Here is an 85,319-nt window from a genome sequence, read left to right as displayed (position 1 = left end):
TGGTGTAGGGGTTAACATGCCTGCCTGTCACGCAGGAGATCGCGGGTTCAAATCCCGTCGGTTCCGCCATTTTAATTTTACAACTGGTTTTTATAGAGTATGGCTCGGTAGCTCAGTCGGTAGAGCAAAGGACTGAAAATCCTTGTGTCGGCGGTTCGATTCCGTCCCGAGCCATCTTTGTATTGTGGAGGCTTAGCGAAGTGGCCAAACGCAGCAGACTGTAAATCTGTTCTCTCCGAGTTCGGTGGTTCGAATCCATCAGCCTCCACCAGTTTTTTTGTAAGAGCCATTAGCTCAGTTGGTAGAGCACCTGACTTTTAATCAGGGTGTCGAAGGTTCGAGTCCTTCATGGCTCATCAAGAAGCCGTGTTCCGTTTTTGACGGGATGCGGCTTTTTTGCGTATTCGGGCTTATGTTAAGATAAAAGAAAACGGGTGTTGGAGGGCAGGCTATGAATGTGCAGGAAATCCGGCGGAGGCTGGAATCGATCGTCGGAAAGCCGGTAGAGCTGATCGAGATTACGGAAGCGGAACGGCAGAACCTGCTGGAGCTATCCGGCGCGAAAAGCGAATCGGGAATCGGCGATGGAGCCGCACCGGCAAAGTACGAAGTTCTGCGGCAGGGCGCGATATATGCCGGAGCCACCTGGTTTTTTTTGAACAACGAAGAAAGCCAAAAGTGGGGTTCCGACAAGCCGGTCGCTTTTCGAATCGGGAGTGTAGACCTAGACCTCTCTGTACGCGAGCTGATTGCGCTGCTTGTCCAGACGTCGGTATCGGATACGGAAGAAGCGAAACTCCCGGAGAAAGAAACCGAAGTGCAGCAGCTGGGCCGCTGGCTGGCCGATCGGCTGGAGCTCGGAGAATCGCCGCATGAACTGCCCGATAGACTTCAGCTGAAAAGCCGTCTTTTTACGGAGCTCATTCCTTTTCTGCTGATCTGTGAAGGGGCCCAGAACTCTCTTGGAGGTTACGAAGAACTTCAGCAGCTGCTGTCTACCTTTTTGGAAAGGGAAGTCCTGGTGGTGCCGCTGCGCGGACGGGAATGGCTGCTGCTGGTCGACCGTCTCGACGTATTGGAAGTCTCCGAAGAGCGGAATGAAGAAGAAGAATCGGACCGCGAGCTGCTGGAGGCCTTCGGGCTTGGTCTGTACGAACTGATCGCGAGCGAATGGACGGGAATCTTCAACCTGTCGGTCTCCGAACCGCTGCAGCCGGCACACGGACTTGTTCCGGCGCTTCGGGTGCTCCGGGAGAGCGTCTTCTTGGGGAAAACGTTTCATGTGACGCGTCATGTGCATCTGCCGTGGGAATTGGGGTTGGAGCGTCTTGTCTACAGTATTCCGGCGGAGCGCAGGGAACAGTTCATGGAACAAATCGAAGGGCGCGCTTTTGTATTGGGGGACAGCGAGACGTTGACGACGCTGGAGACTTTTTTTCGGATGAACTGCAATGTGAGCGAAACGGCCAAGCATCTGTATATCCATCGCAATACGCTGATCTATCGATTGGACAAGGTGAAACAGGAGACCGGACTCGATGTTCGGAACTTCAATGATGCCGTTTCCATGAAGCTGGCTCTGCTATTGGATAAAGTGACAAAAGACTGAGCGGATTTTTGTGCAGTTTGTGAATAGCCAGGAAAGCGTATTCAAGGTAAGATGGGAACAGTTAAAAGAAAGCAGCTCAGCTTCATACACATATCCTCAATACAGGGAGGCAACACTCAATGGCTGGTGTACGCTTAGAACATATTTATAAGAAATACGCAGGTTCCGACAAAGCAACGGTAATCGACGTTAACCTTGATATCAAAGACAAAGAATTCCTCGTTCTCGTCGGTCCTTCCGGCTGCGGTAAATCGACAACGCTGCGCATGATCGCAGGCCTCGAAGAAATTTCCGAAGGCAAACTGTACATCGGCGACCGCGTCGTTAACGACGTCGCTCCAAAAGACCGCGATATCGCGATGGTATTCCAATCCTACGCCCTCTACCCGCACATGGACGTATACTCGAACATGGCGTTTGGTCTGAAGCTGCGTAAAGTCAAAAAAGAAGAAATCGAGAGACGCGTACGCGAAGCGGCGAAGATTCTCGACATCGAGCATCTGCTCGAGCGTAAACCTAAAGCACTCTCCGGCGGTCAACGTCAGCGGGTTGCCCTGGGACGCGCAATCGTCCGCGATCCGCAGGTCTTCCTGATGGATGAACCTCTTTCCAACTTGGATGCCAAACTGCGCGGTCAAATGCGTGCGGAAATCACCAAACTGGTTAAGCGTCTTGAAACAACCTGCATTTACGTAACGCACGATCAGATCGAAGCCATGACCATGGGCGATCGTATCGTCGTTATGAAAGACGGCATCATCCAACAGGCAGCTCCGCCGGAAGAACTGTACAACAATCCGACGAATATTTTCGTTGCCGGATTTATCGGTTCCCCAACGATGAACTTCATCAACGGCAATCTGGTCGATCAAGGTGGAGTTCTGCGCTTCCAGGCGAACAACATGGACGTAGAAGTTCCACGCGGCCAAGCTCAAGTCCTGCGCGAAAAATCGATGGTTGGCAAAGAAGTTATCCTGGGCCTTCGTCCGGAAGATATTCATGAAGAGCCGGTATTCCTCGAAGCTTCGCCAAACACGATCTTCACATCCAACGTTGAAGTTACCGAGAACCTCGGTCACGAAATGCTGCTGTACCTGAGCGGCCTCGGCGCTGACACGACAATCGCCCGTGTAGACGGACGTTCGAGCGTGCGTGAAGGTTCGCAAGTCAGACTTGCTATCGACATGAACAAAGTTCATATCTTTGACAGAGAAACGGAAGTCAACGTCTTCTACGACGCCAAACAATTCCGTTAAACTGTTCCAGCAAGTCGATCGAGCCGTCCTTCGGGGCGGCTTTTTCGTTTGGAACGGCGGGTAAGGAGCATTGCTTTCAACGTGCATTTCCTTTACGATGAGTAAGATAGCGTTTAAAAGGCGGTAGACCATTCCATATCAGAACGACCATGAGAAGGGAAGAATACGCAATGGCTAAAAAGGTAAAAGTAGCCGAGCTGGTGCAGCAGTTTCAGTTCGAGGTCGTAGCGGGCGAGAAAGGGCTGCGTCGTCCGATCGTTGTCGACGATCTGAATCGGCCAGGGCTTGAAATGGCCGGATATTTTGAATATCATTCGCCGGAGCGGGTTCAGCTGTTGGGTAAAACCGAGCTGACTTTTTATCATATGCTCTCGAAAGAAGACAAGCTGGACCGGATGAGCAGGCTCTGCAGCGAAGAGACGCCGTGCATTATTGTCACCCGGTCTTTTGACGTGCCGGAAGAGCTGATTCAGATCGGTGAAGAACGCGATATTCCCATTCTGCGGAGCGGGATGTCGACGACGAGTCTGGGCAGCCGCGTAACCGGTTTCCTGGAGCGCAAACTGGCTCCGACGACGACCATCCACGGCGTTCTGGTGGATGTGTACGGCGTAGGCATCATTATTACGGGCAGCAGCGGTATCGGCAAAAGCGAGACGGCTCTGGAACTTGTCAAACGCGGTCACCGACTGATTGCCGATGATGCGGTGGAGATTCGTCAGAGCGCCGATAACCAGCTCGACGGTACCGCACCGGAGCTGATTCGCCACCTGCTCGAAATCCGCGGGGTCGGCATCATCAACGTGATGACCTTGTTTGGCGCGGGTGCAATCCGCAATCACAAACGCATCACACTGGTAGTTCGTCTCGAGAACTGGCAGCCGGACAAACAGTACGACCGTCTGGGGCTCGATGAGGAGACGACGCGCATTATCGATACCGATGTACCGCTTGTAACGGTTCCGGTACGTCCGGGTCGAAACCTGGCCGTAATCATCGAAGTGGCGGCGATGAACTTCCGCTTGAAACGTATGGGCTACAATGCGGCGCAGCAGTTTACGCACAAGTTGACCGCGACGATCGATAACGATGCGGACGATCTGGATTAGGGTGTTGAGCGAATCCGATAAATTTAATATTTGATGCGGTCAACGCACGAGGAGGAACAAGAATGGGTGCATTACTGGCGATCAATCCGATCGCTTTTAACCTCGGTCCGCTGGCCGTGCACTGGTACGGGTTGATTCTCGGACTCGGCGCCGTAGTCGGCATGCTTATCGCCATGCGCGAAGGCAAACGTTTCGGACTGCCGCAGGAACTCTTTATGGATATCCTGCTGTTCGGCGTTCCGTCGGCTATTATCTGTGCACGTCTGTATTATGTGGCGTTCCAATGGGACCAGTACAAAGAAAATCCGCTGAAGATTTTTGCGATTTGGGAAGGCGGAATCGCCATTTACGGAGCGCTGATCGGCGCCGTAATCTGCGGGGTCATCTACACGCGTATCAAAGGGTACAGTTTCTGGCGGATCGCCGATCTCTGCGCGCCGGGCCTGCTGGCCGGCCAGCTGATCGGCCGCTGGGGCAACTTCGTCAACCAGGAAGCTTACGGCGGCGAAGTCAGCGAAAGTTTCCTGCGCAGTACGCTGCATCTGCCTGACTTTATCGTGAACCAGATGAACATCGCAGGTGTATTCCATCATCCGACGTTCCTGTACGAATCGTGTTGGAATTTGCTCGGCATCCTGCTGATCTTCGTGATTCGCCGCCGCAAATTCGTGCGTGCCGGCGAGATCTTTATCGGCTACTTTATCTGGTATGCGATCGGCCGCTTCTTCATTGAAGCACTTCGTACCGACAGTCTCGCCTTCCAGGGACCGAACTGGCTGGCTTCGCTGATTCACGGGATGTGGACGCCGATGACCTGGTTCGGTTTCGAAGAAGGGTATCTGGATGCGGCGTACGGCAACGTACGTATTTCGCAGCTGGTGGCGATTTTGTTCTTTGTGATTGCCGTCGTTCTGATTATTGTGCGGCGCAGGAACGGACAAGCCAATATCCGCTATTCCGATCCGATCGTATCGTCGAAGTTCTCGACCGCTCCTGCGGCTACAGACGAACGCCATCGCGTGGAAGGCGCTCACCAAGCCGAGAGCAGGGATACCCAACCGCTCGCCCATATGAACCGCAAGTCGTCGGATCCTACCGACGCAGCGCCTCCGGGCGAAGATCCTTTGCGCAAGGAGTGAAGTCAGCATGAATTCGACGATCCAAACCGTACTGTTCGATCTGGACGGTACGATTATCGATACCAACCAGCTTATCATCGACTCCTTCATGAATGCGGTGACCGGTACTCCGCTGACACGCGAGACGATCATTCCGCATATGGGCACGACCCTGCAGAATCAGCTGCGCATCTTCTCGGGTCTTGAGGATGTGCGCGAACTGGAACAGGCTTACCGCAAATATAATCTGGCTCACCACGATTCGATGGTCAAGCCGTTTCCGCATGTGCAGCAGGTCGTTCGCGACCTGCACGAAGCGGGGATCCGGCTTGGGGTCGTGACGACCAAGATCCGGCCGACCACCATGAAAGTGCTTGAGATGTTCGACTTGTACCGATACATGGACGCGATAGTGACCGTGACGGATGTGACCCATCCCAAGCCGCATGCCGAACCGGTGCTGATGGCGCTGGAGAAGATGGGCGTGGATCCTTCGACGGCTCTGATGGTAGGCGACAGCCCGGCCGATATCCAATCGGCGCAGAACGCCGGTGTCCGCGCGGCTGCCGTTGCCTGGTCGCTCAAAGGAGAAGAAACGCTGTCGACTTACAAACCGGACTTCATGCTGCATGATATGCGGGACCTCTACGAAGTGACCGGCATCGGGCGGAGAGAAGCATGAGGAAGACGGAGCGCCATTTCGTCGAAGACGGTCCGAATGCACTGCGTCAAATCTACAAGACGGTCAGCCCCTGGAAAGGCGTCAAAAACTTTGTTTTTATCCAAATTGCCCGGTACTGTCCGATTCTTGAACTGAAAAACTGGATCTACCGCCGTATCCTCCATATGAACGTGGGCCAGGATACGGCTTTCGGACTTATGGTTATGGTCGATGTCTTTTTTCCGGAAAAGATTACGATTGGACGCAATACGGTAATCGGCTACAATACGACAATCCTGGCGCACGAGTACCTGATTCGCGAATATCGGCTTGGCGAAGTGGTGATCGGGGACGAAGTGATGATCGGAGCCAACTCGACGATTCTGCCGGGGGTGACGATCGGCGACGGCGCGGTCGTGGCGGCCGGATCCGTCGTGCATCGGGACGTCGAAGCGGGGACTTTCGTAGGCGGGAATCCGCTGCGGATCATTGAACGAAAAAACCCTTGATTTTGCCCGATCCGGCAGGCTGCCCGCTTAGTGTTCGCTGAAAATTCCCGAAAAAAGGGATAAAAAGGACGAGTTAGGGGTATAATTCGAAGGGAGCGTACAGCGGGGGGCGCTTGAGCCGTCCCGCTTTTCGTTTCGAAATTGAGGCCTTTGCGGGCCGAAAGATCAACCGGGGGCCGGAGTTTTTTGCAGCCGGGCAGCCGGGGAAGGGAGCAATCGAGTTGAGTTCTGTTTCAATCAAAAGAGAGCGGCTGCCGCAGTTGGACACGTTTCGCGCGCTCGCCATTCTGGGGGTACTGCATGTACACGCCACCTCTCTCGCAACGGTGGAATCGGTCAATCTGAAAGCTTTTTATCTGATCAATGTCATTAACGTATTTTTCCGGTACGGGACGCCTTCGTTCATTATGCTGAGCAGCTTCGTGCTGTTCTACAACTACTTCAACCGTCCGATGGACGGCAAGCTGGTCGGAGGGTTCTACAAAAAGCGTCTGCTCTACATTCTGCTGCCTTATGTGCTTTTCTCGGCCATCTACTTCATCTATAAGATGCATGTGGCGGGAACGCTTGGGACAAGTGTGGAAACCTACGGAGAAATGCTGGCTCGCTACTGGAAAAACCTCAAGGAAGGTACGGCGTATACGCATCTGTACTTCGTGTATATCAGTGTGCAGTTCTATATTCTGTTCCCGCTGATGCTGATGCTGTTCAAATCGTCCAAATGGTTTATCCGCTGGGCGATTCCGATCGGACTTGCGCTGCAATGGGCCTTCGTGATCTGGAACAAATACGAGTGGCAGTATCAGAGCAAAGGAAGTCTCGCGATTACATACTTGTCTTATTACATGATCGGTGCCGTTCTGGCGATTCACTTCGATAAGGTGCGCGGCTGGTTGATGAAAGATCCGAAGAACCTGCCTTTTAAAGCCTGGTTCTTGAACGGTCTGCTCTGGGTATCGTGGGCTGCGGTTACCATTACCCATATCTGGTTCTACCAGCAGGTGCGCTTGAACGGGTTGATCGTCGATACGCTCTGGTACGAGCTGCTGTGGAATCTGCATACGATGCTGACGGCGCTTGTGCTGATGCGGACTTCGTTCGTTCTGTATCGCAAAGCGCCGAAATGGCTGATCAAGACGCTGACCCGGCTCGGAGAGCTGTCTTTTGCCATCTATCTGGTGCATCCGCTTGTACTCGGATATTACCGGGATACGAAAGACTGGTTCTTCAGCCAGGTGCAGATGGGGTCGCTCACGTACTTTGTCTGGGTATACGGAGGGCTGATCTGTGCGCTTGGGGTCTCCTGGATCCTGACGCAGGCGATTCTGCGCTGGATTCCGGGAGCCTGGGTGCTGCTGGGGAATGTACCTTCTTCTCTGCGCAAAAAGAAAACGGGCCCTTCCGCTTCCGCTTCGGCTTCCAAACGCAGCGTGTGAGCAGGGCAGCGGCCCGCAAGGCCGCAAACGGCCGGTTCCTCCGCCAACGGGGAAGAAACGGCAAGGCAGAGTGCCGTCCGCTTCCCGGCTGTACGAAGACGCGAAAGGCTCTTTCCTGTTCGGACAGGGGAGGGCCTTTTTGCGGTGCGGTTTTTCGGGCCGATTTTGTCGTTGGGACGTTGACTCGACCGCCGGGCAAATGCTAATATAGTCGTACGCTTTATTTTACTACCATGTTATCACTGTACCATAGTAAAGCATTCGAATATATGAATTTAGCCGGCTGCAGGTTGGACCGCTTCCGATTGCGGTTGCCCGGCGGCGGGCTTTCCGATATGGTGAATAGGATTAAGGGTAAACCGTACTAAACGAACTCACAGAGGTGAAAACAATGTCCAAACCGAAAGGCTTTGAAAAACCGGTCGGCGTGCGCGATTATCTGCCGCGTGCGACGAGAAGGCTGCGCCGGATCGAACGCAGTGTGCTCGACTGCATGGCCAACTGGGGCTATGACCCGATCAAGACGCCTACCTTGGAATATTACGATACGGTAGGGATTGCAAGCTCGACCCCGGACCGTAAACTCTACAAGCTGCTGAGCAGCCGCGGACAGACGCTTGTTCTGCGTTCGGACATGACGGCGCCGATTGCGCGCGTCGCCTCGTCCCTGCTGCGTGAAGAACCGCTGCCGCTGCGTTTGTCGTACCATGCGAATGTGTTCCGCGCGATCGAAGAAGAAGCCGGCCGCGAAGCGGAGTTTTTCCAGACGGGCGTCGAGCTTGTCGGAGACCGTTCGCCGGAAGCGGACGCGGAAGTCATTGCGCTTGCGATTGCTTCGCTTCAGGCAGCCGGCGTAAAGACGTTCAAGTTCGCGATGGGACATGTCGGCTTCCTGAACGGGCTGTTCGACGAAGCGCTGCCGGGTCGCACGGATGCGCAGCAGGCGCTGAAAGAGCGGCTGCTGCATCGCGATTATGTGGGTTTCCGCGAGACGACGGAGTCGCTGGGTCTCAAACGCGAACAGCAGGAAGAGCTCGAAGGACTGCTGCGTCTGCGCGGCGGAGTCGAGGTCTGCGAGCAGGCCGCCGGTCTGAGCGGCCATACGCTCGCGCTGGAGTCGCTTACGCATCTGCGCAGCGTCTGGGAGGCGCTGGTCGACTACGGCGTGTCACAGCATGTTCTGATCGATCTGACGATGATCGGAGATTTCTCGTATTATACGGGCATGGTATTCGAAGGCTATGCGGCGGAACTCGGATTCCCTGTCTGCAGCGGCGGCCGCTACGACAATCTGCTGCGGCAGTTCGGCCGCGATGTTCCGGCAACGGGCTTCGCTCTCAAGACGACGCGTATCCTTGACGGCGTAGACGATCCGGCCGGCGAAGAAGAACGCCCGGCGCTGATCGTGTACGAAGCGAGCCGCCGTGCGGAAGCACTGGCCGAAGCCGGACGGATCCGCGCGGAAGGCGGGGCGGCGGTCACGCGCCTTGCGGCGGAGAACGCCGACAGCGAGAACGAGAGCGGCCGCTACAGCCGGGTGCTGCATTTTGCGGGGGAGAATTCACCCGTCCAGTAAGCGGGAGGCGGCAGTCCCTGCCGCAAAGCGGCTTCATGTAAATAAAACCGGAAAGATCGTCGCAGACGGCAACCGGATGCTTATAGAAACACAACCTTGGACAAGAGGAGGAGAGAAGCATGGGAGAAGTGCTGAAAGTGGCAATGCCGAAAGGCCGCATCTACAAAAAAGCCGCGCAGCTGTTCCGCGAAGCGGGCATCGTCATTCCGGACGATGTGGATGACTCGCGCCGGCTGGTCATTCCGATTCCGGAAGCGAATATGGAATTCATTATGGCGAAGCCGGTCGACGTACCGACTTATGTCGAATACGGCGTAGCCGACATCGGAATCGTCGGCAAGGACGTGCTGCTCGAAGAAAACCGCGACGTGTACGAACTGCTGGATCTGGGCATCGCCCGCTGCCGCATGTCGGTGATCGCGCTGCCGGATCGGCAGCCGGGTATCCATCTGCGGGTGGCGACCAAGTATCCGAACGTGGCGGCGCGTTATTTCCGCGAGCAGGGCGAGCAGGTCGAAGTGATCAAGCTGAACGGCTCGATCGAGCTGGCGCCGCTGATCGGCCTGGCCGACCGGATCGTCGATATGGTCGAGACGGGACAGACGCTCAAGGATAACGGACTGGTGGAACTGGAGAGCATCTTCGGCATTACGAGCCGCTTGATCGCGAACCGGGTCAGCTACCGGATGAAGAACGACGCGATCCAGCAGCTGTGCGACAAGCTGGAGAAAGTCATGCCGGGTGCCGGAGCGGCCAAGGCATAGAACGGACAATGAAGAAGCGGGAGGAACAACCATGAAGATCGTACAGGCGGAACAGTTCGATCTGCGCCGGGACGTGGAATACGGTTCGGAAGAGCAGGTCGCGATCGTCAAGCGGATCGTCGGCGACATCAAGTCGGAAGGCGACGCGGCGCTGCTGCGTTATACGGAGAGCCTTGACCGGACGAAGCTCGAAGCTTCGCAGCTGCGCGTTACGGACGCGGAGCTGCAGGCGGCCTACAGCCGGGTCGAGCCGTCCTTTATCGAAGCGATCGCGGCGGCGGCCGCGAATATCCGTGCTTTCCACGAACGGCAGAAGCGCAACTCCTGGATGGACCTGCAGCCGGACGGCAGCCTGCTGGGACAGATTATCCGGCCGCTGCGCCGGGTAGGCGTCTACGTGCCGGGCGGCAAAGCCGCCTATCCGTCTTCCGTGCTGATGAACGTCATTCCCGCCCAGGTGGCGGGCGTGCCGGAGATCGTCATGGTCACGCCGCCGGCAACGGGCGGCCGCGAAGGGATCGACCCGTACATTCTCGTCGCAGCCGCGGAAGCGGGCGTGACCGAGATGTACCGTGTCGGCGGCGCGCAGGCGATCGCGGCGCTCGCCTATGGCACGGACAGTATCGAGCGGGTCGACAAGATCTGCGGGCCGGGCAATATCTACGTCGCGCTGGCCAAGCGCGAAGTGTACGGGCTGGTCGATATCGACAGCCTGGCCGGACCAAGCGAGATCGTCGTCCTGGCGGACGAGACGGCGGATCCGGAATATGTGGCGGCCGACCTGCTGTCGCAGGCGGAGCACGACGAACTGGCTTCGGCCATTCTCGTGACGACGTCGCAGCGTCTGGCGGAATACGTCTCGGCCGAAGTGGAACGCCAGCTGTCGCTGCTGCCGCGCGAGAATATCGCGCGGGCTTCGATCGAAAACTACGGCGCGATTATCGTAACCGAGAGCCTCGAAGCAGGCATCGCCGTGGTGAACCGGCTGGCGCCGGAACATCTGGAAGTGATGGTGCAGAATCCGGTCGATTACCTGGGTCTGATCGAGAACGCGGGGGCGATCTTCCTCGGTCCGTACAGTTCGGAGCCGGTCGGCGATTACTTCGCCGGACCGAACCATATCATTCCGACGAACGGCACGGCGCGGTTCGCTTCGCCGGTCGACGTGGACGATTTTATCAAAAAATCGAGTTTGATCCAATACAGCAAGGAGGCGCTTCTCGCCAATGCCGCGACGATCATGGAGCTGGCACGCCGGGAAGGACTGGAAGGCCACGCCCGCGCGATCGAAGTGCGGGTAAACAAAGAAGGCACGCCGAATTCAACAGACGAGAAAGCGGGGATACAGGGATGACGGAAGCCAATCAGGCAGGAGCGCGGAGCGCAAGCATCGCGCGCAAAACGAACGAGACGGACATCAAGCTGTCGTTCGGAATCGACGGAACCGGCATATCGGAAATTTCGACGGGGGTTCCTTTTCTCAACCATATGCTCGACCTGTTCGCGAAGCACGGCCAATTCGACCTGAACGTCGACGCGGACGGGGACATCGATATCGACGATCACCACACGGTCGAAGATATCGGTATCTGCCTGGGCGGAACGCTGCTGGAATCGCTCGGCGACAAACGCGGCATCAAGCGCTACGCCAGCGTGTTCGTTCCGATGGACGAAGCGCTTGCCCAGGTTATCATCGATATAAGCGGACGCCCTCATTTCGAATACCGCGCGGAGTATCCGTCCAATCTGGTCGGTACTTTTTCCACGGAGATGGTGCATGAGTTCCTGTGGAAGTTCGCGCTGGAATCGCGGATCACGCTGCACGTCATCGTGCACTACGGCCGCAACACCCACCATATGATCGAAGCGGTGTTCAAGGCGCTCGGACGTGCGCTCGACGAAGCGACTTCGATCGATCCGCGCGTGACCGGGGTGCCCTCGACGAAGGGAGTGCTGTAACATGACCGTCGCGATCGTCGACTACGGCATGGGCAATCTGCACAGCGTCAGCAAAGCGGTGGAGCGGCTCGGATACGAGTACCTGATTACCGGCGACGAAGTCGAGATCATGCGCGCTTCCAGCGTGCTGCTGCCCGGAGTGGGCGCGTTCGGCGACGCCATGAGCCATCTGCGCGACACCGGCCTTGACCTCGTCATGCGCCGCGCCGCGGGCGAAGGCCGTCCGCTGCTCGGCATCTGCCTCGGCATGCAGCTTCTGTTCGACGGAAGCGCGGAACACGGCGACCACGAAGGCCTCGGGCTGCTGCAGGGACGCGCGGTGCGCTTCCCAAGCGGAGAGTTCAAAGTGCCGCATATGGGCTGGAATCGGCTGGACTTCACGCGAAGCGGGGAACCGCTGCTCGGCGGACTGGAAGAAGGGCATGTCTACTTCGTCCATTCGTACCATGTGGAACTGGGCGAGCCGAGCGATCTGATCGCGTCGGCGGACTACGGGCTGCCGGTTACGGCGATCGTGGGCCGGGATCACGTCTACGGCATGCAGTTCCACCCGGAAAAAAGCGGGGAACTGGGCATGAACCTGCTGCGGAATTTCCTGAAGCTGTCCGAGGGATCGGCAAAGATCTGACCGGACGAGCTTTTTTGACAAGCATATGAAGGAAAAAGGAGAGCTGACGATGACGGCATTTACGATTTATCCGGCAATCGATATTCGCGGCGGCAAATGCGTGCGGCTGCTGCAGGGCGATTACGACCAGGAGACGGTATTCAACGAAAGCCCGCTGGATGCGGCGAAGCAGTGGGAAAGTCTCGGCGGGCAGTACGTCCACCTGGTCGATCTCGACGGAGCCAAAGCGGGTCGTCCGGTCAACCATGAACTGATCGGCAGCATCGCGTCGGCGCTGAACGTGCCTGTTCAGATCGGCGGCGGCCTGCGCACGTTCGAAGATGTGCGTCTGCTGCTGTCGCTCGGCGTGAGCCGGGTCATCCTGGGCACGGCGGCGATCGAAGACAAAGTCTTCACGGAAAAAGTGCTGGCCGAATACGGAGACCGCGCTGCGATCGGAATCGACGCGAGAAACGGCTTCGTGGCGACGAGAGGCTGGCTGGAAACGTCGGAAGTGCGTGCGGAAGATTTGGCGAAGGAACTGGCGGCCAAAGGCGCGGAGACATTCATCTTCACCGATATTTCGCGCGACGGCATGATGCAGGGACCCAACGTGGAAGCGATTCTGAGCCTGGCCAAAGCTTCGGGCAAAACGGTGATCGCCTCGGGCGGAGTAAGCGTGCAGGCCGATCTGGAGCGCCTCGCGGCTCATGCGGCGGACGGTATCGGCGGAGCAATCGTCGGCAAAGCGCTGTATACGGGCAGTATCGACCTGGCGGCGGCGCTGCAGGCGGTCGGACGTTAAGCAGATCGGAATTTTAAAAAAACTGGAGTCGAAAGGAGGAGCCGTATGCTCGCGAAACGAATTATTCCGTGTCTGGACGTCAAGGACGGACGCGTAGTCAAAGGAGTCAATTTCGTCAATCTGCGCGATGCCGGCGATCCGGTCGAACTGGCTTCGGTCTATGACCGGGAAGGCGCGGACGAACTCGTCTTCCTCGATATTTCGGCGTCGGTCGAAGGACGGGCCACGATGGTCGAGGTGGTGCGCCAGACGGCGGGAGAGATCACGATCCCGTTCACGGTCGGAGGCGGCATCTCGCAGGTGGACGACATGAAGCGGATCCTGCGCGCGGGCGCCGACAAAACGGCGGTCAACACGGCGGCGGTCCTGCGTCCCGAGCTGATTGCCGAAGGCGCGCGCCGTTTCGGTTCGCAGTGCATCGTGCTGGCGGTGGACGCCAAGTACAATGCGGAGTGGGAAGAATGGGAAGTGTACACGCACGGCGGGCGCAAACCGACCGGCATTCGCGCGCTGGAATGGGTGCGGCGCGCCGAATCGCTCGGAGCGGGCGAAATCCTGCTGACGAGCATGGATGCGGACGGCACCAAAGACGGCTTCGACCTCAAGCTTACGCGCGCGGTCTGCCGCGAAGTGTCGGTGCCGGTCATCGCTTCGGGCGGAGCGGGCACTTCGGAGCATTTCTACGACGTGTTCACGGAAGGCACGGCGGATGCGGGGCTTGCGGCGACCATTTTCCATTACAAAGAAATCGCGATTCCGGACTTGAAGAATCAATTGAAGCAAAAAGGAGTCGAAATCAGATGAATAGACAAAACGATGTGACCGTCCCGCCCGAGCAGTTTGCGGGACAGGTCAAATGGGACGCGCAGGGACTGGCTCCGGCAATCGTGCAGGACGCGCAGAGCAAGGAAGTGCTGACGCTCGCCTACATGAACGAAGAATCGCTGCGCCGCTCGATCGAATCGGGCGAGACGTGGTTCTGGAGCCGTTCGCGGCAGGAATTCTGGCACAAAGGCGCGACATCCGGCAACGTGCAGCGGATCGTCTCGCTGAGCTACGATTGTGACGGCGACGCGCTGTTGGTTGGCGTTCTGCCGGCCGGGCCGGCCTGCCACACGGGACGGGTGAGCTGCTTCTTCAACAAAGCCGAACTTGCAGGCGCAGCGGCCGAAGCGGTCGGAGTTGACGCGATCGGAGCCGGAGCGGAAAGCGAGCGCGTGCTCGGTTCGGAGCCGGAATTCGCGCAGACATCGGCGGCTCCTGCCGGAGCACAAGGATCGGCCGGGCGTTTCGACGTGCTGGGCGAGCTGGAAGGCATCATCGCCGAGCGCGACCGCGAACGGCCGGAAGGCGCGTATACGACTTATTTGTTCGAAAAAGGGATCGACAAGATTCTCAAAAAAGTCGGCGAAGAAACGGCGGAGTCGATCATCGCGGCCAAGAACGGCGACAACGCCGAACTCCGCCTCGAAGTGAGCGATCTGATCTATCATCTGCTCGTGCTGCTGCAGGAGCGCAAGCTGCCGCTGGACGAGATCATGGACGAGCTGGCACGCCGGCACGAACGCCCGCGCCGGGACTGACCGGATTCAGCTGGCCGGACGCCCAGGATCGGACCGGGTGGACCCGATCGATCCGGCCGACCTGCTGGCCCGGGGCCTGGTCGACGGGGGTTCGTTCGAAGCAGGACGGAGGCCCGCATCTGGGCAGAGCGGCAGATCAAAGCGGCGGACAACCGGCAGGGCAGCCGGGACGGTCCGCCTTTTCTATTGGACAAGCGAGAGGAGAGAATCTTATGCGGATCGATTACCATACGCATCACGAACGCTGCGGTCATGCCGTCGGCAAGCTGGAGCAGTACGTGCAGCGCGGCATCGAGCTTGGCTTGGGACAGCTCGGCTTGTCGGACCATATGCCGCTGATCCATGTCGATCCGGCAAAGTATTATCCGGAAATGGCGATGCCGATGGACGAGCTGCCGCGTTACGTCGAGGAAGTTCTGGCTTTGAAGCAAAAATACCGGGACCAAATCGACATCAAGCTGGGACTCGAAGGCGATTATATCGAAGGATACGAAGACGAGATTAAGCGAATCGTCGATGCTTACCCGTGGGATTACGTTATCGGATCCGTCCATTTTCTCGGCGAATGGGATGTGACCGATTTCCGGCAGACGGCCGGATGGGAAGGACGGGAACCGCTTGACGTCTACCGCACGTATTACGAGGCGGTCGGCCGTGCGGTGGAGACCGGATTCTACGATATCGTCGGTCATTTCGATGTCATCAAGCGGTTCGGGTACGGACCCGCTCCGGAGCAGTCCGCGGAGCAAGAAGCGCTGGAGAACGCCGCGCTGAGCCGCATCGCGGCCAGCGACATCGTGATGGAGCTCAACGCTTCGGGACTGACCAAGCCGTGCGCGGAAATGTTCCCGTCGGAAAATCTGCTTCGGCGCGCACTTGCGCTCGGCATTCCGCTGACGCTCGGATCCGATGCGCACGATCCGGCGAAGCTGTCCGAGAACCTGGATAAAGCCCGTGCGCAGCTGCTTGCGCTCGGTGTACGCCAAGTGGCGACATTCGATCGCCGGGCGCGGACGATGATCGCTTTAACGGAATAAAACGGGGGAGACGCCGGTTTCGGCGTCTCTTTGCTTTTGCCTCTCCTTCGATTGGGGTATAATCAAGGCAGGTTAAGGTGAAAAGAACAAATGGGTTCAATTCGCCGCGCCGCTGTCTGCGTCGCGGTTTAATCAAAAAGATGCGGGAGGGTGCCATGCAGCACAGGATGCGTGTATTTTCAGGATCTTCCAATCCGGGTCTGGTGGACCGGATCTGCGAAGATCTGGGCGTTACGCCCGGCAAAGTCAAACTGACCAAGTTCAAAAGCGGCGAGAGTTATGTTCATTACGAGGAAAGTATCCGCAACCTGGATGTTTTTCTGGTTCAGTCGCTGTCCCACCCGATCAACGAACATTTCGTTGAACTGCTGGTGATGATCGACGCGGCCAAGCGGGCTTCGGCACGTACGGTAAATGTCGTCATTCCTTATTACGGATATGCCCGGCAGGAGCGCAAAGCCGCTCCGCGCGAGCCGATCTCGGCCAAGATGGTAGCGGATGTGCTCACAACGACAGGTGCGACCCGCGTCGTGACGATCGAACTGCATGCCGCCGCCATTCAAGGGTTCTTCAATATTCCGGTCGATCATCTGACTACGTTGGATCTGATTGCCGATTACCTGCGCAGCAAGAATATTACCGATCCGGTAGTCGTTTCCCCGGATGCGGGACGGGCGAAGCTTGCCGAGAAATTGGCAAACCGCCTCGATTCTCCGGTCGCGATCATGCTCAAAAAGCGTCCGGCTCATAACGAAGCGATGATTACCCATGTAATTGGCGACGTCGAAGGGCGGACTCCGATCATTATGGAAGATCTGATCGATACCGGTTCTACGATTCTCAAGGTCGTCGAAGGACTCAAAGAACGCAATGCCAAAGACCCGATCGTCTGCGCTACGCACGCCGTATTTTCCGACGGAGCGCTGCAGCGGCTGGATCATCCGAGTATTCAGGAAGTCATCATCACCGATTCGATCGCGCTGCCCGAAGAACATTCGGAACGATTTACGGTGCTTCCGGTCGCTCCGATGCTGGCCCGGGCTATTCATATCATCCTGGAAGGCGGCTCGCTTGCGACGCTGTTCAGCGACTCCGGCATTTAATCGATGGTTTTTCGGAGTCGGGTATCCGGCGAAGGTCCCGACACGGCGGCCCTTTTGTTGGGAGGGACCGGGTAATTATGGTATACTGATTTCGCTATTCGATTTTAAGCAGTTAACAAAGGGGGCCTTGCTCAGGTGAACGGGAACTATCGGCGTGAAGAGAAGCCGCGGACCAATGTGGTTTCTTTATCGATGGACGAAAGCTTTTTTTTCGAAAGAGCCGTCCGCGCGCTGGATCGCTACCAATATGACAAGGCGTTGAAATATTTTCGCAAATCCGTTGAACTCAAACCGGATAATCCGGTGAATCATTGCAATATGGCGGGTATATTATCAGAGATGGGCGACTATGAAGAATCGAACGCCGTGCTGCTGCATGTGCTCGAACAGGTCGACCCTTCGATGACGGAATGCCGCTTTTATATGGCCAACAACTTCGCCAATATGGAACGGTTCGAAGAAGCCGAAGAAGCGCTGGTGAAGTATCTTGAAGAAGATGCGGCCGGACAGTTTCTCCATGAGGCGGAAGAGATGATCGATCTGCTGCAGGTCGAGTTGAAGCGCAAGATCCGCGATCATACCGTCTTGGCGCGCCGGGGTTCGGATCGGCACGACCGGGCTCGGACGATGCTGGAAGAAGGCATGTTCTCCGAAGCGGCGGATCTGCTGGAAGAACTGCTTGAAGAGTATCCGGAATTCGCGGCGGCTTCGAACAATCTGGCGCTCGCCTATTATTATATGGGGCTGACCGACAAAGCTCTCAAGACGGTGGAAGACGTATTGAAGCGCGATGAAGGCAATCTGCACGGCCTGTGCAACCTGGCGATCTTCCGCCGGCACTCCGGGCCGGTTGGAGCGGAAGAAGCTTCGCAGCTCGCACGGCGTTTGGCGGCGGTCGTTCCGCTGCACCGCGAACATGCTTTCAAGCTGGCGACGACTCTCGGCATTCTGGGCGAGCACGAAGCGGCCTATCGGCATTTCCGCCGGCTGCTGACATCCGAAGAAGCGTCCGGCGACGCTTCGCTTCATCATTACTGCGCCGTAGCCGCTCTGCTCAGTGCAAGACCGGATGCCGCGGAGAAATTGTGGAAAGCGGCGGTGAAGCTCGATCCCGACGCCGAAGCGGCGGCTTATTACCTGAGCCGGCTGCCGGAGTGGCGCAGCACGGGGATCAATGAACCGGTCAGCTACCATTACCGCTTGGAAACCGTACGCCGTTCGGAATTGTGGCGGCGCTGGGAAGAGCGGCTGCCGGAAGATTCGCCGGCGATTCGCGCCGCTCTGATCCGCACCCTTCGCTCCGGCAGCGAAGAAGACAAGCGTCATGCCCTCCAGGCCTGTCGTCCTCTGGCGGACGAGGAGATGACGGCGGTTCTGCGCGAACTGGCGGACAATGAACAGGAATCGGCTTCTCTGCGCGAGCTGGCCCGCACGGCCCTGGGCGAGAGCGGGTCGGAAGAGTTCGAGCCGGCGCAGGAAGAAGAGCGCGCGGCGAACTTCTCCCGCGAACCGGCGGAACTTCCCGTCTGGGAGAAGCGCTGGCAGGATGTGCTGGATGCTTCGATTCGGGCTTCCTGCACGCCGGGAGACTTCAGTATGCGGCGCGATCTCGAAGCGCTGTGGACCGATTTCCTGCGCCGCTTGTACCCGGATGTTCCCGTCCTCTCCTACGTCGAGGGCTGGGCCGCCGCGCTGGATTATTTGACCGACAAGCTTCGTCACGGAACTTCGACTTACGAAGAAGTGGGCCGCCGCTACGGCGTGTCCGCTTCGACCGTAGGCCGTTACGTCAAGCGGATGGATCAGGTCTGCAGCATCAAGGAACGGATGACCGTACACGGAAGAAATCATCGAAAAGGACTCTAGTGTCTTGACCCAGATAGCAGGATATACACGAACCCCAAGGAGGATGCCCACATGCAGAAACACAAAACCGTAGTCATCGGAACAGGCCCGTCCGGCCTGACCGCCGCCATTTACCTGGCCCGAGCCAACCTGAAACCTCTCGTAATCGAAGGTCTTCAACCGGGCGGCCAGCTGACCACGACCACTGATATCGAGAACTTCCCGGGTTTCCCCAACGGAATCATGGGACCGGAATTGATGGACAATATGCGTCAGCAGGCGGAGCGTTTTGGCGCCGAATTCATGAACGGCTGGGTCGACGCCGTCGATTTCTCCCAGCGTCCTTTCAAGATTACCGTTGAAGGCGCCGAGCCGATCGAAGCGGATTCGGTTATTATCTCCACCGGAGCTTCGGCCCGCTACCTCGGTATTCCGGGCGAGCAGGAAAATATCGGACGCGGCGTCAGCACCTGCGCAACCTGCGACGGATTCTTTTTCCGCGGCAAAAAGCTGATCGTCATCGGCGGCGGCGATTCCGCGATGGAAGAAGCCAGCTTCCTGACGCGCTTCGCGACCGAAGTAACGGTCGTCAACCGCCGCGAAGAGCTGCGCGCCTCGAAGATCATGCAGGATCGCGCGCGCGAGAACGAGAAAGTCTCGTGGGCGCTCAACCGCCAGCCGCTTGAAGTCGTAGCCGGCGATACGGGCCTCAAAGGGCTGAAAGTACTCAACAACGAGACCGGCCAGGAAGAGCTGCTCGAAGCGGACGGCGTATTCGTGGCGATCGGCCACACGCCGAACACGACGTTCCTGCAGGGCAAGCTCGATCTGGACGGCCACGGCTATGCGGTCGTCAAGCCGGGCACCACCGAGACCAACATTCCGGGCGTATTCGCCTGCGGCGACGTGCAGGACACCAAATACCGTCAGGCGATCACGGCTGCGGGCAGCGGCTGCATGGCGGCGATGGACTGCGAGAAGTATCTCGAAGGCAGCGTCGTACACGACTGGAGCGAGTCGCTCGACCGCTAAATTTTCGCGGGAAGGAAGCCTTCCCGTCCTAGAATCCCAACCCAACGCGCAGACGAAAATCCGTAACGGACTTTCTCGTCTGCGCGTTCTTTTTTGGCGGGAACCTACAGGTTTGCAATTTCGGAGGAGGATTGGATATGCCGAATGTACGACAAGACGGAATGGACCGGCGCTATCTGCGGAGAGTCGAACTGGAGGAAGGGCAGTCCCCGCTGCCCGGCGGCTATCCGTTCAGTCTGCCCGCGGTCCGCGAGCTGGAAAGTCTTGATTTTCATGAGCGGGTAACCTATATCGTCGGCGAGAACGGAGTCGGCAAGTCGACGCTGCTCGAAGCGATCGCGGCCGCGTGGGGGTTCAATCCGGAAGGCGGGACACTGAATTTCAACTTCGCGACCGCCGAGACCCATTCACCGCTGCACCGGCATATCCGTCTGATCCGGGGAACGGTGCGGCCGAAAGACGGATTCTTTTTCCGGGCGGAGAGTTATTACAATGTGGCGACGACGATCGACGAGCTGGACAAAGAACCCCGCGGAGGACGAATCATCGACAGCTACGGCGGACGTTCGCTGCACGAGCAGTCGCACGGCGAAGCTTTTTTTGCCACGTTTATGCACCGGTTCGGGCCGAACGGTCTGTACATTCTCGATGAGCCGGAAGCGGCGCTGTCTCCCGTACGCCAGCTGGCGATGCTGACCCGTATCCATGAGCTGACCCGAAGCGGCGCACAGTTTATCATTTCGACGCACTCGCCGCTGCTGATGTCTTATCCGGACAGCCGGCTGTACAATCTCACGGCAGCCGGGATCCAAGCGTGCAGGGCGGAAGAAACGGAGCATTATATCGTCACCCGCGAATTTCTGAACCACCGGGAGCGGATGTTGAGCCAACTGCTGGACGGAGAAGACGAAGCGGCGGGCAGTCGGCACGAGGAATCCTGATAAACAAAGCCCGGGAAAACAAGGCAGACGCGCCAAGAAAACGGACAGATCCATTTCCCAAAGAGCATCCGCTGCGCAAGGCGGGGCTCTTTTTTTTATCAATCGAGAGTTTGTGCGTAGAATCACAAGTCCAATCGAAAACGCGTGCTACATTTTGATTGAGAATTGTTTTCATAAAAATTTGAAAGAGCAGGCGGGCCGCGCACAGACGCAGCGTTCGCTGCCGGAGAGGGGCGTAACATGGGCAAGAAGATCGATTTGAACCGGAGTTTGTACGAGCTGGTCAACGAGGAGCCGGGGATCGCGACGATCATGATGGGGCTTGGTTTTCGGCGGATTGCGGAACCGGGGATGCTGGATACGATGGGCCGGTTCATGACCCCTCTCAAAGGAGCGAAGATGAAGCGTGTCGACCCCGCCGTTCTGCGGCAGGCTTTCGAAGCGCACGGCTACGAAGTGGAAGGATAAATTAGGTACGAACATGCGGCACGCGGACCCAACGGGCACGACCATTCAAGGAGGAGCGAGAGCCATGAGCGAATTGATCAACAACCGCGAACACGCGGCGAAAAATATGGACGAACAGCAGCTGCGGCGGCGGGAAGAGTTGAAGGCGATCATCAAGCAGCTGCATGAAGGAGTCGATCCGGCACAGGTCAAAGAACGGTTCCGGGAAGCGGTAGGCAGCGTCGAGGTGGAAGAAATCTCGCTGCTCGAAGATTCGCTGATGCGCGAAGAAGGCATTCCCGTCTCCGAAGTCCAGCGTCTGTGTTCCGTTCACGCTTCGATCTTCGAAGGTTCGATCTCGGATATTCACGGTGCCGCTCCTTCGGCGCCCGAAGCGCAGCCCGGACACCCGGTGCATACGTTCAAGCTGGAAAACCGGGAGCTCGAGCGCTTGACCGGTTTCTCGATTGCCCTGCATCTGGAGAAATTCGTCAAGGACGATTCCGATGCCAACCGCTACAAACTGCTGGAAGATCTCAATCTGCTCCTCGATGTGGACAAACATTACTCGCGTAAAGAAAATCTGCTGTTTCCTTATCTCGAACGCTACGGCATTTACGGTCCTACCCAGGTCATGTGGGGCGTGGATGACGGAATCCGGGCGGAGATCAAAGCGGCAAAAAAGATGCTGGCCGAATACGCAGGCGATCGCGTGCAGGTGCAGGAGCGAATCGAAAACGCGGTGCGCGAAGTCGAAGAAATGATCTTCAAGGAAGAAAATATCCTGCTGCCGATGGCTTTGAAAAAGCTGACCGAAGACGAATGGGTGAAAATCGCGGAAGAAACCGAAGAAATCGGGTACTGCCTGATTCCGGGCACAAGCCGCTGGATTCCCGCCCGTGCTTCGGCGCCCGGAGACAAGGCGAAGGAGGCGGAAGGCGGAGCCGGGCCTACCCGTCCTGAAAGGCCTGCCGTAGAAGCGGGTAGACCGGGCGGAGAAGAGGCGGTGCCGGCGTTCAAGGCGGAAGGCGGAGCCGATACTACCGGCAGACCGGCCGGAATGCCGCAGTGGGTCGCGGACATGCTTCGGCAGGAACGGGAACAGGCCCAGCTTCCGACCGCAGAAACGAAGCCGTCCGTTTCGGCCGCCGATCTGGCCGCTCAGGCCTCGGCCATGGCGATGCAGGCCGCGAAAATGGCCGAGCAGGCGGCCGATCTGGCCCGGCAGGCCGCCGCGATGGATGCTGCGGCAGAAGGCCGTCCGGTACATCCGCAGGCGGGTGCGGCGGACTCCGCGCCGGTGTCCGACGGTTATATCCGCTTCGATACGGGGATTCTCTCCGTCCAGCAGATGGAACTGATCATGAATCATCTGCCTGTCGATCTGACCTTTATCGACGAGAACGATATCGTGCGGTATTTCTCGCACGGCAAAGAACGGATCTTCGCGCGTACCAAAGCGGTCATCGGGCGCTCCGTACAGAACTGCCATCCGCCGCAAAGCGTGCATGTGGTCGAAGAACTGCTGAACGATTTCAAAGCGGGCCGCAAAGACCATGAAGATTTCTGGATTCCGTTCAAGGACAAGTTCGTCTATATCCGCTACTTTGCGATTCGGGATGCAGCGGGAACCTATCTCGGGACTCTCGAATTTACCCAAAATGTAGCGCCGATTCGCGAATTGGACGGACAAAAACGCATCTTGTCGGAAGTGTGATCGAGATCCCGGCCGCTTCTTCTCACCTTTTGTTTTCAACCCTTTGTTCGCCGCCGGCGAACAAAGGGTTTTTGCTCTATACAATCGGGGAAAAGCGCGCAACCGCCCGCCCCGCAAGGGTTTCAACGCCCCCGGGTGTTCCGCTGCCCGCCGCCCCGGCAGGCGAACGGGCAAAAGCGGGCGGGCGGCATTGGGGAGAAGGCTTTCGACCCTTGCGGGGCGAGGCTTTGCGCCGCGGCCCACTCGCTTGACCGAAACCGGGCGTTCGCTTATAGTGGGAGACGAAGGAAACGGATTGTAGCGTTTTCCCGGGCGGGCTGCAGTTCCGAAGCGGCCGGGTCCAAGCAAACGGTCTGATCGGTTCCCATATTCTCTATATTGAAGAAAAAAGGTGGCTTGTATCATGTCTGAAAATGTCTACGTCGGGATGGATCTGGGCGGCACCACGATCAAGGTCGGTCTGTGCAGCGAGAGCGGCGTCCTGCTGCATACTTACGAAGGGCCAACGGGAGTATCCGAAGGTCCGGAAACGGTAATCTCCAATATGGCGGCCTACGTTCGCCGCGTCGTTGAAGAATCACCGTATTCCTGGGAACAACTGGCCGGGGTCGGCGCCGGAGTTGCCGGATTCACCAATGTGCGTGACGGGATCATCGTCATGGCGCCGAACATAGGCTTTAAAGACGTTCCAATCCGCGCCATTCTCGAGGAGCGGCTGGGCAAGCCCGTCAAGATCGACAACGATGCCAACGTCGCGGCTCTCGGCGAAGCCTGGAGCGGTGCCGGAGCGGGTATCGAGAACTGTGTATGCTATACGCTGGGAACCGGCGTAGGCGGCGGAATCATCATCAACGGCCGCATCTATCAAGGCTCCGCCGGCATGGCGGGCGAGATCGGCCATATCGATGTCGTGCCGGATCTGGAAGCGATCCAGTGCGGCTGCGGCAAGACCGGCTGTCTGGAGACCGTATCTTCGGCTACCGGCATTATTCGCATGGCGAAAGAAGCCGTGGAGCGCGGAGAGCGCACCTTTATCTCCGACGCCAGCGAGATTACCGCGAAGACCGTATTCGACGCGGCCAAAGCGGGCGACGAAGTCGCGCTGCGCATCGTCAAACGCGCCGCGCTGTATCTCGGCAAATCGATGGCGGCCGTAGCGGCCGTACTGAACCCGCAAAGCTTTATCATCGGCGGCGGCGTATCGAAAGCGGGCGACATTCTGTTCGACCCGATTCGCGAGACGTTTGCACAGCTGACGCCCGATCCGCTGCAGCGCGGCGTACAAATCGTACCGGCGATGCTTGGCAACGATGCAGGCATGGTCGGCGCAGCGGGCTTGATGCTTCGTTAATGATCGCTATTCCAGGGAGGGAACCCGCATGACCGAGATTTCGAGCAATAAGGTGGCGGCTGCGTCCGCCACGCTGATGATCATTACGGGAATGTCGGGAGCCGGCAAGACGATCGCCGTACAGAGCCTGGAAGATCTGGGCTTCTTCTGTGTCGACAATCTGCCGCCGGTCCTGATCCCCAAGTTTGCGGAACTGATCGAACAGTCGAACGGCAAAATCGCCAAGGTCGCGCTGGTCATCGACCTGCGGGGCCGGGAATTTTTCGCGGCCCTGTCCGAATCGCTCGCCTACATCAAAGACCATTTTACGATTCACAGCGAGATTCTGTTCTTTGATGCCGCCGATGCGGTACTGGTGCAGCGCTACAAGGAAACGCGCCGCCGCCATCCGCTCGCACCGGACGGCATGCCGCTCGACGGCATACGCCTTGAGCGCAAAATGCTGGAAGAGCTGAAGAATTCGGCGACGCAGATTATCGATACGACGAACATGAAGCCGGCGGTGCTCAAAGAGAAGATCATTTCCCGATTTTCCCATATGGAAAGCAACCGCCTCTCGGTCAACGTGACGTCGTTCGGTTTCAAATACGGCGTACCGATCGATGCGGATCTGATCTTCGACGTCCGTTTCCTGCCGAATCCGCATTATGTCGACAATCTGCGTCCGCTGACCGGTCAGAACAGCGACGTTTACGACTATGTCATGAAATGGCCGGAGACCCAGACGTTTCTGACCAAACTGCTGGATATGCTGCATTTCCTTATCCCGCAGTATCGAAAAGAAGGCAAAAGCCAGGTGATTATCGGAATCGGCTGTACGGGCGGCAAACACCGTTCGGTCGCGATTTCCGAATATTTGGGCCGGATGCTGGGAGCTAGCGAAACCGAAAAAGTGCGTGTCAATCACCGGGACGCCGATCGGGACCGCCACTGAATAAGCGAAGCGGGGCGGTAAGCCCGTTCGCGAAGAACGTCATATCGGAAGCGGTCGACGTACGGAGGAGTGAACATTCATGAGTATTAAACAACAGGCACTGCGGCCCGTCCGCCGTCCGCGCATCGTGGTCATGGGCGGGGGAACGGGGCTTTCCGTGATGCTGCGGGGACTGAAGGAGCAGCCGCTCGACATTACGGCCATCGTAACGGTGGCCGACGACGGCGGAAGCTCCGGCATCCTGCGCAGCGAACTGCAGATGCCGCCTCCGGGCGATATCCGCAACGTGCTCACGTCGCTGGCCGACGTGGAGCCGCTGCTGTCCGAAATGCTGAGCTATCGCTTCAAGACGGGGAATGGGCTGGCGGGACACAGTCTCGGCAACCTGATCCTGGCGGCGATGACGGACATCTCGGGGGACTTTGTGACCGCCGTGCGCGAGCTCGGGCGGGTCTTCGCCGTTCGCGGACGCGTCTATCCGGCGGCAAAAGAAGGCGTTATTCTGCATGCGGAGATGGAAGACGGCACGATCGTGACCGGCGAATCGAGTATTCCCGAATACGGCGGGAAGATCAAGCGGATCTTCCTCGAGCCGGCGGAAGTCGAAGCGCTGCCGGAAGCGGTGCTGGCAATCCAGCGCGCCGATGCGATTCTGATCGGACCCGGAAGCCTGTATACAAGCCTGCTGCCGAACCTGCTGGTTCCGCAGTTGGCCGAAGCGGTGGTCGCGTCCAATGCGATCAAGATGTATATCTGCAACGTGATGACCCAACCGGGGGAAACGGACGGTTTCAGCGTGGGCGATCATCTTCAAGCCGTTTACGATCATGTCGGCAGCCATCTGTTCGATTATGTGCTGGTCAACAGCGGGCATATTCCCGAAGACGTGCAGCTGCGTTATGCGGAAGAAGGCGCGACACCGGTCCGGCTGGATCTGGAAGAGATCGCGGGAACCAACTGTACCGTTATTGCCGATACTTTTGTCAAATACGGTACCTATCTGCGGCATGACGCGGACAAATTGAGTGAACATATTAACCGACTCGTGGAAGACTGGATGATACGGAAGGGGTGAACAGCCCATGTCGTTCGCGGCTCAAACCAAAAAAGAACTGACGATGGTGGAGGCGGGAGCCTGCTGCGAAAAAGCGGAGCTGTCTGCGCTGATTCGGATGAACGGCTCGATCCAGCTCTCCAACAAAAAAGTCATTCTGGATATTTCGACCGAAAACGCGGCGATCGCCCGCCGCATTTATTCGTTGATCAAAAAGCATTTCAGTGTGCATACGGAACTGCTCGTCCGCAAGAAAATGCGTCTCAAAAAAAATAATGTGTATATCGTCCGGATTCCGGCCGGTGTACAGGAACTGCTCGGATCGCTGAAGATTACCTCGGAAGGATTTCAATTCCTGCCCGGTATCAGCCCCGACATCGTCAAGAAAAACTGCTGCAAACGCGCTTACCTGCGCGGTGCTTTTATGGCCGGCGGTTCGGTGAACAATCCGGAAGGATCGTCTTACCATCTGGAGATCGCCTCCATGTACGAAGAACACTGCCAGTCGCTCGTCAATCTGGCGAACGAGTTCCATTTGAACGCCCGCTGTATCGAACGGAAGAAAGGCTTCATTTTCTACCTGAAAGAGGGCGAAAAGATCATTGAACTGCTGAATATTATCGGAGCCCACCAGGCTCTGTTCAAATTCGAGGACGTTCGCATCATGCGCGATATGCGCAACTCGGTCAATCGGATCGTAAACTGCGAAACGGCAAACCTCAACAAAACGATCGGCGCCGCGGTGCGGCAGATCGACAATATCCGTTTTCTGCAAAAAGAAATCGGGTTGGAGAATCTGCCGGACAAGCTGCGGGAAGTGGCGGAAGTGCGCCTAGCCCACCCCGAGATCAATCTCAAGGAAGTGGGCGAGCTGCTCAAAGGAACCGTCAGCAAATCCGGCGTCAACCATCGGCTGCGCAAACTCGATATCATGGCGGAGAAAATCCGGGGCAGCTGAACAAGCGTCCCGGTCTTTTGGGTACGTCAGCAAATCGGCGGCCCGGAAGGTTTGCAAACGGCCCGCTGGGTTTTATACTAGTGTGAGCAACCGAAGTTATGTTATACTGAGTATAATAATGCGTTTCGACAGGAACTTCATTTCGTATAGGGGGTAAGATTGCTCATGACCAAACACCCGGTAGTCGTTCGACTGAAGACGGGGCTGCACGCCAGACCTGCGGCTTTGTTCGTTCAGGAAGCCAATAAATATTCTTCCGAAATCTTCGTAGAAAAGGAAGATAAAAAAGTAAACGCCAAAAGTATCATGGGGATCATGAGCCTGGCTATCAGTTCCGGAACCGAAATTCACATCAGTGCGGAAGGCGCGGACGCTGAGCAGGCTGTAACCGCTTTAATGAGTCTCGTCAGCAAAGAAGAATTGGAAAACCAATAAGAATATTGCGCGCAGCGCTCCTGCAGCATTCCTTACAGGTAAAACCCTCTGCACACCGCAGAGGGTTTTTCGCTGTTTTTTCCAATTTACCTAAATATATTTAGACTTCTTGCGATAAAGCCGCCTTTATCCTGTTTAGGTCCTAAGTCGGAAAGGGTAAAAAGGAGTGCCGATACGCTCGCTATGTAGGCTGATTACCCGCATTCGTCCGCCAGTTCCGCCATCAAAGAAAGAGAAGGGAGAAAAAGAATTGAAAAAAACGAATATTTGGAGGGCGGCATCGGTCAAATGGACCAAAGCCGTTATGGCTTCCGCGCTTGCGCTGACCCTGCTCCCACCCGCTCTTTCGTATGCCGCACAGGAACCTGCCGCCGTATCCTCCCCTGCCGCCCGCGACACGGCGCTTACCGCTTCGTCCGTTACGGCATTTTTGGAGGGATTTTTCGCTGAGGAGGCGATTCAGGAGCTGGCTCCCGGAGCCGCCGTTGTCGTCGTCAAAGACGGTCAGGTTCTGGCGCAAAAAGGCTACGGGTATGCCGACGTGGAGAGCAAACGCCCGGTCGATCCGAAAAAAGACGTGTTCCGGATGGCTTCCGTCTCGAAGACGTTCACAGCAGCTGCGGTCATGCAGCTTGTGGAGCAGGGGAAATTGAGTCTGGACGCGGACATTCGTACATATCTCGGCGGGGTAACCTTCGAGAACCCGTTCGCCGAACCGGTTACCGTCGCCGATCTGCTGACACACCGCAGCGGCTTCAAGATTCAGGATGCCCGTCAGGAAGACCTGGATCCGAAGCCGAACACAGACCTGAGCATGAAAGAGTACGTAACCAAATATATGCCGGATGTCGTGCGCGAACCCGGTACCGCTTACATGTACGACAATTTTGCTTTCCTGCTCCTGGGCTATATCGTACAGCAGGCAAGCGGAGTGCCGTATGAGCAGTATATGGAGCAGAATATCTTCGCTCCGCTCGACATGAAGAGCAGCGGCTTCCAGCTCAAGGGAGACCTGCTGAAGCGCTCGGTGACCGGATACGCGGCCGAAGAGACCGTCAAGCCTTACGCGGTCAGCCAAAGCTTTATGCCACAGGGCGGCATGCTATCGACAACGGAAGACATCGCCAAGTTCATGACCGCGTTTCTGAACGAAGGCAAGACGGCTTCCGGCATGCAGCTGCTGAAGGCGGATACGGTAGCGGCCATGTCCGAATACCGTTCGGCCATCCATCCGCTGCTGCCGGACGCCACCTACGGCTTCGAAGCGCCTTCGCAGCTTCCGGGCGCGGGCAGCAGCAGCAAAGTCATTACCAAAGCCGGCGATGTTCCCGGCGCCAGTTCCTTGATGTTCCTGATCCCGGAACAGGATACCGGCGTCTTCGTCGTCTACAACCAGAACGGAGCGCTGCGCGAACAGCTGTATGCCGCCTTTATCGCCCGCTTCTTCCCGCAGTACGGAGCGGAAGCGAAGCTTCCTGCGTTCACGGCGGAAGCGCCGGAGCAGCTTGAGCGCTATGCGGGTCTCTACAAAGACCTGCGCGTCGAAAGCGTGGTCTCCAAAGTGGGACCCGGATCGCGCGGACGTATGGTCATCTCCGACCCGCTGACCGGCGAACGTGCGCTGCGCCAGGTAGGACCGGGGCTGTTTATGGATGCCAACAAGATGCTGGTCGCGTTCAAGACCGAAGCGGACGGAAGCGTCTCCTATCTGAAAGAGCCGTACCTGAATCCGATGGGCTATGAGCAAAAAGGACAGGTGCCGGCCGGCTTCAACGATATCAAATCGACACATCCGTACGCTTCGTATATTCTCGACCTGCAGTCGCTCGGCTATTATCCGAACGATCCGAACCTGTCGTTCGGACCGGACGAAGCCGTCACCCGCGCCGAGTATGTCGATATGCTGATGCGGACCTCCGCGATCCCGCTGTCCGAGAAAGCGCCGCAGCTCAAAGACGTCAAAGGGCATCCGTATGCGGCGGCCGTTCAGACGGCTTACGAATACGGCCTCATCTCGGGCAACGCCAAAGGCCTGTTCGAACCGGACCGTCCGATTACCCGTCAGGAAGCGGCTCTGATTATCTACAACTCGATGGGCGGTCTGTATCCGGATGAACTGCTGGAGCCGATCGAATTGAAAGGGAAAACCGACAAGTGGGCCGAATCCGCAGTCAAACTGCTGGTGGCATTGGGTTATCACGGTCCGGAAGTGAAGATCGACGCTTCCGGCGCGGCCGATTTCCAATCCCGCAAAGTGCTGACACGCGCGGAAAATGCCGCTATCAACGATCTTCTGCTGACCAGTACCGTTACCGGGGCAGCCAAGATCGACGATCAGGCACAGGCGGAGAAAGAACCGGCCGCCTAAAGTTTCGCTTTTTCGGACATACCGAGCCTTTTCGCCGTTTATCCCTTTTACAGGGAAAGCGGCGGAGAGGCTTTTTTGCTGATTCTTTTTATTTTTGCGAAAAAAGTCCCGGTAAGCCGCTTCCGCTGCAACCTTTTCTGACAACAGGTCGTTTAGAGGGTAATCAACGATAATCAGGAGGGGTAAATGATGAAAATGTGGATGAAACCGCTGGGCAGTGTATTGATTGCCGGCACTTTGTTGGTAGGAGGAGCGGCACTTCCCGCTTCGTTCGGCATGGGACAAGCACAGGCGGCGGAGGTGAGCATGATGAATGTCATCAATGTGGTCGGAAAAGGCGAGATCAAAGTGACACCGGACGTTGCTTATCTGTACATCGGCGTAGAATCGAATGCGGCTACAGCCGCGGCTGCGCAGAAGAAAACGGCAGCGACGATGAACAAATTGAGCACGCTGCTGAAGACCGACTGGAAAATTGCTGCCAAAGATATCCAGACCGAGCAGTTCTACGTATCGCCGAACTATACCTACACGGATAAAGAAGGCCAGAAATTCAAAGATTACAGCGCGACCCACTCGATCAAAGTAACGTACCGCGATCTCGACAAGATCGGACAGCTGCTCGATGCCGCTTCCGAAGCGGGCGCCAACCGGATCCAGAATATCAGCTTCGCTTCCGAAAATCCGGACAAGTACGAAGAGCAGGCGATCGCCAAAGCCATGGCAAGCGCCAACACCAAAGCGGCAGCCATCGCCAAAGCCGCTAACCGGAGTCTCGGCGCGGTCATCACGATCAGCCAGGACGACGCACAGGCTCCGATCGCTTACGCGCAGTATGACGGCGCCATGGCCAAGGCCAGCGAATCGTCTGCCGGAACATCGATCGAACCGGGCGAAATCACGGTTACGACCCGTCTCACCGTGCAGTATGAAATGAAATAAACGTTCCGCCGACATCGCTGAATAAAGAAAGCCGCCTGCGCCCTGCGCGAAGGCGGCTTTCTTGCTTAAATACGCGCCGGACGGGGGTTTTTTCGTTATGCAGAGGATGAATATTTTACAAAAAAAGACCGTTAAACTGTTTGGAAATGGATGTGAGGTTTAAAGAAGGAGTAAGAAACGAACGTGGTTACAAATTCTTCGGAACCGAAAAGCGAGGTGATTCCAGTGATCGAAACATTAAACATTCCCGAAACCCAAAAACAATATTATCGAGACCTGCTGCATGAAAATCCCGGCCGCAATCTGATCGAACGTTACTCGCTATTTTGCAGTGAATATGCGGATTTTGCACGGAAAAGACTGTCCTATCTTCCGCAGCTTATGCAAAACGGCTGGGTGCCGATCGTGCTCTCCGACGAAGGAATGAACTATGCGTTTACGGTTGGATTGGAATACAGCTTCGGACATCCCGAAATTCTGATCGCTTCCCCCAGCCGCCCTGCCCGCCTGCTGGACCGTATGCTGGAATGGTTTACGGAAAACGTAGAGAAAGGCGGATGCCTCGAGACGGGATCCGATTATGCGGCGGACTTGAAGCGGCAGCCGGATTTCAGTGATATCGAGAGCGATGCCGTTTTCCGCGCTTACGAGGAGTCCGATGCCGACAATTATCCCTGCGGGTCTCTGTATTCGTTCTATGGATATTTTGCCGATCGCAATCTGGAAAGAGGCAGACTGCCGATGATCATTCTGGAACTGGATTTCCCGGTACGTCCCGCACCTCCGGGAGGCCGACTCTCGAGCATTATGAGTGCGCCCCGCTGGCAGGAAGGAAACGAAGGCGCCGATGCGTAAGTTAAAATCCTGCCGGGAATTTTGACAATTTTGTAAAAAAGCCCGGGCTGGAGTTGCAATACTGTAACGCTTCTTGTCATCCATTCCCGCGTCGGCTCCTTTATAATCACTAAGGGATAGAGACATAGACATCGCGACGATGCGAAGGAGCTGAATGAAATGAACTACACCAAACAAACATTCAATAAAACGACGAAAATGATGACGGCCGCCGTCCTGACCGCAGGTCTTCTGCTGCCGACCGCCGCTTGGACGGGGACTTCCCAGGCGCACGCCGCTTCCGCGGTTTCGAGTACAACAGCAGCGAAAAACGTGAAAGTCACCTGGAATGGCAAAGCCATCGGAGCCGCGGCTTTTCAAGCTTCCGGCACCACTTACATTCCGGTAAAAACGTTGGCGAAAGCCGCAGGCCTGTCGTTCACCTACGATAAGACGACCGGACTGTACCAGCTTGGCACATCGCCGAATAAACTGACCCTTTCGCCTTACCAGGGCAAAGTCTGGGTGGGTGCAAACGGAGTCGGACTTCGTGAAGAAGGCCGGGTCAACAACGGAGTCATGTACCTTCCAAGCTCCCTGCTGCGCGATTATGCGGGCATCGATTCCGTATGGAACGCCGCGTCGGGCACTCTGGCTCTGAAGCCGACTGCCGCTGCGGGCGTAACCGTAACCGAGAAGAAGCTGGAGAGCAAAGTGAAAGACGGAATCGTCGATATCCGTTATCCGCAGCTGTCCGGCAGCGGAGCCGGCATCTCCAAGATCAATGCTGCGCTTAAGCAGCACGCGCAGGCTTTTCAGAAAGACTTTGAAGGACGAGTCAAAGAATTCGGAGAGCTTCCCGGCGAAATGCATTACGAAGCCGATGCCAATTACATGATCTCTTACAACAAAGACGGCCTGTTCAGCGTCGTGCTGCAGGATTACTCGTTCTACGGCGGTGCGCACGGCGGTACCGTTCAAACGGCATACAACTTCAATGTCAAAACCGGCAAGAACGTCACGCTGGCCCAACTGCTGAAATCCAATCCGGACTACCGCAGTGCCATCGACAAGAAGATCGCCGCGCAGTTCAAGAAAGACGGCTCGCTGCTGGAAGCGGACGGCTTCAAAACGATCGGCAGCACTCCTGGATTCTACGTCAGAAATGGCGGAGTTACGATCTTCTTCCAGCAGTATGAATATACGCCTTACGCGGCAGGTATTCCGTCTTTTGACTTCACCTTCGCTTCCCTGCTTCCAAAAGGAACGAATCCGTTCGCGGGACTGTAAGCGGAACGTTGGCGAAATGACCCTATAAGATCGACGGCCGGTTCGCTTACCCGCCGTACAAAAAGCCCGGAGCCGCGCGAAAGTTATCGCGCCGCTCCGGGCTTTGCTCGTGTTCGGCTCAAGGCAGGGGCGCCCGGAATGCCGCACGTTCCGGCTGCCCGATCAGTTCTTCGATAAAACGCTCCGCGCTTCTCGACAGATAGCGATCCTGCAGCCAGACCAGTCCGACTTCGGCCTGCAAAGCGGCGTCTTCCAGTTCGAGCATCCCGAAATCTTCCGAGCGAAACGAAGACAGCACCGAACGGGGAAGCAGGGCGGCACCGAGTCCCTGGGCGACCAGAGCCAAGATGACGGCCACGCTGGAACATTCGCAAAAAATCCGGGGAACGCTGCCTTCCGCGGCGAATGCCTGCATGATCCTTTCGTGCATGCCGGTGGTCCGGTCGGTCTTGAGCGTCAGAAAAGGCCGCCTTGAAAGTTCCTCCAGGCGAAGACTTCGGCGCCCCGCGTATTCGGCCCAGGCCGTCGGTACCGCAGCGGCCAACGGATCAGGCGGAAGAGAAGCGATTCCGTAATCGTCCGCCCCCGGCGGAGCTTCAAACGGCAGGCGGGCGACGATCAGCTCGATCTGCCTTTTGCGCAGCAGCTCGGCCAACTGGAAGTGGTCGCCTTCCTGAATCTTGAAAGTAACCGCCGGATATTCTTTGCCGAAACGTTCAATCGCATCCGGCAGCAGCGACACGCAGGAGACGACCGCTCCGATCGAGAGGGTGCCGCCGACGCCTTCTCCCAGTTCCCGAATCTCCAGCAGCGTTTCTTCGAGATTCACCAGCATTTCTTCGGCCCGTTCATACAGCCGTCTGCCTGCTTCGGTCGGTACCAGTTTCCGGCCGGTGCGGTCGAACAGGGGCGTGCCCAGTTCTTCTTCGAGCATCTTCATCTGACGGCTCAGCGGAGGCTGCTCCATATTCAGTTTTTTGGCGGCGGAAGTGATCTGTCCTTCCTTGATCACGGCTGCAAAATAGCGCAGCTGGCGCAAATCCATCTTTTTTCTCCTCCTTTCATACTTTTGGGGTATGCAGAACCGACGAAAAGGATATTATTAATATAGGTAAGACGATGATAGGATTCAATATAAAAAGAGGAGCGTGCATCATGCAGGGTGAACTGAAGATCGAAAAGGCAGTGCAGCACAAACCGAAACCGGATACCGCCAACCTGTCGTTTGGCGTTTATATGACGGACCATATGTTTACGATGGATTACAAAAAGGGCGAAGGCTGGCACGACGCCAAGATCGTTCCTTACGGACCGATCCCGATGGACCCGGCCGCCAAGGTCTTTCATTACGGCCAGACTATCTTCGAAGGCATGAAAGCATACGTTGGCGAAGACGGCAATATCCGTCTGTTCCGTCCGGAGAAGAACTTCGAGCGCTTCAACCGCTCCTGCCGCCGGATGAGTATTCCCGAGATCGACGAGACGTTCGTTCTGGAATCGCTCAAAGAGCTGATCAAGCTCGATCGCAGCTGGGTGCCTTCCGAACCGGGAACGTCGCTCTACATCCGTCCGTTTGCGATTGCAACGGAGAACCATCTGGGCGCGAATCCGTCGCTCCAGTATAAGATGATGATCATTCTGTCGCCGGTCGGCGCGTACTATGCGGAAGGTCTGAATCCGGTTCGAATTCACGTGGAGACGCGCGATGTGCGGGCGGTTGCAGGCGGTGTCGGCGAAGCCAAGACGGCCGGCAACTACGCGGCGAGCATGCAGGCGCAGGAGAACGCATACGGAGCCGGCTACTCGCAGGTGCTCTGGCTGGACGGCGTACACCGCCAATACGTCGAAGAAGTAGGCAGCATGAACGTCTTCTTCCGGATCGGCGACCAGATCGTAACGCCTTCGCTCAGCGGAAGCATTCTGAACGGCATCACCCGCGACTCGGCGATTCATATGCTTCGTGATTTCGGTTATGACGTCGAAGAGCGTCCGATTACGATCGACGAACTCTGCGGCTGCGCCGAAGACGGTACGCTGCTGGAAGCTTTCGGTACCGGCACAGCGGCCGTTGTTTCGCCAATCGGCGAAATCGGCTGGAACGGCAAGACGTTCAAGATCGGCAGCGGAGAGACAGGCGAATGGACGCGCCGTCTGTACGATGAGCTGACTGCGCTTCAGCGCGGAGATCTGGAAGACCGCTTCGGATGGACACAGATTATCTGCAGCGCGCAAACGACCAAAGGTTGACTTTGTCGGTCAATGTAACTAGAATGGTTTCACGAAAACATCCAGATGAAGCGTCGGAAGGGAGAAATGCGAAGTGAATATCAGCACGAAATTTCCGGTAGCCGTGCATATCCTGATCCTGCTGAGCGTTTCGGCTCCCGGCACGGCGACTTCGGAATTTATGGCGTCAAGCGTCAATACGAATCCGGTGGTGATCCGGCGGATCACCGGCATGCTCGGCCGCGCCGGATTGGTCGAAGCCAGAGCCGGGATCGCGGGCGCGCGTCTCAAGAAGCCGCTGTCTTCCATTACGCTGCTGGAAGTCTACAAAGCGGTGGGAGCGGTTGGGGAAGGCGGATTGTTCGCGCTGCACGACAGCCCGAACCCGAACTGCGAAGTCGGCCGCAATATCCAGGCCGCGATGAATCCGATCTTCTTGTCGGCACAGCAGGCCATGGAGCGTGTCCTCGAAGAGAAGACCGCTGCCGACGTTGCAGGCGATATCTCGCAGCTCGAAGGTCTGGAGCTGCCCGATTTCTCCGCTTTGTTGGGCCGTTGAGCAGACGATAAGCAAAGCCCCGGACTTCCGTGTATACGGAAAGTCCGGGGCTTTTTTGGATACGCCGTGAGGGTTGGATAACAAAGGCCGCAGCGTGTCGGGGTTAGAAAGGACCGGCACGCATCGGCAGTGTCGGCGCGAGCCACACTTCGCCGTGCCCACGGAACGTCTGGAGCATGCCTTCGCCGGACGAAGCCGAGCCGATCAGCGATTTGGTGGAGCGTTCAACCGAGAATTCGATCGTGCTGCTGCGCAGCACCGCGAAGGTTCCGTCGACTTTGAGCGTTTCTCCCTTGAGCTCATAGCGGACAAGCTCATATTCCGGAACGGGCAGTTCCAGTACGACGTAACTGCTGTCCGACGCCGTGATCTTCGTCTGGAACAGCCCTTCGCCGCCGAACAGAGCCGTCGAGGCGTTACCCTGCTTGGCGACGCCGACTTTGACCGTATTTTCCGCGCAGTAGAACAGGCCGTCGTCCACGATGATCTCTTCGCCCGGCGCAAGCTCGATCAGCGTGAAGTCTTTGCGTTTGGGCTCCAGGTAGATCTCGCCCGTGCCGCGGTAGACCGGCTTGCTCGCGGTTTCGCCCGTTACGGCGCTGCCGACGAACTTCTTGGCGAAGCCGCCCACGCCGCCGGAGCGGTTCTCCATTTCAATATTGCCGAACATGAACTGCAGGGCGCCCGCTTCGAGAATGGCGGAAGAATTGTCGAGCAGGATACGCACCTGCTGCCAGCCGAAACGTTCCGAATCGTGATGGTTCACGGACTTGGCCAAGTCGGCGTTATAATTCTCCGGCAGTCCGCCAGCCTGGATGACTTCGATAATCATATTTTCTCTGCGGAGCGAACTGAAGACGCGAAAATCGTTATGGCGAAACTGCATGGGCATTGCCCTCCTCGGATGTAGGTGCGAATGATTATGTATCTGCACCTATTACGCAGACGAAGCGGTGCGGTTGCGTAATGACCGCCTCATGAACGCAAATGAACGCAAATGACCGATACAGGCACGGCGATGACCGTAACTGACCGCAAATCCAGGCTGATGAGCGCCGAGTTGCGCCAATCTACGCAAAACAGCCGTCCGGCGCAAGCCGGACGGCTGTTTTTTTAAGAGATAATCGGTTTACTTCACGCCGGCTTCGGCAATCGGTTTCTCGATCACTTTATCGATAATGCCGTATTCGGCTGCCGCAGCAGCTTCCATGAAGTAATCGCGGTCCGTGTCTTTTTCGATGCGTTCCAGCGGTTGGCCGGTACGCTCGGAGAGGATGCGGTTCAGCTTGTCGCGCAGCGCGAGGATGCGGCGGGCACGGATTTCGATATCCGAAGCCTGACCCTGAGCGCCGCCGAGCGGTTGGTGAATCATAATCTCGCTGTTCGGCAGGGCAAAACGCTTGCCCTTGGCGCCGGCGTTCAGCAGGAATGCGCCCATCGAAGCGGCCATGCCGACGCAGATCGTGGATACGTCCGCCTTAATGAACTGCATCGTATCGAAAATCGCCATGCCGGCCGTGATCGAACCGCCCGGGCTGTTAATGTAAAGGTAGATGTCCTTCTCCGGATCTTCCGCTTCGAGGAACAGGAGCTGTGCGATGATCGCGTTGGCCACGACATCGTTGACTTCGGTACCGAGGAAGATGATCCGGTCTTTCAGCAGACGGGAGTAAATATCGTAAGCTCTCTCGCCGCGGTTGCTTTGTTCAACGACCATAGGAATGTAACCCACAGTGAAAAACCTCCTTGTGAACGGATGAAGTCCGCTCTTAGAATTGGAATGGATGCCCAGGCTGGATGAGCTGTCGAACCTTGTGCAAACGAAGGCCCGATAAACGTCCAGCTGGTATTACCCATATGATAAACAATCCCAAACACAAAGTCAAAGAAAGTCAAACTTTATGCAAAAAAAATAGCCGATATCGGCGTCAGAAAGGAAAAATACAGTTAAATAATAACGGGCTTCCAATTATGGAACCGTTCGGAAAGCGGAGATGCTGTAAAAATAATGGCGCGCCCGCCAAGAATCGAACTTGGATCTCAGGCTTCGGAGGCCTACGTCATATCCATTGGACCACGGGCGCACGCTTATAAACAGCAGCAATGATTATTATACTAGGCGCCAAGCGAAATTGCAAGCCCTGCGAAAATTGTGAAAAAGAGGACAAAAACACCCCTACATCATGCGCTTGTCGGTCGTTTTTTGCCTATATATAGTAGCGCGGGAACGCAATCGAAAGAATCCAAAATATAGGCATGGCAAAGCTTGCATCACGACGTCAAATTGGTTAAACTAGGTGTGGGACATAAAAAGCGTTCCCGGGACAATAGATGTCCACTGATTTAAATTATACGGGCAGACGAAGTTTGCAGAGGTGGAACGCATGCAGAACATTCTCGAAATTCAGCAGCAGCTGCTTCCCGATCTCATGGAAACTCTCAAGAAACGGTATACCATCCTACATCAGATTATGCTGACGGGCACGACGGGACGCCGAACACTGGCTCATTCCCTTCAGATGACCGAACGCGTGCTGAGAGCCGAGACCGATCTGCTGAAAGCGCAGGGCTTGATTGAAACGGACACGGCGGGCATGCGGATCAGCGATGCCGGACAACTCCTTCTTGAGCGTCTGGAACCGGTATTGAAGGAATTAGTGGGATTGTCCAATTTGGAAGAGAAGATTCGCCGTTTCTACGGACTGCAGAAAGTTGTGGTTGTTCCGGGAAACTGCGAGGAATCGCCCCTCTCCAAGCGCGAGCTCGGCAAAGCCGGAGCCAAAGCGCTGCTCGGCGTCATGCGGGGTGGAGACGTGGTGGCCGTAACGGGAGGCACGACTCTGGCCGAGATGGCGGAGCAGCTGACCTATCCGGTGAACGGCCCCCTCAAAGGGAGCTGGTTCGTTCCGGCTCGCGGAGGACTGGGCGAAAGCCTGGAAATCCAAGCCAATACCATCGCTTCCAACATGGCCAAACGTGTAAGCGCCGATTACCGGCTGCTGCATGTGCCCGATCTTTTGAGCCGGGAAGCGTACGAATCGCTCGTACACGACCCGAACATCCAGGAAATCGTCCGCGAGATCCGGACCGCGCGCATCATTGTGCACGGCATCGGCAACGCGGTGGATATGGCGAGAAGACGGAAGCTGGATGAACAGACAACCGGCGGGCTTCAGGAAAAAGGAGCGGTGGCCGAATCGTTCGGCTATTACTTCGACGAGAGCGGCAGCGTCGTACATAACATGCTGACTCTCGGGCTCCGACTCGACGATATCAAGGCGGCGGACGTCGTACTTGGCATTGCGGGCGGCAGATCGAAAGCGAAGGCGATTCATGCGGTACTGCGGTTCGGTCAGGAAGACATTCTGGTGATCGACGAAGCGGCCGCGCTGGAAATCGTAGACGTATTGGAGAGCAATTGACCTGTGTTACTCATGGCGACGCTTTTTCATTCATGATGAAGGAACGCGCCTTGAATAAATGAAAACATTTCTTCAAAAACCATTTTCTTAGGAGGAACTGTTCAATGACTGTAAAAGTAGGAATTAACGGATTTGGTCGTATCGGACGTTTGGCTTTCCGCCGTATTCAAGACGTGCAAGGTATCGAGGTTGTCGCAATCAACGACTTGACCGATGCGAAAATGCTCGCACACCTGCTGAAATATGATACAACGCAAGGCAAGTTCAACGGCGAAGTCGAAGTACACGACGGCTTCTTCAAAGTGAACGGCAAAGAAGTTAAGGTTCTGGCGAACCGCAACCCTGAAGAACTTCCTTGGGGAGAGCTCGGCGTTGACATCGTTCTGGAATGCACAGGCTTCTTTACAACCAAAGAAGGCGCTGAGAAGCACATTACGGCTGGCGCTAAAAAAGTCGTGATCTCCGCTCCGGCAACTGGCGACATGAAGACAATCGTTTACAACGTTAACCACGAGATCCTCGACGGTACGGAAACGGTTATCTCCGGCGCATCTTGCACAACGAACTGCCTGGCTCCTATGGCAAAAACGCTGCAAGACCAGTTCGGCGTCGTTCAAGGTCTCATGACTACGATCCACGCTTACACAGGCGACCAGAACACTCTGGATGCTCCGCACCCTAAAGGCGACTTCCGTCGTGCCCGTGCAGCAGCAGAAAACATCATTCCTAACACGACTGGCGCTGCAAAAGCAATCGGTCTGGTTATCCCTGAGCTGCAAGGCAAACTTGACGGCGCTGCACAACGCGTGCCGGTTGCTACAGGTTCCCTGACTGAGCTGGTAACGGTTCTGGACAAAAAAGTAACGGTTGACGAAGTCAATGCGGCAATGAAAGCTGCTTCCGACGCGGAAACTTACGGTTACACAGAAGACGAAATCGTATCGTCCGACATCAAGGGTATGACTTTCGGTTCCCTGTTCGACGCTACGCAAACCCGCGTAATGACAGTTGGCGACAAGCAGCTCGTTAAAACAGTAGCTTGGTACGACAACGAAATGTCCTACACGGCTCAACTCGTTCGCACGCTTGAATTCTTCGCGAAAAAAGCTCAGTAATTCCGGACATTTTCGCACGAAGAACGGCAAGTAAATAGCAATCTTTGGGTACGTTGACCGCGTTCATGGGAATCCGGTCAATGTGCGACATGCGGAAAAAGCGGAAACAGAAGTTCTTTGTTTCCGCTTTTTCTAAGTTGCCGCGCTGCGAGAGTCGTATTCCTTGGAATCCTGAATTCTAAATTTGAGGGCATGGGGGATTTAATTTATGAATAAGAAAAGTGTACGTGACGTAGAAGTAAGCGGCAAAGTCGTGTTTGTGCGCGTCGATTTTAACGTTCCGCTCGAAGACGGAAAAATTACGGATGATACGCGTATCCGTGCAACGATTCCGACGATCGAATATTTGACCGAAAAAGGCGCGAAAGTGCTGCTGGCGAGCCACATGGGACGTCCAAAAGGCGAAGTTGTCGAGTCGATGAGACTGACTTCCGCCGCGGAACGCCTGTCCGAACTGCTGGGCAAACCGGTTGCCAAAGCGGACGAGTCGATCGGAGAGACGGTCAAGGCTAAAATCGCCGAGCTCAAAGACGGAGACGTGTTGGTACTTGAAAACGTGCGTTTCCACAAAGGTGAAGAGAAGAACGATCCGGAACTTGCCAAAGAGTTCGCTTCGCTCGCCGATCTGTTCGTAAACGACGCCTTCGGCGCCGCTCACCGCGCACATGCTTCGACTGAAGGCATCGCGCACCTTCTGCCGGCCGTTTCCGGTCTGCTGATGGAAAAAGAACTCGACGTTCTCGGCAAAGCCCTGCTGAACCCGGAACGCCCGTTCACGGCAATCGTCGGCGGTTCGAAAGTCAAAGACAAGATCGACGTAATCGACAACCTGCTGAACATCGCCGACAACGTACTGATCGGCGGCGGCCTGGCGTATACCTTCTTCAAAGCCCAAGGCTATGAAATCGGTCAATCGCTGCTGGACGACAGCAAATTCGACGTCGCTCTGGGCTTCATCGAGAAAGCGAAGAAACTCGGCAAGAACTTCATGCTGCCGGTCGACATCGTCATCTCCGATGATTTCAGCGCTTCGGCCAACACGAGAATCATCGACGTCGAAGAAGGCATTCCTTCCGATTGGGAAGGCATCGACATCGGTCCGAAAACGTGTGAACTGTACGCGGACGTGATCGCGAAGTCCAAACTGGTTGTTTGGAACGGACCGATGGGCGTATTCGAAATCGAGCCTTTCTCCCACGGTACCCGTGCCGTAGGCGAAGCCTGCGCAGCAACCGAAGGCTACACCATCATCGGCGGCGGCGACTCCGCTGCGGCAACCGAGAAATTCGGTCTGGCCGAGAAGATGGACCATATCTCCACAGGCGGCGGCGCTTCCCTGGAGTTCATGGAAGGCAAAGCCCTTCCGGGTGTTGTCGCTCTCAACGATAAGTAAGATTCCCGTTTCGTTCCCGTCCATTCTTGAATGCCCGGAAACGACCCGGTCCATAGCACGATATAACTAATCTCCGAAGCAGAGGTCGAGAAGGATCGTACTAGTCGATCCTTCCGCCCTATCCTGCGGAGCGAGTTTTAAAGCGATTTTGAAGAGCGGTTCAAGTCGGCCAGGCGCCGAATATGCAGCGAAGAGTTGTAGAGAGCCGGAGAAACGAAGGGTTCGCCTTTGAAATTCGATTTCCACCTCTGTTATGCTTCAATAAGAGAAATCGAATTTCAACACGCGATCGTAGGCCTCTACAACTCGCAGCGTCATCTGAGCACGTTTTTCGCCGACACCGGTTTTCAAAGAAGTCACTAAAAGGAGTGGATTATTTCGTGAGAACGCCAATCATTGCCGGCAACTGGAAAATGTTCAAAACCGTATCCGAAACGCTGGCCTTTGCCGAAGCGGTAAAAGGCAGTGCTGTCGTAGAAGGCGTGGAAACCGTCATCTGCGCACCGTTCACCAACCTTCCTGCCCTGACCGAAGCGGTTAAAGGCACAGGAATCAAAGTGGGCGCACAGAACCTTCACTTCGAAGACAACGGCGCATTCACGGGCGAAATCAGCGGCGTTATGCTGAAAGAACTCGGTGTGGACTATGTCATCATCGGTCACTCGGAGCGCCGCCAGTACTTCGGCGAAACCGACGAGATCGTGAATAAAAAAGTCGTAGCGGCTTTCCGCAACGACCTGACTCCGATCGTATGCGTAGGCGAAAAGCTTGAAGAGCGCGAAGCCGACCAAACGAAAGAAGTCTGCAAAGTTCAAACGGTAGGCGCGTTCCAAGGCCTGTCCAAAGAACAAGCGGCAGAAGTTGTCGTGGCTTATGAGCCAATCTGGGCGATCGGAACAGGCAAATCGTCGACATCCGCGGATGCCAACGAAGTGACGGCTTACATCCGTACTGTGCTGGCCGATCTGTACGACCAAGCGACAGCCGACGTTATCCGTATCCAATACGGCGGTAGCGTGAAACCTGAGAACGTAACGGAATACCTGGGCCAAAGCGATATCGACGGAGCACTCGTCGGCGGCGCAAGCCTGCAGCCCGACTCCTTCACGGCCCTGGTTGAGGGGGCGAAGTAATGACAGCTCCAAAACCTGTAGCTCTGATCATTATGGACGGTTTCGGACTGCGCGAAGGCGTAGAAGGCAATGCGGTCGCACAGGCCAAAAAGCCGAACTACGAGCGTTTCTGGAACAAGTATCCGCACACGACCCTGACGGCATGCGGCGAAGCCGTAGGTCTGCCGGAAGGTCAGATGGGCAACTCCGAAGTGGGCCATCTGAACATCGGCGCGGGCCGTATCGTGTATCAGGATCTGACCCGGATTTCCAAATCGATCCGCGAAGGCGATTTCTTCGAAAACGCGACGCTGGTCGGTGCCGTTCAATCTGCCAAAGATAACGGCAAAGCGCTGCACGTGCTGGGTCTGCTGTCGGACGGCGGCGTGCACAGCCATATCGAGCACCTGTATGCTACGCTCGAACTGTGCAAAAAACTGGACTTCCACAACGTATACATCCATGCTTTCATGGACGGACGCGACGTGGCTCCGGACAGCGGCAAAAAGTACATGGAACAGCTCGTTAACAAGATCGCCGAAATCGGCGTAGGCGAAATCGCGACCGTGCAAGGCCGCTACTACGCGATGGACCGCGACAAGAGATGGGAACGCGTCGAACTGGCTTACCGCGCTCTGGTCTACGGAACAGGCGAAACAGCCGACAGCGCGTTGGAAGCGGTGGAGAATTCCTACGCCAAAAACGTGATGGACGAATTCGTTCTGCCAACCGTGATTGCCAAAAACGGACAGCCAACCGCGAAGATTCAAACGGGCGACTCGCTCATCTTCATCAACTTCCGTCCCGACCGCGCGATCCAGCTCTCCGAAGCGCTGACGGCTCCGGGCTTCGCCGGTTTCGACCGCGGAGACGCACAGCCTGAAACGCTGAGCTTCGTCTCGTTCACGACGTACAGCGTGAACGTGCAGGGCAGCGTAGCCTATTCGCCGAAGAACCTGAACAACACACTGGGCGAAGTTCTCGTACAGAACGGCAAATCGCAGCTGCGTATTGCCGAGACCGAGAAATACCCACACGTGACGTTCTTCTTCAGCGGCGGACGCGACGTGGAACTGGAAGGCGAAACCCGCATCCTGATCAACTCGCCGAAGGTTGCCACTTACGACCTTCAGCCGGAGATGAGCGCACGCGAAGTCGCCGATGCCTGCATCGCCGAGATTGAAGCGGAGAGACAGGACTGCATTATCCTGAACTTCGCCAATCCAGACATGGTCGGACACTCCGGCATGATGGAACCGACGATCAAAGCGGTCGAAACGACCGACGAGTGCGTAGGCCGCGTCGTGGACGCGATCCTCGCCAAAGGCGGAGTCGCGCTGATCACGGCCGACCACGGCAATGCCGAGACCGAAATCGACGAGTTCGGACGCCCGCAGACGGCGCACACGACCAACCCGGTTCCGTTCATCGTAACCAGCGAAGAAGTGACGCTGCGCGAAGGCGGCATCCTGGCCGATATCGCGCCGACGATCCTCGACTTGATGCAGGTCGCTCAACCGTCCGAAATGACCGGACAATCCGTGATTTCCGCACGCAAAACTTCTCATTAAGTTTGAAGTGTGGCATAGTTAACGGTGAAGCGGCATATTGAAGTGTTAACATGGAGTGTCAGCTGCCGTTCTTGCGGACGGCGGCCGCTCCTAACCCAATACACGAATTCAAAGGAGATTAATTAAAATGACGATTATTTCTGACGTTTATGCACGCGAAGTCCTTGACTCCCGCGGTAACCCTACAGTTGAAGTTGAAGTATACCTGGAATCCGGCGCAATCGGCCGCGCAATCGTTCCTTCCGGCGCTTCGACAGGCGTTCACGAAGCCGTAGAGCTTCGCGACGGCGACAAAAGCCGTTACCTGGGCAAAGGCGTAGAAAACGCGGTTAAAAACGTAAACGAAACAATCGCTCCTGAAGTCATCGGCATGGATGCTCTTGACCAACTGGGCATCGACAAAGCGATGATCGCTTTGGACGGAACGCCAAACAAAGGCAAACTGGGCGCTAACGCGATCCTGGCCGTTTCGATGGCTGTTGCCCGCGCTGCGGCTGACGCTCTCGACCTGCCGCTGTACGTTTACCTGGGCGGATTCAACGCGAAACAGCTTCCGGTTCCTATGATGAACATCGTTAACGGCGGCGAGCATGCCGACAACAACGTTGACGTACAAGAATTCATGGTTCTGCCAGTAGGCGCGCCTACGTTCAAAGAAGCTCTGCGCATGGGTGCGGAAATCTTCCACAACCTCAAATCCGTACTGAGCAGCAAAGGCCTGGCAACAGCAGTAGGCGACGAAGGCGGATTTGCTCCGAACTTCACGTCGAACGAAGAAGCTCTCTCCACAATCATCGAAGCGATCGAAAAAGCCGGTTACACACCGGGTAAAGACGTCTTCCTGGGTATGGACGTCGCTTCCACCGAGTTCTACAAAGACGGTAAATACGTACTCGCGGGCGAAGGCAAATCCTACACTTCCGCAGAGTTCGTTGACCTTATGGCTTCTTGGGTTGAAAAGTACCCGATCATCACGATCGAAGATGCTTGCTCCGAAGACGACTGGGAAGGTTGGAAACTGCTCACTGAGAAACTGGGCGACAAAGTCCAACTGGTCGGCGACGATCTGTTCGTAACGAACACCGAGCGTCTGGGCCGCGGTATCGAAGAAAACATCGGTAACTCGATCCTGATCAAAGTTAACCAAATCGGTACGCTGACTGAGACTTTCGACGCGATCGAAATGGCAAAACGTGCAGGCTACACTGCTGTTATCTCGCACCGTTCGGGCGAATCCGAAGACAGCACAATCGCGGACATCGCGGTTGCGACAAACGCCGGTCAGATCAAAACGGGTGCTCCTTCCCGTACAGACCGCGTTGCCAAGTACAACCAACTGCTTCGCATCGAAGATCAGCTGGGCGAACTGGCTCAATACAACGGCCTGAAATCGTTCTACAACCTGGATCAAAAGAAATTCCAATAGGATTCCGTCAGGAGTTCAAGCGGATTTCAGCTAAGATCTAACCAATCGCTTTTCGCCAATACTCCGGGACGCCGGAGCTGCGCGGGAAGCACAAAAAAGAGACGCCGGACGCGGTGTCTCTTTTTTTGTGTTTGGATGTGCAGGGTGCCTATTGGATGCTTGTCAATTCTTTGACTCGGCTGCTTTTTTCCTTGTCGAGTACATAGTATCCATACTCTCGAGATCCGCGATTGAAAATGATCGTACCGTCCTGCTGCAGCCATAAATCCATCTTTATTTCCATTGTCGAGTCATCCCAGTTGTTTACCATGATGACATAGTGAGGATCGCCTTTCGGCGAATTTGCGGCTTTCTCAAGATCTTCGGCAACAATGCTTTTGAATTCTTCGATCGCTTCCGGATCTTGGACCGCTTGATCTTCGGCAAAACTTAGGCTGTCTTTGCTGTCTTGGACGCCGACTAATAACTCCTGGCCGCTTTTGCCGCCGCAGCCGGAGAGTAAGAGTATAACTACAAGTAAAAAGGACGAAAAAACGGCTTTTCTACGTATGCGAAATCACTCCTTTAATCAAAGCTGTATACATTAAACGCTCCCCAAATAAAAAACGTTTTTGCATATCTCGTATGCTCGACGGCACATGTTATAAGCTGCTGTACAAATAAGAACCCCCTTTAAGCAGCCTAACTGCATAAAGAGGGTTCTTATTTTAGCTTTGCTATTTCAATATTGAAAGCCCGATTTCAGGTAAACGTTCAATCAATCTCCGCCGAAAGTCGGTTCCAGCTTCGATCCGACTTCACGGCTGTCTTTTTCCGGACGGCGGGTCGAAGGCTTGCGGTAAAGCGTATAGATCGCAACGGCGAAGGCCAATAGAACAATCCCTCCGCCAATCCAGGCGTTAAACGTAACGGCCGGCGTATTGTCGATCACGACGCCGCCGATCGCCGATCCGGCGGCAATGCCGACCTGCAGAGCGGAGAAGTTGAAGCTCTGCTGGATTTCCGACGTTTCCGGAGCGGCGTCGATCAGATAGCTCTGCTGCGCCGGCGAGAGTGCCCAGCTCAGCGCGCCCCACACGAAGACGAGGATCGCGAAGAGCGGTACGAACGAAGCCGAGAACGGCAGCAGGAACATGGTGAGCGCAAACGCGCCGACGACGATCATAATGCTTCTTTTGGCGCCCAGGCTGTCGGACATCAAACCGCCGATCATGCCGCCCGCGACAGCCGCAAGGCCGAAGAAGAAGTACACGATGCTGATCCACGAAGCGCCGAGATTCATAACGTTCGTAAGGAACGGCGTGAAGTAGGCGTACAGCGTGTAGTGGCCGGCCAGCATAAGCGCCGTCACCAGATGGGCACCGACGACGCGGAAGTTCTTAAGCGAAGCCAGCTGCGTTCTCAGCGGGATAGCCTGCTGCGGAGCGACCGGCTCCATGAACTTGTACACGACGAACATGGCCAGCAGCGCGAAGATCGCGATGAACAGGAACAGGATGCGCCAGCCGAATTTGTCGGCGGCGAGAACGCCGAGCGGAACACCCAGTACGATCGACGAGCTGATGCCCATCGAGATAATGCCGATGACGCGTGCGCGGTAATTTTCCGGCACGACTTTGACGGCTAGGGTCAGCGACAGAGTCGTAATCAGCGAGCCGCTTGCCGCCGTTACGAAACGGGAGATCAGCAGAACGCCGAAGTTTGGACTCCAGAACGCGAGCAGGCTGCCGAGAATGAAGATGACCAAAGAGTAGAGGTACAGCTTGCGGCGTTCGAAACGGGCCGTGAACGCGAGCAGGGTCGGACCGGATATGGCGTAGACGAGTGCGTAAGCCGTAATGAGCTGGCCTGCAGTACTGACGGATACGCCGAGATCGCCGGCGATCAGCGGCAGCACGCCGCCAATGATAAGTTCGACAAGTCCTACGGTAAACGCGGCGATTGTCAGAACGAGAACTTTCAGATTCATGTAAACTCGGGTCTCCTTTTTCCTGAAAAGTGCGGCGCGAAAGGAGTGCGGAAAGCTGCGAGAACGCAAAAACTCCCGACTGCAAAGGCGCCTTGGGCGCGACTTTGTAGTCGGGAGATAGGTTCCCGGTAGATACCCTCAAACCATCTTATTGAGGTTATACAATGTCAACTCGTCTTACTCTAAAGGATCGGACGCGAAAGATCAAGAGGTAAATCGAGGATTATTCAAAAAGTTGGCGTGCGGCGGCGGGGCGTTTATGATGAATGAAGAAACGGCGCGGTCCGCAGGTTCCGGTAAGCCGGGTGACCGGCCGCCGCGGCGCAAACGGGAGGACGACCGACATGACGGCATACGCGGGTATCGACGCAGGCGGAACGCTGATCAAGATCGCTTACTCGCAGAACGGTTCGGGGAGCGGAGAACGGCTGAGCAGCAGTGAAGAGCAGGAGGGGCAAAAAGACAAAGAAGTCCGGCCGTATTCGGAAGGTTCACTGCCGGAGACGGACCGAGCCTGGCAGAAGCGGCATCCGGAAGAGGCTTACGCGCCGCTGCCGGAACTGTTGAAATTCCCGACTTCGCGGCTAGAAGATGCCGCCGACTGGATCAAGCGGCACCTTCCGCCCGATACGCGCCTCGGGTTCACCGGCGGGCAGGCGGAGCGGCTTCGCGCTCTGCTGCCGGATCGCACGGACTTTGTGTCCGTGCCGGAATTCGAAGCGACGGCCGAAGGTGCCGTACGGATTCTGCGCAGCGGGAGCGATCGCCGCGGCGAGGCAAATGTATCGGCGGAGCGATTTGTGCTCGTCAACGTCGGAACCGGGACGTCGCTGCACCTGATCGACGGGGCCGAGCGGCCGAGGCTCGGCGGGATCGGTCTGGGCGGAGGCACGATCGTCGGTCTGACCGAATTGCTGTGCGGGGTGCGCGATTACGCGGAAATCGCGCGGCTGGCGCCGCTGGGCGACCGGGAGGCGGTCGATCTGACGGTGGGGCAGATCTATGCCCCGGCGACGCCGCCGATTGCCGGCGACCTGACGGCCGCGAACTTTGCGCGGCCTCTGCCGCCCGAAGGCGGCGCACGGCCGCAGGATTATGCGGCGGCGGTGGTCGGCATGGTGGCGGAGATCGTCACGACAGTCGGCGTTCAATACGCCAAGCTGCACGGAGCGCGCCGGGTCGTGTACGTCGGCTCGACGTACGAGAACAACGAACTGCTGCGCGAGCTGACCACGCGGTTTACAGAGATGCTTGGCTCCGAGGCCGTGATTCCCGGCAGCGGGTTGTACAGCGGCGCAATCGGAGCCCTGCACGCGGCCGCAGAGCGCTGAGCGGTGAGAGCGAACGTGCCCGTACCCAGGCGGGGACCGTAATCCGCCGGAACCGGGCGGAATCGGCTATCCAGACAGGCCTGGCCGTATGCGGCGGAAGTATTCAGCCGAGCCAAGCTGCCGAATCGGGATTGAATCGAATGCTGACGAATCGTCATGACGTTAGCCTGCACGCAGAAGTGCGGCCGTCGTATAAATCTACTTTTGCAAAAGGAGAGGCTTCTATGAACCCCTCAGAACCAACGAATCCAACCCATTCAACGAACCCAACCCATTCTCCGATTCTTCCCGGACATTCGCCGCAAGACCGGTCGACCGAATCGGAGCAGACGGAAACGCCCGATCTGCACGAAGCGCGCCAAGCGGCGGATCGGGCGGCTTCAAGCATAATTGAAGCGCTAGGAGGCCATGTAATCGGCATCTATCTGCACGGTTCGCTGGCGATCGGCGGATTTAATCCGGCGCGCAGCGATATCGATCTGCTTGTCGTCGTGCGCGAGCGGCCGGAGCGGGATCGGCTGTACCAACTGACCCGCAGCATCCTTGACGTGCATAACGGCTTCCCCGAAGGCCGGGATCTCGAGTTCAGTGTCGTGGAAGAATCGGTGCTGCGCCATTTCGTGCATCCTGCTCCCTGCGTCTATCATTATTCCGGCGCGCACCGTCATCGTTATGCTTCGGACCCGGAGTATTTGTGTGCGGATTATGAAGACGCCGATCTGGCTGCCCAGGTCACCGTCGCCTACGAGCGCGGCACCTTGCTGTACGGGCGGCCTCTGCGCGACCTGTATCCCGCTGTGCCGGAGGCGGATTATGTGGAGTCCGTTTGGAGCGACGTGTCGAACGCCGAAGCGGAGATTGCCGACAATCCGGTCTATCTTACGCTCAATCTGTGCCGGGTGCTGATGTTTCTGGAAGAAGGAGCCGTCGCGTCGAAAAAGGAAGGCGGAGAATGGGCCGCGAAGTCGCTGCCGGAATGGAGCGATGTTGTGCGCCCCGCGCTCGCTTTGTATGCAGGCGAAGCGCAGAGCCGACCGGCGGTGCCCGAATCCCGGCTGAAGGCTTTTGCGAACGCGATGCTGCAGACGATCGGGGAAAAGCGGCTGAGCGGCATTTAACCGGCTTTTCATGGCGTTTCCCTCCGGAGAAGGCTATAATAAGAGGCTGACGAGACCCGGGACATGGACGCACAGGTTGCATACACGACGTAAATCAAGAAATTACACCAACGAAAAAGAAACGGCAGGGGAAGCAGGATGAGCATCGCTTTTTTTGACTCGGGAATCGGAGGGCTGACCGTGATGCACGAAGCGGTCCGCCGCCTTCCGAATGAGGACTTTATATTTTTCGCGGATACGCTGCATGTGCCTTACGGGCCCAAGACGAAAGAGCAGGTGACGGAATATGTCTGCGAGTCGGCGGAGCGCATTCTGGGCGAGCGTATCAAAGCGCTGGTGATCGCGTGCAATACGGCGACCAGCGCGGCGGCGACCGAACTGCGGCGGACCTACGCGGTGCCCGTGATCGGCATGGAACCGGCGGTCAAACCGGCAGTCGAGATGAACGGGGCCAGCGGGCAGCGCGTGCTGGTGCTGGCGACGGAGCTGACGCTCAGTCAGGCCAAATACAGGGATTTGGTGACGCGCGTGGACGATCAGGGGATCGTCGATTCGCTGCCCATGCCTGAGCTGGTCGGTTACTGCGAACGATTGAATTTTGATCCGGCCGAACTGGGAGATTACTTCAACCGCCAATTCGCTTCTTTCGATCTGAGCCGTTACGGGACGATCGTACTGGGCTGCACGCACTATCCGTACTATACCAAGCTGCTGGAGAGCCTTCTGCCGCCGCATATCCGGGTGATCGACGGCAGTGCCGGCACGGTGCGAAGAGTCGCGCGCATTCTGGAAGAACGCGGCCTTGCGGGAGGCGGAAGCGGACGCGTGCGGTTCATGAATTCCGCCGACGATCCGGCCTACAACCTTAAGCTCGAACAGGCTTGGGCGGTACTGAACGCAGGCGTATAAAGGATCAACCGGTGCCGTTTGAAAGAAGATTTGCAAGGATCGCTTCACGACCCGTTCGATCGCCGAACGGGTTTTTGCGATGCCGCCAAAACCGCGATAATCACGGATATAAACGGCGGATTGGATCTTCTTTGCTATATCGAAAAAAATTCGAAAGACGGCGGAAAACCTTAAAAAGCCCCGCTTTTCTTCAGACTTGAAGCACCGAAAAACAAAAAGGCAAAAAAACGTGGTTTTTTTATCAGTTTTTTTGAGCAAAAGGAAGCAAAGAAGAGGTTTTTCGCGAAAACGAAAGATCGGACTTCCTGGAAGATTCAAGTGCACTTATTAACGCCCAAACCCCCAAAAACAGGTGAAGTTCATCCTTTACACGGAGTGTCAGAAGGGGTTAAGATACGGTTCATAAAAGCAGTGCGCCTCCCATGGAAAAAGGAAACGACGACTGCTTTCACGGGTTTGGAACACTTGGGATCCGTGCCGATTTTCCGGACTTCGACCGTTGGATTTGCGAAGACTCCGGCATGCCGCCTATTCTTTGGAAAGGATGATGAGATTCGTCACTTAACACGTATACCCACTAGGAATTGACTGCTGAATTTTTCGATAAAACGGGGGAACCAAACGAGAGGCCGCGACCGGCTCTCACGGGGTGAAGCCTTGCGTCAAGCCGGAACTGCCGGATGCGCACAGGCGGGGCGACTCTTGCGTCCCAATCCGTCAGCTAACCTCGTAAGCAGAGCAGGAGAGGTGACCTTTTTCGCATCTTTCGAAAACCAGGCCATTCCCGCACGTCACCCGGAGTCAGATCAGCAGAGGAGGAAAAAGCATGTCGGATGCCATGATCATCATGGCCATTCTGGTCCTTACGGCATTATCCGCCGGATATATTCTATGGACCGACCGTACGGTTCAGGGCAAGCAGCAGCGCCGCTAGGCGAAAAGCCGCTCTGATTGTACGTCCCTATCGCCAATGTAACCAAGCCGTGCCGCGGGAGATCCAGCCGCAGCGCGGCTTTTTAATGCCTCCGCCGTCCCTAAGCCCAATTTTGGTTGATTGTCAAATAACCAGGGTTATGGTAGAATGAAAGTGCTGTTTTCTGTGTTTGGATCGATAATGGAACAATCGGATTAACCTACTTATTATACAAGGTATACGGCTTATGCTTAGGAGGTGGAATGACATGGAAATCTTTCTGAAGGTAGTTCTCTTGATCTTTTCCGTTGGGGTAATCACGGTAGTGCTGCTGCAAAAAGGAAAAAGCGCGGGTCTGGCCGGCGCGATCTCCGGTGGTGCGGAGCATTTGTTCGGCAAATCCAAAGCTCGCGGGATGGATTTGGTACTGGAGCGGATCACAGTCGTTTTGGGTGCGGGATTCGTAATCATGGCGCTTCTGACTACAGCTCTGACCAACTAAACCCAGCGATCGGAACGGCTCGTTCGTTCGGGGAAGCCTTCGTTGATCCTTGGATTCAAGGGATACGGGGGCTTTTTTGCATAGGTGCGATTAATGGGACAGCAAAGAGCCGGCCCGGATTAGGCAGGCTCCGACGCGGGTACTTTTAGCGTATAATGAAACTGATAGAAGAAGCAAAAATCGAGCATTCGCGATCTGCAGCCGGTCGGGCGGTCTGTAGGCAGCCGGAGCCATTTTGAGGTGATAACCATGATAACAGAAAACATGCTGCTGGGCTTTATGCGAGAAGACGCATACAAGCCAATGACGTACCAAGAGCTGGAACAGCACTTCGGCATCGACAACGAGGAACAGTTCCGGGAATTTATGAACATGTTGAACGCGCTCGAAGAAGAAGGCAAAATCGTGCTTACGCGTACCCAGCGTTACGGGGTGCCGGAGCGGATGGATCTGCTGCGCGGCCGTCTGCAAACGCATGCGAAAGGTTTCGGCTTCCTGATTCCCGAGGACCGCGAGCACGCCGACGTATATATCAACGCAAACGACATGCTCAGCGCCATGAACGGAGATACCGTACTGATTCGTATCGCATCGCGCCGTTCTTCGAACGGGCGGATGGAAGGCGAAGTGGTGCGCGTTGTTAAGCGTGCCGTAACGCAGATCGTCGGTACGTATCAGGACGAGCAGTCGTTCGGCTTCGTACTTCCGGACGATAAGCGCATCACGCGCGATATCTTTATCCCGGCGGGACGCGCCGGAGGCGCACTGAACGGGCAAAAAGTCGTCGTCAGCATCACCGCTTATCCGGAAGGCCGGGCGGCGGCGCAGGGCGAAGTCATCGAAGTGCTGGGCTATAACAGCGATCCGGGCGTCGATATTCTGTCGATCATCCGCAAGCACCAACTGCCGGAGTCTTTCCCGGACGAAGTGCTGGAAGAAGCGGAAGCCGCGCCGGAGACCATTTCGGACGAAGAGATCAACAGTCAGGGCCGCCGCGATCTGCGGGGCAAGCAGATTGTCACGATCGACGGCGAAGACGCCAAGGACCTGGACGACGCGGTCAACGTGGAACGTCTGGAGAACGGCAATTACGTGCTCGGCGTGCATATCGCGGACGTCGGCTATTATGTCAAAGAAAACTCCCAGCTCGATCAGGAAGCGTATAACCGGGGCAGCAGCGTGTACTTGGTGGACCGGGTCATTCCGATGCTGCCGCCGCGCCTGTCCAACGGGATCTGCAGTCTGAATCCGCGCGTGGATCGCCTAACGCTGTCGTGTGAGATGGAATTCGACGCGTCGATGAAGCTGGTTCGTTACGATATTTTCAAAAGCGTGATCAAAACGGTCGAGCGGATGACGTACAAAAACGTGCGCCGGATGCTGGAAGAAGAAGATCCGGAACTGCAGGAGCGCTACGGTTATCTGGCCGACACGTTCCGTACGATGCAGGAGCTGGCGCTTAAGCTGAACGGACGCCGGATGAAGCGCGGCGCTGTGGACTTCGATTTCGAAGAAGCCAAAGTGCTGCTCGATGACCAGGGCAAAGCGATCGATATCGTGACGCGCGAGCGTTCGATCGCCGAACGCATCATCGAAGAATTCATGCTGGCGGCGAACGAGACGGTGGCCGAGCATTTCAGCAAAGCCAAAGTTCCGTTCCTGTACCGCATCCACGAAGACCCGGATCAGGAGCGTCTGGAATTGTTCGCGGCCTTCGCTGCCAATCTGGGCTACCAGGTCAAAGGCACGCGCGGAGGCACCATCCAGCCGAGCGAGCTGCAGTCGCTGCTGGAAGAAGTGCAGGATACGCCGGAGCAAAAAGCGATCAGCACGCTGCTGCTGCGCTCGATGAAGCAGGCGAAGTACGATTCGGCCAATCTCGGCCATTTCGGCCTGGCGGCCGAATACTATACGCACTTCACGTCGCCGATCCGCCGCTATCCCGACTTGGTTATCCACCGGGTGATCGGGGAAGTGCTGGATCACGGCGGCAAGCTGTCGCAGTCGCGCGAGGAATACCTCAACATCCGCATGCCGGATATCGCGCAGCAGTCGTCGATTCGCGAGCGCGTGGCGGTCGATGCGGAGCGCGATACGGCCCAACTGAAGAAAGCCGAGTACATGCTGGACAAAGTCGGTGAGACATTCGAAGGCGTTATCGGCAGCGTAACAAGCTTCGGCCTGTTCGTGGAGCTTGAGAACACGATCGAAGGCCTCATCCATATCAGCAATCTGACCGACGACTACTACCATTATGACGAGTCCCGCCTGACGCTGGTCGGCGAGCGCACGTCGCGCATCTTCCGGATCGGCGACCTGGTCGAGATCCGCGTATCTAAGGTGAGCATGGAAGAGCATACGATCGATTTCGAGCTGGTCGATATGAAAAAGAGTGCGTTCCGGGGCGGCCGTGGAGGACGCGGCGACGGTGCACCGAGCGGCGCGCCTAGAGGCGGACGCGGCGACAAAACCGGCAAAGAAAAGTTCGGCAAGGATAAAGGCAAAGGCAAGAAAAAAGGCAAAAAGCAGGGCGACGTGTTCCGGCCGAACGGTGCGGCAGCACCGGCTCCGGCAGCGGGAACCGCACCGGTCGTCGGCAGCGGCGCGGTCGAAGCCGGTGCTCCGGCCGGAGGCAAAAAGCGGACCCGCAAACGCAAAGGCAAAGGCGGCGGTGCCGCTCTGGCCGAGGGAACAACGGTAATCGCACCTGCGGCGCAGGAACAAGGCGCAGGTGGCGAAGCCGGACCTTCTGGCGGCGGACGCAAGCGCAGACGCAAAGGCGGCGGTGTGCCGGGCGAAGCCGGCAGCGGCGAGAACGGCAGCGCGCGTCCAAGTGGTTCGCGTGGCGAATCCGCGGAAGGCGGCAGTCCGCGTCCAAGCGCGACCGGCGGCGAAGCTGGCGCACAGCTGCGCCAGGGCAAAGGCGGCCAGGACGGCGGCACGGGCGCAAGCGCGGGTCAGGGCGCGCCAAGAGGCGAAGCCGGTTCCGAGCCGCGCAAGCCATCGCGCCAAGGCGGCATTCAGATCGAAGCCGGACAGAGCGGCGGAGATGCGTATAACGGCTCGCCGAGCGGAGCGGGCGAGCGGAGCAGCCGTCCGCCGGCTGAGGGCGGACGGGGCGCTCGTCCGAGCCGTACTGACGGCTCGAGCGGCGCAGCGGGCAGTTCCGCGGCCGCAGGCAGCGGCGCGGGTGCGCCGGAAGGCGCGCGCGAACCGGGCAAAGGCAAATTTGCCTTCGGTTCCGGCACGGGCGGCTACGGCGGCGAGACGGCAACGTTCTCGCGCAACGGCAACGAACGGCCGAACAAAGGCGGCCGTTCCGGCGGCGGAGGCCGTCCGGGATCGACAGGCGGCAGCAGACCGCCGCGCAAAGACAAGTAAACGGGTTTAAGGCGATAGGCTGCATCGCGTGCGTTCTCTGTAAGCGATAAGGCCGAGGAGTCGGGCCTGTGCTGCGGTGTCGGCCGCAGGCGCCGCGTGCAGGATATGCACGCGATCAAGGCCAAGCCGGCGGCCTGGTCGGGCTGAAACTGCCCGATCGGTGCGCTTTGCAGGCCAACCAAGCGGCTTCGGCCAGAAGAATAAGATCCCGGCCGCTAACGGATTACATATCCGTTAGCGGCATTTTTGGGTCTTGGGCAGCGAGCTGACGGATCGCATGTCCGTTAGCGGGTAAATGGGGAAGCTAATCCGGCGGAATTCAGCCGGTTGGCGCTTCTAACGGTTCTCTCGATCCGTTAGAAAAAAAGGAACGCGAAATTTGCGCTCTAAGCGTCGTCTGGATCCGTTAACGTGTCTCCGATGATCGCCGGAAGCTCCTTTTCTTGCCTTTTCCAAAGTCGGCTTGTTACAATTCAATATAGGAGCGTTAAATAAAGAAGCAGAGGGGGTGCAAGACATGCCTAAAAATACGGAGCAGGGCAAAGTGCTGGCGCAGAACAAAAAAGCGTCCCACGATTATTTCATCGAGGATACGTACGAAGCGGGACTCGTGCTCACCGGCACGGAGATCAAATCGCTGCGCAAAGCCAAAGCGAATATCGGCGACGCGTTCGCGACGATCCGCGGCGGCGAAGCGTTCGTCCACAACATGCATATCAGCCCGTTCGAGCAGGGCAATCGCAATAACCCGGAAGATCCGACGCGCACGCGCAAGCTGCTGCTGCACAAACAGCAGATCCGCAAGCTGATCGGCCAGGCCAAGCAGGAAGGCTACACGATCGTGCCGCTCAAAGTCTACGTGCGCAACGGCTACGCCAAGCTGCTGATCGGCCTCGGCCGAGGCAAGAAGCAGCACGACAAGCGCGACACGGCCGCCAAGCGCGACGCACAGCGGGATATCCAGCGGGCTCTCAAATCTCGCCAGCGTTAAGCGGGACAGGCGGGCGTTCGCAAGATCAGCCGCTGAGCGACCGGAAGAGAATTTCCAGGTTTTACGGCGTATCTGGCAGGGTAATCTACCTTTACACCGCGAAATGTGGTATAATCAAGGTCTGTGGGAAGTGCTTGCACTCCCGCGAACGGTTCTTTCTTTTATGGAGGGAAAGACACCGTGCGAACTTAAGGAACATGCGGCTCGTGCCGGAACCTCGCGGTTCCAAGAACACGGCCCTTTAATCCGGAAGTTCCCTTTTATGAAAAATGCGCGCCGGCTTCGATCTTCGGAGGGCGACCTTTTTCCGACCAGGGGGCGTTTATGGATTCGACGGGGGTAGTTCGGGCATGGGTAGCGGGTAGTGGGGACGCGTCCGCTTTATCAACGCTAAAGCCTATTAAATGGCAAACAACAAACCAACTACGCTTTCGCAGCCTAAGAAACTGTGATGCGTGCTCTCGCTCGGCATCGCCTATGTGCCGGGATGAGGGCCCAACCCAATTAGTAGGCTACGCCGTCTAGTCTCCGCCTGGGGGTAGACGGAAGAAGACAATCAGGCTGACCCAACGCGGAGCCGGTTACGGGGCGCTGCTCGGGTGACATCAAAACTGTGACTACACCCGTAGAAGCCTATGCTGCGTTGCCTTCGGACAGGGGTTCGACTCCCCTCGCCTCCATATGTAAGACCAGAAGAGACACCCTTAAGCGGTGTCTCTTTTTTGTTTTGCTATTCGTTGCGGTTCTTCGAACCTTGATATGCCTGCCTTTGTCGCAAGCAATGAAGGGGATAAGAACATTTTTGAAAGTCCTTCATTGGCATACCTCGGCTCAAATAATTCTGATCATTTCCACTCTGCGACCAGGGTCTTTTCGTAGATCACACTTTGTTCGTGCAATAGCCTTAAAGTGAGGTACAGCTTACCTGTGTCCCGATTGATGCAAAGCCTAGAGATGAACTTTTTGGCAATCGTATGGAGCAGCTGCACATTCGGTACTTCCTGATCAAGAAGGCTAAGAAAAGCCTGGAGATCATACTTGATGGATGCGATCAGTTCCTCGGGAACTGCAACCTCACTCCAGCTTTCAGAGTGCGCCTGCAGCTCCTTTGTTTTGTTCTGAAGATCACTTTCCATCTCAGACAACATTTCATGATGATAAAATTTTGCTTTCCCCGCCTGAATATCTTCTTGAATCAATGAGATTCTCTTAAGCAAGAAAGAAACTTCATTCTCCATATTCTGCTTAGCGGCCAATTTATGCTGATTGCTTTCGTTAAAGTTCTTTTTGATTTCCTGCTCCAATCCGTCCTGGATCAACAGCTGCATGAACATTAATCGCAAACGGCTGGAGACGATCTCTTCGACACGGTTCTTGTTCCAACCCGCGTAAGAGCAAAAATCCTTTCCTTTACGCATATAGCCGCCACATACATAATACTGCTTTCGGCCGCCTTTCATTTTGCTCGAAGTTGAGTTTCCAACCATAGGCGAGCCGCATTTATCGCAGATCATTACTCCCCGAAGCCAAAACGGAGACGCAGCTCTCATGTCGACAGGCTTATGGGTTTCTCCGCCGCCCTTGTGACGCTCCTTTGCAACGATCTGGCACTTTTCAAAAAGCTCTTTGGTAATGATGGCAGGATGAGCATTCTCGGTAATGATCCACTCGGAACGATCTCTCCATTTCTTTCCTTTCGTTTGATAGTCCTGTTTATTCCAGCAGCGGCGTCCCATATAAGATTCATTGAAAATGATTGCTCGTATTGTGCTTGCCGACCATGTGCCGCCTTTTTGTGTAGGAATCTGCTGCCTGTTGAGTTCAGCGGCAATTTTGGTGTACCCCATTCCCTCATACGCATATTGATTGAAGATCCAACGGATGATTTCAATCTCTTGCTGCCGTCCGAGAACCCAGACTGCTTTTGTCTTTTGATGAGCCAATGCCATGTGTTCTGTACGGTAACCGTAAGGAGCAGTTCCTCCATTATTGAAACCCATTTTGGCGTTCTGCTTCATTCCCTTGCGTACTTCTGCAGCAAGGTTTGCGTTGAAGAACTCCGACATCACTTCCAGTATGCCTTCCAAAAGCTTGTCCTGCGGCGTGTCTGCATCTGTTTGCTCGGTTACGGAAATGACCTTAACGCCAACTTGAGCTAAGAGAGCCTTATAAATAACGTGATCATCTCGCTTACGAGAAAACCGATCAAACTTATGGACGAGGATAGCATCAAAGGAGCGGCTGCTGCGTTTTGCCAAAGCGATCATCTTCTGAAATTCCTCCCGATCATCAGTCTTTGCCGACTTTCCTTTTTCGATGAATTCTTGGACGACCGTGTAACCACGTTCCTGGCAATATTGTTGAATCGCTTTTACTTGAGCAGGAATCGAAATTTCTTTTTCTGCCTGACGATCAGAGGATACGCGTGCATAAATGGCTACATTCATAAGGGAACAACTCCTTTTTTATTTTTGGACATAAAAAACAGGCATACCGTTAAGGCATGCCTGTAAGAAAAGAAAAAGCTTATACTTTGCTGTAGTTCAAAACGATTTCTGCCGCTTTAAGAGCGATATTCTGATCTCTGCTTTCAAGGGCTTCTTCAACGACTTGAAGAGCTTTGTCATAGAGATGTTCAAACGAAAGGGTGGTGGTTTGCATCTGCTGCATAAGATCGGTATTGCCAATAATTTCAGCAACCAGAGGGAGGTGCTTTGTAAGCTCTGCCGTTGCTCCTGGGAAACGAAGGGACTTCGTTAGGGCATCAGGCAGTTCGTTTCGTGGAAAAGGCTTCTTATCAAAATACCAGAGGACTTCACGCTGATGCGGGAATCCACTACCTACTACATCATTTTTATCAAGGTCTGGTTCGTAGATGTAGTCGCTGACGATCTCAGCGAAGTAAACATCTCTTGCGTTTTGCTCAGGGACAATGACAATATCGCCTTTTTGCATCAGGTAAACAATTTTTTCAATGTTATTAATACCTGTTTCCCAACTTGCATCTACTTCGCGGATCTTGTTCCGAATTTCTTGTTGAGAAAAGTTTTGAAGATTTGTGTCCAGAGGATAACCAACAGCGATCCGATTGTGAGACAAGAAATATTGCATTTGATTGTGACCATGCGGGATTGGGCGAAGCATCCAAAGATTAGTCATAGTTACATCTCCTCGAAATGTGATATTCATCTGGCCAGATGTGACTTACAAATCAAATATATCTTACTCCTTTCTAATTGTCAAATGTATTTATTGTGTGTTCAGATGTGACTCACATACCTGGTCTTCTTGCATTAATTTTTTCTTGGCATATCACCCAAATATCTTCATTGATTATGGCAGGGTGACACCCTTTAGAGATAATCCATTCTTCTTTAGCATTTTTGTAACCTCCTACTTCAGATTTCTTGTTCCACACTCGCTGCCCCAGGTAAGCCTCATTTTGCAAGATGGACAAGACTGTAGATGGAGCCCATCTCCGACCTTTCGGAATCCCTTGTGCGTTCAGAATTCTAGCAATCTTCTTACCTCCCATACCTTCAGAGGCCATACTAAAGATTTGCTTAACCAAGTCGATCTCTTCCTGTGGGCCCAACCCATAACTCACTTTGCTTCCTTCTCGAACCAGACGATAGCCAAAAGGAGCCCTGCCTCCGCAGTGGTAGCCTTGAGCTGCGTTCTCTCTCATCCCCTTGAGCGTTTCCTGCTTCAAATTCAGGTTATAAAATTCCGAAATCACTTCCAGTATTCCCTCCAAAAGCATGCCATGGGGGGTGTCAGGGTCAGTTTGTTCAGTGACAGAAAGAACCTGAATCCCTTGCTTTTTGAGCAGAGCTTTGTAAATCACATGATCGGCTCTGCTTCGGCTAAAGCGGTCAAATTTGTGTACCAGAATGGCTTGGAAGTTGGCATTATTTCCTTGAGCAGCAGCAATCATTTCTTGAAAGCTCGGCCGCTCATCCGTTTTGGCTGACTTGGCTTCGTCTACAAACTCTTCGACAATGTTCCAACCTTTGTTTAAGGCATACTTCCTCAGTGCCTCTCTTTGAGCAGGAATCGAAAGCTGACGCTCTGCTTGTTGCTCGGAAGAGACCCTCAAATAAAGCGCGATATTCATTGAATACATCACTACTCCTTTCGACCTGTGCTACAAATTCTCATTTCAAATCCAAGCATTGGAATATAGCTGGTTGAGGATTTAAAGGCATGACAAAAAGGCTTGGTTCGCTTAAGGAACCAGGCCTTTTGAAAGTTCATTGATCAGCTGTATTCAATTTTTTGGAGAGTGAATTACTCAATCTCCTTGACATTTCTCAGCGTATCGTAAGCTTTGTCCAATCGGCTCTGTTTTTCCAATCTTTTTAACGTAAGGTCAACTTCATGTTCCAATCGCTGAAGAAGCTCCTCTGCGTCCATATGTCTTGTTTTCAAAAGAAAGGTTCTTTCTTTTGGAGTTTCTTTGGCAATAGGGCTACGCAACGTATAGTGGATCTCTACTTCATATTGAGCTAATCGGATGTCATTTTCTTCGTAGCGTCTTCCCAAAAAGAAGCGCTGTGGTTGAGTGGCTGTAAAAATGGTTTCAGGTACTTGGTAGTATGCCGCCAATGATTCCATGGTAGATTGCCTTGGAAGAGGGCTTGTGCTGCCTTCCAGATTGTAAAGGCCTGAATGACTAATTACTCTGCTATTTGCAGCCACCTTTTTCACAGAGTAGTGGCCCACATAAAGTTTATTCAACTCTTCACGTACCCATTTGATCCGTTCGTTCCACTTCAATTTTGAAAATTGCTTAAGCTCTTCTGCTTCAATCCATCTTCCCACGTTATCATTCTTCACTTGACTGACCTCCTTGTTTCTCTAGTAACAGTATAAATGATTCAAATTGCAGGTTCAATAATATTACACTTTACCAAAACAGGAAAATGCTTTATTATGAAGACGTCTTACAAGTTATGAATTCCTCCATTCAAAAAGATCAGGAAAAGCACGAGGAGATGTAATAGAAAGATGAAGAAAGGAAGATGGTGCAGTATGAACTTGGAAATGGAAGAAAAGAAACGACCCTTGAAAATTCAGTTCTCTGTCTTAAAGAAAACATGGAGGCAAGTCTACGATGATGGATAGTTGGAAAATGAAGTAACGAAGACCAGATATCATATTACTGATAATAATCGTAGAAAGTGTCCATTTCGCGAACAAATCACAAACCAGAAAGGATGAAGCTTATGCTTTATATCGACACACTTCAACTTGAAACAGAAGCAAGGATACCACAGGCACAGCTACAGCAGATGGCGAGGAATGGGAACAGAGGCCATAACATTCGTGTTCTTCCTGAAGGACAGAATTACAACTTATACGATAGTAACTACGAAGGCGTATTCGTTAAGCATACAGTCGAGAATCAGAAGCTGACGTTGGAAGTGGCTTCTTGTGGAGGGTTTCTGCACGGTAATAGCATGATCCCTATTGAGACAGCACAGGCTCCTCTGCTTGTGAACAAGCTAGAACGTTTGGTTACAGAAACGCTTGGAGGGGAACTTATCCATTCACTAGAGGACGCTCGTGTTAAAAGGGTAGACATCAAGTACGATTTTCAAGTTGGTGATGAGGTGCAAGATTACTTGAATGCTATTTCCAAGCATACAGTTGCCCAGCACGAAAAGGATGTTCTGGGCGATGGATCGACTGTTTTGTTCAAAAACTCTTCAAGAAAGATGATGTTTTACGACAGACACGCCTGCTGCATTTCAAGAGGGAAGAGTGCGGAGGAAACTGGTATGAGTAAAGGTGTCATACGTTTTGAAGTAGCATGTAAGTCAACAGAGTTAAAGAGGAAGCTTCAAGTCAGGCAGGCTAAACTAAGGGATATTATTCAGCCTTCCGTAACCACAAACTTACTCAGAGGTTACTTGGACCTCGTCGGTTTAACCAACCTGGAGATCACAACGGAAGGTGAAATGTTGAGGAAGTTACAAGACAGCCTGAATGTAAATCTAAGTTATCTATTATTGACTTACATCAAAGCGTTACAAGAAAACAACCTGAATCTCTTTTGTCGTACGACCAGGAACAAGTACGATGGGATTTTGGGGAATTTGGGAATTGCGCCTGTTATAGGAGTGAAGAGTCTGCCTCCTCTAGTAGCAAACTTGTAAAAAAAGTAATGCAATAAGCAGGGAGGAGGCGCCATTGCCTCCTCACCTATATTGTCTTCTGATCGGATTGTCTGTAGACTGCCATACTTGCAGAACCTCTTCTACAAAGCGCTGTTTATCGCGATTAAGAATGTGGGAAGCCATGTCAAAGCCTGGTAGGCAAATAATGTTCAGAAAAGCATCTACAAACTCAACCATATTGATCGAGCGGCATACTTCTTGAACAGGGATATAAACCAAGCGGCAGTAGCGGGGATTCCATATGGCCAGATGCTCGATTTCACCTTCAAAACGGGGAGTCAGGCACGAAAGTATCCAGTAGCCAAGAAGCTGTCTGAGATAGGCTATTTTCCATTTAAAGGCCGATTCAACCTTAATATCGATCAACATACCGTCCATCAGTAAATCGCCATCAGCGCCGCCTACAAGCTGTGTAATGGCCTCTCCAAAACAAGGATTACATACCAAGCTGTTCTGTGCAAGAAAAAGGGATGAATGAGACTCCGTTTCTTGGATAAGCCGCTGTAGGTCTTCCACATCCGCTTCGTTTACCTGGAGAACGCCGCCCTCAACGAGTTGTCCAGAGCGGTAGTACTGATCCAGATTGCCAAGCACAATAGCACCTTGGATCAAGCCAGGGGTCACGTCGCAGGCTTTCGTGATGTAGGCGTTTCGTCGGTCTACAATTTGACGATAAGTTTCAGGAAGGCTTGGCATAGGCCCAGCAAGCATTTGAACAGCGAAAGAGGCTGCTAAGCTATCCTCATAAAGTTCTTGAGGGCAGTCATTGATTCGCTGAATATAAGCTCTGAGCCAGTAGTCGTAAGCGTGGCCAATAATGGACGTTGCTCTACTGGCCCTGCTTACCACAATAGGCGGAGAAGGTGGAAAAGGAAGCTCTTCACTGTCAGTTGATGCGAAAGAAGCTTTCATATTAGGGATTGTAGCGAAAAGAGCTTTGATTTCTGGGTGGTACAGAATCAAACTGGTGAGGGACAAGGGATCACGCTCCTGAGGGGTTGTTTTCGCCTTTATCGTAAGAGTTTGGTAAGGAGGTGTCAACGAGGAGGATTGAAGGAGAAGATCAAGCGTAAGGGGCTTATCGGTTGCTTCAAGCAGATACGGAACTCACATAAACCCCAGCTCTTTGATACTGGTGAAACCCACCGAACTAACGACACAGTGATCCAGCAGCTCTATACCGATGATCTTACCTGCTTCAGCAAGGCGGCTTGTTATCATAATGTCTTCTTGGCTTGGAGTCGTATCTCCTGATGGATGGTTGTGACAGCAGATGATTGAAGCGGCGGCTCTCTTGATAGCGGCGCGATAGACTTCCCTTGGATGAACAATCGTGCTGTTCAGAGAGCCGATCGAAACCGTTTCTTTATCGATCAGATGATTCTTGGTATTCAGAAATAAACAAACGAAGTGCTCTTTCTGCAAATATCCCAGCTCGTGCCTTACCAAGTTGAATACGTCCTCAGGCTTTCTGATTACATGAGGATACGGCGACGGTGTATTGAGCATTTTGGCAAGGTGGATAGCAGACAGGATCTGACGTGCCTTGCTCTTGCCGATTCCGCGGATCTCCATCAATTCCTGCTCGGTAGCATCCCAAAGCAGATGCGGAGAATGGAAGCGGGAAAGAACCTCTTCGACAGTATAGCTGTTTTCGCTTTCGCACAAAGCGTGGGACAATACGGTTCTGAATTGGTAAGCATTGAACATGGATATAACCTCCTATGAATAAAAGTGAAAACTGGACAATCTGACGCTGTAGCCCATAAGGCAATCAGGTTCGGCGCTGCTCTTTCTGCTGCTCCTTTTCCCACTGGACAGGGAAATACTTGCGGAAGTAACGAACGGTGTAATAAGCGGCTTTCTCTTCATCCAGCTGCCAATGGCGCTGAAAGTAAACAAAAAGCACAGTACCTGCCATATGAATTTGCTTCTGCTGCACCAGCTGTTTCATCAACGTATGCAAACTTTCAGGCAATCCTCGTTTTTCAGTCATTTCTTTTTCTCCTCTCAACATGTGGTGGTGTTGCTTGGCTGAAATCTTTCCCTTCCGTTTCCTCCTTGACCATGCGGTACTCTCACTCCCGCGAATTTCTCTGTAAAGCAAAAAAAGACTCCGAATCGTCAGCGAACAACGATTGCAGAGTCTTGAAAATAGACATATATGAAGAGGGCAGGATCAATTTAAGGTGTGTTCAACCTGACAAGGAATTTTGGTAACAAGCCAGGGGAATCTTGCGTGTATGGATCAATTCTAATTGCCTACTTACTATTCCCTTACAAGAAAGAAGATGGTATAAATAAATCGATAAGGAATAAAGTCTCATAAGAAAGATGGAGTGGATAAAACCTTGCTTACATCTGCACAGGTATTTGTTGGCTTACAATATAGGGGGTGGCCGATTTACGCTCAACAGGTTTTAAGCATTGGTGTATAGCTTGGGTTGGAAAATTCGGAAATTGGAGTCTTCTATAAGAGAGCTTTGAAAGGCGGCAAATATGATCGTCTTACCTGCAGGTGTAATAACAGGTTTAATTTTCTTGGGATGCTTTTTCCTATTTGGCAAAAAGGGAAAACGAGCAGGATTCGGATGTCTGTTTGCGCTCCTTGTTTTCGTAGTCATTGCAATTCTATTTTTGAACTTGATCTTCTCGCTATAACCTGTTCAAAACGTTTACAAATGGTGCTTCCCCCTCCCGTAAAGGCATAAAAACTTCATTTATTCCCCCTCTAACAACAATCAATCAAATCCTTGATTTATAAAGGTTTTCCAGCAAAGTTAAGCATGGGCATGTGTAAATCCGTAAAACGGTATGTATTCTAAGGGTTAGGAGCCCTAAAAGGAGAAGAATATGAAGAAGAAAATTGGAGCTGCTTTTCTGGCAGTCAGTTTGGCATTAACAGGAACAGTAACGGTATCCGTATCAGAAGTTCAAGCAGCACCGTCTGCCAAAATGCAGGCGGCATACTCGGCCCAAGCCAGCTTTGCCAAGCAGTTTGGACTGGATGCCAAGTCAATCTCCAGTCCCATGTTTTATGACGTGAACAACGACAAGTCTGAGGAAATCATCTTGTCGGCTCCGAGTAAAGAAGGATACGGCCCGTGGGTTTCTTACATAGGGATCTACTCGAAGAATGGAACCAAGTTGTTGGCCAAGAATGTGGAGTCAGATTCTTTTTACGAAATTCGGCGTATCAAAAATAAAACTCACAAAAATATGCTGGCTCTTGTGCATAACGGCGGAAGTGGCGGAGCCTCTGTTTCCGTCAATGTCTTCAAAAACAACACTCTGAAAAAAATTGACCGTACTGATGTTCTAAATACGGATACTGCAAAAATTACAGATGATGATAAAGACGGAAATGATGAGATTCAAGGATATCAGCTTTATAGTGCTTTGGAAACTCGTTCTCTTTCCAAAGCAGAAGGGGTTTACGACAAGCTGGTATACAAATGGGACGCAGGCAAAAAGAAATATACAGAAGTTGTATATGGTCAAGACGGAGTAAGAGACAGCCAACGAAAAAAAGTTGGGACGATCACATCTCAAGGGGCTTTAAAGCTTTTGCAACAAGCACGTTACAAGCAGGTGAGTATGAATCCTGTTATTAAGACAGAAGCTTTAAAAAAGAGTCTACAATCGGTTCTGACTTACAACTTTTTGAACCAAATAGAAACAGAAGGCATGATCAATTTAAGTGATGGTAAGGTTGGCCCGATTTACTTGAATAGTGACGACTATTCCTGGCTTCTCCCAGCTTTTAGCACAAGTAAAAAAGCGACTTTTAAGTTATCATCGAGCAAGCAAAGTGCTACGGTGACTCAAGATATTCGTGAAAGTTTTGAAGGCGAATATTATACTGATACTTATGAGGCGACACTTTTCAAGACTAAATACGGCTGGAAAGTGGATAGCTTTAAGGTATTGACCTGGGAATAAGAAACAGCGCTCCACATTGGCAGCATAGAAGCATTCCTGGTCTACCCAGGCTTCTATGCTGCTTTTTCAAATAAGGAAGGAGACATGTGCCGTGACAACATTCCAAGCAGATTGTTCCGCTTTGCACCGACTAGCCCATCGCCTACCCCGATACACCATTCCTTTTGATGACAAACAAATTGAAAAGAACGGAATCTACCTGCTGTTTGAAAAAGGTGAGATGGGACATGAAGGACAACGGATTGTACGTGTAGGAACGCATACAGGAAACAATCAACTTCGTTCTCGACTGCAGCAGCACTTTATACAGGCAAACAAAGATCGAAGCATCTTCCGCAAAAACATTGGCAGAAGTCTGCTGAACCAGGCGAAAGATCCGTACCTCGACGTATGGAACATCGACTTCACGACGAAAGCATCCAAGACAGCTAACGGACATCTGATCAACGCTGTGCATCAAGCCGATATGGAAAAGAAGGTCAGCGATTATATCCAAAGCCAGTTCTCATTTGTCGTGCTGCCTATCGAGGACAAACAGGAACGCCTCTACTTAGAATCACGGCTTGTATCTACGCTGTCCCATTGCAAGGAGTGCAAACCTTCAAGTCACTGGCTGGGTCTGCATTCTCCCAATGAAAAAATCAGAGACAGCGGACTCTGGCAGGTCAATGAACTTTACAAGGAACCTTTGAATACAGTAGACCTTAAACGAATCGAGGCGATTGTAAATGGAGAATGCTGAACGCCTTTGCATTGTTCCTTGCGGAGCCGCAAAGATTTGGGATAAGCAGCCAAGCCTTGAAGCCGTGCAAGCCCAATATGCGTATACAGGAGTATTTGCTGCCGCCTGTCAAAGGTATGCCAGCATGTTCTTCGATCATTGGGTGATTCTATCGGCCAAACACGGGTTTCTATATCCTCAAGATCTGATCCCCGAAGACTATAACGTCTCCTTTGTGAAGCCAAGCAGCGAGACGATCGCCACCCAGCAGCTGATCGAGCAAGCACAGACCAAAGGACTGACCGATTACAAGCAGATTACCGTACTGGGCGGAAAGCATTACACGAACCGAGCAAAAGAAGTCTTTACGGCAAACCAAGAGTTGTCATTCCCGCTTAGCGGTTGTACAGGAATCGGCTATATGCTCCAAAAAGTAACGCAGGCTGTAGAAAGCCGAATCGAGATTGCAGCTACAGATAATATGCAGCAGCAAAGACTCGCTCTGGAAGCGAAAGCCACGGAGACAAGCCCAGCTGCAGCGAAAGCGGCACTCCAAAAGCCTTACTCAGGTAAATACGAACAGCTTTATCGGTATCTTGCAGAAAGCGATTCGGATTCGCTAACTTTGTCCGTAAAGCAAATGGAAAAGATTCTTGGCTTTTCACTGCCTCAATCCGCGTATGATCACCGTCCATGGTGGGCCAATACGTTAAGTCATTCTCACGCCAAGTCCTGGTTGATGGCGGAATGGGAAGTAGATACTGTCCAATTGGGGCATCAAGTATCTTTCAAAAAAATGCTATAAAGGAATCTCTCCACCAACTGCAGAAATTCAGCTGAATTGTAGTATGATGTAAATATCTGCTTGTACTCCTTACGGTGACAACAGATAGACGAATATACAGATAAGCAAGATCAAAACCAGGAGGCAAACATGAGTACACTTACACTGCAGCAGCTCGAATCCCATCTATGGGAGTCCGCAAATATTCTGAGAGGAAGCATCGACTCCTCTGACTATAAAAACTACATCTTCGGCATGCTTTTCCTTAAACGTCTGAACGACGTATTCGTTGAAGTTGCCGAAAAGATTGAAAAAGAAGAAGGAGAATCCTACGGTTGGACAGACCGCGACGAGCACCAGTTCTTCGTACCCGAACGAGCGCGTTGGGCTTATCTGTCTTCCTTGACCAGCGACTTGGGCGCTGCGATCAACGTGGCTTTTGAGAAGCTGGAAGAAGAAAATCCAAAGCTGCAAGGCGTACTGGCCAGTATTGACTTCAACGATCGCGAAAAGCTGCCAGACAAACTGATCCTGCGGCTTATTCAGCACTTCGGCACATTGAATTTACGCAACGATAACCTGACCGAACCCGATATGCTGGGACGCGCTTACGAATATTTGATCAAGCAATTCGCCGACGATGCAGGCAAAAAAGGCGGAGAGTTCTACACGCCAAGCAAAGTGGTTGAATTGATCGTCAACCTGATCAAACCTGAAGAAGGGATGCGGATCTGTGACCCGACAGCAGGTTCTGGCGGTATGTTGATTCAGTCCGTCGATTACATCAAATCCAAAGGCGGCAATCCCCGCAACCTCACGCTGCACGGACAGGAACGCAACCTGAATACATGGGCAATCTGCAAAATGAACCTGCTACTCCACGGACTGAGCGATCACCGCATTGAAAGAGGAGATACAATCCGTGAGCCGAAGCTGGTTGAAGACGGCGAACTGATTCTTTATGATCGCGTAATTGCCAATCCGCCTTTCTCTCTGAGCAGCTGGGGACGCGAAGAAGCGGAAGTCGATCCTTATGGTCGATTCCGTTTTGGCGTTCCACCAAAGGATAAAGGAGACCTTGGCTTTGTTCAGCATATGGCTTCGACGCTTAATCATAACGGCAAAGCAGGCGTCGTGATGCCGCACGGCATCCTGTTCCGCGGAGGAGCCGAAGGAAAGATTCGAGAAGGACTGCTGGAAGGCGTGTACGGCGAAGAAGGACTGGTTGAAGCTGTAATCGGCCTGCCGTCCAACCTCTTCTATGGAACAGGCATTCCTGCTTGTATTGTGATCTTGAATCGCAATAAGGAAGAGCATAAAAAAGGCAAAGTGCTATTTATCAACGGAGCACTGGACTACCAGGAAGGCAAGAACCAAAATACGCTAAGGGAACAGGATATTGAAAAGATTATATCCGCCTACGATGCTTGGCAGGACATAGAAAAGTATGCCCGTGTAGTCAATCTGGATGAGATCAGACAGAATGATTACAACCTGAACATTGCTCGTTATATTGATTCTGCAGAAGAAGAGGAAGAGATCCTGGTAGAAGAGGCGATCGCTGCTCTACAGCAGCTGGAGATGGAACGTGAAGAGGTCGAAGCAAAGATGTATGGATTCTTGAAGGAGTTGGGATATCATGCATAGCTTATACAATTACATTCCTCTTAAAAAAATAGTTAAGATCTCTACGAAGTCAATTTCTCCTGAAAAGGAGCCTTCACGAGATTTTCGACATTTCAGTATTCCAGCTTTTGATAAAAACAGAGCTCCTGCTTTGCAAAAAGGTGGAACTATCCAGTCAAATAAATATTTATTGCAAGCTCCCAGCATACTTTTATCAAAGCTTAATCCTCGTATTAATCGTGTTTGGAGATACGATCATGACATGACAAGCGTAGCTTCTATATGTTCTACTGAATTCATTGTATATGAACCAATCAAAGAAAATATAAGCTTAGATTTTTACAGTTATTGCTTTCAGTCTCAGGGGTTTCAAGAAGAGCTACTGAACCTACAATCAGGATCTACAGGCAGTCGAATGCGGGTAACACCCAAGGATACTCTAAACATTGAGGTGCCGCTCCCAACAATAAATGAACAACAAAAAATCGCCGAAATCCTTTCTTCTGTCGATGAAGCCATTGAAAAAACAGAAGCCATTATCAAGCAGACGGAAACTGTAAAGAAAGGTCTCATGAAGGAGCTGCTGACAAAGGGGATTGGGCATACAGAATTCAAGCAAACAGAAGTAGGACAGATGCCAAAAGCATGGGAAGTCAAAAGCCTCAAAGAAACAACTGAAAAAATTCAGGATGGTACACACTTTTCTCCAAAAACAGTTGAAGAAGGCGTATTATACGTCACTTCTCGAAATATAAGACCATTTAAATTTGATTGGAACACTACAGAATATATATCACAAGAAGATCACGAAAAAATATATAAGCGTTGTAATGTAAAAAGGGGAGACGTCCTGCTTACCAAAGATGGAGCAAATACAGGGAATGCTTTGGTGAACACGATTGACGAAGAGTTTAGCTTGCTTTCCAGTGTATGTTTTATACGGTGTTCCGAAGTATTGAACAATATGTTCCTGTGCCAATACCTTAACTCAGAAATGTTTAGAAAAGAAATGGCACTCAAAATGACTGGGAACGCGATCAAAAGGCTTACCTTGACCATAATAAATAATTTGAAGATTCCTTTTCCTTCTATTGAAGAACAGAATCATATAGCTCAAATTTTGTGTTCATTTGATCAAAGACGTGAAGTGGAAGAGCAACGGTTAAATAAGCTCTCAAATTTAAAAAAATCTCTCATGCAGTCTCTTCTCACAGGCAAAGTCCGCGTAAACGTCGATCAACCCGAGGTATTGGTATGAGCACAACCAAAGAATGGAACGAAAAAAAGCTGGTTGAAAACCGACTGATCCAGCAGCTTCAAGAAATGGGCTATGCATATATGCATGGCCCTTCTCTGGATGTAGAACGCAAATCAAGCCTTGAAGTGGTACTTACCGAACGATTATCAAGCGCAATCCTTCGCCTAAATCCGTGGATATCGGAAAACAACCTGAACAAGACTGTCCGCTCCATCACCCACATCGAAGCCGTCAGCCTAATGGAGGCCAACGAGAAACTCCACAATATGCTGGTCAGCTACATCTCTGTTCAACAGGATCTCGGCAAAGGCAAAAAGGGTCAAACTGTCAAACTGATTGATTTCGACAACCCAGACAACAATGAATTTCTCGTCGTGGACCAGTTCTCTGTCAAAGGAGGAGAAGAGAAAGGGATTCGTCCCGATCTGATCGTCTTCGTCAATGGCCTGCCGCTTGTCTTGATCGAATGTAAAAGCCCAATGGTATCGATCGACGAACAGATCGGCAAAGCAGTCAAGCAGATGCTGCGCTACCAGAAGAGCTATGAGAACCTGTTCCACTACAACCAGATCCTGATCGCCACCAGCAACGACAGAGCCAAAGCGGGAACTATCATGGCGCAGGTACAGCATTATGGAGAATGGAAAGACCCGTATCCGCTGACAAGCCCAGAAGTGGGGACAAATCCCACACCGCAGGATATTCTCGTAGCGGGTATGTTATCCAAGACCAACCTGCTGGATCTCATCCAGAACTTTATCGTCTTCGAGCCAGAGGGAGGACGAGTCATCAAGAAGCTGGCCCGTTACCAGCAGTTCAGAGCGGTAGGTAAATCCGTCAACCGAATCCTCACAGCCAAAGACCCTAGAGATCGCGGCGGGGTAGTCTGGCATACGCAAGGAAGTGGCAAATCGTTGACCATGCTGTATCTGGCTGTTAAGCTCAGACGGATCAAAGAGCTGAAGAACCCGACCATTGTGATCGTCACAGACCGCAAGGACTTGGACAATCAGATCACAGGTACGTTCCGACGCTGCGGATTCGCTAACCCTCAGCAGGCCGACGGCGTTCGAGACTTGAAGAGACTGCTGAAGCAAGGGCCAGGCGCTACCATTATGACGCTGGTGCAGAAGTTTCAGACAGATAAGGAAGAAGAGCAGTTCCCAGAGCTGTCTACCGAATCTAATGTGATTGTGATGATCGATGAATCGCATCGTTCGCAGTATAAAGGCTTGGCGATGAATATGCGTACCGCTTTGCCTAATGCCTGCTACCTTGGCTTTACAGGAACACCGATCGACAAAGAAGACAAGAGCACGACACGTACCTTTGGCTCGTATATCGACAAATACACGATCCAGCAGGCTGTCGACGATGGAGCGACTGTTCCAATCTTCTATGAAGCCAGAATGACCAATCTGCATGTGGAAGGCGAAACGCTGGATCAGCTCTTCGACCGTAAATTCCGAGAATACGATGCCAAGACGCGCGAACGGATTCAAGAGAAGTATGCGAATGAAGAAGCAATCGTAGCCACTCCCAAACGTATTGAGCAGATCGTATTGGATCTTATCAAGCATTACGAAGAACATATTCAGCCCAACGGATTCAAAGCACAGATCGTAGCGGTCTCCAGAGATGCAGCGGCTACATACAAAGAGAAGATGGATGAACTCAGCGATCTGGAATCGGCGGTGATCTATTCGTCTACGAACGACGATGATGAACACAAGAAAAAATATGCGATCTCCAAAGACGAAGAGAAGCTCCTGATCGAGCGCTTTAAGAAGCCGCTGGACGAAGACAAGCTGGCTTTCCTGATCGTCTGTGACAAGCTGCTCACAGGGTTCGACGCGCCGATTGAACAGGTGATGTATTTGGACAAGCCGCTCAGGGAACACAATCTGCTGCAGGCGATCGCTCGTACAAACCGAACGTATAACGGTAAAGACTACGGTCTGATCGTCGATTACTTTGGCGTCTCCAGCTTCCTAGAGAAAGCACTCGATATTTTCTCCAAAGACGATATCCAAGGCGCACTTATGCCGATCGAAAGCGAGATCCCAAGACTGCAAACCAGACACCGTGCCGCGATGCGCTACTTTGACTACATTCGTCATGACGATTTGGAGAGCTGCATTCAAGTACTGGAACCCGAAGACGTACGCAACGAATTCGATCATCTTTTTAAGCAGTTTGCCAAGAGTATGGATATGGTACTGCCGAATCCACTGGCTCAGCCGTACATTCACGATCTGGAGTTTCTCGGCAAAGTACGTCAAGCGGCCAAGTCGAGATACAAAGAAGAGGGCATGGATATCAGCGACCTGGGGGAAAAGGTAAGGCAGCTGATCGCAGAGCATTTGAGAGCATCCAGTGTAGAGATCCTACATGATCCGATCGATATTCTATCCAGCAAGTTCGAAAGTCATGTGAATCAGTTCCAAGGTGAAGCCAAAGCTTCCGAAATGGAGCATGCGATCAAGCATGAAATTCGGATTAAGCTGGATGAGAACCCTGTTTACTACGCATCGCTCGGGAAACGTCTGAAGGAAATCATCGACGCTCGGAAACAGAAACAGATGGATATTCTTGAGATGATAAAGAGTATGCAGGATATTATCGACGAAATGCGAAATACTGCCAAGCAGGGAGAAAGTCTGGGACTGACCAAAGAGCAGTATCCGTTTTTCCTAATGCTGGAGAAGCAGCTTCCTGAGGAAAAGGACAAGGAGGCGCTTAAAGCGCTGACTGAAGTCATTACGGAGAAAGTACAGGAGCTTGCTGTAATCGAATGGACGCAGAAGGATGACGTGAAGCGCGAAATGCGCAAACAGATCAAACGACATCTTCGCATCGTGAAATGCCCAGAGGAGAAGCTGGAGTCGCTAACGATCCAACTCGTCGATCTGGCAGGGATTCATTATAAAAAATAGAGGAGGCTTATCAATGGAGCATAAAGACTATAATCGAAAAACAGAATCATCAAGCAAGGAATACGCGGATTCAAGTCCAGAGGAACTACGCAAAGCTTTTGAAAAGTTTGTAAGTGAAAAGAATCCAGATACGGAAGCTTTCGGAGAGTATCTTCGAAATTTAAATCCATCTATGACATCGTTGTTTGAAGCTTTAAAATCTTTCAGTGAAACGCACAAGTTTGCTTCGGAAAATACTACGAGGCTATTCGAGCAAGTGCTTGAGATTTTCAAAGAAGAACTGAACAGAGATTTAAGTTTTGAGCAAAGAAAGGAAATCTATAATCGAATAGAATTCGTTTTACAAAAGATTGCAGAAGAATCTCATGAGAATCGAGAACACAATAAAACCATTTCAAAGTATGCTATCGGAGCTGCAGTTGTTTTACTGGGAGGTACAATAGCTATTGCGACAAAGGGTAAAAGTACGGCGCTCCTTGAAAAAGGTACAAATTTCTTCACAAATAAGTCATAAATTGAGTCTAGGGCCATTGATCCGCAGCCATTCCTTCCGCTCTTCATAGTCAGGCATAATAGAGCGCAGGTAACTCCAGAAGGCTTCTGAATGATCAGGAACCTTCAGGTGAGCCATTTCATGCACAAGCACATAATCGACAATGCGAAGGGGGGCCATCATGATACGCCAATTGATGAGAAGCTCTCCTTTTTTTGTACAGCTGCCCCAACGTTTTTCCTGATCTTTGAGTACTACGGAAGATGGAGTAAGCTCAGTAAGTTTGTTATAGTGCTTGAGACGTTCTTTGAGCTTGGAAGTGCCTTGAGCTTTATACCAATCGATACAGAGAAGCTTTAACTCTTCTGTCTGCTGCTCTTGGTTGTGACCCGAAGGGAGCGTTGCAATGAACCTTCCATTTTTGAATAAGAGCGAAGGCTGGTGGGTGTTTTGCTTGATTACTTTGAGTCTGTATGCTCTACCCAGGTAACGAATCTTCTCACCGCTCAAAAACTCTAAAGGCGTAACTTCGTCTTCCATTTCACGGAAAGCATACTGCTTCTTTAAGATCCAAGGTGCTTTCTGATACATAATCTTATCAAGCTGCTTCTGCGAAACGGATTCTGGAGCGATTACTTGGACTCCTTCGTGTAGATCGACGGTGATGGAGACGTCTTTTTTATTGGGTTTAATGATCAGTTTATATTCGATAGTGGTTGTACCGTATTTGATATGGTGCAGCATAAGAAGGCTCCTTTTTCATAGTACACATATGTAACAATAAGGCTATTGCCCAGGAATAAATTTAATGGAGGAAATAATATGTATAAGCTGCTTACATTCGAATCGTGGGTTACCAGAAAAGAATGGTTCCAATATGCCCAGAAGCATCCTGAAAGAATTCCTTATCCTCTTGTCGACCGCTCTCCGTGTAGCGATCCTTTTTTCGATCCCTTTTCCAGTATAAATGATAGACGGCCATTGATTAGCGGATTATGTCGCGGGCTTAGAAATTTTAACATAGGCGACACATATATCTATGTAACACGGGTAGATCGAAAAATTTATAAAGACCTACGTCTAGAAGATAATGGACAAGGACCTTTATACTTTGGAGTAGCGGCGCTGGAAATCAGTAAGTTGTATTCTTCTCATGAAGAAGCTTCTGCTGCCTATGCCCCGCGACAATATGTAGTTAATCCGAGCCTGACTAATTATCCGCCGAACTTGGCCTTTAACCCATGCCATAAGTCTTGGCCAGAAGTAGCAACACATCATGAAAGCTGCATTACTTTTGACAAGGAAAACAAACCGCTTACTCCAGAAGAAGCTACTTTGGAACAATGGCAGTACCATTGTAACGTATATTACATAAGACAAAAAATAAAGAAGTTGAGAGCCGCTGAGTGTAGAGTGAAATCTCTGTTGGGTCAGGAAGCGCTGAGATTGGATGTCCACGCGGCTCCAGTATTCAGTCCCTTGGATTGGGGAGGAAGAAGGCTAAATGTTCAAGGACTAAAGTTGGATGAGAACACAGGTCAAAAATTGATAAGAAATATTGTCGAAGGAGGAAATGCGGAAGAAGCCGACACTTCCAGTGAACGTGAAATATTGCTTGGGTAACGGAAAGACAAGATGATGCAAAAAACACAAAAGGAGCTGCATCTTTGCAGCTCCTATTGTACCAGGGGTTTAGTTCATGCTTGCTCCACGCTGCTTGCAGAAGTTTCCGTCGGGAACTTGCGACCCACAGGATGGACAAAATACCAGAGTCCCGCTAGAGCTTGCTTGGGGAGAGGGGGAAGGGCCTGAAGTTGCTGATGCTTGGGAGGTCAAACGATCCAGAGCGTTCATCATAACCGACTCTGATCCCCAAGCACGTCGAACATCTTGAGGGTCAAGGATGCGACAATGGTTGGTCAATTTGTTCTTTTGAATTTTCCAGCCATTGGACACGGCCATATTGTCCCAAAAGACATGGCCTCCCTTTGTCTTCATATCGATTTTAGGCATGTTTCCGATCAAGTCACAAAGCAGTCCAATATTTTTTGGACTTGCTGCGAGCAAAGCTATTTTCTGTTGGAGCATTTTGCTCCCTCCATTTCTTGTTTGGTGAATAAATACCAACATAATCCTCATGTGGCGGGAATCATTTCCTTTTGTATTTACGGGGCGCTGCTCGGGTGACATCAAAACTGTGACTACACCCGTAGAAGCCTATGCTGCGTTGCCTTCGGACAGGGGTTCGACTCCCCTCGCCTCCATATGTAGTAAATAAGAAGTCGCTGACCCATTGATTGGGTTGGCGACTTTTTATTTGGTCTTACAGGAAAATTCATTGAAAAGCGTAGGTATCAACTCTACAATGAGCCTATATCAGGATATTCGGAAGGGAACGATCGTGTTGAGTCGAACGGAGAATTATCTACGCAGCCTATTAAATGAGTTAAGAAATTTACCTAGAGAAACAGGTTGGATCGAATTTAAGCATAATAATCAAGATCCAGAAAAGATCGGCGAATATATTTCTGCACTAAGCAATTCAGCTGCTTTGGAAGGTAAAAGTCATGCCTATATGATTTGGGGCTTAGATGACAATACCCACGATATTGTAGGAACGGATTTCAATCCGCATACTTCAAAAATAGGTAATGAAGAATTAGAGAGCTGGCTGCTTAGATTATTATCTCCTAAAGTGTTTTTTGTATTTTATGAACTTGAACAAGAAGTCGGTAGAACTATAATTCTTGAAATCGAACGTGCAACGGACAAACCGGTACAGTTTAAAGGAACGGAATACATTCGAATCGGTTCTTATAAGAAAAATCTCAAAGATTACCCGGATAAGGAAAGAGCGTTATGGAGAGCCTTCGATAAAACCCCTTTTGAGGAACTAGTTGCAGCTGAGCATCTTGAGGAAACGGAGGTTCTACAGAAGCTTGATTACCCTTCCTATTTTCAATTGCTTGATATTCCATTGCCTGAAGAACGAAGAAAAATTATGGAGCAATTACAGGCTGACCATATGATTATTAGAAACTTAGCTGGAGGATGGAATATCACCAATCTAGGGGCTGTTCTCTTTGCTAGGAAACTATCAGAGTTTAACCACTTCAAACGTAAGCCAGTCAGAGTAATTATTTATAAAGATCGAGATAGAACTTCTACTGAAAGAGAGCAGGAAGGGGCTAAAGGTTACGCCTGTGGATTTGAAGGATTGATTGGATTTGTAGATAATATTTTGCCACGTAATGAATTTATCGGTAAGGCTTTACGAACGGAAGTTTCGATGTATCCAGAGCTGGCTGTACGAGAGTTGATTGCCAATGCGATTATTCATCAAGATTTTTCCCTGCGAGGGACAGGGCCGATGATCGAAATTTTCTCTGATCGAATGGAAATTACAAATCCGGGAATTCCTCTTGTACAGGCTGAACGTTTTATAGACAGTCCTCCCCGATCCAGAAATGAGGCACTGGCTTCCTTTATGCGTCGTATCGGAGTATGTGAAGAAAGAGGAAGCGGATTTGATAAAGTCGTTTCGCAAACTGAATTTTATCAACTTCCGGCCCCAGTTGTGGAAGTTACTGAACAGCATACTCGTATTACGCTATTTGCTCATAAGCCTTTTAAGGAGATGGACCGTGAAGAACGTGTACGAGCCTGCTATTTACATGCTTGCCTTAGATATGTAATGCGCGACTTTATGACCAATACAACTTTACGGCAGCGCTTCGGAATGGATGATAAGCAAAATTCTATTGCATCAAGAATAATTAGAGACACGGTAGAAGCTGGGAAAGTTAAGGCCAAAGATCCTGAGACAGCTCCTAGACATATGAAATATGTGCCTTACTGGGCCTGAAAATTTAACTTGCACGTAACTTGCGTGATGCTCTCTTATAGACAGGATTTCAAGCTGAAGAAACTAAAAAACCTTATTATGACGCCTTTTCCTAGGGTTCCATCTAAAAAATCTAACTTGCGCTTAACTTCTTAACTTTCGGATAGGGATTTGACCACTCGTTTCCATTGTTTGATCTAAAGAGATACCCTTCAAGGGTGTCTCTTTTCTATTTCTTTATTTGTTTAAGTTCTTCAAATGATTATAGGAGTCTAATTACTTGCTTGCTATTCCTTTACAAATGCGAAGATGGTATAAATAAATCAATAAGGAATAAAGTCTCATAAGAAAAATGAAGTGGGTAGGATACGCATTTTATAAGGCTAAAGCCTTAAAGGAGAAAACATGAAAAAGAAAATTGGAGCTGCTTTTCTGGCAGTCAGTTTGGTATTAACAGGAACGGTATCGGTATCCGTATCAGAAGTTCAAGCAGCACCGTCTGCCGAAATGCAGGCGGCATATTCGGCTCAAGCCAGCTTTGCCAAGCAGTTTGGACTGGATGCCAAGTCAATCTCCAGTCCCATGTTTTACGATGTGAACAACGACAAGTCTGAGGAGATCATCTTGTCGGCTTCAAGCAAAGACGGGTACGGTCCGTGGATTTCTTACATAGGGATCTACTCGAAGAATGGAACGAAGTTATTGGCCAGGAATGTGGAGTCTGAGTATTTTTATGAAATTCGACGTATCAAAAATAAAACTCACAAAAATATGCTGGCTCTTGTGCATAACGGCGGAAGTGGCGGAGCCTCTGTTTCCGTCAATGTCTTCAAAAATAATACTCTGAAAGAAATTTACCTTACTGATGTCCTAAATACGGATACTGCAAAAATTACAGATGATGATAAAGACGGAAATGATGAGATTCAAGGCTATCAGCTCTATAGTTCTATAGAAACGCGTTCTCTTTCCAAAGCAGAAGGGGTTTACGACAAGCTGGTATACAAATGGGACGCAGGCAAAAATAAATATAAAGAAGTTGTATATGGTCAAGACGGAGTAAGAGACAGCCAACGAGCTAAAGTCAGAACAATCAATGCTCAACAAGCTATAAAAATCTTACGGCAGGCGTATTACAAACAGATCAATATGGCTGCTGAAGGGCTGCCAGGAAGCTTAAGAAAAAATCTTCAATCAGTCTTTACGTATAATTTTTTGTACAAAATTGAAACAGAAGGCATGATAAGCTTTGGAAACGGCAAAGTAGGTCCAATGTATCTGAACAGCGACGACTTCTCTTTACTTTTGCCAGCATTTGATGCCAGTAAAAAAGCGACTTTTAAATTATCAGCCAGCAAACAAAGCGGAACCGTTACTCAAAAGCTTATTGTAAATTCTGAAGGTTATGAATATAAGGTAACGTATCAAGCTACACTTTTTAAAACCAAATATGGTTGGAAAGTCGATAGCTTCAAGACATTGGACTACGAATAATAAATAGTCATCTATTTCAGTGGCATAGAAGCATTCCTGGTCTGCCCAGGCTTCTATGCTGCTTTTTCAAATAAGGAAGGAGAAGCCCTCCGTGACAACACTCCAAGCGGATTGTTCCGCTTTACATCGACTAGCCCATCGCCTACCCCAATACACCTTTCCTTTTGACGACAAACAAATTGAAGCCTCTTCGCCAAAGGCGGAAGATTGCGGTCGATGTACGGCTGATTCGAGTAGTCCGGGTTCTTTCACTCCGATCTGTTCGCCAGGGCTATAGCGTTGGATCATGGCTACATTTATCGCAATCACTTCTTGAACGGAAAGGTAGCGAAGAGATCTCATCTGTCTTTAAGTCCAAGAAGGGTTTGATCGTATTCGGTCATGACATCGTTCAAGGTATCCATGAAATCTGCGCTTATTCCTTCGGGAAGCGAAACTTTTACTGCTTTCTTGATCGTGATTTTTCCGGAGGTCGGGTCAACGCTGATATTGGCTAAATCGCCTTGCTCCAACCCGATTTGTTTCAATGCTTCAGTCATGCTGATTCCTAGACTGTTACCGAATTTGGTTACTTTGCGTTCAATTTCTAACATTTTAACGACTCGCCTCCTATGCATTTTGTTTGACTGTTATAACGATTATACGTCCGTCCAACGAAAATTCAATCTATATACCCATCCCCTATAACCAGCTATACCTTCTTCGTCTACTCCACCCCCCTTGCACCCGTGCTACAATAACCACACATAATTAACCGAGTGCTTTGGCACAAATTACACACATCCAAGGAGGCACATCCCCATGACCGATAAATTTCAAATCGTAGGCAGCCTGCTGCGCCCTTCCGATCTGCTTGAATACAAGACGCAGATCGAGCATCGCGACGATATCCAGTACCCGTTCTACCAGGAATTCGACGGCTACGAGCAGTGCGAAGCGAAGGCGATCGACTCCGTCGTGCAGGACCAGATCCGGCATGACCTCTCGATTATCACGGACGGCGAGTATTCCAAATCGATGTGGCATCTGGACTTCGTGTGGGGCTTCCAGGGGATTGAGCGGTATATCGCGGATCACGGATACTTTTTCCGCGATACGGACGGCAGTTCCAAATACGAGACGCGCAAAGACATCGGGCTGCGCATCACGGGCGAGCTTGGCGGACGCAACCACCACTTCCTCAAATCGTTCAAGCAGCTCAAAAATAGTGCCGGCGACCGCGAGACGAAGCTGTGCGTGCCGTCCCCGTCCCATATCTTCGGCGAGCTGTCGTGGTCAGACAATATCGGCGGCACGGACTCCGTGTACAAGGACGCCAAAGAACTCAAAGCCGGTCTCGTCAAAGCGTACAAAGACTTCGTGCAGGACTTCGCGGACGCGGGCGGCGAGATTCTCCAGTTCGACGACTGCCTGTGGGAGCTGTTCGCGGACGATAACCCGAACTCCCCGTACACGGGCGAGAATATCGATCAGGAGCAGGTACAGGCGCTGGCGGCCGAGTTTATCGACATCAATAATACGATCATCGACTTCGGACATGAGCTGGGTCTGAAAATGTGGACGCACAACTGCCGGGGCAACTACGATTCCCGGAATATGGGCGGCGGTTCGTACGTGAAGATCGCGAACCTGTTCCTCAAGCAGCTCAAATACGATCGCTTCTTCCTCGAATGGGACGACGACCGCGCAGGTTCGCTCGAAGCGCTGGAAGTGTTCCGGGACAAGCCGGACACGGAGATCGTTCTCGGCCTGTTGTCTTCCAAGACGAACACACTCGACGACGAAGAACGCGTGCTGCGCCTGCTGGACGAAGCTTCGAGCATCATCGACAAAGACCGTCTGCTGCTGTCCCACCAATGCGGCTTTGCTTCCTGCGACGGCGGCAACGAGCTGACTCAGGCGGAGCAGTGGGCGAAGATCCATCAGGGCCAGAAAATCGCGCAGCAGTACTGGGAGAGATAAAAGCCGCTTTCGGAACAGGGATTAACGTTTTCCGTCTCTCTGAGTAACGTTACCTTTCACGCTCACAAGGTACCGGGGATCAAGCCTATATAAGCAAAACCAGCCTCCAAGCCGTGGAGAGCTGGTTTTTGCTTATGGTATAATTAGGCTAACAAATTACAGTCCATATAGACAACGGAGGGATCGATATGGCGATAAGCCGTGAACAGCTGCAGGAGATTTTGGATCAAGCTTATGTCAATGTTCGTCACAGGGCGAAGCAGTCCGAGGCGTCTATCTATTATATAAAAAATGATGTGCACATTCGTGAAGATGCGAAGGGTCATAAATTTGAAATCTTGTTCGATTCCGAAGGGAACCGGCAGGAGAGAAAATATGTCGAATGAATTAGGGCCTGTCATGACCGTATTCGCTGGAACCAATGGAGCGGGTAAAAGTACAATCAGCTTGCAAATGCAAGAATGGATCGGCGAGGTAGTAGATCCCGATCAAATTGCTATGCGTCTTAACCCTAATGATCCGCGAAGTGCCGATTTAACGGCAGGAAAAGAAGCGATTAGAAGAATTCGGGCTTTAATTGCAGCCAAGCAGAATTTCACTGTCGAAACTACATTATCCGGCACCTTTTTTTGAAAAATATGCAGTTGGCCAAAGCGCGGGGTTATAAAGCGGAGAAAGACATTCGTTGGCGATATGGGCACTCTTTGCAGAATTTAAAGCCAGCTATAGAAACCGCAGATCAGGTCATTTTAATGGATCATACATACGTCTCGGAAGTTATTGCGGAAATCAGACCGAATAAGATGATCTATGGTGTGGATAAAGTACCGGAATGGTCGGAGAACCTTATTACGCGGTATCCTTAAACGCTCTACTTCTTTGGTCCGACTTTGATTCCCACCCTGCCCATCCTTTATAATAAAGGCTTGCCAACAACGAATCACTGGGCTGGGAGGACCTCATGGACTTTATCAGAAATCAACTTCAACGCTACGGCATGAACGACACGATGACCCTGTATGTGTCCAATATCCTCATGGTGCTCTTCATCGCCGCTATTTGCATCATTGCCAATCTGATTACGAAAAGAATCGTGCTCAACGTGATTTCGCGGTTGATCAGCAAGTACCGGCACAGCTGGAGCACGACCGTACTGGAGAAAAGGGTATTCCACAAGCTGTCGCATCTGGTACCGGCGATCATCATTTATTTTGCCGCGCCGGTCTTTCCGGTCTATCAGCCGCTGATTGAGAAACTGGCTGCCGTGTACATGATCGTGGCGACGATTAATGTGCTGAACGCGCTGCTGAATGCTTTCGAAGAAATTTACCGGTCGTTCGAAATCTCCAAGATCCGTCCGGTCAAAGGATATATTCAGGTCGTCAAGATCGTGATGTTCATTGTCGGCGGCATTATCGTCATCTCCAGTCTGATCGGGCAAAATCCGTTGTACATTCTCAGCGGTCTGGGCGCTTTGTCGGCTGTGCTGATGCTGATCTTCAAAGATTCCATTCTCGGTCTGGTGGCGGGGATTCAGCTGTCTTCCAACGATATGGTGCGCGTGGGCGATTGGATCGAAATGCCGAATTACAACGCGGACGGCGATGTCATCGATATTACGCTCAACACGGTCAAAGTCATGAATTTCGACAAAACGATTACGATGATTCCGAGCTACGCGCTGATTTCGGATTCGTTCCGCAACTGGAGAAGCATGCAGATGTCGGGCGGACGGCGGATCAAGCGGAGTATTCAGGTCGATGCGACCAGCATTGTGTTCTGTACGCCGGAGATGGTGCAGGAGTTCAAGAAAATCCATTATCTGACCGATTATCTGACGACAAGGCTCGACGAGATCGAAGCGTATAACCGGGAACATCGGATCAACCGGGACAGCCAGGTAAACGGCCGCCAGCTGACGAATGTAGGCGTATTCCGGGAATATATTCAGCGGTATCTGCGGCATCATCCGAAGATCCACCAGAACATGACCCTGATCGTCAGACAGCTGGCGCCGGGCGACAACGGGCTGCCGCTCGAGATTTACGCGTTCAGCAACGATACGGCGTGGGCGGTCTACGAGTCGGTGCAGGCGGATATTTTTGACCATATTTTCGCTGTCGCGCCGACGTTCGGACTGCGTATTTTCCAGAATCCGACGGGACACGATATCGCACGGGTAAAAGAGAACGAGGAGAGGTTGGCGGCAGCCGGCATCGAATCGGGGAACCGGTTAAGTATGGAATAAAAAACGAAGCGAAGGGGTCGAGTCTGCCATGAACGAGTATGAAACGAACGCCGATCAGATCGAGATTCAAAAAGCACGGCCCGAGCACTTCCCGCTGTTGGCCCAGATCTGGCTCGATACGTCGATTTCGGCGCATTCTTTTATCGATTCGGCTTACTGGACCACGAACAAGCAGGCAATGGAAGAGCAGTATTTGCCGCAGTCGGACGTGTATATGTGCCTGGAGAACGGCGAGATCGTCGGTTTTGCGGCCGTTATGGACACGCGACTGGCCGCCTTGTTTATCGATGAATCGCGCCAGGGCCGGGGATACGGTCGGAGGCTGCTCGATTGCGTCAAAAAAGACCGCGATACAGTCCGATTGAACGTGTACGCGCAAAACGCGCAGGCGAACGCGTTTTACCGAAAACAGGGCTTTGAGCTTGAAAAGCAGCAAACCGACGAAGCGACGAACGAACTCGAGTACGCTATGGTGTGGAAAAAAGCCTAAGCTGCTTCGCCTGAAAGGCGCTCCTGCGGAGCGCCTCAACGTGGCGAGAAAGTCTGAATCCAAGTGAAGCGAGGAGGCGGAGGGAGAAATTCAGTGAAGGAACGATAGTGTTCGCCTTTGA

At 53.0% G+C, this 85,319-nt stretch carries 75 protein-coding genes, 4 tRNA genes, 1 other RNA gene, 1 pseudogene and 2 riboswitches; of the genes and pseudogenes, 65 read left to right on the top strand and 16 right to left on the bottom strand.

Annotated features, from left to right (window positions below; translation table 11 throughout):
* The first annotated feature begins 101 nt into the window (after window positions 1-101).
* From HRQ60_RS17860 to HRQ60_RS17690, 34 genes are all read left to right on the top strand, one after another.
* A tRNA-Phe gene (locus HRQ60_RS17860) sits at window positions 102-174 on the top strand.
* Between the two features lie 12 nt (window positions 175-186).
* Window positions 187-271: transfer RNA gene (locus tag HRQ60_RS17855), tRNA-Tyr, on the top strand.
* A 12-nt stretch (window positions 272-283) separates the two neighbouring features.
* Window positions 284-356: transfer RNA gene (locus HRQ60_RS17850), tRNA-Lys, on the top strand.
* 95 nt (window positions 357-451) lie between these two features.
* The gene (locus HRQ60_RS17845) at window positions 452-1,609 is read left to right on the top strand and encodes a PucR family transcriptional regulator (RefSeq protein WP_172198210.1); all 1,158 of its coding nucleotides are present in this window, start codon (window positions 452-454) and stop codon (window positions 1,607-1,609) included.
* Between the two features lie 119 nt (window positions 1,610-1,728).
* Complete coding sequence (locus tag HRQ60_RS17840) at window positions 1,729-2,865, top strand: ABC transporter ATP-binding protein (RefSeq protein WP_172198207.1); 1,137 nt, start codon at window positions 1,729-1,731, stop codon at window positions 2,863-2,865.
* A 170-nt stretch (window positions 2,866-3,035) separates the two neighbouring features.
* Window positions 3,036-3,974, top strand: a complete 939-nt coding sequence (hprK, locus tag HRQ60_RS17835; protein WP_172198204.1) for an HPr(Ser) kinase/phosphatase — start codon at window positions 3,036-3,038, stop codon at window positions 3,972-3,974.
* 62 nt (window positions 3,975-4,036) lie between these two features.
* Complete coding sequence (gene lgt, locus HRQ60_RS17830) at window positions 4,037-5,113, top strand: prolipoprotein diacylglyceryl transferase (RefSeq protein WP_172198200.1); 1,077 nt, start codon at window positions 4,037-4,039, stop codon at window positions 5,111-5,113.
* A gap of 7 nt (window positions 5,114-5,120) precedes the next feature.
* Window positions 5,121-5,774: a pyrophosphatase PpaX gene (ppaX, locus tag HRQ60_RS17825; RefSeq protein ID WP_172198197.1), complete on the top strand. Its 654-nt coding sequence runs from the start codon at window positions 5,121-5,123 to the stop codon at window positions 5,772-5,774.
* Window positions 5,771-6,262, top strand: coding sequence for an acyltransferase (locus HRQ60_RS17820; protein ID WP_172198194.1), 492 nt, complete (start codon window positions 5,771-5,773; stop codon window positions 6,260-6,262). The genes ppaX and HRQ60_RS17820 overlap by 4 nt, the downstream gene beginning before the upstream one ends.
* A 221-nt stretch (window positions 6,263-6,483) precedes the next feature.
* Window positions 6,484-7,698 carry an acyltransferase gene (locus HRQ60_RS17815; protein WP_172198191.1) on the top strand — a complete coding sequence of 405 codons (1,215 nt, stop codon included), beginning with the start codon at window positions 6,484-6,486 and terminating at the stop codon, window positions 7,696-7,698.
* A 391-nt stretch (window positions 7,699-8,089) separates the two neighbouring features.
* Window positions 8,090-9,274, top strand: coding sequence for an ATP phosphoribosyltransferase regulatory subunit (locus HRQ60_RS17810; RefSeq protein WP_172198188.1), 1,185 nt, complete (start codon window positions 8,090-8,092; stop codon window positions 9,272-9,274).
* A 119-nt stretch (window positions 9,275-9,393) separates the two neighbouring features.
* Window positions 9,394-10,038: an ATP phosphoribosyltransferase gene (gene hisG / locus HRQ60_RS17805; RefSeq protein ID WP_172198185.1), complete on the top strand. Its 645-nt coding sequence runs from the start codon at window positions 9,394-9,396 to the stop codon at window positions 10,036-10,038.
* 31 nt (window positions 10,039-10,069) lie between these two features.
* Window positions 10,070-11,392: a histidinol dehydrogenase gene (hisD, locus tag HRQ60_RS17800; RefSeq protein ID WP_172198182.1), complete on the top strand. Its 1,323-nt coding sequence runs from the start codon at window positions 10,070-10,072 to the stop codon at window positions 11,390-11,392.
* Window positions 11,389-11,997, top strand: a complete 609-nt coding sequence (gene hisB / locus HRQ60_RS17795) for an imidazoleglycerol-phosphate dehydratase HisB (protein ID WP_172198179.1) — start codon at window positions 11,389-11,391, stop codon at window positions 11,995-11,997. Before hisD ends, hisB begins: the two co-directional genes overlap by 4 nt.
* A gap of 1 nt (window position 11,998) precedes the next feature.
* Window positions 11,999-12,625 (top strand): imidazole glycerol phosphate synthase subunit HisH, encoded by a 627-nt coding sequence (gene hisH / locus HRQ60_RS17790; RefSeq protein ID WP_172198176.1) that lies wholly within the window; start codon window positions 11,999-12,001, stop codon window positions 12,623-12,625.
* 49 nt (window positions 12,626-12,674) lie between these two features.
* Window positions 12,675-13,409, top strand: coding sequence for a 1-(5-phosphoribosyl)-5-[(5-phosphoribosylamino)methylideneamino]imidazole-4-carboxamide isomerase (gene hisA, locus HRQ60_RS17785; RefSeq protein WP_172198173.1), 735 nt, complete (start codon window positions 12,675-12,677; stop codon window positions 13,407-13,409).
* A 45-nt stretch (window positions 13,410-13,454) separates the two neighbouring features.
* Entirely contained in the window at window positions 13,455-14,213 is a 759-nt protein-coding gene (hisF, locus tag HRQ60_RS17780) for an imidazole glycerol phosphate synthase subunit HisF (protein ID WP_141447917.1), read from the top strand.
* Window positions 14,210-14,992, top strand: coding sequence for a bifunctional phosphoribosyl-AMP cyclohydrolase/phosphoribosyl-ATP diphosphatase HisIE (hisIE, locus tag HRQ60_RS17775; RefSeq protein WP_172198170.1), 783 nt, complete (start codon window positions 14,210-14,212; stop codon window positions 14,990-14,992). The genes hisF and hisIE overlap by 4 nt, the downstream gene beginning before the upstream one ends.
* Before the next feature lie 212 nt (window positions 14,993-15,204).
* Complete coding sequence (gene hisJ, locus HRQ60_RS17770) at window positions 15,205-16,029, top strand: histidinol-phosphatase HisJ (RefSeq protein WP_172198167.1); 825 nt, start codon at window positions 15,205-15,207, stop codon at window positions 16,027-16,029.
* Between the two features lie 155 nt (window positions 16,030-16,184).
* Window positions 16,185-17,132, top strand: coding sequence for a ribose-phosphate diphosphokinase (locus tag HRQ60_RS17765; protein WP_172198164.1), 948 nt, complete (start codon window positions 16,185-16,187; stop codon window positions 17,130-17,132).
* A 135-nt stretch (window positions 17,133-17,267) separates the two neighbouring features.
* The gene (locus HRQ60_RS17760; protein WP_172198162.1) at window positions 17,268-18,998 is read left to right on the top strand and encodes a tetratricopeptide repeat protein; all 1,731 of its coding nucleotides are present in this window, start codon (window positions 17,268-17,270) and stop codon (window positions 18,996-18,998) included.
* A 51-nt stretch (window positions 18,999-19,049) separates the two neighbouring features.
* Complete coding sequence (trxB, locus tag HRQ60_RS17755; protein ID WP_172198159.1) at window positions 19,050-20,009, top strand: thioredoxin-disulfide reductase; 960 nt, start codon at window positions 19,050-19,052, stop codon at window positions 20,007-20,009.
* Window positions 20,010-20,146: 137 nt separating this feature from the next.
* Window positions 20,147-20,950, top strand: coding sequence for an AAA family ATPase (locus tag HRQ60_RS17750; RefSeq protein ID WP_246281389.1), 804 nt, complete (start codon window positions 20,147-20,149; stop codon window positions 20,948-20,950).
* Window positions 20,951-21,190: 240 nt separating this feature from the next.
* Window positions 21,191-21,418: a DUF1858 domain-containing protein gene (locus HRQ60_RS17745; protein ID WP_172198156.1), complete on the top strand. Its 228-nt coding sequence runs from the start codon at window positions 21,191-21,193 to the stop codon at window positions 21,416-21,418.
* Window positions 21,419-21,482: 64 nt separating this feature from the next.
* Window positions 21,483-23,114 carry a DUF438 domain-containing protein gene (locus tag HRQ60_RS23760; protein ID WP_246281388.1) on the top strand — a complete coding sequence of 544 codons (1,632 nt, stop codon included), beginning with the start codon at window positions 21,483-21,485 and terminating at the stop codon, window positions 23,112-23,114.
* Between the two features lie 403 nt (window positions 23,115-23,517).
* Complete coding sequence (locus tag HRQ60_RS17730; protein ID WP_172198153.1) at window positions 23,518-24,465, top strand: ROK family glucokinase; 948 nt, start codon at window positions 23,518-23,520, stop codon at window positions 24,463-24,465.
* 28 nt (window positions 24,466-24,493) lie between these two features.
* Window positions 24,494-25,399, top strand: a complete 906-nt coding sequence (gene rapZ / locus HRQ60_RS17725) for an RNase adapter RapZ (protein WP_172198150.1) — start codon at window positions 24,494-24,496, stop codon at window positions 25,397-25,399.
* Between the two features lie 79 nt (window positions 25,400-25,478).
* Window positions 25,479-26,474: a gluconeogenesis factor YvcK family protein gene (locus tag HRQ60_RS17720; protein WP_172198147.1), complete on the top strand. Its 996-nt coding sequence runs from the start codon at window positions 25,479-25,481 to the stop codon at window positions 26,472-26,474.
* A 7-nt stretch (window positions 26,475-26,481) separates the two neighbouring features.
* Window positions 26,482-27,411, top strand: coding sequence for a DNA-binding protein WhiA (gene whiA, locus HRQ60_RS17715; RefSeq protein WP_172198145.1), 930 nt, complete (start codon window positions 26,482-26,484; stop codon window positions 27,409-27,411).
* Between the two features lie 165 nt (window positions 27,412-27,576).
* Entirely contained in the window at window positions 27,577-27,846 is a 270-nt protein-coding gene (locus HRQ60_RS17710) for an HPr family phosphocarrier protein (RefSeq protein WP_172198143.1), read from the top strand.
* A gap of 250 nt (window positions 27,847-28,096) precedes the next feature.
* The gene (locus HRQ60_RS17705) at window positions 28,097-30,214 is read left to right on the top strand and encodes a serine hydrolase domain-containing protein (RefSeq protein ID WP_246281387.1); all 2,118 of its coding nucleotides are present in this window, start codon (window positions 28,097-28,099) and stop codon (window positions 30,212-30,214) included.
* A gap of 189 nt (window positions 30,215-30,403) precedes the next feature.
* Entirely contained in the window at window positions 30,404-31,156 is a 753-nt protein-coding gene (locus HRQ60_RS17700) for an SIMPL domain-containing protein (protein ID WP_172198268.1), read from the top strand.
* A 225-nt stretch (window positions 31,157-31,381) separates the two neighbouring features.
* The gene (locus tag HRQ60_RS17695; RefSeq protein WP_172198141.1) at window positions 31,382-32,011 is read left to right on the top strand and encodes a hypothetical protein; all 630 of its coding nucleotides are present in this window, start codon (window positions 31,382-31,384) and stop codon (window positions 32,009-32,011) included.
* 159 nt (window positions 32,012-32,170) lie between these two features.
* Entirely contained in the window at window positions 32,171-33,280 is a 1,110-nt protein-coding gene (locus HRQ60_RS17690; RefSeq protein WP_172198139.1) for a DUF3298 domain-containing protein, read from the top strand.
* Window positions 33,281-33,398: 118 nt separating this feature from the next.
* Here HRQ60_RS17690 and HRQ60_RS17685 read toward each other — a convergent pair whose 3' ends face one another.
* Window positions 33,399-34,325 (bottom strand): LysR family transcriptional regulator, encoded by a 927-nt coding sequence (locus HRQ60_RS17685; RefSeq protein WP_172198137.1) that lies wholly within the window; start codon window positions 34,323-34,325, stop codon window positions 33,399-33,401.
* A gap of 110 nt (window positions 34,326-34,435) precedes the next feature.
* Between HRQ60_RS17685 and HRQ60_RS17680 the strand changes: the two genes are divergently transcribed.
* On the top strand, window positions 34,436-35,527 hold the full coding sequence (locus tag HRQ60_RS17680; RefSeq protein WP_172198135.1) for a branched-chain amino acid aminotransferase: 1,092 nt from the start codon (window positions 34,436-34,438) through the stop codon (window positions 35,525-35,527).
* A gap of 73 nt (window positions 35,528-35,600) precedes the next feature.
* Window positions 35,601-36,065: an Rrf2 family transcriptional regulator gene (locus HRQ60_RS17675; protein WP_172198133.1), complete on the top strand. Its 465-nt coding sequence runs from the start codon at window positions 35,601-35,603 to the stop codon at window positions 36,063-36,065.
* A gap of 103 nt (window positions 36,066-36,168) precedes the next feature.
* Here HRQ60_RS17675 and HRQ60_RS17670 read toward each other — a convergent pair whose 3' ends face one another.
* From HRQ60_RS17670 to HRQ60_RS17660, 3 genes are all read right to left on the bottom strand, one after another.
* Complete coding sequence (locus HRQ60_RS17670) at window positions 36,169-36,951, bottom strand: AIM24 family protein (RefSeq protein WP_172198131.1); 783 nt, start codon at window positions 36,949-36,951, stop codon at window positions 36,169-36,171.
* A gap of 243 nt (window positions 36,952-37,194) precedes the next feature.
* Window positions 37,195-37,797, bottom strand: coding sequence for an ATP-dependent Clp endopeptidase proteolytic subunit ClpP (gene clpP, locus HRQ60_RS17665; RefSeq protein WP_141447935.1), 603 nt, complete (start codon window positions 37,795-37,797; stop codon window positions 37,195-37,197).
* 277 nt (window positions 37,798-38,074) lie between these two features.
* A tRNA-Arg gene (locus tag HRQ60_RS17660) sits at window positions 38,075-38,149 on the bottom strand.
* A 300-nt stretch (window positions 38,150-38,449) separates the two neighbouring features.
* Between HRQ60_RS17660 and HRQ60_RS17655 the strand changes: the two genes are divergently transcribed.
* The 6 genes from HRQ60_RS17655 to eno all read left to right on the top strand — a co-directional run bounded on the left by HRQ60_RS17655 (window position 38,450) and on the right by eno (window position 46,104).
* Entirely contained in the window at window positions 38,450-39,487 is a 1,038-nt protein-coding gene (locus tag HRQ60_RS17655) for a sugar-binding transcriptional regulator (protein ID WP_172198128.1), read from the top strand.
* Window positions 39,488-39,591: 104 nt separating this feature from the next.
* Window positions 39,592-40,602: a type I glyceraldehyde-3-phosphate dehydrogenase gene (gene gap / locus HRQ60_RS17650; protein ID WP_172198125.1), complete on the top strand. Its 1,011-nt coding sequence runs from the start codon at window positions 39,592-39,594 to the stop codon at window positions 40,600-40,602.
* 208 nt (window positions 40,603-40,810) lie between these two features.
* Window positions 40,811-41,995 carry a phosphoglycerate kinase gene (locus tag HRQ60_RS17645; protein WP_172198122.1) on the top strand — a complete coding sequence of 395 codons (1,185 nt, stop codon included), beginning with the start codon at window positions 40,811-40,813 and terminating at the stop codon, window positions 41,993-41,995.
* Window positions 41,996-42,375: 380 nt separating this feature from the next.
* Window positions 42,376-43,128, top strand: coding sequence for a triose-phosphate isomerase (tpiA, locus tag HRQ60_RS17640; protein WP_141447939.1), 753 nt, complete (start codon window positions 42,376-42,378; stop codon window positions 43,126-43,128).
* The gene (gene gpmI, locus HRQ60_RS17635; protein WP_172198119.1) at window positions 43,128-44,678 is read left to right on the top strand and encodes a 2,3-bisphosphoglycerate-independent phosphoglycerate mutase; all 1,551 of its coding nucleotides are present in this window, start codon (window positions 43,128-43,130) and stop codon (window positions 44,676-44,678) included. Before tpiA ends, gpmI begins: the two co-directional genes overlap by 1 nt.
* Before the next feature lie 127 nt (window positions 44,679-44,805).
* Complete coding sequence (eno, locus tag HRQ60_RS17630; RefSeq protein WP_172198116.1) at window positions 44,806-46,104, top strand: phosphopyruvate hydratase; 1,299 nt, start codon at window positions 44,806-44,808, stop codon at window positions 46,102-46,104.
* 148 nt (window positions 46,105-46,252) lie between these two features.
* Here the strand turns inward: eno and HRQ60_RS23925 are convergent, their stop codons facing one another.
* Window positions 46,253-46,387 (bottom strand): hypothetical protein, encoded by a 135-nt coding sequence (locus HRQ60_RS23925; RefSeq protein WP_281358142.1) that lies wholly within the window; start codon window positions 46,385-46,387, stop codon window positions 46,253-46,255.
* Between the two features lie 474 nt (window positions 46,388-46,861).
* Window positions 46,862-48,073 carry an MFS transporter gene (locus HRQ60_RS17625; protein WP_172198114.1) on the bottom strand — a complete coding sequence of 404 codons (1,212 nt, stop codon included), beginning with the start codon at window positions 48,071-48,073 and terminating at the stop codon, window positions 46,862-46,864.
* Window positions 48,074-48,160: 87 nt separating this feature from the next.
* Window positions 48,161-48,258, bottom strand: a riboswitch (purine riboswitch).
* Between the two features lie 81 nt (window positions 48,259-48,339).
* Between HRQ60_RS17625 and HRQ60_RS17620 the strand changes: the two genes are divergently transcribed.
* The 7 genes from HRQ60_RS17620 (at window position 48,340) to ssrA (ending at window position 57,901) form a co-directional block, all read left to right on the top strand.
* Entirely contained in the window at window positions 48,340-49,404 is a 1,065-nt protein-coding gene (locus HRQ60_RS17620) for an acetate and sugar kinases/Hsc70/actin family protein (protein WP_172198112.1), read from the top strand.
* Window positions 49,405-49,628: 224 nt separating this feature from the next.
* Entirely contained in the window at window positions 49,629-50,522 is an 894-nt protein-coding gene (locus HRQ60_RS17615) for an aminoglycoside adenylyltransferase domain-containing protein (RefSeq protein ID WP_172198110.1), read from the top strand.
* 138 nt (window positions 50,523-50,660) lie between these two features.
* The gene (gene murI / locus HRQ60_RS17610; protein WP_172198108.1) at window positions 50,661-51,431 is read left to right on the top strand and encodes a glutamate racemase; all 771 of its coding nucleotides are present in this window, start codon (window positions 50,661-50,663) and stop codon (window positions 51,429-51,431) included.
* Between the two features lie 579 nt (window positions 51,432-52,010).
* Window positions 52,011-52,183, top strand: a riboswitch (cyclic di-AMP (ydaO/yuaA leader).
* A 429-nt stretch (window positions 52,184-52,612) separates the two neighbouring features.
* Window positions 52,613-52,846 carry a preprotein translocase subunit SecG gene (gene secG, locus HRQ60_RS17605; RefSeq protein WP_172198106.1) on the top strand — a complete coding sequence of 78 codons (234 nt, stop codon included), beginning with the start codon at window positions 52,613-52,615 and terminating at the stop codon, window positions 52,844-52,846.
* A 249-nt stretch (window positions 52,847-53,095) separates the two neighbouring features.
* Window positions 53,096-56,227, top strand: coding sequence for a ribonuclease R (rnr, locus tag HRQ60_RS17600; RefSeq protein WP_172198104.1), 3,132 nt, complete (start codon window positions 53,096-53,098; stop codon window positions 56,225-56,227).
* Window positions 56,228-56,744: 517 nt separating this feature from the next.
* Window positions 56,745-57,218, top strand: coding sequence for an SsrA-binding protein SmpB (gene smpB, locus HRQ60_RS17595; protein ID WP_172198102.1), 474 nt, complete (start codon window positions 56,745-56,747; stop codon window positions 57,216-57,218).
* A 314-nt stretch (window positions 57,219-57,532) separates the two neighbouring features.
* Window positions 57,533-57,901, top strand: a transfer-messenger RNA (tmRNA) gene (gene ssrA / locus HRQ60_RS17590).
* A gap of 162 nt (window positions 57,902-58,063) precedes the next feature.
* Here the strand turns inward: ssrA and HRQ60_RS17585 are convergent.
* The 4 genes from HRQ60_RS17585 to HRQ60_RS17570 form a co-directional block, all read right to left on the bottom strand.
* Window positions 58,064-59,665, bottom strand: coding sequence for a recombinase family protein (locus tag HRQ60_RS17585; RefSeq protein WP_172198100.1), 1,602 nt, complete (start codon window positions 59,663-59,665; stop codon window positions 58,064-58,066).
* Between the two features lie 79 nt (window positions 59,666-59,744).
* Complete coding sequence (locus HRQ60_RS17580; RefSeq protein WP_172198098.1) at window positions 59,745-60,377, bottom strand: hypothetical protein; 633 nt, start codon at window positions 60,375-60,377, stop codon at window positions 59,745-59,747.
* Between the two features lie 112 nt (window positions 60,378-60,489).
* Window positions 60,490-61,335, bottom strand: coding sequence for a recombinase family protein (locus HRQ60_RS17575; protein WP_172198095.1), 846 nt, complete (start codon window positions 61,333-61,335; stop codon window positions 60,490-60,492).
* A gap of 173 nt (window positions 61,336-61,508) precedes the next feature.
* The gene (locus tag HRQ60_RS17570; protein ID WP_172198092.1) at window positions 61,509-62,057 is read right to left on the bottom strand and encodes a hypothetical protein; all 549 of its coding nucleotides are present in this window, start codon (window positions 62,055-62,057) and stop codon (window positions 61,509-61,511) included.
* A gap of 389 nt (window positions 62,058-62,446) precedes the next feature.
* On the opposite strand from HRQ60_RS17570, the gene HRQ60_RS17565 reads away from it, so the two are divergent.
* On the top strand, window positions 62,447-63,379 hold the full coding sequence (locus HRQ60_RS17565; RefSeq protein WP_172198089.1) for a phage/plasmid replication domain-containing protein: 933 nt from the start codon (window positions 62,447-62,449) through the stop codon (window positions 63,377-63,379).
* Between the two features lie 42 nt (window positions 63,380-63,421).
* On the opposite strand, the gene HRQ60_RS17560 is transcribed toward HRQ60_RS17565, so the two are convergent.
* The 3 genes from HRQ60_RS17560 to HRQ60_RS17550 all read right to left on the bottom strand — a co-directional run bounded on the left by HRQ60_RS17560 (window position 63,422) and on the right by HRQ60_RS17550 (window position 65,396).
* The gene (locus HRQ60_RS17560; RefSeq protein ID WP_172198087.1) at window positions 63,422-64,378 is read right to left on the bottom strand and encodes a hypothetical protein; all 957 of its coding nucleotides are present in this window, start codon (window positions 64,376-64,378) and stop codon (window positions 63,422-63,424) included.
* Window positions 64,379-64,507: 129 nt separating this feature from the next.
* The gene (radC, locus tag HRQ60_RS17555) at window positions 64,508-65,110 is read right to left on the bottom strand and encodes a RadC family protein (RefSeq protein WP_172198084.1); all 603 of its coding nucleotides are present in this window, start codon (window positions 65,108-65,110) and stop codon (window positions 64,508-64,510) included.
* A 64-nt stretch (window positions 65,111-65,174) separates the two neighbouring features.
* Window positions 65,175-65,396: a hypothetical protein gene (locus HRQ60_RS17550; protein WP_172198081.1), complete on the bottom strand. Its 222-nt coding sequence runs from the start codon at window positions 65,394-65,396 to the stop codon at window positions 65,175-65,177.
* 857 nt (window positions 65,397-66,253) lie between these two features.
* Here HRQ60_RS17550 and HRQ60_RS17545 point away from each other — a divergent pair.
* The 7 genes from HRQ60_RS17545 (at window position 66,254) to HRQ60_RS17515 (ending at window position 75,181) form a co-directional block, all read left to right on the top strand.
* Window positions 66,254-67,342: a hypothetical protein gene (locus tag HRQ60_RS17545; protein ID WP_172198079.1), complete on the top strand. Its 1,089-nt coding sequence runs from the start codon at window positions 66,254-66,256 to the stop codon at window positions 67,340-67,342.
* Between the two features lie 91 nt (window positions 67,343-67,433).
* On the top strand, window positions 67,434-68,084 hold the full coding sequence (locus tag HRQ60_RS17540) for a GIY-YIG domain-containing protein (RefSeq protein WP_216671631.1): 651 nt from the start codon (window positions 67,434-67,436) through the stop codon (window positions 68,082-68,084).
* Window positions 68,071-68,868 carry a DUF7662 domain-containing protein gene (locus tag HRQ60_RS23495; RefSeq protein WP_216671630.1) on the top strand — a complete coding sequence of 266 codons (798 nt, stop codon included), beginning with the start codon at window positions 68,071-68,073 and terminating at the stop codon, window positions 68,866-68,868. Before HRQ60_RS17540 ends, HRQ60_RS23495 begins: the two co-directional genes overlap by 14 nt.
* Before the next feature lie 129 nt (window positions 68,869-68,997).
* The gene (locus HRQ60_RS17530) at window positions 68,998-70,494 is read left to right on the top strand and encodes a type I restriction-modification system subunit M (RefSeq protein ID WP_172198076.1); all 1,497 of its coding nucleotides are present in this window, start codon (window positions 68,998-69,000) and stop codon (window positions 70,492-70,494) included.
* The gene (locus HRQ60_RS17525; protein WP_172198073.1) at window positions 70,487-71,731 is read left to right on the top strand and encodes a restriction endonuclease subunit S; all 1,245 of its coding nucleotides are present in this window, start codon (window positions 70,487-70,489) and stop codon (window positions 71,729-71,731) included. Before HRQ60_RS17530 ends, HRQ60_RS17525 begins: the two co-directional genes overlap by 8 nt.
* Window positions 71,728-74,667, top strand: a complete 2,940-nt coding sequence (locus tag HRQ60_RS17520; RefSeq protein ID WP_172198070.1) for a type I restriction endonuclease subunit R — start codon at window positions 71,728-71,730, stop codon at window positions 74,665-74,667. Before HRQ60_RS17525 ends, HRQ60_RS17520 begins: the two co-directional genes overlap by 4 nt.
* Before the next feature lie 13 nt (window positions 74,668-74,680).
* Entirely contained in the window at window positions 74,681-75,181 is a 501-nt protein-coding gene (locus HRQ60_RS17515; RefSeq protein WP_172198067.1) for a hypothetical protein, read from the top strand.
* On the opposite strand, the gene HRQ60_RS17510 is transcribed toward HRQ60_RS17515, so the two are convergent.
* Complete coding sequence (locus HRQ60_RS17510; RefSeq protein WP_172198064.1) at window positions 75,176-75,904, bottom strand: M48 family metallopeptidase; 729 nt, start codon at window positions 75,902-75,904, stop codon at window positions 75,176-75,178. The two genes, HRQ60_RS17515 and HRQ60_RS17510, sit on opposite strands and share 6 nt — an antisense overlap.
* Window positions 75,905-75,982: 78 nt before the next feature.
* On the opposite strand from HRQ60_RS17510, the gene HRQ60_RS17505 reads away from it, so the two are divergent.
* The 3 genes from HRQ60_RS17505 to HRQ60_RS17495 all read left to right on the top strand — a co-directional run bounded on the left by HRQ60_RS17505 (window position 75,983) and on the right by HRQ60_RS17495 (window position 80,498).
* Window positions 75,983-76,783 carry a hypothetical protein gene (locus HRQ60_RS17505; RefSeq protein ID WP_172198061.1) on the top strand — a complete coding sequence of 267 codons (801 nt, stop codon included), beginning with the start codon at window positions 75,983-75,985 and terminating at the stop codon, window positions 76,781-76,783.
* Window positions 76,784-77,453: 670 nt separating this feature from the next.
* Window positions 77,454-79,025: an ATP-binding protein gene (locus tag HRQ60_RS17500; RefSeq protein ID WP_246281386.1), complete on the top strand. Its 1,572-nt coding sequence runs from the start codon at window positions 77,454-77,456 to the stop codon at window positions 79,023-79,025.
* 384 nt (window positions 79,026-79,409) lie between these two features.
* A complete protein-coding gene (locus HRQ60_RS17495; protein ID WP_172198058.1) occupies window positions 79,410-80,498 on the top strand; it encodes a hypothetical protein in 1,089 nt (362 codons plus the stop codon).
* Between the two features lie 183 nt (window positions 80,499-80,681).
* Here HRQ60_RS17495 and HRQ60_RS23755 read toward each other — a convergent pair.
* Together HRQ60_RS23755 and HRQ60_RS17490 are read right to left on the bottom strand one after the other, a co-directional pair.
* Window positions 80,682-80,840: pseudogene (locus HRQ60_RS23755) on the bottom strand (type II toxin-antitoxin system death-on-curing family toxin); the annotation flags it as partial.
* Window positions 80,837-81,091, bottom strand: coding sequence for an AbrB/MazE/SpoVT family DNA-binding domain-containing protein (locus tag HRQ60_RS17490; RefSeq protein ID WP_172198055.1), 255 nt, complete (start codon window positions 81,089-81,091; stop codon window positions 80,837-80,839). The pseudogene HRQ60_RS23755 and the gene HRQ60_RS17490, both read right to left, overlap by 4 nt.
* Window positions 81,092-81,299: 208 nt before the next feature.
* On the opposite strand from HRQ60_RS17490, the gene HRQ60_RS17485 reads away from it, so the two are divergent.
* From HRQ60_RS17485 to HRQ60_RS17465, 5 genes are all read left to right on the top strand, one after another.
* A complete protein-coding gene (locus HRQ60_RS17485) occupies window positions 81,300-82,460 on the top strand; it encodes a cobalamin-independent methionine synthase II family protein (protein ID WP_172198052.1) in 1,161 nt (386 codons plus the stop codon).
* Between the two features lie 188 nt (window positions 82,461-82,648).
* Window positions 82,649-82,846 (top strand): hypothetical protein, encoded by a 198-nt coding sequence (locus tag HRQ60_RS17480; protein ID WP_172198049.1) that lies wholly within the window; start codon window positions 82,649-82,651, stop codon window positions 82,844-82,846.
* The gene (locus HRQ60_RS23750) at window positions 82,836-83,093 is read left to right on the top strand and encodes a hypothetical protein (protein ID WP_246281385.1); all 258 of its coding nucleotides are present in this window, start codon (window positions 82,836-82,838) and stop codon (window positions 83,091-83,093) included. The genes HRQ60_RS17480 and HRQ60_RS23750 overlap by 11 nt, the downstream gene beginning before the upstream one ends.
* 328 nt (window positions 83,094-83,421) lie before the next feature.
* Window positions 83,422-84,708: a mechanosensitive ion channel family protein gene (locus HRQ60_RS17470; protein ID WP_172198046.1), complete on the top strand. Its 1,287-nt coding sequence runs from the start codon at window positions 83,422-83,424 to the stop codon at window positions 84,706-84,708.
* A gap of 28 nt (window positions 84,709-84,736) precedes the next feature.
* Window positions 84,737-85,198 carry a GNAT family N-acetyltransferase gene (locus tag HRQ60_RS17465; protein WP_172198043.1) on the top strand — a complete coding sequence of 154 codons (462 nt, stop codon included), beginning with the start codon at window positions 84,737-84,739 and terminating at the stop codon, window positions 85,196-85,198.
* The last annotated feature ends 121 nt before the right edge of the window (window positions 85,199-85,319 follow it).

Source organism: Saccharibacillus qingshengii, from assembly GCF_013185195.1.
Lineage (GTDB): Bacteria > Bacillota > Bacilli > Paenibacillales > Paenibacillaceae > Saccharibacillus > Saccharibacillus qingshengii.
Note: the sequence above shows the minus strand (reverse complement) of the source record. Positions and strands in the feature narration are given on the sequence as shown.

Excerpts from the sequence above, each read along its gene's own strand:
- HRQ60_RS17845 (WP_172198210.1), top strand. The coding sequence starts at position 452 with ATGAATGTGCAGGAAATCCGGCGGAGGCTGGAATCGATCGTCGGAAAG.
- HRQ60_RS17840 (WP_172198207.1), top strand. The coding sequence starts at position 1,729 with ATGGCTGGTGTACGCTTAGAACATATTTATAAGAAATACGCAGGTTCC.
- hprK (WP_172198204.1), top strand. The coding sequence starts at position 3,036 with ATGGCTAAAAAGGTAAAAGTAGCCGAGCTGGTGCAGCAGTTTCAGTTC.
- lgt (WP_172198200.1), top strand. The coding sequence starts at position 4,037 with ATGGGTGCATTACTGGCGATCAATCCGATCGCTTTTAACCTCGGTCCG.
- ppaX (WP_172198197.1), top strand. The coding sequence starts at position 5,121 with ATGAATTCGACGATCCAAACCGTACTGTTCGATCTGGACGGTACGATT.
- HRQ60_RS17820 (WP_172198194.1), top strand. The coding sequence starts at position 5,771 with ATGAGGAAGACGGAGCGCCATTTCGTCGAAGACGGTCCGAATGCACTG.
- HRQ60_RS17810 (WP_172198188.1), top strand. The coding sequence starts at position 8,090 with ATGTCCAAACCGAAAGGCTTTGAAAAACCGGTCGGCGTGCGCGATTAT.
- hisG (WP_172198185.1), top strand. The coding sequence starts at position 9,394 with ATGGGAGAAGTGCTGAAAGTGGCAATGCCGAAAGGCCGCATCTACAAA.
- hisD (WP_172198182.1), top strand. The coding sequence starts at position 10,070 with ATGAAGATCGTACAGGCGGAACAGTTCGATCTGCGCCGGGACGTGGAA.
- hisB (WP_172198179.1), top strand. The coding sequence starts at position 11,389 with ATGACGGAAGCCAATCAGGCAGGAGCGCGGAGCGCAAGCATCGCGCGC.
- hisH (WP_172198176.1), top strand. The coding sequence starts at position 11,999 with ATGACCGTCGCGATCGTCGACTACGGCATGGGCAATCTGCACAGCGTC.
- hisA (WP_172198173.1), top strand. The coding sequence starts at position 12,675 with ATGACGGCATTTACGATTTATCCGGCAATCGATATTCGCGGCGGCAAA.
- hisF (WP_141447917.1), top strand. The coding sequence starts at position 13,455 with ATGCTCGCGAAACGAATTATTCCGTGTCTGGACGTCAAGGACGGACGC.
- hisIE (WP_172198170.1), top strand. The coding sequence starts at position 14,210 with ATGAATAGACAAAACGATGTGACCGTCCCGCCCGAGCAGTTTGCGGGA.
- hisJ (WP_172198167.1), top strand. The coding sequence starts at position 15,205 with ATGCGGATCGATTACCATACGCATCACGAACGCTGCGGTCATGCCGTC.
- HRQ60_RS17765 (WP_172198164.1), top strand. The coding sequence starts at position 16,185 with ATGCAGCACAGGATGCGTGTATTTTCAGGATCTTCCAATCCGGGTCTG.
- trxB (WP_172198159.1), top strand. The coding sequence starts at position 19,050 with ATGCAGAAACACAAAACCGTAGTCATCGGAACAGGCCCGTCCGGCCTG.
- HRQ60_RS17750 (WP_246281389.1), top strand. The coding sequence starts at position 20,147 with ATGCCGAATGTACGACAAGACGGAATGGACCGGCGCTATCTGCGGAGA.
- HRQ60_RS17745 (WP_172198156.1), top strand. The coding sequence starts at position 21,191 with ATGGGCAAGAAGATCGATTTGAACCGGAGTTTGTACGAGCTGGTCAAC.
- HRQ60_RS23760 (WP_246281388.1), top strand. The coding sequence starts at position 21,483 with ATGAGCGAATTGATCAACAACCGCGAACACGCGGCGAAAAATATGGAC.
- HRQ60_RS17730 (WP_172198153.1), top strand. The coding sequence starts at position 23,518 with ATGTCTGAAAATGTCTACGTCGGGATGGATCTGGGCGGCACCACGATC.
- rapZ (WP_172198150.1), top strand. The coding sequence starts at position 24,494 with ATGACCGAGATTTCGAGCAATAAGGTGGCGGCTGCGTCCGCCACGCTG.
- HRQ60_RS17720 (WP_172198147.1), top strand. The coding sequence starts at position 25,479 with ATGAGTATTAAACAACAGGCACTGCGGCCCGTCCGCCGTCCGCGCATC.
- whiA (WP_172198145.1), top strand. The coding sequence starts at position 26,482 with ATGTCGTTCGCGGCTCAAACCAAAAAAGAACTGACGATGGTGGAGGCG.
- HRQ60_RS17710 (WP_172198143.1), top strand. The coding sequence starts at position 27,577 with ATGACCAAACACCCGGTAGTCGTTCGACTGAAGACGGGGCTGCACGCC.
- HRQ60_RS17700 (WP_172198268.1), top strand. The coding sequence starts at position 30,404 with ATGAAAATGTGGATGAAACCGCTGGGCAGTGTATTGATTGCCGGCACT.
- HRQ60_RS17690 (WP_172198139.1), top strand. The coding sequence starts at position 32,171 with ATGAACTACACCAAACAAACATTCAATAAAACGACGAAAATGATGACG.
- HRQ60_RS17685 (WP_172198137.1), bottom strand. The coding sequence starts at position 34,325 with ATGGATTTGCGCCAGCTGCGCTATTTTGCAGCCGTGATCAAGGAAGGA.
- HRQ60_RS17680 (WP_172198135.1), top strand. The coding sequence starts at position 34,436 with ATGCAGGGTGAACTGAAGATCGAAAAGGCAGTGCAGCACAAACCGAAA.
- HRQ60_RS17670 (WP_172198131.1), bottom strand. The coding sequence starts at position 36,951 with ATGCAGTTTCGCCATAACGATTTTCGCGTCTTCAGTTCGCTCCGCAGA.
- HRQ60_RS17655 (WP_172198128.1), top strand. The coding sequence starts at position 38,450 with ATGCAGAACATTCTCGAAATTCAGCAGCAGCTGCTTCCCGATCTCATG.
- gap (WP_172198125.1), top strand. The coding sequence starts at position 39,592 with ATGACTGTAAAAGTAGGAATTAACGGATTTGGTCGTATCGGACGTTTG.
- HRQ60_RS17645 (WP_172198122.1), top strand. The coding sequence starts at position 40,811 with ATGAATAAGAAAAGTGTACGTGACGTAGAAGTAAGCGGCAAAGTCGTG.
- gpmI (WP_172198119.1), top strand. The coding sequence starts at position 43,128 with ATGACAGCTCCAAAACCTGTAGCTCTGATCATTATGGACGGTTTCGGA.
- eno (WP_172198116.1), top strand. The coding sequence starts at position 44,806 with ATGACGATTATTTCTGACGTTTATGCACGCGAAGTCCTTGACTCCCGC.
- HRQ60_RS23925 (WP_281358142.1), bottom strand. The coding sequence starts at position 46,387 with ATGGAAATAAAGATGGATTTATGGCTGCAGCAGGACGGTACGATCATT.
- HRQ60_RS17625 (WP_172198114.1), bottom strand. The coding sequence starts at position 48,073 with ATGAATCTGAAAGTTCTCGTTCTGACAATCGCCGCGTTTACCGTAGGA.
- HRQ60_RS17620 (WP_172198112.1), top strand. The coding sequence starts at position 48,340 with ATGAAGAAACGGCGCGGTCCGCAGGTTCCGGTAAGCCGGGTGACCGGC.
- HRQ60_RS17615 (WP_172198110.1), top strand. The coding sequence starts at position 49,629 with ATGAACCCCTCAGAACCAACGAATCCAACCCATTCAACGAACCCAACC.
- murI (WP_172198108.1), top strand. The coding sequence starts at position 50,661 with ATGAGCATCGCTTTTTTTGACTCGGGAATCGGAGGGCTGACCGTGATG.
- secG (WP_172198106.1), top strand. The coding sequence starts at position 52,613 with ATGGAAATCTTTCTGAAGGTAGTTCTCTTGATCTTTTCCGTTGGGGTA.
- rnr (WP_172198104.1), top strand. The coding sequence starts at position 53,096 with ATGATAACAGAAAACATGCTGCTGGGCTTTATGCGAGAAGACGCATAC.
- smpB (WP_172198102.1), top strand. The coding sequence starts at position 56,745 with ATGCCTAAAAATACGGAGCAGGGCAAAGTGCTGGCGCAGAACAAAAAA.
- HRQ60_RS17585 (WP_172198100.1), bottom strand. The coding sequence starts at position 59,665 with ATGAATGTAGCCATTTATGCACGCGTATCCTCTGATCGTCAGGCAGAA.
- HRQ60_RS17580 (WP_172198098.1), bottom strand. The coding sequence starts at position 60,377 with ATGACTAATCTTTGGATGCTTCGCCCAATCCCGCATGGTCACAATCAA.
- HRQ60_RS17575 (WP_172198095.1), bottom strand. The coding sequence starts at position 61,335 with ATGAATATCGCGCTTTATTTGAGGGTCTCTTCCGAGCAACAAGCAGAG.
- HRQ60_RS17565 (WP_172198089.1), top strand. The coding sequence starts at position 62,447 with ATGCTTTATATCGACACACTTCAACTTGAAACAGAAGCAAGGATACCA.
- radC (WP_172198084.1), bottom strand. The coding sequence starts at position 65,110 with ATGTTCAATGCTTACCAATTCAGAACCGTATTGTCCCACGCTTTGTGC.
- HRQ60_RS17550 (WP_172198081.1), bottom strand. The coding sequence starts at position 65,396 with ATGACTGAAAAACGAGGATTGCCTGAAAGTTTGCATACGTTGATGAAA.
- HRQ60_RS17545 (WP_172198079.1), top strand. The coding sequence starts at position 66,254 with ATGAAGAAGAAAATTGGAGCTGCTTTTCTGGCAGTCAGTTTGGCATTA.
- HRQ60_RS23495 (WP_216671630.1), top strand. The coding sequence starts at position 68,071 with ATGGAGAATGCTGAACGCCTTTGCATTGTTCCTTGCGGAGCCGCAAAG.
- HRQ60_RS17530 (WP_172198076.1), top strand. The coding sequence starts at position 68,998 with ATGAGTACACTTACACTGCAGCAGCTCGAATCCCATCTATGGGAGTCC.
- HRQ60_RS17525 (WP_172198073.1), top strand. The coding sequence starts at position 70,487 with ATGCATAGCTTATACAATTACATTCCTCTTAAAAAAATAGTTAAGATC.
- HRQ60_RS17520 (WP_172198070.1), top strand. The coding sequence starts at position 71,728 with ATGAGCACAACCAAAGAATGGAACGAAAAAAAGCTGGTTGAAAACCGA.
- HRQ60_RS17515 (WP_172198067.1), top strand. The coding sequence starts at position 74,681 with ATGGAGCATAAAGACTATAATCGAAAAACAGAATCATCAAGCAAGGAA.
- HRQ60_RS17510 (WP_172198064.1), bottom strand. The coding sequence starts at position 75,904 with ATGCTGCACCATATCAAATACGGTACAACCACTATCGAATATAAACTG.
- HRQ60_RS17505 (WP_172198061.1), top strand. The coding sequence starts at position 75,983 with ATGTATAAGCTGCTTACATTCGAATCGTGGGTTACCAGAAAAGAATGG.
- HRQ60_RS17495 (WP_172198058.1), top strand. The coding sequence starts at position 79,410 with ATGAAAAAGAAAATTGGAGCTGCTTTTCTGGCAGTCAGTTTGGTATTA.
- HRQ60_RS17490 (WP_172198055.1), bottom strand. The coding sequence starts at position 81,091 with ATGTTAGAAATTGAACGCAAAGTAACCAAATTCGGTAACAGTCTAGGA.
- HRQ60_RS17485 (WP_172198052.1), top strand. The coding sequence starts at position 81,300 with ATGACCGATAAATTTCAAATCGTAGGCAGCCTGCTGCGCCCTTCCGAT.
- HRQ60_RS17480 (WP_172198049.1), top strand. The coding sequence starts at position 82,649 with ATGGCGATAAGCCGTGAACAGCTGCAGGAGATTTTGGATCAAGCTTAT.
- HRQ60_RS23750 (WP_246281385.1), top strand. The coding sequence starts at position 82,836 with ATGTCGAATGAATTAGGGCCTGTCATGACCGTATTCGCTGGAACCAAT.
- HRQ60_RS17470 (WP_172198046.1), top strand. The coding sequence starts at position 83,422 with ATGGACTTTATCAGAAATCAACTTCAACGCTACGGCATGAACGACACG.
- HRQ60_RS17465 (WP_172198043.1), top strand. The coding sequence starts at position 84,737 with ATGAACGAGTATGAAACGAACGCCGATCAGATCGAGATTCAAAAAGCA.